Genomic DNA, 115343 nt, shown 5'->3' with positions numbered 1-115343 from the left:
AGCAGCAGGGTCGGCAGATCGATCGCATTGAGGCTGCGCTGCAGTTCACGCGGATCGAGCGCCGCGTTCAGGCACATCACCAACGCACAGGGTTTGAGCTGCTGCACGGCAAACGCCAACTCTCGAGGTGGCAGCGGCCAGTCGAATACCTCGACCGCGCAGCCGGCATCACTGAGCAGCCAGGCGCACAGCCACAGCTGCGGGTCGAATGGCAGGGCCGAGGCGTTGACCAGCAGGGCGGGCGCGGCGTTCAGCTGACGGTTGTTGTGATACACCCGCACGCCAAGTTTGCTGCGCAGCCAGGTATGGAAGAACACCTGCTCCATGCGGGCGGCAAAGTGCCCGTGCCAGCGGGTGTCGAGTTCTTGCAGCAACGGCAGCAACAGTTGCTCGCACAGGGTGGCGGCGGGGTAGAGGGCCATGGCCTGGTTGAACAGCTGGTCGAGTCGGCGTTCGGCCAGTTGCGCGATGCAGTCGACCAGTTGCAGGCGCAGGGTGTGCCAGTCGTCGTTGCCGGGTGCGGGTTGCACTGCTGGGGAGGTGTCGAGCAGCGGCTTGACCTGGCCCACCGCGATTCCGCGGTTGAGCCATTGCAGAATCTGCTGGATGCGCTGCACGTGTGCGGCGCTGTAGAGCCGGTGACCCTTGCCGGTGCGCTGCGGCACGATCAGCCCGTAGCGGCGCTCCCACGCGCGCAGGGTCACGGGGTTGACCCCGGTCAGGCGGGTGACTTCACGAATGGGCAGCAGGTCGTCTTCAGATGGCATTGCGCAGGCTCAGGTTTTCCGGGTGCGGTTGCAGATAGACCTGCTGCATGAGGTAGGGGTCGGGGTGGCGGCGCAGGTGGTGCTTGAGCAGGGTCAGCGGCACTACCAGCGGGACGATGCCGGCCTGGTACTGCTCGATCAGGGCGCGGATTTCCTGTTTGTCGCGGGGGTCGAGAAACCGGCGCAGGTAGCCGCTCAGGTGCATCAGCACGTTGCCGTGGGTGCCGCGACTGGCGCAGCGGCTCAGGGCGCTCATCAGCTGGCTGAAATACCGTGGGCCGATCTGGGTGGGGTCGTCCTGGCGCTGCATGCTGCCCAGCAACTTGCCGAGCACCTTGTACTGCTGGGGGTTGTGCGCCATCAGCTGGTACTTGTAGCGCGAGTGGAAGGCGATGAGGGCATGCCGACTGAGCCCGCCTGCCAGCAATTGCTGCCAGTCGGCGTAGGCATACACGCGGGTGATGAAGTTTTCCCGCAGTACCGGATCGCACAGCCGGCCATCCTCTTCGACCGGCAGGTCGGGGCGTTGGGCGCAGAACCGTGCGGCATACAGGCCGCGACCGCCTTCGGTGGCCGGGTAGCCGTTGGCCTGGTACACCTTGACCCGTTCCAGGCCGCAGGAAGGCGATTTCTGCATGAAGATGTAGCCGCAGATGTCGGTCAGTTGCCCGGCCATTTCTGCGCCGTAGGCATCCAGTGCCTGGCTGACGTCCAGGCTGGCATCGCGGCTGCCCACGGCCCTGGGGTTGGCCGGGTCACCGGTCAGGCGGATGGCCTGGCGAGGTGTGCCCAGGCCGATGGCAACCTCGGGGCAGATGCCGATGAAGTCGAAGTGCTCGGCCAGCACTTCATTGCACAGGCGCGAGGCCTTGTGCCCGCCGTTGTAGCGGACCTCTTCGCCGGTCAGGCATGCACTGATGGCAATCTTTGGTCTGGTGGCCGCCATGGTCGCTCTCGACTGAAATTTGTACAGAAACAAAATTATGTACAGCTTCGCTCATCATAGATAACGCGTTGTACAAGTCAAATGTTCTGTACAGCTTCAGCCGGTGCAGGGGGTCATTCCAGGTGTTCGAGCAGGCGCCGCGCCGCTTCCTGGCCGCTGAGCCATGCGCCCTCGACGCGGCCCGACATGCACCAGTCGCCGCAGGCGTACAGGCCCAGGTCGGCATCGGCCAGCGCGCCCCATTCATGGCTGCTGCTCGGGCGGGCATACAACCAGCGATGGGCCAGGGTGAAGGTGGGGGCCGGCACGGCGCAGCCCACCAGTTCGGCGAAGTTGCCCAGCAAGTGCTCGATCACGGCCTCGCGCGACAGGTCGATGTGTTGCTTGCTCCAGCTGGCAGTGGCGTGCAGAACCCAGGTGTCGAGTTTTTCGTCACGCCCGGGCTTGCTGCGGTTGCGCGCCAGCCAGTCGAGGTCGCAGCCTTGCACGAAACAGCCCTGCATGGGGGTGTCCAGGGGCGTATCGAAGCCCAGCGCAATGGCCCAGGTGGGCTCCATCTGCACGCTGGCGGCCATGCCGGCCAGCTTGGTGGTGGCGCTGAGCAACTGCGTGGCCTGGGGCGCCGGCACCGCAATGATGACGCGACTGAACGGCCCGTGGCTGCCGCCCTCGGTGTCCTGCAGGTGCCAGTACTGCTTGCCGCGGAACACCTCGGCAATGCGGCAATTGAAGTTGACGGTGACATCCTTGAGCAGGCCGCGGGTGATGGCGCTCATGCGCGGTACACCCACCCAGCGGATCTGCTCGTCCGGCGAGGGGGTCAGCTGACCTTCGCGGTAGTTGTACAGTTGCGGCTTCCATTCGGCCGCCCAGCCCTTGGCCTGCCAGGCCTGGACCTGTTCGACGAAACGTCGGTCGCGGGCCGTGAAGTACTGCGCGCCCAGGTCCAGGGCGCCGGCTTCGCTGCGTTTGCTGGCCATGCGTCCGCCACTGCCGTGGCCCTTGTCGAACAGGTGCACGGTGTGCCCGGCCTTCTGCAGGGCCTGGGCGGCGGACAGGCCGGCGATGCCGGCACCGATGATTGCGATAGGAACAGTCATGATGGCCTCTTCGAACCTTTTGGAAACAGCCTACGCTGCCCGACAAGCCTGTACAATATCTCCAGCTTGTATAAGATGATTCCGCTCGACGTTGCAGGTTGGCCTATGTTTATCCGAGAGCGTTCGGTCAAAAAAGTGCCTTGAACTTAAAAATAGACCAGCGCGCGCCATGTGAGGACACAGCCATGCATATATTGCTGACCGGTGGTACGGGCCTGATCGGCAGACACCTTTGCCGCTTCTGGCTGGACAAGGGTTACCGCCTGACGGTGTGGAGCCGGCGTCCGGCGCAGGTCGCTCAGGTGTGCGGGGCAGGGGTGCGCGGCATTGCCCGGCTCGACGAACTGGGCGACGAGCCGGTGGACGCCGTGGTCAACCTGGCCGGTGCGCCGATTGCCGATCGCCCCTGGACGTCGCACCGACGCGCGCTGCTATGGGCTAGCCGCATCACCCTCACCGAGCAGTTGATCGCCTGGCTGCAAGGCCGGCAGCAGCGCCCTGCGGTGCTGATCTCGGGGTCGGCGGTAGGGTGGTATGGCGATGGTGGTGAGCGCGAGCTGACCGAGCTGTCGCAGCCGGTCAAGGAGGACTTTGCCAGCCAGCTGTGCATTGCCTGGGAAGAAACCGCGCTGCGCGCCGAGGCCCTGGGCATGCGGGTGGTGCTGGTGCGTACCGGGCTGGTGCTGGCGGCCGAGGGCGGCTTTTTGTCGCGCCTGCGCCTGCCGTTCAAGCTCGGGCTGGGCGGGCCGATTGGCAGTGGTCGCCAGTGGATGCCGTGGGTCCATCTGGACGACCAAATCGCCCTGATTGATTTTCTGTTGCAGCGCGAGGATGCCAGCGGTCCTTATAATGCCTGCGCGCCGGAGCCGGTGCGCAACCGCGAATTTGCCCGACGCCTGGGGCGCGCGCTGCACCGCCCGGCGTTCATGCCGTTGCCGGCGCTGGTGCTGCGCGCCGGGCTCGGCGAACTGTCGGTATTGCTGCTGGGTGGCCAGCGGGCGCGCCCGGTGCGCTTGCTGGCGGCAGGCTTCACGTTCCGTTACAACGATGTGCAATCGGCGCTGGATGACTTGTCCGCGCGCCTCTGAAAAGGATGTTGCATGACCGATCATGCTCTGCTGCTGGTCAACCTGGGTTCACCGGCTTCCACTTCCGTCGCCGACGTGCGTCGTTACCTCAACCAGTTTCTGATGGACCCGTATGTGATCGACCTGCCGTGGCCGGTGCGTCGCCTGCTGGTCTCGCTGATCCTGATCAAGCGTCCGGAGCAGTCGGCCCACGCCTATGCCTCCATCTGGTGGGAGGAAGGCTCGCCGCTGGTGGTGCTGACCCGGCGCCTGCAGCAGGCCATGGGCGCGCACTGGGCCCACGGGCCTGTGGAAATCGCCATGCGCTATGGCGAGCCTTCGCTGTCCACGGTGTTGCAGCGTCTGGCCGGCCAGGGCGTCACCAAGGTGACCCTGGCGCCGTTGTACCCGCAGTTTGCCGACAGCACCGTGACCACCGTGATCGAGCAGGCCAAGGCCGTGGTGGCCGAGCACAAGCTGGCATTGCAGATGCCGGTGCTGCGTCCGTTCTATGACCAGCCGCTGTACATCGACGCGCTGGTGGCCAGTGCCAGGCCGTACCTGGAGCAGGGCTTCGATCACCTGCTGCTGAGCTTTCACGGTTTGCCCGAGCGGCACCTGAAGAAACTCGACCCTACCGGTTCGCATTGTTTCCAGAATGCCGACTGCTGTCGCAACGCTTCGCCCGAGGTGCTGGCGGTGTGTTATCGCGCGCAGTGCCTGCGTTCAGCACAGTTGTTCGCGCAGAAGATGGGCCTGGCCGAGGGCCAATGGTCGGTGTCGTTCCAGTCGCGGCTGGGCCGGGCCAAGTGGATCGAACCCTACACCGAGGCGCGCCTGGACGAGCTGGGCAAGGCAGGCGTCAAGAAGCTGCTGGTGATGTGCCCGGCGTTCGTGGCCGACTGCATCGAGACGCTGGAAGAAATCGGCGATCGCGGGCGCGAGCAGTTTGTCGAGGCGGGCGGGCAAGAGCTGGTGCTGGTGCCGTGCCTGAATGATCACCCGCAGTGGGTGGAGGCGCTTACGCAGTTGTGTGAGCAGGCGGGTTAGGTAGTGCAGCGTTCGCCGGCAAGGCCGGCTCCTACAGGTTTGCGCGAACCCCTGTAGGAGCCGGCCTTGCCGGCGAAGCGTTTCAGATCAAGGCAAATGGTCGTCCAGCACCTTGTTCTTCCAGCCGTCATTGCCCGGCAGCAGCAGGTTGAGCGCAATGGCCACCACGGCGCACAAAGCGATACCCTTCAGGCCCCAGTCGTCCGGGCCGGTACCGGTGCCGACCAGCACACCGCCAATCCCGAACACCAGGGTCACCGAGACGATCACCAGGTTGCGCGCTTCGCTCAGGTCGATCTTGTGGCGGATCATGGTGTTCATGCCCACTGCCGCGATCGAGCCGAACAGCAGGCACAGGATGCCGCCCATCACCGGCACCGGAATGCTCTGCAGCAACGCGCCGAACTTGCCGACGAAGGCCAGGCTGATGGCGAACACCGCCGCCCAGGTCATGATCTTGGGGTTGTAGTTCTTGGTCAGCATCACCGCGCCGGTCACTTCGGCGTAGGTGGTGTTGGGCGGGCCGCCGAACAGGCCGGCGGTGGTGGTGGCGATGCCGTCACCCAGCAGGGTACGGTGCAGGCCGGGCTTTTTCAGGTAGTCGCGACCGGTCACGCTGCCCACTGCAATCACGCCGCCGATATGCTCGATCGCCGGGGCCAGGGCCACCGGTACGATGAACAGGATCGCCTGCCAGTTGAAGGCCGGCGCGGTAAAGTGCGGCAGGGCCAGCCAGGGGGCGGCGGCGATCTTGGCGGTGTCGACCACACCGAAGTAGAACGACAGGCCAAAGCCCACCAGCACCCCGGCAATGATCGGCACCAGGCGGAAGATGCCCTTGCCGAACACCGCCACGATGAGGGTGGTGAGCAGCGCCGGCATCGAGATCATCATTGCGGTGCTGTAGGGCAGCAGTTCGGCGCCGTCACCGGCCTTGCCCATGGCCATGTTGGCGGCAATCGGCGCCATCGCCAGGCCGATCGAGATGATCACCGGGCCGATCACCACCGGCGGCAGCAGGCGGTCGATGAAGCCGGTGCCCTTGATCTTCACGGCCAGGCCCAGGAAGGTGTAGACGAACCCGGCCGCCATCACCCCGCCCATGGTCTCGGCCAGGCCGAACTGGCCCTTGGCGAGAATGATGGGGGTGATGAAGGCAAAGCTGGAGGCGAGGAACACCGGCACCTGACGGCCAGTGACCACCTGGAACAGCAGAGTCCCCAGGCCCGCAGTGAACAGCGCAACGTTGGGGTCGAGGCCGGTAATCAGCGGCATCAGCACCAGCGCGCCGAATGCCACGAAGAGCATCTGCGCGCCGGAGACGACCTGGCGCCAGAGCGGGTCGTTGAACTCGTCCTGCATGTTCAGGTGTCCTTCTGCTTGGTGCCGAAGATCTTGTCGCCTGCATCGCCCAGGCCGGGAATGATGTAGCCGTGTTCGTTCAGGCGTTCATCGATCGAGGCGGTGTAGATGTGCACGTCGGGGTGTGCACCCTCGACCGCCGCGATGCCTTCGGGCGCTGCCACCAGCACCATGGCGCGGATGTCCTTGCAGCCGGCCTTCTTCAGCAGGTCGATGGTGGCGATCATGGAGCTGCCGGTGGCCAGCATCGGGTCGATGATCATGGCCAGGCGCTCGTCGATCTCGGGTACCAGTTTTTCCAGGTAGGTGTGCGCTTCGAGGGTTTCCTCGTTGCGGGCAACGCCCACGGCGCTGACCTTGGCGCCCGGGATCAGGCTGAGCACGCCGTCGAGCATGCCGATACCGGCGCGCAGGATCGGCACCACGGTGATCTTCTTGCCGGCGATCTTCTCGACCTGTACGGTGCCGCACCAGCCTTGAATGTCGTAGCTTTCCAGCGGCAGATCCTTGGTTGCCTCGTACGTCAGGAGCGCGCCGACTTCCTGGGCGAGTTCGCGAAAATTCTTCGTGCTGATATCGGCGCGGCGCATCAGGCCGAGCTTGTGACGGATCAGCGGATGGCGGATCTCACGGGTTGGCATAGGGAAAGGCTCCGGGGGGCGGGCAAAAAAACCGCGCTAGAGTAATCTATTCGGCCGCAGGTGTCCTATAGGCATTGTGCACGTTAGTCCATAAATGCTTGATCTGATGCGTGAGGGTGCGTACCTTTGCCCGCTTTTCTCAACCGCAGCCCCCTGGAGAGCGTCATGTCCGCTGATCTCGAGCATATCCGTCAAGTCATGCGTGAAGCAGACTGCCTGCACAGCGAAGCCGAAGTCGAAGCGGCGATTGCCCGTGTGGGCGCGCAGATCACCGCCGACCTGGCCGACCGCAACCCGGTGGTGTTCTGCGTGATGAACGGTGGCCTGATCTTCTCCGGCAAGCTGCTGACCCATTTGCAGTTCCCGCTGGAGGCGTCCTACCTGCATGCCACGCGCTACCGCAACCAGACCAGCGGCGGTGACCTGTTCTGGAAGGCCAAGCCCGAAGTGTCGTTCATCGATCGCGAAGTGCTGATCATCGACGACATCCTCGACGAAGGGCACACCCTCAGCGCCATCATCGACTTCTGCAAGCATGCCGGTGCCAAGGCGGTGTACAGCGCGGTGCTGGTGGACAAGGACCACGACCGCAAGGCCAGCCCTGACCTGAAGGCCGACTACTGCGGTTTGAGCTGCGTTGACCGCTATGTGTTCGGCTACGGCATGGACTACAAGGGCTACTGGCGCAATGCGGCGGGTATCTATGCCGTGAAGGGCATGTAAAACCGGGTGGGAGCTGACTTGGCCCGCGAAAGGGGCGATGCGGTATCAGCTGTTTGCGGTGCCTGCATCGCGGGTCAGGCCCGCTCCCACAAGAGGCCATCAGCTTCGTACATTTCTCATGCTAGAGTGCCAGGCCGCCCCCAAGGAGCCTGCCATGCGCGCCATCCTCGCCCTCCTGCTGCTGACCAGCCTGCCACTGGCCGCCGCGCCGCTGCACAGCCAGTTCCTGCCGCCCGACGACCTTACCCTGCGCCAGGAAACCCCCGAAGCCCAGCAACTGCTGCAGGTGACCCAGTATTCGGTGGTGGTCGGCAACCAGCGTCAGTCCAACCAGCAGCCGATACCGGTCACGGCACCGGTGCTGATGCGCCTCAAGGGCAAGCCCCTGAACAAGGGCGCCACCATCAGCGAGGTGCTGATCAGCTTCGACGGCGAAGGCAAGAGCCTGCGCAAACCGGCGTTCGACGCCAAGAGCCGCACCCTGACCCTCAACTATCCCGCCAGCCAGTACCGGGTGATTCTCGACCTGCTGCGCAACGACACCCTGTACGTGCAGTTCCTCAGCTATGCCAACGGTCATATCTGGGCCGATGTGCACACCGGCACCCTACGCGCGCGTTGAGCCACAGCGCTGCCGGGGGGTAAACTGCCGGCCCGTGAAAAATGTCCGTGATGGTTCAGTTGGAGTCGGCAATGCGTAAAGACAAGAAGCAAGTGATTGGTGATGAGATCAGCGACGACTACATCAAGTCGTTTCTCCAGTTCGAACCGGCCGATGCCAGCTCGCCCTCGCACCACAAACTGATCAAGGCCTATCGCGGCCTGCGCATCGATGACTTCGAACGTTTCGTCGGCTTCTTCGTCGAGGCCGGATACGATGTGGACGGCAAGGACGAGCACGGCAACACCTTCGCCCAGGTGATCGGCGACCAGCGCAATGCGCCCGAGTACATCGAGATCATCGACAGCGCCCGCAAGTGAGTACATCGCAGCCATGAAAAAACGCCCCGAGGGGCGTTTTTTCATGCATCACGCTTACGCGTAGCTTTGCGTCGGCTGGTTCTCGACCAGGCCCAGGGCCTCGTCGTTATGCGCGCTGATCTTGTGGTACAGCGCAGCGTCGGTCGCCAGGACCTTCTCCCGTGCCGGGAAGATCTCGTTGAGCTTGGCCGCCCAGGCGCCCTTGGCCTGCTCGGGGAAGCAGCGTTCGATCAGTTCCAGCATGATCGACACGGTGACCGAAGCACCCGGCGAGGCGCCCAGCAGGGCGGCCAGCGAGCCGTCCTTGGCCGCCACCAGTTCGGTACCGAACTGCAGGATGCCGCCTTTTTTCGGGTCTTTCTTGATGATCTGCACCCGTTGCCCGGCCACTTCCAGGCGCCAGTCTTCGGCCTTGGCTTCAGGGTAGAAGCGACGCAGCGATTCCAGGCGCTGTTCCATCGACTGCATCACCTCGCTGACCAGGTACTTGGTCAGGTCGAAGTTGTCGCGGGCCACGGCCAGCATCGGCCCGATATTGCCCAGGCGCACCGACAGCGGCAGGTCGAGGAACGAGCCGTGCTTGAGGAACTTGGTGGTGAAGCCGGCGTACGGGCCGAACAGCAGTGAGGTCTTGCCGTCGACGACGCGGGTATCCAGGTGCGGTACCGACATCGGCGGCGAACCCACGGCGGCCTGGCTGTAGACCTTGGCCTGGTGGCGCTTGACCACCTCGGGGTTGTCGCAGCGCAGCCACTGGCCGCTGACCGGGAAACCGCCGAAGCCCTTGCTCTCCTCGATGCCCGACAGCTGCAGCAGCGGCAGGGCCGCGCCACCGGCGCCGAGGAACACGAAGCGGGCATCGACGTCGCGGCTGCTGCCGCTGTTGACGTCCTTGATGGTGACGGTCCAGCCGCTGCCGTTACGGCGCAGGCCGGTGACCTTCTTGCTGTACTTGACCTGCGACTCGGGGGTGTCGGCCAGGTGCTTGAGCAGCTTGTTGGTCAGGGCGCCGAAGTTGACGTCGGTGCCTTTCATCACGCGGGTGGCGGCGATGTGCTGGTCGGCGGGGCGGCCCGGCATCATCAGCGGCATCCACTCGTTCATCAGCGCCTTGTCTTCGGTGTATTCCATCTCGGCGAAGGCGTGGTGAGGCTTGAGCGATTCAAAGCGCTTTTTCAGGAACGCGACGCCCTTGTCACCTTCGACGTAGCTCAGGTGCGGGATCGGGTTGATGAAGGCACGCGGGTTCTTGAAGGCGCCCTTTTTGCTCAGGTAGGCCCAGAACTGCCGGGATACCTCGAACTGGGTATTGATGTGCACCGCTTTCTTGATGTCGATGCTGCCGTCGGCGGCCTGCGGCGTGTAGTTCAGCTCACACAGCCCGGCATGGCCGGTCCCGGCGTTGTTCCACGGGTTGGAACTTTCCGCGGCACCCGAATCCATCAACTCGACGACTTCCAGCTTCATCGCCGGGTCGAGTTCCTTGAGCAGTACGGCCAGGGTGGCACTCATGATGCCGGCCCCTACCAGTACTACATCGACTGCTTCGTTCTGCGCCATTAACGCGTCTCCAAAAATCTTCAGCACCAAATTGACAGCATGGCTCCCAGGCTTGGCCGGGATTTCCATGTCCGCTACTTCGCAGGTTTTTCAACTTCCGCGGACACCACCAACCGGGCTTTGCGTTGCCTATGAACGCATTTTACCGCCCGTGCGGCAATTCGACTTATGGTCAAGGTGTCCATCGTGCGCTATGGACCGGCCTTAGTCACCCATCGCAGATGAGTGCTGTTGCCAGCTGTTTGGGGCTTTCAGGGACGCAGTTGCTGCTTTTACACATGCCAGACTGTTCATTGCTCGCCACACTCTCGTGAAGTTGTGAAAACCGTTTTTTCACGCTCTTTTGGAGTCGTGAACCTCAAAAAGGGTGTGCACGATGGCAAACCCGGCAGGTTCAGGCAGAGCAGAGCGCCGAAGGAACGCGGGCACACCAGCTTGGCAAGACCTGTGTGGGCGGCTCTCTGTGGGCGATTCGGGGATGCCGATGCAATGGCATTGGCGGTGCTGCGAGGCCCGATCAGGAGACGTCCTTATAATCGGGGGGAGATTATAACGAGGTCGCGGGCAGAAACGATCTTTATTAACGACTTTTGTTGCGCTTTGCTTCGCCGGCCACGCCGTGGCGGGCTGGCCTGCAGGGGGCAGGCGGCTGAACAGAGCGCTCACCGGCGCAGGTGGGCAGTCTACGCGGTCGATGATGAAACGATTGTGACAGTGGCTGGCCCCGATGGCTGGGGTGGTCCCGGGTGGTTATACTGGCGACCTTTGCTGCTATTCCTGGAGAGATGAGCATGTTGCAACGTTTGTTGTTCGGTTTGATCGCTGTCACCAGCCTGACCCTGGTCGGTTGTGCCCACAGCCCGCAACAACTCAGCCCGCAACCCAAACTCACTGCCCAGCTCGCGCCCGTGGGTCGTGGCCAGCCGGTGGTGGTCAAGGTGGTCGATGGTCGTCCTTCGCAAACCCTGGGTACCCGCGGCGGGCTGTACCCGGAAACCAGCGCCATCACCGTGAACGGCAATGACATCGTGCCCAAGCTGCAGGCCCAGGCCGAGGCAGCGGTGCGCCTGCTGGGCTTCACGCCCACGGCGAACGCCTACAACGCCCCGCAGCTGACCGTGACCCTGGCCGAGCTGAAGTACCAGTCGCCCAAGGAAGGCCTGTACGTGACCGAGGCCACCATCGGCGCCACCTTCCGTGCCGACGTGTCCAATGCCAACCGCCGCTACAGCGGTCGCTACGGCGCCTCGCTGGACCAGCGCTTCGGCATGGCGCCCAACCAGGAAACCAACACCAAGCTGGTGGGTGACGTGCTCAGCGACGCCCTGACGCGCCTGTTCAAGGACCCGACGGTCGGTCAGGTACTGGGCGAGTAAACCCGCTGACGGCAAACGAAAAAGCCCGATGCCTCGTTGCAGGCATCGGGCTTTTTAGTGGGCGTGACCTGCTCAGGCGGCTTCGACGTAGAAGTCCAGCAGGCTGATGCCGGTGCCCTGGTCGACCTCCGGCAGGTCATGGTGGGCATGCCCGCCAAGTGCGCAGTACACCAGCCACTGGCGGTCCTGGACGTTGAACGCCAGGCCGTCGATCAAGGCCTGTTGTTCATCGCTGGGGGCGATCAGATAGAGGCGGTCCTGGTTTTCGGCGTGCAGCATGACAAGCTCCCTGAGTGTTGAAGGGCAATAGAGTGGCTTGTCGGGATGACGAACGTGTGACGGCCGGATTTAATTGTCATCGGTCGCAAAGTACGAGAGAGCCGCTGGCGCTTGGGTAGAATGCGCGGCGTGTCGAGGTCTGGTTTTTAATCGAGGTTGTGCGATGTCGTTGCAAATGATGTGGGGGCTGCTGGCGGCCCACCCGGCCAAGCTGATCAATGTGCTGGCCTTGTTGATTACCTGCCCTGGCGGGTTGCTGTTGCAAGCGGCGCGACGTCGTGGCGCGCAGGCGCTGGCGGGGCTGGCGCGTGATGAGGTGATGGTGGAGGGGATGAACCTGCGGGTGAACCGGTTCTACTACATCCTGGGGTTTTCGTGCCTGGCGATGGCGCTGCTGCTGTCGTGGTTCAGTACCTGGATCTGAGGTGAAGCCATTCGCTGGCAAGGCCGGCGCCTACAGGTTCAGCGTGATCCATGTAGGAGCCGGCCTTGCCGGCGAATGGCGCGACGCGGTCTAGAGCGCCAACCCCGCCTTGACGCGATACTGGTTGCGCACCGGCATCGCATACTGCAGCACCAGGTACGGCTGGTGTTCCACCGGGCAGGCATCCAGGCGCCGCTGCCACTCGGCCTGGGCTCGGGCCAGCTCATCGGCCGGGAACACCTCGGCGGCCCTGGGCACCTGCAACTGCGGGTCGGCATCGGCCCACTGTGCATACGCCAGGTAATGCACCGGGAACAACCGGTAGCCACCCAGTATCTGCCGATCGATTTCCGCCGCCAGTTGCTTGGTGTCTTCGAAGTACTCGCTCACCGGCGGGGCGAAGTTGATGTGCACGCGGCCTTTGTAGCCGGTGATGCCCTGGGCGATGCTCACGTCATCCTCGCCAGGCGCCTTGCTGTAGGTGCCGGTGGTGGCGCGGATGTACAGCTCGCGGGCCTTGGCCTGGTCGCACGGGTCGTACTCGTAGCTGATCGACACCGGGCTCAGGTTCAGCGACTGGATCACCGCGCCGAACGGTTCGTCCTTGCGGCTCATGTGGAACATCTTGAGGATCGCCGAATCGGTGCGGTCGTCACCATCCTTGGCGCGGCCCTCGGCCTGGGCGATCCAGATCGAGGCGCAGTCGTTGCGGATCGAGTGGTTGATGTAGGCCGACAGCAGCTGATAGGCCGCCAGCTTTTCGCGCCGCCCGGTGATCGAGCGGTGCACGATGAAGCTCTTGTTCAGGCGCATCATGTCGCTGACGAACGGCTTTTGCAGCAGGTTGTCGCCGATCGCGATGCGCGGGGTCGGCAGGCCGGCGTGGTACACCGCATAGTTGACGAAGGCCGGGTCCATCACGATGTCGCGGTGGTTGGCCAGGAACAGGTAGGCGCTGCCGGACTTGAACTGCTCGACACCGGTGTAGGTCACCCCATCGGTGGCGCGGTCGATGGTGTGATCGACGTAGTATTCGACCTTGTCCTGCAGGGTCGATACGCAACTGACCCCGGCAAATTCCTTGCGCAGGCGCCGAGCGATCAGCGGCTTGAGCAGCCAGCCGAAAGCCCCGGCCATGCGCGGGAAGCGAAAGTGGGTGAGGATATCCAGAAATGCCGGGTCGCTGAGCAGGCGCGCCAGCACGGCGGGCACCTCGGCGTCGTTGTACGGTCGGATGGCATCGAATTCGCCCATCATGCTCTCTTGTTGGAAACGGCTAGGGTAATAGTAGGGCTGCGGACTGAAAAACGGCTCAGACACCGGCAAGGCCTGTAAATAGACCGGCAATTATACGCACAAGTCACCTGGGAGACTGCGATGGTGGAATCTGCTTTCTATGATTGTCCTTACTGCGGTGAGCAAGTGGAAACCACCGTTGACCTGTCCGGTGGCGACCAGGGCTATATCGAGGACTGCCAGGTCTGTTGCCGGCCGATCGTGTTCGTGCTGCAGGTGCATGGCGAGGAGTGGATGCTGGACGTCAAGCGCGAGGACGAGTGATGCAGCGTATCTACGAGCCGGAAAGTCTGCTGGAGGCCGAGCTTCTGATCGGCATGCTGCGCAGCGAAGGGATCCAGGCGCACCTGAGTGGGCGCGACCTGATGGGCGCCGTGGGCGAGCTGCCGATGCAGGGGCTGCTGGGCCTGGCGGTGCCCGATGCGCAGGCCGAATACGCACGCCAGCTGATCGCCGCGTACAATGGCGCCCAGCCGCTTCCTGGCGACGAGCCGGAGAGCCTTCCGGGAATACTGATTTGCTAGGTTTTGCTCATGTGTGGACGTTACGCCCTGTTTCGCTGGTCTTCGGCGTTTGCCGCGCTGCCCGGGTTCCCGCCTGACCAGCAGGCGCAATGGAACATCTCGCCCGGCGCCTCGGTGCTGATCCAGCGTCAGCGCGAAGGCCAGCTGGAGCTGGCGCGGGCGCGCTGGGGGCTGACCCCGGCGTGGCTGACCGACCTGTCGCGCACCCCGGCCCAGGCGCGCGCCGAGACCCTGGCCGAGCAACCGATGTTTCGCGAAGCGTTTCGCCTGCGCCGTTGCCTGCTGCCGGCCAACGGCTTCTACGAGTGGCGCGGCACGGCGCGCAAGCGGCCGTACTGGCTGACGCCGGGCGAGGGGTCTTCGCTGTTCTTTGCCGGCGTGTGGGAGGCCTACCCGGTGCAGGACCAGGTGTGGCTGAGCACGGCGGTGGTGACCCAGGCCGCGGTCAACCAGCGCCGGCCGCTGATTCTGGATGCGGCAGGGCAGGCCGCGTGGCTGGACCCGCAGACGCCGCTGGTGAAGTTGCAGGAATTGCTCGCTGGCCCGCAGGCCGCCTTGCGCGAGCGGGTGCTGGCGAACCTGGTGAATGATCCGAAGTTGAATGCGCCGGAGTGCCTGACCCCGGCGTAAGTGGTGAGCCCTTCGCCGGCAAGGCCGGCTCCTACAGGCACTGCATGCCCCTGTAGGAGCCGGCCTTGCCGGCGAAGCTTCTGGCTCAGACGCGAAACTGATTGATCAACCGGCGCTGCTGCTCCGCCAGCTTGGTCAGCTCCGCGCTCGCCGTGCTTGACTCATCCGCCCCGCCAGCCACTTCATTGGCCACCTGGCCGATATTGATCACGTTGCGGTTGATGTCCTCGGCCACTGCGCTCTGCTCCTCCGCCGCGCTGGCGATCTGGGTGTTCATGTCGTTGATCACCGACACCGCCCGGGTGATGCTCTCCAGCGCCTGGGCCGCCTGCGCCGCCTGTTGCACGCTGACTTCGGTCTTGCCCTGACTGTCCTCCATTACCTGCACCACATCCCGCGTGCCCTGCTGCAGCTGCTGGATCATCTGCTGGATCTCTTCGGTAGCCTGCTGGGTCTTCTGCGCCAGGTTGCGCACTTCATCGGCCACCACGGCAAACCCGCGTCCCTGTTCACCGGCTCGCGCCGCCTCGATGGCCGCGTTGAGCGCCAGCAGGTTGGTCTGTTCGGCAATGGCACGAATCGCCACCAGGATCGCGTTGATGTTCTCGCTGTCGCGCGCCAGGGCCTGTACCACACCCACCGCACGGCCGATCTCCTCGGCCAGGGCGCTGATCGAGGTGGAGGTGTTGCGCACGATCTCCAGGCCCTGGTTGGCGGCCTGGTCGGCATTGCTGGCCGCTTGCGCCGCATGGGTGGCATTGCGCGCCACGTCCTGGGCGGTCGCGGTCATTTCATGCACCGCAGTGGCCACCAGGTCGATCTCGGCCATCTGCTTGTGCACGCCCTGGTTGGTGCGAATGGCGATGTCGGCGGTGTGCTCGGACGAGTCGCTGACCTTCTGCACCGACACCACCACCTGGCTGATCATTGCCTGCAGCTTGCTCAGGAATGTATTGAAGCCACGGGCGATGGCGCCCAGTTCGTCGGCGCGATCACTGCTCAGGCGCCGGGTCAGGTCACCTTCGCCCTGGGCGATGTCGTCCAGCATGCCGACCATCTGGCGCAGCGGCCGGGCGATGCCGTGGGCCAGCAGCCAGATCACCAGCAGGCCAAGCCCGGCGATGCCCAGGCCGACCACGATCATGCCGGTGAGGTCGGTGCTGCGCTGGGCGCTCATTTCGCGCTGCAGCGCGTCGAGGTCGGCCATCACCGCGCTGACCGGCAGTTGCAGCAGCAAGGTCCAGCGCGAGGCGGTGTTGCCCACGGCAAATGGCACGAACAGCTCGATCTGTCCGCTGGCATGGTCGATTTCGTAGTGCAGCGCCTTGCCCGACAGGTTGCCGAGCACCGCCACTTCATCGGGTTGCAGCACATCGCTGGCTTTTTTGCCGAACGTGCTCGCATCCTTGGTGTAGGCCACCACGCGTCCGTTGTTGGACAGCAGCGCCATCTCGCCCGCGCCGTCATACAGCTGGGCGTCGGCGGCCTTGAGCATATCCTGGATGAAGTTCAGCGACAGGTCGGCGGCGGCGATGCCCTGGAACTGGCCGTTGACCATGATCGGCTCGACGAACGAGGCCAGCATCACGGTCTTGTTGCCCACCTGGTACGGGGCCGGGTCGATGGCGCAGGCCTTGCCGGTCTCCTTGGAACACAGGTAGTACTCGCTGGTGCGCACGCCCGTGGGCAGCAGGGTACGGTCGTCCACATCCTGGAGTTTGTCGAGGGTCAGGCTACCGTCGTCGTTACGGTACCACCACGGCAGAAAGCGCCCGCTCTGCGGGTTGACGCCCGCCAGCGTGCTGCCTGCATAGCGGGCATCGTCGTGGTCCAGCGCGTTGGGCTCCCAGCCCACGTAAACGCCCAGCAGCAGCGGGTTGTCCAGGGCGGTCTGCCTGAGCAGGGCGATCATCTGTTCGCGTTCGAGCTTGAGCTGCGGGTTGCCGGCAGCATCCTGCATGCCGATCAGGGCATTGGTGGTGGCCAGGCCGCGGGCGATCAGCAGCGGCGCCTCGAGGCTGCGCTGGATCTGGCTGACCTGGGTCTGGGCCAGGGCCGTCAGGCGTTGCTCGATCACTGCCTCGAACTGTTGCTGGGTGCGGTTGTGCACCAGCGTCTGGGTGCGGGCACCGGAATACACTGCGTATAGCACCAGTGCTGCAACGATGCTCAGCACGATGGCACCGGCCAGCGCGGCCACGGAAAACTGGATCGACTTGAACTTCATGGGAGCTCCGAGCGCAAAGAGGGTCGCCTGTCTGGGCGTTATCGGCGCGCCGGGGGCAAAGCATGAGTGTGGCGATGCAATTCTTCGCGAACGGCTGTAGCGCGTTTATGATGCGCGGCCTAGGATACGCCGCATGTTCGAAGGGAGTGTTTTCATGCGTAGATCAGTTGTTATCGGTGCCCTGAGCGCCAGTGTGCTGCTGGCCGGTTGCCAGGCCGTGAACACCACCAGTGGTGGAGCGGTGGGCGTGGAGCGCAAGCAGTACATGTTCAGCATGCTGTCGACCGATGAGGTCAACCAGATGTACGCGCAGTCGTACCAGCAGACCCTGGGCGAGGCATCCACCAAGGGTATGCTCGACAAGACCAGTGCCACCGCCAAGCGGGTGCAGGCCATTGCCGACCGGCTGATCGTGCAGGCGCCGAAGTTCCGCCCCGATGCGGCGCAGTGGAAATGGGAAGTCAACCTGATCAAGAGCGACGAGCTCAATGCCAACTGCGGCCCGGGTGGCAAGATCATTTTCTATACCGGCCTGATCGACAAGCTCAAGCTGACCGACGACGAGATCGCGGCGGTGATGGGCCACGAGATCGCCCACGCCCTGCGCGAGCATGGTCGCGAGGCGATGTCCAAGGCCTATGGTGTGGAGATGGCGCGCCAGGGCGCAGGTGCCTTGTTCGGCCTGGGCCAGGACAGCCTGGCGCTGGCCGACACCGTGGTGCAGTACAGCATGACCTTGCCCAACAGCCGCAGCAACGAGAACGAAGCCGACCTGATCGGCCTGGAGCTGGCGGCGCGTGCGGGCTACAACCCGAATGCGGCGATCAGCCTGTGGAACAAGATGACCGAAGCGTCGGGTGGTTCGCAGCCTGAGTTCATGAGCACTCACCCGGCTTCGAGCAGCCGTATCGCGTCGTTGCAGGCGGCGATTCCCAAGGTGATGCCGTTGTACGAGCAAGCCAGAAAATAGCGCCGTGACCTTCGCCGGCACTGCCGGCTCCTACCTGAACCTGTAGGAGCCGGCCTTGCCGGCGAATGCTTCACACGCTAGCCGGTATCAGCCCACCCACCCGCTGACCTTCATCGCCGAATACACCGCCACCAGCGCCAGCACCACGAATGCCGTGGCCGCCAGGCGACGGATCAGGGTCAACGGCAGCTTCTCGGCGGCAAAATTGCCCGCGAGCACCACCGGTACGTTGGCAATCAGCATGCCCAGGGTGGTGCCGATGATCACCATGATCAGGTGCGGGTACTGCGCCGCCAGCATCACCGTGGCCACCTGCGTCTTATCGCCGATCTCGGCAATGAAGAACGCGATCAGCGTGGTCAGGAACGGGCCGAAGCGCCGCGCCGTACTGGCTTCATCGTCATCCATCTTGTCCGGCACCAGGGTCCACAGGGCCGTGGCGGCAAAGCTTGCGGCCAGGATCCAGTGCAACGTGGCCTCCGAGAAGAAACTGCCGAACCACGCACCCACTGCACCGGCCGCCGCATGGTTGGCCAGGGTCGCGGCAACGATACCGGCGATGATCGGCCAGGGTTTGCGAAAGCGTGCAGCGAGGATGAGCGCGAGCAGTTGCGTCTTGTCGCCGATTTCGGCGAGCGCAACGATGGCGGTGGGGACCAGCAATGATTCCAGCATCAGGATTCCTACGGGGGCGGGTCGACACGGCTATGACACGTACAGCCTTCCCGCCCCGGGTAAGGTGTGCGTGTCATAGGTCTTGTCAAACCCTGGATCCGTCTGTGCGGACCGTGGGTCGTACGCGCCATGGTCTGAGGACCAAGTATGTTGACGCGTACCGGGCGAGCTGGGTGCTCGCGGGAGACTACTCCCCTAGGACGGAGCGGATTCTGCCTAGGCAAAACCGTTTGGGCAAGCGAAGTTTTTAAGTTCGTGTGGCCTGGTAGATCCGGAAGCCTTGTCCCTCGTCGCGAATCAGGCAGTTGCCCAAGGCGCCTTCGATGAGCGGTTGGTACCGCAGGAAGCTGTTGGCCACAAGCCGAAGTTCGCCGCCTTTTTTCAGATGATCGGCCGATTTTTTCAGCAAGGTTTCCGAGGCGTGGTAATTGGTGTGAACCCCGGTGTGAAACGGCGGATTGCTCAGGATCACGTTCAGCTCGCGGGGCGCGGCATCGATGCCGTCACCGGCGATGACCTCCCCCTCCAGGCCATTGGCGGCCAGGGTCAGGCGGCTGCTGGCCACGGCGAAGGCATCCACGTCCAGCAGCGTTACCCGGCTTTGTGGGTAGCGACGCTTGATCGCCGCGCCGAGCACGCCCGCGCCGCAGCCAAAGTCCAGCACATGGCCCACGGGCAGTTGCTCGAGGTTGTCCAGCAGCAGCGCGCTGCCGCGGTCCAGCCGGCCATGGCTGAAGACCCCGGGCAGGCTCACGATCTGCAGCGGGCCTTCGGCCAGTGGCAGTTCGAATCGTTGCGCCAGGCTTTCCAGCGGCTGCGCCTCTGGCGGGGTGTCCACCGTGACCTGCCACAGCTGGCAATGGCGTGCACTGTCGAGCTTGCGCGGCTTGCCGAAGGCGTGCAGCTGCTTGGCCGCACCCTCGATACCCCCGCGCTTTTCACCCACCAGGTACAGCTGGCGCCCGCCCAGGCGCGAGGCCAGGGCATTGAGCAGGTAGTTGGCCAGATCGCGGGACTTGGGCAGAAACAGCACGGCGCCGTCGAAAGCCACCGGCGGCACCTCCACGCCATAGTGACTGCGCCCGGCAAATCGCGCCTCGAGCGCGGCCTGGTCGCCGGCGTGCCAGCTCCAGGCGCGGGCATCGGGCAGGCTGCCCAGCAGGTCGTCGGCGGGCAGGCCGGCCAGCAACACGGGGCCTTTGAACAGCTCGGCCTGACGGAGCAACACTTCACTACGCGGGTCCATGGTCGGCGCCCCTCTGCAAAAAGTCGCGAATTCTAGCAGAACTCAGCTGACCACTCGGCGCGGGTTGCCCTGCAGGAAGGCTTCGGCGTTCTCGGCCAGTTGGCCGACGATGCGCTGGCGCGCCTCGACCGCGCCCCAGGCACTGTGCGGGGTGACCACAAGGCGCGGGATATCGCCTGCCAGCAGGGGGTTGCCATTGGCCGGAGGCTCCACGCTGAGCACGTCGGTGGCGGCGCCACCCAGGTGCCCGCTGCGCAGTGCGTCGGCCAGCGCCTGCTCGTCGATCAGCCCGCCACGGGCGGTGTTGACCACGAACGCGCCGGGCTTGAGCAGGGCCAGCTCGGCGGCGCCGATCATGTTGCGGGTGCTGTCGTTGAGCGGGCAGTGCAGGGTCAGCGCATCCACCTGCGGCAGCAGCTCGGCCAGGCTCAGGCGATCATCGCGGGCCGGGCGGCCGGGCAACTGGCCGGACAGCACGCGCATGCCGAAAGCTTCGGCCAGGCGCGCCACCGCACCGCCAAGTTCGCCGTGGCCGAGCAGGCCGAGGGTCTTGCCCTCCAGTTCGACGATGGGAAAGTCGAGCAGGCAGAACTGCCTGGCCTGGGCCCATTTGCCGTCGGCCACCGCCTGCTGGTAATCGGGCAGGCGAGTGGCCAGCGCCAGCAGCAGGGCCAGGGTGTGCTGCGCCACCGAGGGCGTGCCGTAGCCCTGGCAGTTGCTGACCACGATGCCCTGGGCACGCGCGGCCTGCAGGTCGACGTTGTTGGTGCCGGTGGCCGACACCAGGATCAGCCTGAGGTCGGGGCAGGCGGCGAGGGCGGCGGCGTCCAGGTGCACCTTGTTGGTGATCGCCACGCTCGCGCCCTGCAGGCGCTCGGCCACTTCGTGGGGGGCAGTGGCCGGGTGCAACTGCAGTTCATCGAAGCAGCCGCGCAGGCGGCTCAGGTCGAGGTCGCCCAGGTCCAGGGAGCTGTGGTCGAGGAATACAGCGCGGCGCAAGGTCATGGGGCAGGCTCCTGGGGTGTGGTTTGAGCGGGTAGTGGGGCATTAGAGCCTGCATCGCCGTGGGCGTAAAGCCAGGCATCCGGCTGCACGGGAGGTGACTGTGCCGATTCACTTGTAACTGTATCTTTCAGAACTGCCAGGCAGTGGGTAAGGTACGCCACCCGATCGTTTGCCAGGAGCGTCACCCCATGTACTGGGCAGAATTTCTCACCGTTGCGCTGATCCACCTGCTGGCCGTGGCCAGCCCCGGCCCGGACTTTGCGGTGGTGGTGCGCGAAAGTGTTACCCACGGTCGGCGCGCCGGTACCTGGACCGCCTTCGGCGTGGGCACGGCGATCTTCCTGCATGTGGGCTATTCGCTGCTGGGCATCGGCCTGATCGTGTCGCAGTCGATCATGCTGTTCAACGTGCTCAAGTGGCTGGCTGCGGCCTACCTGGTGTACATCGGCATCAAGGCCCTGCGTGCCCGCCCGGCGCCTGCCGGCAGCGAGAGCGTGCAGGTCTCGACCGTGGCGCGCACCCCGCGTGCCGCCTTTGTGGCAGGGTTCATGACCAACGGCCTGAACCCCAAGGCCACGCTGTTCTTCCTGTCGCTGTTCACGGTGGTGATCAACCCGCACACGCCGCTGCTGATACAGGCCGGCTACGGGGCCTACCTGGCGCTGGCCACCGGCCTGTGGTTCTGCCTGGTGGCCCTGCTGTTCAGCCACGCCCGCGTCCGTTCCGGCTTTGCGCGCATGGGCCACTGGTTCGATCGCGGCATGGGCGCGGTGCTGGTGGCGCTGGGTATCAAGATCGCCTTCACCGAGATGCACTGAGGCGGTTGATGGCCATTGGCCTGTCATCCCTGCGGGCGCGCAAATCATTCCTTTGGCTGATTTGAGCGCCCCCGTCCCGTTCTAGAGTAAGCGCCGTATTGCCATGCCTGCGTACTCGAAAAAGGGACTCCCATGCTGCAAACCAGGATTATCGCCCCCGCTGCGGGCGCTTACGAATACCCGCTGCTGATCAAGCGCCTGCTGATGTCGGGCAGCCGCTACGAGAAAACCCGCGAGATCGTGTACCGCGATCAGCTGCGCTACAACTACCTGACCCTGAGCGAGCGCATCGCGCGCCTGGCCAACGTGCTCACCGCAGCCGGGGTCAAGGCCGGCGACACCGTGGCGGTGATGGACTGGGACAGCCATCGCTACCTGGAGTGCATGTTCGCCATCCCGATGATCGGCGCGGTGGCCCACACCATCAACGTGCGCCTGTCGCCCGAGCAGATCCTCTACACCATGAACCACGCCGAAGACCGCTTCGTGCTGGTCAACAGCGATTTCATCGGGCTGTATCAGTCCATCGCGCCGCAACTGACCACGGTCGAGAAGACCCTGCTGCTCACCGACGGCCCCGACAAGCATGCCGAACTGCCAAACCTGGTGGGCGAGTACGAGCACTTGCTGGCCGGCGCGGCCACTACCTACGACTTTCCCGACTTCGACGAGAACTCGGTGGCCACCACCTTCTACACCACCGGTACCACCGGCAACCCCAAGGGCGTGTATTTCACCCACCGCCAGCTGGTGCTGCACACCCTGGGCGTGGCTACCGTGACCGGCAGCATCGACAGCATCCGCCTGCTGGGCACCGATGATGTGTACATGCCCATCACCCCGATGTTCCACGTGCACGCCTGGGGCATCCCCTACGTGGCCACCATGCTCGGGCTCAAGCAGGTCTACCCGGGGCGCTACGAGCCGGAGATGCTGTGTCAGCTGTGGCGGGACGAAAAGGTCACCTTCTCGCACTGCGTACCGACCATCCTGCAGATGCTGCTCAACGCCAAGGGCGCGCAGGGCCAGGATTTCGGCGGCTGGAAGATCATCATCGGCGGCAGCTCGCTCAACCGCGCCCTGTATGAGTCGGCCAAGGCCCAGGGCATCCAGCTCACGGCGGCCTATGGCATGTCGGAAACCTGCCCGCTGGTGGCCTGTGCCCACCTCAACGAAGAGCTGCTGGCCGGCAGCGACGACGAATGCATCAGCTACCGCATCAAGGCCGGCGTGCCGGTGCCGCTGGTGGAGGCCGCGGTGATGGATGCCGAAGGCGGCTTCCTGCCGGCTGACGGCGAGTCCCAGGGCGAACTGGTGCTGCGCGCGCCGTGGCTGAGCATGGGGTATTTCCGCGAACCGGAGAAAGGCGCCGAGCTGTGGCAGGGCGGCTGGCTGCACACCGGGGATGTGGCGACCATCGACAGCATGGGCGTGGTCGATATCCGCGATCGCATCAAGGACGTGATCAAGACCGGCGGGGAGTGGGTGTCGTCGCTGGCCCTCGAAGACCTCGTCAGCCGCCACCCCTCGGTGCGCGAAGTGGCGGTGGTGGGTGTACCCGATCCGCAGTGGGGCGAGCGTCCGTTTGCCCTGCTGGTGGTGCGTGAGGGCACCAGCATCGACGCCCGCGAGCTCAAGGAGCACCTCAAGCCCTACGTGGAGCTGGGCATGATCAACAAGTGGGCAATCCCCAGCCAGATCGCCCTTGTTACCGAAATTCCCAAGACAAGCGTGGGCAAGCTGGACAAGAAGCGCATCCGCGTCGACATCAGCCACTGGCAGGCCAGCAACAGCGCATTTCTGTCCACCCTCTGAAGGCGGGCCGGTCGCGCCCTGGCGGGTGCGACCCTTGCGCCAGACACCTGCGCGCCTTGTCAAAGCGAAAAAATAGGCCATCCTTGCCGCTGCCCGCGCAGTTGGCGAGCGAATCAGCTCTTTGGGTGTAGTACCAACGTGCAAATCACACTTTAGAGGGATCAAGCACAGGTACCTGCTGGCTATAGTCGGGTCAGGGGATTTTTAGGGACGGGGGCCCGCGCAAATGACTGCGCACTGCCACGTTGGTCGACCAGCAGGCGTATTCACGTCGGTCGTTCGATGCGTTTCTCAAAGGACTCACTGCCATAAAAATAAAGTACATGGAGTAGCGTCGATGACATCAGTAAATCTGTTCTGGCGCCGGGCGAAATTGCCATTGGCCGTCAGCCTCGCTTCTACGCTCGCCGGCCCTGCATTCGGCGTCAGTTTCAACATCGGTGAAATCGAAGGTCAGTTCGACTCGTCGCTGTCCGTGGGGGCCAGCTGGTCGACGGCCAAGCCGAACCAGAACCTGATCGGCGTCAACAACGGCGGCAAGGGGCTGTCGCAGACCTCCGACGACGGCCACCTGAACTTCAAGCGCGGCGAGACCTTCTCGAAGATCTTCAAGGGCATCCACGACCTGGAGCTCAAGTACGGCGACACCGGCGTGTTCGTGCGTGGCAAGTACTGGTACGACTTCGAACTCAAGGACGAACACCGCCAATTCAAGGACATCAGCGACTCCAACCGCAAAGAGGGCGCCAAGTCGTCCGGTGCCGAGCTGCTCGACGCCTTCGTCTACCACAACTACTCGATTGGCGAACTGCCGGGTTCGGTGCGTTTCGGCAAGCAGGTGGTGAGCTGGGGTGAAAGTACCTTCATCGGTGGTGGCATCAACTCGATCAACCCCATCGACGTTTCCGCGTTCCGCCGCCCGGGTGCCGAGATCAAGGAAGGCCTGATCCCGGTCAACATGTTCTACATCTCCCAGAGCCTGACCGACAACCTGTCGGCCGAAGCCTTCTACCAGCTGGAATGGGACCAGACCGTCGTCGACAACTGCGGCACCTTCTTCTCCCAGCCGGACATCATCGCCGACGGTTGCACCGACAACCTGCGCGTATTGTCCAGCAGCCGCACCATGACCCCGGCACAGATCGCCGGCCTGGCCAACTTCGGCGTGGACGTGAACGAGGAAGGCATCAAGGTGGCGCGCGGCCCCGACCGCGATGCCCGTGACAGCGGCCAGTTCGGTGTTGCCCTGCGCTACATGTTCGAACCGCTCAATACCGAGTTCGGCGCCTACGCCATGAACTACCACAGCCGTGCGCCGATCTTCAGCGCCACGGGGGCTTCTGCACAGGCCTACGCCATTGCCGGCATGGTCGACCCGCGCACCGGCGCCGCCATCGTGGCGGGCAACTCCAAGTACTTCGTCGAGTATCCCGAAGACATCCGCCTGTACGGCCTGAGCTTCTCCACCACCCTGCCTACCGGCACCGCGTGGAGCGGTGAAATCAGCTACCGGCCGAACGCACCGGTGCAGCTGAACACCACCGACATCCTGTACGCCGGGGTCACCCAGCTGGGCGGCACGTTCGGCAATGCCTCGCTGCTCAAGGGCCAGGCCGATACCGACCTGCACGGCTACAAGCGCAAGGAAATCACCCAGTTCCAGACCACCCTGACGCACTTCTTCGACCAGGTGATGGGCGCCAGCCGCATGACCGTGGTAGGTGAAGTGGGCGTGACCCACGTGGGCGGCCTGGAAAGCGCCGACAAGCTGCGCTACGGCCGCGATCCGGTGTATGGCCCTGGCCCGCTGCCGGATACCTTCGGCCTCAATACCTGCACGGACATCCTCAACGCCGGCACCATCGGTGGCGCCGCGCCTGGCGGTGGTTCCTCCGCCAACCGCAGCCGCAAGTGCGAAAAGGACGGCTACACCACCAGCACCTCGTGGGGCTACCGTGGCCGCGTGATCTGGGACTACAACGATGTGTTCGCCGGGGTCAACCTCAAGCCGAGCGTGGCCTGGTCGCATGACGTGTCCGGCTACTCGCCAGGCCCGGGCGGCAACTTCGAGGAAGGGCGCAAGGCGGTCAGCCTGGGCCTGGACGCCGAATACCAGAACACCTACACCGCGAGCCTGTCGTACACCAACTTCTTCGATGGCAAGTACACCACCGTGGATGACCGCGACTTCATCGCCCTCAGCTTCGGCGTGAACTTCTAAGCACTGATCCGGGAAGACCAAGATCATGAAAGCAACCAAGAGTCTGTTGAAAATCGGTGTGCTGAGCCTGTCGCTGCTCGCCACCGGCGTGATGGCGGCGGTGTCCGCCGACGAAGCCGCCAAGCTGGGCACCAGCCTGACCCCGATGGGCGCCGAGAAGGCCGGCAATGCCGACGGTTCGATCACTGCCTGGCAGCCCCTGAGCACCACGGCCGGTTCGGTCGATGCCAAGGGCTTCCTGTCCGACCCGTACGGCAACGACAAGCCCAAGTTCACCATCACCGCGCAGAACGTCGACCAGTACAAGGACAAGCTGTCCCCTGGCCAGTTGGCCATGTTCAAGCGCTATCCGGACACCTTCAAGCTGCCGGTGTACCCGACCCAGCGTGGCTCCACGGTGCCGGACTCGGTGTTCGCCGCCATCAAGAAGAACGCCACCACCACCAACCTGGTAGCTGGCGGCAACGGGCTGGAGAACTTCCAGATCGCGATTCCGTTCCCGATCCCGAAAAGCGGTGTGGAGGTGATCTGGAACCACATCACCCGCTACCGTGGCGGTGGCGTCACGCGTGTGGTGAACCAGGCCACGCCGCAGCAGAACGGCAGCTACAGCATGGTGAAGCTCGAGGAACAGTTCATGTTCCGCGATCGCCTGAAGGATTTCGATCCGGCCAACCCTGGCAACGTGCTGTTCTACTTCAAGCAGAAAGTGACCGCCCCGCCGCGCCTGGCCGGTACCGTGCTGCTGGTTCACGAGACCCTCGACCAGGTCAAGGAGCCGCGCAAGGCCTGGATGTACAACGCTGGCCAGCGCCGCGTGCGCCAGGCCCCGCAAGTGTCGTATGACGGCCCGGGTACCGCCGCTGACGGCCTGCGTACCTCCGACAACCTGGACATGTTCAACGGTGCGCCGGACCGCTACGACTGGAAGCTGGAAGGCAAGAAGGAGATGTACATTGCCTCCAACAGCTACAAGCTCGATTCGACGAGCCTCAAGTATGCCGACATCATCAAGCCGGGGCATATCAACCAGGACCTGACCCGTTACGAGCTGCGTCGCGTGTGGCATGTGGTGGGTACCCTGAAGCCGGGCCAGCGGCACATCTATGCCAAGCGTGACTTCTACATCGACGAAGACACCTGGCAAGCGGCCGTGATCGACCAGTACGACGGCCGCGGCCAGCTGTGGCGGGTATCCGAGGCACATGCCCAGGACTACTACAACAAGCAGGTGCCGTGGTACACCCTGGAAGCCATCTACGACCTGCAGTCGGGCCGTTACCTGGCGCTGGGCATGAAGAACGAAGAGCAGAAGGCCTACAACTTCGACTTCACTGCCAGCAAGGCCGACTTCCAGCCGGCAGCGCTGCGCCAGGATGGTGTGCGCTGAGTTAGAACCTCCTCCGTGTGATCCCCAGAACGCCCCGGCTTGACCGGGGCGTTTCTGTGTGTGGCCCGACAACAGGCCGTGAGGGGCAATGCGGGATGAACTGCACGCAATGCCGCGCTTCGTGAGTTTTTGTCGCTTTTTGTTGTAGTCTTTTTTCCGACCTCTGCGCCAATCATCTTCAAATGTGCCGTTTAAAGCGCTAGTCTCGGCGGGTCTGTTCTGCCGAAGACTTCCAACTAAAACGAGCCGGCCATGACTGATCTGTCGCGTATGCAAGGGTTCGCCAGCCAGGCCATCAGCGCTGTGGAGGGCCGCTTCTACCGTCCACCACTGCCCGAGGGGCACGTGCCGCGCCCGCGGCTATGCCAGCGCCTGCACGCCGGCCTTAGCGGTCGACTGCTGCTGGTTTCGGCGCCCGCCGGTTTCGGCAAGAGCTCGCTGGCCGTGGAGTTCTGCCAGAGCCTGCCCGCCTCGTGGGGCAGCCTGTGGCTGGGGCTGAGCCAGCGCGACAGCGACCCCGGGCGCTTTCTGGAACGCCTGCTCGAAGGGCTGCAGCAGTTCTGCCCGGACCTGGGCAACCAGGCCCTGGGCCTGCTCAAGATGCGCCAGCGGCACCAGCCTTTTGCCTTCGAGGAGTGGCTCGACAGCCTGCTCGACGAACTGGCCCTGCACCTGCACCCGCAGAACCCGCTGCTGCTGGTGCTCGACGACTACCATCTGGCCCAGGGCCCGGTGCTCGACCGCTGCCTGCAGTTCTTCCTCAATCACTTGCCGCCTGGCCTGGTGCTGCTGGTCACCAGCCGCCAGCGTCCCGACTGGCACCTGGCGCGCCTGCGCCTGTCGCAGCAGTTGCTCGAACTCACCGAACAGGACCTGCGCCTGAGCCCCGAGGAATCCCTGGCCGTGCTCGACCAGCACCCCACCACGCTGCGTGGCCAGGCCCTGGACAACCTGATTCAACGCAGCGATGGCTGGGTCGCCGGCCTGCGCTTCTGGCTGCTGGCCGCCTCCGAGGCGGGGGTCGACACCGCCTTGCCCCACGCCCTGCATGGCGGCGAGGGGCTGATCCGCGACTACCTGCTCGAAGAAGTCATCGACTGCCTGCCGCCTGAGGTGCAGGCGTTTCTCTACGACACCGCCTGCCAGGAGCGTTTTTGCGCCGACCTGTGCGATGCCCTGCGCGAAAGCCACGACAGCGCGCAGATACTTCGTTACCTGAAGGCACACCAGGTGTTTCTGGTACCGCTGGACGAGCAGGGTCAATGGCTGCGTTATCACCACCTGTTCTCCGACCTGCTGCGCACCCGCCAGGCCAGCCAGCCGCTGGCCAGCCTGCACCTGCGCGCGTGCCGCTGGTTCCACGCCCAGGGCCTGCTCGACGAGGCGGTGGAGCAGGCCCTGCGCGCCGGTCACCTGGACGTGGCGGCCAACCTGGTGCAGAACCTGTCCGAAGAGCAACTGCTGGCCGAACAGAACGTCGGCATGCTGCTGCGCTGGAAGATGGACCTGCCCGACAGCCTGCTGATCAGCACCCCGCGCCTGATCGTGCTGTACAGCTGGGCGCTGGGGCTGGCCTGCCAGCTGGATGCGGCCGAGGAACTGGTCAGCCACCTCAGCCGGTTCCTGCCGGCGCCTTCGGCCACGGCGCAGAAGTCCATGCTGGCGCAATGGCTGGCCCTGAGCGGAATCATCGCCCGCGGTCGCGGCGACCGTCTGAAAACCCGCTCGTACTGCCAGCAGGCGCTGCGCAGCCTGCCCACCAAGCGCTACGGCCAGCGCCTGATGTGCCTGTCCACGTTGTCCAACCTGGCCATCGCCGAGGGCGATTTCTGGCACGCCCGTGGCTGGAACCGCGAGGCGCTGGAGCTGGCACGGCGGGTCGGCAACCCGTTGTTCGAGGCCCTGGCCCACTACGATCGCGCGCGGGTGCTGCATGCCCGTGGCGAGGTCCTGCGTTCGATGGAGGAGGTGCGCCACGGCCTGCAACGCCTGCAAGGGCTGTCGGCCCAGCGCCTGTACGCGGCGCGTGCGCGCCTGGCGCTGTACGAAGGCTACCTGCTGGTCGCCGGGCTGCAGCCCCAGGAAGGGCGTGCGCGCTTGCGCGCCGGGCTGGTGGAAGCGCGTGCCTGTCGCGACATCAGCGTGCTGATCGGGCATTGTGTGCTGGCCACCCTGGACGGGCGCGAGGGGCGTTTTACCGAGGCCTTCTGCGAGCTGGCCGAGGCCGAGCGCCTGATGCATATCTGGGACGTGCCGCCGGTGTTCTACCTGGCCATGATCACCCTGGTCAAATGCGAGCTGTGGCTGGCCCAGGGGCGCATGGACCTGGCCGAATCCTGGCTGCTGCGCCTGGGCCAGACCTACGGTGGCGAACGTGCCGCCGCCGCACCGGAGTTCCATCCGCTGCTGCCTTTGCACATCGAACTGCAGCAGGCCCTGCTGGAACAGGCCCAGGGGCGTACCGCACAGGCCGCACAACGCCTGCAGGCGCTGACCGAGCACGGGCGCAGCAATGGCGGCCAGCTGCTCGGCACCACCGCGGTGTGTCAGCATATCGGCCTGTTGCTGGCGAGCGGTGCTGCAGAGGCGGCCGTGGTGTTGCTGCCCCAGGCCCTGGAGGCCGCGCAGGGGGGCGTGCTGCAACCCTTCCAGCGGCTGCTGGAAGATCACCCCGAGTGGATGCGCGAGCAGTTGCTGGCCCAGCCGGCGGGGCCGGTGCAGGCGCGCCTGCTGTCGCTGTTGCCGGTGGTTGATACCCCGCCGGCCCCCGGGGCGGGCACCGAGGCCCTGAGTGCGCGAGAGATGTCGGTGCTCAAGCTGATCGCGCTGGGGTGCTCCAACCAGCAGATCAGCGAGCAACTGTTCATTTCGTTGCACACCGTCAAGACCCACGCCAGCCACATCAACAGCAAGCTCGGCGTCGAGCGGCGCACCCAGGCGGTCGCCCGGGCCAAGGCGCTGGGCCTGTTGTAGCACGGCAGTCGGCCAAGTATGATGGCATCGCGCCATCACGCTTGGCGCGTTGGCTTCATGCCGCATGCTTGCGGCGCCTCAAGCAAAGTGCACGTGCTGCCGATAGCCTTTCCGAGGCCTGCAGCCGTTGACGTTGCTTGCCAAGCAGCATGCGCTGGCGATGATCGTCGCGCTGCTTGCGTCCTGAAGCCGAGCCTGTCCCTGTAGGCGCCTTGGCGCCGCTCTTCTTTCTTCCAAGTCAGGTTTTGTGGATGTTGGTGTATAGCCAAAAAAGTTTTCTGATCGTCGATGACTTCACCGACTTCCGCACGTCCGTGCGTTCGATGTTGCGGGAAATGGGTATCCGCGACGTCGATACCGCCGAGAGCGGCGAGACGGCGATTCGCATGTGCGGGCAGAAGCGCTATGACTTCATCCTGCACGACTTCCACCTGGGCGACGGCAAGAAGAACGGCCAGCAGGTGCTGGAAGACCTGATGATCGACAAGCTGATCAGCCACGAGGCGATCTTTGTCATGGTGACGGCCGAGAGCAGCCAGGCGGTGGTGCTCAGTGCCCTGGAGCACGAGCCGGACGCCTACCTGACCAAGCCCTTCAACCGCCTGGGGCTGACCCAGCGCCTGGACAAGCTGGTACAGCGCAAGACCCTGCTCAAGCCTATCTTGCAGGCGCTGGACCGTGGCCGACCGGCCGAAGTGCTGCTGGCCTGCGACAACCTGTGCAAGCAGGACCCGCGCTTTGCGCCGCTGTGCCTGCGCTACCGTGCCGACGCCCTGGGCGCCCTCAACCGGCATGAAGAGCTGGAGCGCTTTCTCAAGGCGATCCTGGCCAATCGCCCTACGCCATGGGCATACGCGGCGCTGGGCAAGCTGCTGTTCAAGCGCGGCCAGGCCGTCCAGGCCAAGGAAATCTACGAACAGGCGATCAAGGCGTTTTCGATGATGCCCGGCCTGTACGACGGCTTGGCCGACGTGCTGGCTGCCGCAGGTGAAACCCGCCGTGCCCAGTCGGTGCTCGAAGAGGCCGTACGCCTGTCGCCGCTGGCGGTCCGCCGGCAGATGCAACTGGGCAAGCTGGCCCTGGGCAACGCCGACTTCGACACCTCGTCGCGGGCCTATCGCCAGGCCGTGAGCCAGGGCCAGAATTCGCGTTTCAAAGACCCTGAAAGCAACCTGGGCCTGGCCCAGGCGCTGATCCAGAAGAACGTGGGCAACGGCCTGGATGCACGCACACGGGTGGAGCTGAACCAGGTGCTGGGCGATGTGGCCAAGGAGTACACCGACGACCAGGGCCTGCAGGTACGTGCGCGCTTGATCAAGGCCACCGGCCTGGCGCAGGCGGGCGATGCCGAGACGGCCGCCAAGCTCACCGAGGCGGCGGTTGCGCGGCTGGAGAACATGGACCAGTTCTTCTCGGCCGAAACCGCCCTGGCAGTGGCTGCGCAGTTGCAGCAACTGGGTCAGGAGGCGGCGGGCACGGCCATCCTCAAGAACTGCGTGGAAGTCTACGGTGACGACGCGAGCGTGATGCAGAGCATCGCCAAGCTGACCGACGACCCGACTATTCTGGGCGCCGGCAACGAAGCCGTCGACCTCAACCGCCAGGGCGTGCGCAGCTATCAGGCCGGCAAGGTCGGCGAGGCGCTGGAGCAGTTCCGGCGCGCGCTGGCGTTGCAGCCCAAGAACATCAGCATTGCGCTGAACACTGCCCAGGCGCTGCTGCGCATGGCCGGGGAAAACCCCTCGAGCGCCGCGCTGGAGGAATGCCGCGCGTGCCTGGCCAAGGTGGCGGGCATTCCCAATACCGATCCGCGCTACGAGCGCTATCGAAAACTGCGTATCCGGGCGGTGGGCTCATGAGCAACGATTCCCAGGGGCTGGATTTTTCCACGGTGATCGCCTCCACCGTACACGACATGAAGAACTCCCTGGCGATGCTGATGCAGGCGCACAGCCAGTGGCTGTCGCGCCTGCCGGCCGCCCAGGCGCAAGGCCCGGAGCAGGCGGTGGTGGAGCACGAGTTCGCGCACCTCAACGGCATGCTCGTGCAGCTGCTGGGGTTGTACAAACTCGGGGTCAATCAGTTGCCCATGTGCCCCGACTACCATGACCTGGACGACTTCATCGGCGGCCTGCTGGCCTCCAATCAGCCGATCATCGACAGCCGCGAGATCATTGCGCGCTACGAGATCGATGCCTTCAACCCGCTGGGCTTCTTCGACCGCGAGCTGGTCGGTTCGGTGATCTCCAACGTGATCAACAACGCCATCCGCTATGCCGGGCACGCCTTGCTGGTCACGGTGGCCGAGCAGGGCGAGCAACTGGTGCTGAGCATCAATGACGACGGCCCGGGTTATCCACAGGGCATGATCGACCGTCAGGCCGACTACGTGCAGGGCATCAACCTGCACACCGGCAGCACCGGGTTGGGCCTGTACTTCGCTGAACGCATTGCTGCGCTGCACGAGCGCAACGGTGTGCGCGGGCGCATCGAGATCGCCAATGGCGGTGCCCTGGGCGGCGGCCTGTTCCAGCTGTACCTGCCCTGAGCCAGTCGCCGGTCGGCCAGGGCGTTGCACCAAAGTCTACAAATTAAACGGTTAGTACATAAAATCCCGTAACATAGGCCACCTGCATTTCTTGTGTCCCGGTTCGCGTCTTCGTCGCTGACCGGGTGGTGATCTATTGTCTTTCGGGAGGGCCGTTTGAGCCTCTTTTCGCGTTTTCCGTTCAGCCCCCTCGCGTTTGCCGTGGGCCTTTCTTCCAGCCTGCTGGCGTGTGCGGTGCAGGCCGATGCATTCGACAACCTTGTCGACAGCCCGACCCTGAGCGGCGACTGGGGCGGCAGCCGCTCACGCCTGGAGGCGAGCGGCGTCAAGCTCACCGGCGAATATGTGTCGGAAACCATGGGCTTGGTCAGCGGTGGCCTCAAGCACGGTGCGCGCTATGCGCAGCAGGTCCGCCTGGGCGCCACCTTCGACCTCGAGACATTGCTGGGCGAGGCGGATGCAGGCACGGTCCAGCTGACGATCAATGACCGGCGCGGCAACAGCGCCTCGCAAGACCTGGTGGGCAACCGGCTGCCGGTGCAGGAGATCTACGGCGGGCTGTACACGCGCCTGAGCGAACTGAGCTATGCGCGCAGCCTGTTCACCGACGACCTGAACGTCAAGCTCGGCTGGATGGCCATGGGCAATGACTTCGGCGGCATGGGCATCCTCACCAACTTCGTCAACGCAGGTTTCTGCGCGCACCCGCTGAGCATGTCCGGTGGCAGTGGCTGGGGCAACTACCCCACGGCGCACTGGGGCATGGAGCTGAAATACCGCATCAGCCCCGAGTGGACGGTGCAGACCGCCTGGTTCAACGTGAACCCCGAGACCAACAGCGCCTCGTCCAAGGCCTTCGACCTGACCTCCAGCGGCACCACCGGGGCCATCCTGCCGGTGGAGCTGATCTACAACAACCTGGCTACCTATGATGGGCAGTACAAGTTCGGCTGGTATTACGACACCTCCGACACTGCGCGCATCGGCCAGCCCGACAGCAAGGCGGCGGGGCGTCACGGTGCCTATGTCCTGGTCGATCAGATGGTATGGCGTTCGGATTCGACCCGGGGGCGCAGCGTACGCCTGTTCGCGCAGGCCACCGACACCGACACGGCCACTTCGCCGTTCTCGCACTGGTACGCGGCCGGAGCGGTGCTGAGCCGACCGTTCGCTTCGCGCGAGCATGACAACGTGGGGTTGGCGTACGGCCGTGCGGTGTTCAACTCGCGCAGCCGCGATGTCCAGATCGCCAACCTGGAGCGCGGTGGCGACCTGGCCCAGGCGCAGAGTGTCAGCAACCTGGACATGGGCGAGCAGTTGGTGGAACTGAGCTACACCGCCCAGGTAACCCGCTGGCTGACGGTGCGCCCGAGCGTGCAGTACGTGATGGAGCCGGGTGCATTTTCCGGCAAGGACACCCAGGACGCGTTGCTGGCCGGCGTACAGGTGAAGGTGCAGTTCTGATGGAGTGAGCGCGATGCGCTTGTTCGCCGGGAGGCTGACCCCTGCACAGGACTGTAGGAGCCAGCCTTGCTGGCGAAGAGGGGTGCATGACATCATCCCGCGCCCAGATCGCCCAGGATGGCCTCGCCTTCATGCTTCGCACTGCACTGCTGGCCCTCGCTCTGTTGTCCTTCCCGAGTCGAACCGGTTCAGCGTCTACTCGCAGGGCGAATGGGTTGAGTTGTGACGCGAATCGTGGCTGACTGCGCGCTCTTTTTCATCGAGCCCCTGCCGTAGCCATGAGTGAACTCACCGTCGAACTGATCCCGACCGGCCCTGAACACATCGAGCTGATTCGCAACCTCTACCAGTTCTATGCCTACGAGTCCTCGGACTGGGAGCAGGAAGACGTCGAGGTGGACGGCCGTTTCTACATCCACGACGAGCACCTGGCCCGCTACTGGCAGGAGCCGCAGTGGAGCGCCAACCTGATTCTGGTCGATGGCTACATCGCCGGCTTCCTGCTGGTCGAGCGCAGCGAACTGGCAGGGCTGGACGCACAGGAGCTGGCCGACCTGTTCATTCTCAAGCGCTACCGGCGCAAGGGCATCGGCCAGGCATTGGCTACCCAGGTGCTGATGAGTGGGGAAGGGGACTGGCTGGTGCGCTTCTATGACCAGGATGAAACCTCACAGGCGTTCTGGCGCAGCGTGCTCGACAACCTGCCACGGCCGGTGCAGGCCATCGAACTGGATGACGAGGGCGAGTTGCTGAGCTTTTTGATTACGCGGGCGGTCATGCACTGAGGCCGCTGATAGCCTGGTCCGACACGGTGGTGCCTGGTGCCTTTGGCCAGCAAGGGTGCGCATTGCAAAAACCAGGGCTTCTGCAATGAACTACAGTTTGTCCCGAGGGAATTTTTATCGCAGCTCGCGTTCCAAGCCTGGCAGGGAACCGCCGTCGGTCCGCTGCATACACGAATTCTGTAGGAGCTTGTCCATGTTCACCATGCGTCGTCTGATTATCGTCGCTACTGCTGCTGCCCTGATGACTGGCTGCGCCAGTCAGAACCCCTATGACAACCAGGGCCAGGCGCAAGGCTCCACCGGGATGAGCAAGACCGCCAAGTACGGCGGCCTGGGCGCATTGGCCGGTGCCGTTGCCGGTGCCGCCATCGACCACAACAACCGTGGCAAGGGTGCGTTGATCGGCGCCGCCGCGGTGGGCGCCGCCGCCGCCGGCTACGGCTACTACGCCGACCGCCAGGAAGCGGCACTGCGCGAGAGCATGGCCAACACCGGTGTCGAAGTGCAGCGTCAAGGCGACCAGATCAAGCTGATCATGCCGGGCAACATCACCTTCGCCACCGACTCGGCGAGCATTGCACCAAGCTTCTACGCGCCGCTGAACAACCTGGCCAACTCGTTCAAGCAGTTCAACCAGAACACCATCGAAGTGGTCGGTTTCACCGACAGCACCGGCAGTCGCCAGCACAACATGGACCTGTCGCAGCGTCGTGCACAGGCCGTGAGCACCTACCTGACCTCCCAGGGCGTCGACCCTTCGCGCGTGAGTGCGCGTGGCCTGGGCCCGGACCAGCCGATCGCGAGCAACGCCGATGCCAACGGGCGTGCGCAGAACCGTCGGGTGGAGGTGAACCTCAAGCCGATTCCTGGGCAGCAGTACCAGTAAACCTTTTCGCCAGCAATGCTGGCTCCTACAGGGGACTCACGCCGTTGTAGGAGCCGGCCTTGCCGGCGAAGGACTCACTGCTGGCGCATCCGCTCCAGCCGTGCATCCTTCTCTTCCCACAACCGGTTGATCCACTGCTGGAACGCCAGCCTGTAGGCTTCATCCTGGTCGTAGCTGCGTCCCAGGAATTCCTTGGGAATCGCCAGCGCCTCGAACGTCACCTCCACCCGCGCCACCCGCCCGCACAGCAGGTCCCAGAAGCCCGGTGTGCCCTGCGGGTAATGGATCGTCACGTTGATGATCGACTCCAGTTGCTCGCCCATCGCATCCAGCACGAAGGCAATGCCGCCCGCCTTGGGTTTGAGCAGGTGCCGGAACGGCGAACCCTGTTCGGCATGCTTGGCGGGGGTGAAACGCGTGCCTTCGGCAAAGTTGAAGATCGCCGTGGGCTTGCCACGGAACCTGGCGCAGGTACGGCGTGTGGTCTGCAGGTCCTTGCCCTGTTTTTCTGGGTGTTTGGCCAGATAGGCCTTGCTGTAGCGCTTCATGAACGGAAAGCCCAGCGCCCACCAGGCCAGGCCGATCACCGGCACCCAGATCAGCACCTGCTTGAGGAAGAACTTGAGCGGTCGGATACGCCGGTTGAGCACGTATTGCAGCACCATGATGTCCACCCAGCTCTGGTGGTTGCTGGTCACCAGGTAGCTGTGCTGGTAGTCCAGCCCGGCCAGCCCCTCGATGTCCCAGCGGGTGCGCCCGACCAGGTTCATCCAGCCCTTGTTGTTGCTGATCCAGGCTTCGTGGATGTGCCGCATCAGTTCGTCGGTGACGCGCTGCGCGGCGGCAAAGGGCAGGCACAGCTTGAACAGGCTGACGATGAACAGCGGTGTGCAGCACAGGATGGTGTTGGCGGCCAGCAGCAGCGAGCCGATGACTCCGCGCACGGGCGCGGGCAGAAAAGCGAGCATGGTCAGTTATCCAGCGAGCGGTTGGCCTGAATCGCGGTCAGGGCAATGGTGTAGACGATGTCGTCGACCTGGGCGCCACGCGGCAGGTCGTTGACCGGCTTGCGCAGGCCCTGCAGCATCGGCCCCAGGCTCACGCAATCGGCGCTGCGCTGCACGGCCTTGTGGGTGGTGTTGCCGGTGTTCAGGTCGGGGAACACGAACACCGTTGCGCGTCCGGCCACCTTGCTGTTGGGCGCCAGCTGGCGGGCGATGTCCTGGTTGGCGGCGGCGTCGTACTGCAACGGCCCATCGATCTGCAGGCCACGCTGGGTTTCCTGGGCCAGCAGGGTGGCCTCGCGCACCTTCTCGACCTCTTCGCCGCTGGCCGAATCGCCACTGGAATAGCTTATCATCGCCACCCGCGGGGTAATGCCGAAGGCTTCGGCCGAATCGGCGCTTTGCAGGGCAATTTCGGCCAGCTCGCCGGCAGTGGGGTGCGGGTTCATCACGCAGTCGCCATACACCAGCACCTGCTCGGGGAACAGCATGAAGAACACCGACGACACCAGGCTGCAGCCGGGGGCGGTCTTGATCAGTTGCAGGGCCGGGCGGATGGTGTTGGCGGTGGAGTGCACCAGGCCCGAGACCAGGCCGTCGACCTCGTCCAGGGCCAGCATCATGGTGCCGATCACCACCGGGTCTTCTAGCTGCTGCTCGGCCATCGGCGCGTTCAGGCTCTTGCTCTTGCGCAGGCTGACCATAGGCTCGACGTAGCGCTCGCGAATCAGGTCCGGGTCCAGAATCTCCAGCCCCTCGGGCAGGCTGATGCCCTGGGCGCGGGCCACTGCCTGTACGTCCTCGGGCCTGGCCAGCAGCACGCAGCGGGCGATGCCGCGGGCCTGGCAGATGGCGGCGGCCTGCACGGTCATCGGCTCGGCGCCTTCGGGCAGCACGATGCGCTTGTTGGCCTGCTGGGCACGCTGGATCAGCTGGTAGCGGAACACCGCAGGCGACAGGCGCATCTCGCGCGGGGTGCCGCAGCGCTGGTTGAGCCAGTCGGCGTCCAGGTGGCTGGCCACGAAGTCGGTGATGATCTCCGCGCGCTCGCGGTCGTCCACCGGGATTTCCTTGTTCAACTGGTTCAGCTGGTTGGCGGTGTCGTAGGAGCCGGTACTCACCGACAGCACCGGCAGGCCGGCCAGCAGGGCGCCCTGGCACAGTTCGAGGATGCGCGGGTCGGGCTTGCTGTCGCTGGTCAGCAGCAGGCCGGCCAGTGGCACACCGTTGATCGCCGCCAGGCTGACGGCCAGGATGATGTCGTCGCGATCACCCGGGGTCACCACCAGCGTGCCGGGCTTGAGCAGCGGCACGGTGTTGGCCACGGTGCGGGCGCAGATGATGATCTTGTTCATGCGCCGGGTTTCGTAGTCGCCGGCGTTGAGTACCTGGGCACCGAGCAGCTCGGCCACGTCGCGGGTGCGCGGGTCGTTGAGCCCGGCCTGGAACGGGATGCAGCCCAGCAGGCGGAACTCGCCGCTGCGCAGCAGGGGCGAATGCTCCTGCAGGCGGCTGGCGAAGGTGTCCATCGGTTCGTCGCTGCGCACCTTGTTGAGGATCACGCCCAGCACCTTGGGGTCGCGCGGGCCGCCGAACAGCTGGGCCTGCAGCTCGACACGGCCCGACAGCTCGGCCAGCACGTCGTTTTCCGGCGCCGACACCAGGATCACCTCGGCGTCCAGGCTCTTGGCCAGGTGCAGGTTGACCCGTGCGGCGTAGCTGGCATGGCGGGTCGGCACCATGCCCTCGACCACCAGCACGTCCTTGCCGATGCAGGCCTGCTGGTACAGGGTGATGATCTCTTCGAGCAGTTCGTCCAGCTGGCCATCGCCGAGCATGCGTTCCACATGCGCCAGGCTCAGCGGTTGCGGCGGCTTGAGGCCGTGGGTGCGGGCGACCAGTTCGGTGGAGCGTTCCGGGCCGGTGTCGCCGGGGTGGGGCTGGGCGATCGGCTTGAAGAAGCCGACCTTGAGTCCGGCGCGTTCCAGGGTGCGCACCAGGCCCAGGCTGATGGAGGTCAGGCCGACACCAAAGTCGGTCGGCGCGATGAAAAATGTCTGCATGCGAGCTTCTCGAAGTGAGCTGTTGCAAAAGAATCAATTGCCAAGGGTAGCGCTATCGACCCCCTGAGCGCACCAGCCGCAGGCAAATGGCTGGCCGATTCGTTGCTGGCGCAGGTCTGCGTCCAGCACCCAGCCACGCGACTGCCACGGCGGTTCGTGGCGCAGGTGCTGGGTATGCCCGCACGACAGTTCGACCACCCAGTGGCCATGCTCGTCCTGATGAAAACCCAGCACCCGGCTGGGAAAAGCGGCTTCCCGTTTGTCCGGGTTGCGTTCGCTTTCAGGCGATGCGTTGGTTACACTTGTTCGTTCTACATTCTTATGCAAAAGGTCTCGCCCCATGCCGATCGCCGCCAACAAGGCTGTCTCCATCGACTATACCCTGACCAACGACGCTGGTGAGGTCATCGATAGCTCCAACGGCGGCGCGCCGCTGGTTTACCTGCACGGTGCAGGCAACATCATTCCGGGCCTGGAAAAAGCCCTGGAAGGCAAGGATACCGGCGCCGAGCTGGACGTTGCCATCGAGCCGGAAGACGCCTACGGCGAATACCTGGCCGAACTGGTCAGCACCCTGAACCGCAGCATGTTCGAAGGTGTCGACGAGCTGGAAGTGGGCATGCAGTTCCACGCGTCCGCCCCTGATGGCCAGATGCAGATCGTGACCATCCGTGACCTGGACGGCGACGACGTGACCGTCGACGGCAACCACCCACTGGCTGGCCAGCGCCTGAACTTCAAGGTCAAGGTCGTTGCCGTGCGTGATGCCAGCGAAGAAGAAATCGCCCATGGTCACGTGCATGGCGAAGGTGGCCATCAGCACTGATTTCTGCGCTAAGCTCAGAAGGTCGCTAAGGCGCCCGGGCAAGTCTGTCGTGTTCTCCCAGGAGGCAGACGGCTTGGCCGGGCGCTTTTTTAGTGGGCAGCATTTGTTGCGCCAGCCGGGACCGATGCCGGTAACTGGCCGGGAACTGGAAAGGGGAGTACGTCATGAGTGCATTTCACGACCTGAAATTGCAGGCGCTGGATGGCCAGGAGTTGCCATTGGCGCCGTTCAAGGGGCAGGTGGTGCTGGTGGTCAATGTCGCCTCCAAATGTGGCCTGACCCCGCAATATGCGGCGCTGGAGAATCTCTACCAGCATTACAAGGACAAGGGCTTCAGCGTGCTGGGCCTGCCGTGCAACCAGTTTGCCGGGCAGGAGCCGGGCAGCGAGCAGGAGATCGCCCAGTTCTGCAGCCTGAACTACGGGGTGAGCTTCCCGCTGGGCAGCAAGCTGGAGGTCAACGGCCCGGAGCGGCATCAGCTGTACCGCCTGCTGGCCGGTGAAGGCGCCGAGTTCCCGGGGGATATCACCTGGAACTTCGAGAAGTTTCTGGTAGGCAAGGACGGCCGAGTGCTGGCGCGCTTTGCGCCGCGTACTGCGCCGGATGATGCCACGGTGGTGCAGGCTATCGAGAAAGCCTTGGCCTGACGTGCCCCTTCGCCGGCAAGGCCGGCTCCTGCAATGGATGCACCGTCGTATGCAGGAGCCGGCCTTGCCGGCGAAAAATCCACCCCGATCACCGCTATCAATAGTACTGGGGTCAGCGACAATCCCGCCCTATGCTCAGGCGCCACCCCTTTCCCAGGAGCGCCGAATGCCTGCTCAAGCCCTGTTCACCCCCTTCAAGCTGGGCGCCCTCGAGCTGCCGACCCGTGTGGTCATGGCACCGATGACCCGAACCTTCTGCCCCGGCGGTGTGCCTCATGCGCAGGTGGTCGAGTATTACCGCCGTCGCGCCGCTGCCGATGTCGGCCTGATCATCACCGAAGGCACTACCGTCGACCACCCGGCCGCCAACGGTTACCCCAACGTGCCGCGCTTTCATGGTGAAGATGCCCTGGCGGGCTGGAAGAAGGTCGTCGATGCCGTACACGCCGAAGGCGGCAGGATCGTGCCGCAACTGTGGCACGTGGGCAGCGTGCGCCGCCTGGGTACCGAGCCGGACGCCAGCGTGCCGGGTTACGGCCCCAGCGAAAAACTCAAGGATGGCCAGGTGGTGGTGCACGGCATGAGTCATGCCGACATCCGCGACGTGATCGAGGCGTTCGCCCAGGCTGCCCGCGATGCCAAGGCCATCGGCATGGATGGCGTCGAGATCCACGGCGCACACGGCTACCTGATCGACCAGTTCTTCTGGGCTGCGAGCAACCAGCGCAGCGATGAGTACGGCGGCGACCTGGCCGGCCGCTCGCGCTTTGCCATCGAGCTGGTGCAGGCGGTACGCGCCGCCGTAGGCCCGGACTTTCCGATCATCCTGCGCTTCTCGCAATGGAAGCAGCAGGACTACAGCGCCCGCCTGGTCGACAACGCCGAGGCGCTGGGCGAGTTCCTGCGCCCGCTGGCCGACGCCGGCGTGGATATCTTCCACTGCTCCACGCGTCGCTTCTGGGAGCCTGAGTTCGAAGGCTCGGACCTGAACCTGGCTGGCTGGACCCGCCTGCTCACCGGCAAGCCCACCATCACCGTGGGCAGCGTGGGCCTGGATGGGGAGTTTCTGCAGTTCATGGTCGACACCGACAAGGTGGCGCAACCGGCCAGCCTGGAGAAACTGCTGCAGCGCCTGGGCGACCAGGAGTTCGACCTTGTGGCCGTAGGGCGTGCCTTGCTGGTGGATGCCCAGTGGGCGGCCAAGGTGCGTGAGGGGCGCGAGCAGGACATCCTGCCGTTCAGCCGCGAGGCGCTGACGAGCCTGGCTTGACCAGCAGCGCCGCATCGACGCGGCGCTGAGACGGTGCCGGTGCCTGTTCGCAGGCGCCGCGCAGGTGCGCCTCGAACTGTTCGACGATGGCCGGCCAGCCCTGGCGGCTGGCATGCTGGCGGGCATTGAGGCGCACCCGGCGCAAGGTCTCGCTGTCTTCCAGCAGCCAGCTGGCGGCATCGATGAAGGCCTCTGCATCCCCCGGCATGGCCAGTGCGCCACTGTGCCCATGACGAATGTGCTGGGCTGCTGCGGCCTCGTCGTAGGCCACCACCCCAAGGCCGGAGGCCAGCGCCTCCAGCACCACGTTGCCGAAGGTTTCGGTCAGGCTCGGGAACAGGAAGATATCCCCCGAGGCGTAGTGTTCGGCCAGGCATTCGCCGCGCTGTACCCCGCAGAACACTGCACCTGGCAACTGCTGCTCGAGTGCGCCGCGCTGCGGGCCGTCCCCCACCACGATCAGGCGCAGGTTGCGCAGGGGGTAGGCCTTGCGCAGGGCGTCCAGGCACTGGCCGAGCAGGCCCAGGTTCTTCTCGGTGGCCAGGCGCCCCACATGCAGCAGGGCGATGTCGTCGGGCCCAAGGCCCCACTGGTCGCGCAAGCTCTGGCGGCGCCGGGCCGGGTTGAACAGGCTGCTGTCGACCCCGCGCGACAGCAGGGTCAGGCGTTCGAAGCCGCGCCGCTGCAGCTCCAGGCGCTGGCTGACGCTGGGCACCAGGGTGCTGTGGCAGCGATGGTGGAAGCCGCGCAGGTAACGGGTGACCAGCCGCGTGAGCAGGCCGAAGCCGTACTGGCCGGAGTACTGCTGGAAGTTGGTGTGAAAGCCGCTGACCACCGCGATGCCCAGGCGCCGCGCCGCCCGCAGTGCACTCAGGCCCAGTGGCCCCTCGGTGGCGATGTACAGCACGTCCGGGCGGTCGCGGCGCCAGCGGCGCAGCAGCTTGTGCATCGACACCTGTCCCCACTGCAGGCCGGGGTAGCCGGGCAGGGGCCAGCCACGGCACAACAGCAGGTCGGCCTGCGCAGGGCCGGCGGCATCGCCGGCCTGGCGCGGGCGCACCAGCTCCACCCGGTGGCCGCGCAGGCGCAGGCCTTCGTGCAGGCGGCCAAGGGTGTTGGCCACGCCATTGATTTCGGGTGGGAAGGTTTCGCTGACAAGGGTTATGTGCAGGGCGGCGGGACTGGTCATGGGAGGATTTTCCGAGGTGCCGATTGCGCCCGGATGACAGCAAAATGACGGATACATGACGCCCGATCATTGGCGCTTTTGCGCTGTGAAAATAAGCTTGGCCAGCGCCTCAAGAATGCCGCATCGCCAGCCGATGAAGTTGCATTCGAATGAGACTTTCGCTCCAGGAGCGGTGATGTTCAACAGCAAACTGAAACAAGAAAATGCCAGGCTGCGCGAAGAGCTGATGACCATGGAGCAGGTCAAGTGCAGCCTGGACAGCGAGATGCTGGTGCTGCAACTGGACCCCCAGGGCCGCATCGAAGCGGTCAACGGCAACTTCGAGAAAGAGATGCGCTACAGCAGCCAGCAGCTGCTGGGCCGCAACATCGAAGAGATCGTGCCGGCGCATGTGAAGCCGCTGGATTTCTACCAGCGCATGAAGCAGGCGATCAATCGCGGCGAGCACCTCAACGGCGCGTTTCGCCTGCTGCGCGGCAGCGGCGAGGAAGCCTGGCTGCGCTCGATCCTGCAGCCGGTCAAGGGCAGCGATGGGCGCCTGCGCTACTTCACCCTGCACTCCAGCGACCTGACCCGCACCATCGAGACGTCACGCGAGCACGAGAGCCTGATCAAGGCCCTGATGCGCTCCACGGCAGTGATCGAGTTCAACCTCAATGGCGAGGTGCTGGCTGCCAACGACCGCTTCCTCAAGACCATGGGCTATTCCCTGGAACAGGTGCGCGGCAAGCACCACCGCATGTTCTGCGAGCCGGAAGAGTACAACTCGGCGCATTACCAGCAGTTCTGGGAAAAACTGCGCCGTGGCGAGTTCGTGGCCGAGCGCTTCAAGCGCATCGATGCCCATGGCCGCGTGGTCTGGCTGGAGGCGTCGTACAACCCGATCATCGACGCCCATGACGTGCTGTACAAGGTGGTCAAGTTCGCCACCGTGATCACCGACCAGGTCAACCAGGAAGCGGCGGTGGCCCACGCCGCCGACATCGCCTACACCACGTCCCTGGACACCGACTCCAGTGCACGTCGCGCCACCGAGGTGGTGACTCAGACGGTCGAGGTCATGCGCGGCCTGGAGACGTACATGCAGCAGGCCGCCGACGGCATCGAGGCGCTGGACAAGCAGTCCCAGGTGATCGGTTCGATCATCAAGACCATCAGCGACATTGCCGGGCAGACCAACCTGCTGGCGCTCAATGCGGCCATCGAAGCCGCGCGTGCCGGCGAGCAGGGCCGGGGTTTTGCGGTGGTGGCCGACGAGGTGCGGCAACTGGCCTCGCGCACCAGCAGCGCCACCGAGGAAATCGCCCGGGTGGTGCAGCAGAACGCCCAGTTGGCCAAGGCGGCGGTCGACATCATCGACAACAGCAAGCGCCAGGCCGAAGAGGGCCTGTCGCTGGCCGGGCAGACCGGCACGGTGATCGTCGAGATTCAGGACGGGGCGCAGAAGGTGGTGGACGCGGTCGGCCAGTTCTCCAACCAGCTGGCGCCCTGACGGCGCGGTGGCGGCGGCCTTGCACCGTCGCCACCGTCGCCCCGGCAACCGTCAGCCGCGTTCGCGCACCCAGAACAGCGTGGCACCGGCGATGGCGGCAGGCATCATCACGATGTTCACGAACGGGATCAGCAGCACCAGGTACACCGAGCCGCCAAAGCCCAGGCTCTGCCAGCGCTTGGCACGCAGCCAGGCGAGCATGTCCTGCCAGCTCATCTTGTTGTTGTCTGCCGGGTAGTCGATGTACTGGATGGCCATCATCCAGACACCGAACAGCAGCCACAGCGGTGCGGCCACGATGTTGACCACCGGGATCCACGACAGGATGAACAGCGCCAGGGCGCGCGGCACGAAGTAGCCCAGCTTGCGCAGTTCGCGGCTCAGGGTGCGCGGCACCATGGCGGCCAGTTCGCCCCAGCTGAAGGCCGGGAACGGGTCGGTGCCACGTACCACCACCTCGACCTTTTCGGCCAGAAAACCGTTGAACGGTGCCGCGATGATGTTGGCCAGCATGGTGAAGGTGAAGAACACCATCAGCACCACCAGCACCACGAACAGCGGCCACAGCACATAGTTGAGAAAGCTCAGCCAGCCCGGCAGGGTCGGGATCAGCGAGTCCACCCACAGGCTGAACTGGTGACCGGCAAAATAGATCAGGCCTACGAACAGCAGCAGGTTGACCGCCAGCGGCAGCAGCACGAACAGGCGCAGGCCCGGGCTCAGGACCAGTTTCAGGCCCTCGCGCAGGTATTGGGGGCCAGACAGGACAGGGGCTTGCATAAAAGGCTCCGAGCGGTGGTAAACGCGCCGACCTTACCGAGTTTGACGCCTGGGCGAAAGCGCGGCGAAATGCGCGCAACCCCCGGTAACAAAACCCTGTCGATCATTTAATAGGCAAAGCGGCCGGTGCTCGGCAGGTGAATAGAGGTCGTCTATAAGGTGGATTGTCTAAGGATATTTCCTTAATCTCTGCCTCCTCGTTACAGTCGCACCAATTTCACGGTTTCCAGAACCTGCGGCCAAAAGCCTTCCCCAAGTGCTTCGCGGGTTCTTTTTTATTCCAGCCGGTGCCCCCGGCGTCATGTGGCTGGCTCGCCAGCTCGACAGGAGCGTTTCATGTCTGAAGTTCGTCATTCGCGAGTGATCATTCTCGGTTCCGGCCCTGCCGGTTACAGCGCCGCCGTGTACGCGGCCCGTGCCAACCTCAAGCCGCTGCTGATCACCGGCATGCAGGCTGGCGGCCAGCTGACCACCACCACCGAAGTCGACAACTGGCCGGGCGATGCACATGGCCTGACCGGCCCAGCGCTGATGCAGCGCATGCAGGAGCATGCCGAGCGTTTCGAGACCGAAGTGGTGTTCGACCACATCAACGCCGTGGACCTGGCCAACAAGCCGTTCACCCTCAAGGGCGACAGCGCCACCTACACCTGCGACGCACTGATCATCGCCACCGGCGCCAGCGCGCGCTACCTGGGCCTGCCGTCGGAAGAGGCGTTCATGGGCAAGGGCGTTTCGGCCTGCGCGACCTGTGACGGGTTCTTCTACCGCAACAAGCCGGTGGCCGTGGTCGGTGGTGGCAACACTGCCGTCGAGGAAGCCCTGTACCTGGCCAACATCGCCAGCAAGGTGACCCTGGTGCACCGCCGCGAGACCTTCCGCGCCGAGAAGATCCTGATCGACAAGCTGCACGCCCGCGTGGCCGAAGGCAAGATCGAGCTCAAGCTCAACGCCACTCTGGACGAGGTGCTGGGCGACAACATGGGTGTGACCGGTGCGCGCCTGAAGAACAACGACGGCAGCTTCGATGAAGTGAAGGTCGACGGCGTGTTCATCGCCATCGGTCACACCCCCAACACCTCGCTGTTCGAAGGCCAGCTGGCGCTCAAGGATGGCTACATGGTGGTCAACGGCGGGCGTGACGGCAATGCCACCGCCACCAGCATCGAGGGCGTATTCGCCGCCGGCGACGTGGCCGACCACGTGTACCGCCAGGCGATCACCTCGGCCGGTGCCGGCTGCATGGCGGCACTGGATGTCGAGCGTTACCTGGACGGCCTGCAGAACGCTTCGTTCTGATTGGCCCCTTCGCCGGCAAGGCCGGCTCCTACAGGTTCATGCACAACCCTGTAGGAGCCGGCCTTGCCGGCGATGTTTCTTACAGGCTCAGGCGCATCGACAGGTCCACTGCCTTCACATCCTTGGTCATTGCCCCGATCGAGATGTAGTCCACCCCCGTCTCGGCAATTGCGCGCAACGTGCTTTCGCTGATCCCGCCGCTGGCTTCCAGCTTGGCCTTGCCGGCATTGAGGCGCACCGCCTCGCGCATTTCATCCAGGTTCAGCTCGTCGAGCATGACGATGTCGGCCCCGGCCTCCAGCGCCTGCTGCAGTTCATCCAGGCTCTCCACCTCGATTTCCACCGGCTTGCCCGGCGCAATGCGGCGCGCCGCAGCGATCGCTTCGGCAATCCCGCCGCTGGCGGCAATGTGGTTTTCCTTGATCAGAAACGCGTCGTACAGGCCGATGCGATGATTGTGGCAGCCGCCGCAGGTCACTGCGTACTTCTGCGCCAGGCGCAGGCCCGGCAGGGTCTTGCGCGTATCCAGCAGCTTGACCTGGGTATCGGTCACCAGGTCGGCCAGGTGCCGCGCATGGGTGGCCACCCCCGACAGCAGCTGCAAAAAGTTCAGCGCGCTGCGCTCGCCGGTCAGCAGCGAGCGGGCCGGCCCTTCCAGGTGGAACAGTGCCTGGTTGGCCGTGGCCCGGTCGCCGTCCTTGACCTGCCAGTGCACCGCCACCCGCGGGTCGAGCTGACGAAACACCGCGTCCACCCAGGCCGTGCCGCTGATCACGCAGTCGTCGCGGGTAATGATGGTGGCCTTGGCCAGGCGCTCGGCAGGAATCAGCTGGGCGGTGATGTCGCCGCTGCCGACATCCTCGAGCAACGCACGGCGCACGTTGGCTTCGATTTCGGCGGTCAGGTCGGCGAGGCGTAGATTCGGCATGGTGGGCTCCACAAGCTAGGTGGCCGCGATTATAGGGCAGCCCGGGGCGGGCGTGCAGCAATCCGCCTTTGGTCGCAGCAAATGAGCATTTGCGCCCCATGGCGGTCTATCCACAGGCTGGCCGAAACGTACTGCACAGTTCGCTGGCAGGCCGCGCGTTTTTGCCAGATAATGCGCGCCTTGTAATTGGCGTCATGACTTTGACAGCCATTCAATCCACTTCGTAGCCAACCCAGCAAGGAGACCGGGATGCCCAATGACGGGAAGGTGGTGCCGTTCAAGGCGGCCACCGATCAGGCGTCACGCACGCCGTTCGCTCGTCTGCCGGTCATCCTGCTGCAAGTGCGCGACAAGGCAGCGCAGCACCTGCGCCAGGCGCTGCAGGGGCTGTTCGACAACGCCGACGACACGCTCTTCGAAATGGCCGACACGGCCGCCGACAACCATGACCGCAGCCTGTTCTTCGAAGCGATGCGCGACCTGCGCCTCAAGCGCAAGAGCATCGAGCGTGCCTTCCTCGACCTGTTCTATGACGCCTTCATCGATATTGCCGGCAACGACCCGACCGCGCCGTTGGCGCGCCGTGGCTACGACAGGCAGGCGCTGATGGCCGACGATGCGCGTGAGCGGGCCCAGGCCGTGGAGACGATGGTGGCCCGCGTGGCCACGCGTGACGGTTTCGCCCTCGGCCAGCTGACCCTGCGCATGAACAGCCTGATCAGCCAGCGCCTGGACGATCGCGCCAACCCGCTGGGGCCGGCGCTGCTGTGCGAGTACTTTCTGCAGGCCGGGCGCAGCCTGGGCGTGGGCATCAAGGTCAAGCTGATACTGCTCAAGCTGTTCGAGCGTTACGTGCTGTGCGACGTCGGCCAGTTGTACGGCGAAGCCAACCAGCTGTTGAGCGCCACCGGGATCCTGCCCGACCTCAAGAGCGCGCCGGGCTGGCGCACCCCGGCGGCCGAACCGGCGCACCCGGCCGGCGATCCGGAGGTCAAGCCAGCCCCGCTGATGGCCGATGCCGGGGCGCAGGCCGCCTTCGCCTCGCTGCAGGTGCTGTTGTCTCCGGTGCGCGGTCGGGTGGCCCCGCGCCTGGAGCCCTATGACCGGGTGCAGCCGATCAGCAGGCAGGACCTGCTGCGCCTGCTCTCGCACCTGCAGCAGTTCGTGCCGGCAGCGGGGGAGGTGCAGGACTTCGACCTGCGCCACCAGCTGGAGCAACTGCTGACCCGGGCCAGCGTGCAAAGCGGCAAGTACCGCAGGGTCGAGGTGATCGATGAGGATGTGATCAACCTGATCGCCATGCTCTTCGACTTCATCCTCGGCGATCGCAACCTGCCGCATTCGCTGCGCCAGTTGATCGCACGCCTGCAGATCCCGATGCTCAAGGTGGCGCTGCTCGACAAGAGCTTCTTCAGCCGCGCCACCCACCCGGCGCGCCGCCTGCTCGACGAGATTGCCGCAGTGGCGATGGGCTGGGGCGCGCGTGATGACGTGCAGCGCGACGAGCTGTACCTGCGGGTCGAGGCCATCGTGCAGCGCCTGCTCACCGATTTTGCCGACGACCCGCAGATCTTCGCCGAGCTGCTGGCCGAGTTCCTTGCTTTCAGTGCCGATGAGCGCCGCCGTACCGAGTTGCTCGAACAGCGCACCCGCGATGCCGAAGAGGGCCGGGCACGCACCGTGCTGGCGCGCCAGCAGGTTGAAAGCGAACTCAACCTGCGCCTGCTCGGCAAGTGCCTGCCGCAAGGCGTGGTACGGGTGATCGAGCAGGCCTGGAGCCAGGTGCTGCTGCTGGCCTGCCTCAAGCATGGGCGGGGTTCGACCCAGTGGCAGGACGCGCTGGCCAACATGGACCTGTTGCTCTGGAGCGTCGAGTCACACACAGGCGACGACCGTGCTCGGCTGCTGGAGCAGGTGCCGGGCCTGCTCAAGGCCCTGCGCGAGGGGTTGACCCGGGTTGCCTACGACCCCTTTGCCACCAGCGAGTTCTTCGCCCAGCTCGAAGCGCTGCACCTGCAGGCTGTGGAAGGGGCAGGGCACCCCGGCCAGGCGCGTATCGAGCGGGTGCTGGTGCGTGACCGCATCGTACTGCTGGGGCCGGAGTCGGTGGTGGCGGGCGGGCTGTGCTCCAGCCTGCCCGACGACGACCCGGCGCTGCACCAGGTGCGCGACCTGCGCCCGGGGGCCTGGATCGAGCTGCGCGACGAGGATGACGAGCCGGTGCGCGGCAAGCTGATCGCGATCATCGACAGTACCCACACCTATGTGTTCGTCGACCGTACCGGGCGCAAGCTGCGCGAATGGTCGCAGCAGGGGCTTGCCGGGGCGTTGAGCCAGGGCCAGGTACGCCTGCTCGATGCCACCCAGCTGTTCGAACGTGCACTGGGTTCGGTGGTCAGCCAACTGCGCCAGCGCCAACCCTGAGCGCCCGCACTTTTTAACGATACAACCGTCGATTCCTCGGGGCATACTGCGCCAGAGCCCTCATGCTTCAGGATCTTCTATGCAACTTGACCACGCTACTGGCTGGGTCGCTGGCGTCACCCATTGCCCTTCCCCCAACTTCAACGCGCGCCCCGAGGGCGAAGCCATCAGCCTGCTGGTGATCCACAACATCAGCCTGCCGCCCGGGCAGTTCGGCACCGGCAAGGTGCAGGCGTTCTTCCAGAACCGCCTGCCCATCGCCGAGCATGCGTTTTTCGAGCAGATCAAGGACCTGCGTGTATCGGCGCACTTTCTGATCGAGCGTGACGGCAGGGTCACCCAGTTCGTCTCGTGCCTGGACCGGGCCTGGCATGCCGGGGTATCGCGCTTCGAGGGCCGCGAGGGCTGCAACGACTTTTCCGTGGGCATCGAACTCGAAGGCACCGATCAGACGCCGTTCACAGACGCCCAGTACACTGCCCTGCAACACTTGACCCTGCAACTGCAGGCTGCCTGGCCCATCGCGGGGCGAATCCGCGGCCACAGCGACATTGCGCCGGGGCGCAAGACCGACCCGGGGCCGGCGTTCGACTGGGAACGCTATCACGCCAGCCTGCACGTCAACGAGGACAGATCATGAGTTTTCTGGTGTTACTGCTGGTGCTGTGGGTCGAGAAGTTCTCGGCGCTGCGCCAGCGCCTGCAACGCGACGGCTTTTTTCTCACCGAACTGGCCCGCCTGGAGCGCAGGCCCAAGGCCGACCCCTGGTGGGTGCTGGGCATTCTGGTGCTGTTGCCAGTAGTGGTACTGGCGCTTCTGCTGCACGTGCTCGACCCGGTCGCCTATGGTCTGCTGGCCCTACCGGTGCACCTGCTGGTGCTGATCTACAGCCTGGGCCGGGGCGATGTGAAGGCGGCGCTGGGGCCGTTTCGCGATGCCTGGCGACGCGGCGATGAACAGGCGGGCGTGCACGTGGCCGAGCGCGACCTGGGGGTGACGGCCGACGACAGCCAGGGCCTGATCCAGAAGGTGCAGGGGCACCTGCTGTGGCAGGCCTACCAGAGCTTCTTTGCGGTGATCTTCTGGTATGTGCTGCTGGGCCCGGCTGCAGCGCTGGCTTACCGGCTGCTGGCGCTGACGGGCGAGCGGGCCGGCAACCCGGCGGTACAGGAACGCGCCCGGCAGTTGCGCCACGCCTTCGACTGGGCGCCGGTGCGGGTACTGGCCGCCAGTTTTGCACTGGTGGGCAACTTTGTGGCGGTCAGCCGCATGATGCTGCACGAACTGCTCAACTGGCACATCGGTGCGCCGCGCCTGGTGGAGCAGGCGGGCACGGCAGCGGCGGAGATTCCCGCCGACGTCGAGGCCGGCCCGCAAGGCCTGACCGGGCTCGACAGCCTGTGGGAACTGCTGCTGCGTGCCGCAGTGCTCTGGTACGCGGGCTTTGCCCTGTGGACCGTGCTCGGCTGACTCACAACGTGTAAACGGGCTGCCGCAACGGCGGCTCGTTCCTACAGGCCGCCGCCGCGTGTGGTTAACCTTAAGTTACAAAACTTCCCTTCGATATGCGCTATACAGAGGCTGCTGACGATCGCCAGTGGCCTAGTGCTATTGCGCAGAAAACAATAAGAAATCGAAAGGAGACGACCCTTGAAGCGCCTCTTGTATCCGGCAATCGCATTGATGAACCGGCTGAGCTTCGGCATGAAGTTCAGCCTGATCAGCGTGCTGTTCTTTCTGCCCATGCTGGTCACCAATTTCTATCTGGTGCGCGACGCCTATGCCAAGTTCCACGCCACCCGTGTGGAGCTGCACAGCCTCGGCCTGCTGAGCGAGAGCCTGGCCGTGCGCGGTGATCTGGAGAGCCTGGGCAATCTGGTGCAGATCAACGCGGTGCTGGGGCAGTCCGGCAAGGCCGACGACCTGGAGGCGCGCATCGATGCGCTGGAACAGCAGGTGGCAAAGCGCGTGGCCGCGCTGGCCCCGATGACCGAGGACCCGGCCCAGGTGCAGGCCTTCACCGCCCGGCGCGACGAGTTGCTGGCAGGGCTCGAGGCGGCGCGGGCCGACTCCTCGCTGCAGACCCGTGCAGCCCTGTACGACGCCCTGCTGGCGCAGGCGCAGCTGCTTGGCAAGCTGGTGGTCAGCCAGTCGGGCCTTGGCCAGGACAGCGATGCCGGCGTGCGCCAGATGGGCGAGCTGCTGACCACGGTCACCGCCCAGGTCACCCAGACCCTGGGTGAAGGCCGGGCAATCGGGGCTTACTCGCTGGGCCAGGGGTTTCTCAACTCATCGGCCAGTACCCGTTTCGAAGAACTGCTCAAAAGCCTCGACAAGCTGTCGGCCGACTACGCCATTCGCCTGCAGGACGCCCTGGGCGACGAGCCGCGGCTGGCCAGCCAGGCCGCCAGCAGCCAGGCGTCGCTCAAGCAGGCCAGCGAGCTGCTCGAAGACCAGGTAGTGATGGCCGATACCCTCGATGCGCCATGGCCGGCGTTCTACCAGCAGGTCAGCGGCCTGATCGAGCAGACCTACCTGCTCAATGGCGCCACCCTGCAGGTACTCGAACAGCAGTTGCAGGCGCGCCTGGGCAACTACCGCCAGCACATGGTGCTGCTGGTGCTGGCCCTGGCGGCGGTGTTCATGCTGATCGGCTACCTGTATGGCGGCTTCTACGCCTCCACCCGCAGCACCCTGCGTACCCTGGGCAAGGTGATGGACAAGGTGGCCGGTGGCGACATGACGGTGACCTTCCAGGCCCGCAGTCGCGACGAGCTGGGCGAGCTGGGCGAGGTGTTCAACACCACGGTGCGGCGCATCCATGACCTGATCGAGCGGGTCGGGCAGACGGTGGCCGAGGTGGAACACCAGGCCGAGCAGGTGCATGCGGTATCGGCGCGCAGCAACCAGGCGGTGAGCGGCCAGCGCGGGCAGATCGAGCAGGTGGCCACGGCCATGAACCAGATGTCGGCCACTGCCCAGGAAGTGGCGCGCAGCGCTGCGGCAGCCGTGAACAGCGCCCACGGGGTCAACCGCGAGACGGTCAGCGGGCGCGAGCTGGTGGAGTCGCAGCAGGGCAGCATTGCCGGGCTGGCGGCCGAAATCGACCAGTCGGTGGGGGTGATCAACCAGCTGGTCAGCGACAGCCAGCAGATCAGCCAGGTGCTGGAGGTGATCAAGAGCATCGCCGGGCAGACCAACCTGCTGGCGCTCAACGCCGCCATCGAGGCGGCGCGGGCCGGGGAGCAGGGGCGTGGCTTCGCGGTGGTGGCCGACGAGGTACGCACGCTGGCCAAGCGCACGCAGCAGTCGACCGAGGAAATCGACCAGATGATTTCACGCCTGCAGGGTGGGGTGGAGGCGGCGGTGCGGGCGATGGACAGCAGTCACCAGATGGCGGCGGGCACCGTGGGACAGTCACAGCAGGTGCAGCAGGCGCTGGTCAACATTCTGGGGGCGATGGGCAGCATCGTGGAGCAGAACCAGCAGATTGCGGCGGCGGTGGAGCAGCAGACGGCGGTGGCGCATGACATCGACCTGAACATCGTGCAGATCAACCGCGCGGCCGAGCACACCACCGAGGGCGCGCACCAGACCGAAGATGCGAGCCGGCAACTGTCGGCGCAGGTGATGGAGTTGAAGCAGTTGATCGGGGCGTTCAGGGTCTGAGCGAGGGCTGGGCCCTTCGCCGGCAAGGCGCAGGGCCGGTATTACCAGCCAAACAGCTCGCAGGCATTGCGCGTGCTGGCTTCGGCCAGCACCTGGGGCGCAACCCCCATCACCTCAGCCAGTGCCACGGCAATCTGCGGCAGGTGCACAGGGCTGTTGCGCACCCCGGCGTACATCGCCGGGGCCATGTCCGGCGAGTCGGTCTCCAGCACCACGCCGTCCAGCCCCAGGCGTGGCAGCACCTTGCGCAGGCGCAGCGCCTGGGGCCAGGTGGCCGCACCGCCCAGCCCCAGCCTGAACCCGAGGCGGCGGTACTCGCGGGCCTCCTCGTAGCTGCCGGCAAACGCATGCACGATGCCGCCACGCGCCAGCTTGAAGCGCTTGAGCCGGGCGATCACGTCGGCGTGGCTGCGCCGTACATGCAGCAGCGCCGGCAGGTCGAAGTCCGCCGCCAGCTGCAACTGGGCCTCGAACAGCGCCTGCTGGCGCTCGCGGTCCAGCTCGGCCACGTAGTAGTCCAGGCCGAACTCGCCCACCGCGCACAGCTGCCGGTCGCCACGCAGGCGGCTCAGCCAGTCGCCCAGCGCCAGCAGGTGTTCCGGACGATGCTGTTCCAGGTACACCGGGTGCAGGCCGAACGCCGCATACAGCTGCGGATCGCTCTTGACCAGCTCCCATACCCGCTGCCAGTTGTCCTGGTACACCCCCAGCACCACCATGCGCTCGACCCCGGCGCGGCGCGCCTGCCCCAGCACTTCGCTGCGGTCGGCATCGAAGTCGGGGAAGTCCAGGTGGGTGTGGGTGTCTACCAGGTGCATGGTCAGGCCTTGAAGAGGCGTTGCTTGAAGGTGCGCGCCACTGCGTGCACACCCGGCGTGTAGTGCTGCTTCTCCACCGCCTCCAGCGCCAGGCGCAGGGCGGTTTCGGCCATCAGGCCGTGCTGCTGGGCCATGGCGTTGACCGGCAGGGGCAGGAAGTCCAGCAACTGGTTGTCACCGAAGGTGCCCAGGTGCAGGCTGCGCGATGCTGGCGGGCGGGTCTGCAGCACATCGAACACGCCTTGCAGCAGTACATAGGAGGTGGTCACCAGTGCGTCGGGCAGGCGCCCCAGGTCGGCCAGCAGCTCGCTCATCAGGCGGCGCCCGCACTCGCGGCTGAAGGCTTCGCCCTGGTGCTGGCTGGCCCGTCCGTCGAAGCCTTGCAGGGCCTGGTCGAAACCACGTGCGCGAGCGCGGCTGACGCTCAGCTCCGGGCGTGCGCCAATCAGTGCGATATGCGCCGGGGCGCTTTCGAGCAGGCTGCGGGTCAGGTGCAGGCAGGCATGCTCGTCGTCGCTGACCACCGAGCAGAACTGCGCCGGGTCCAGGCTGCGGTCGATGCCGATGATCGGCAGGCCGTTGGCCTGCAGCGTGCGGTAGCTGTCGTCGTCTTCGGGCAGGCAGCTGGCGACGAACAGGGCGTCGCAGCGCCGTGCGCGAAACAGCTGCTGCAACTGGCGCTCGCTGTCGGGCTGGTCGTCGCTGCTGGCGATCAGCAGCTGGTAGCCCTGGGCCCTTGCGCCTTGTTCCAGTTGCTTGGCGATGCGCGCATAGCTGGGGTTTTCCAGGTCTGGCAGGATGAAGCCAAGGGTGCGCGTGTGACGGCTGCGCAGCCCGGCCGCCTGCGGGTTGGGCGTGAAGCCATGGGCCTCGACCACCGCACGCACACGCTCTACCGTGCTGCTGCTGATGCGTTGCTGTTCGGCCTTGCCATTGATGACATAACTGGCAGTGGTAACGGACACACCGGCCAGACGGGCGATATCGCTGAGTTTCACCGAATTTTCCTTGTTATTACCGGGGTTGGCTGCAGAGCCTGACCGGGTATTGTCGCCGATTGCGAAGCATCGGCGCAGACGACCATTGTCGCAATTGTCCGACAAAATGGGGCTTTCATTGTTCGCAGGTTATCGAGTAACGTGCACGCTATTCTAGGTTAAACGATTCAGCAGGCGATTTTTCTGCCGTGGCCTTCGCCTGCGCCCGGCCCTGCGACGTGTCGGGTGCTGCTAAATTCACAACAATACCTCGGCGCCGGCCCGGCGCTGCAAAGGAGAGGTTCATGCTCGAGCTCACCATAGAGCAGATTTCCATGGGCCAGTCGGCCGTGGACAAGACTGCCGCGCTGCAGCTGCTGGCCGAGCGCCTGGTGGCCGACGGGCTGGTGGCCGAGGGCTACCTGGCCGGGCTGCAGGCGCGTGAAGCCCAGGGCTCGACCTTTCTCGGCCAGGGCATCGCCATCCCCCACGGTACCCCGCAGACCCGCGAGCTGGTGCATGCCACCGGCGTGCGCCTGTTGCAGTTCCCCGAGGGCGTGGACTGGGGCGACGGGCAGATCGTGTACCTGGCCATCGGCATCGCCGCGCGCTCCGACGAGCACCTGCGCCTGCTGCAATTGCTCACCCGCGCGCTGGGCGAGACCGACCTGGCCCAGGCGCTGCGCCGGGCCGGCAGCGCCGAGGCGTTGCTCAAACTGCTGCAGGGGGCGCCGCAGGAGCTGGCACTGGATGCACAGATGATCGGCCTGGGTGTGCCCGCCGAGGATTTCGAAGAGCTGGTATGGCGTGGCGCCCGCCTGCTGCGCCGCGCCGATTGCGCCGGCAATGGCTTTGCCGCCGTGCTGCAGCAGGTCGAGGCGCTACCCCTGGGCGATGGCCTGTGGTGGCTGCACAGCGAGCAGACCGTGCGCAAGCCGGGCCTGGCGTTCGTCACCCCGCAGCAGCCGCTGCGCTACCTGGGCCAGCCGCTCAACGGCCTGTTCTGCCTGGCCAGCCTGGGCGCGGCGCATCAGGCCCTGCTCGAACGCTTGTGTACCCTGCTGATCGAAGGTCGGGCGCAGGAGCTGTTTCGCGCTACCAGCAGCCGTGCGGTGCTGGAGGTGCTGGGCGGCGAGCTGCCGGCCGACTGGCCCAGCGTTCGCGTCGGCCTGGCCAATGCCCACGGCCTGCATGCGCGCCCGGCCAAGGAGCTGGCGCAACTGGCCAAGGCCTTCGAGGGCGAGGTGCGCGTGCGCGTGGTCGACAGCGGCGAGGCCGCCGTGTCGGTCAAGAGCCTGAGCAAGTTGTTGAGCCTGGGCGCACGCCGTGGCCAGGTACTGGAGTTCATCGCCGAGCCTAGGGTGGCCGACAGCGCGCTGCCGGCGTTGCTGGCGGCGGTGCAGGCCGGCCTGGGCGAAGCGGTCGAGGCGCTGGCGCCGGTGAGCGAGGTAGCGGCGCCCCAGGTGCTCGAGCCGGTGCTGAGCGCGCCGCTGCCGGGCACGCAGGTCCAGGGCGTGGCCGCATCGCCGGGCATCGCCTGCGGCCCGGCGCATGTGCAGGTGCTGCGCCATTTCGACTACCCGCTGCGGGGCGAGTCGCCGGTGATCGAGCGCGACCGCCTGCAACGTGCCCTGGCCGCCGTGGCCAGTGAGCTCGAAGCGCTGATCCGGCGCAGCCCGGCCAAGGCCATCCGCGAGATCTTCGTCACTCACCAGGAAATGCTCAGCGACCCGGGGCTGGGCGATGAAGTCGAGCTGCGTCTGCTTCAGGGCGAAAGCGCCCCAGCGGCCTGGATGACCGTGATCGAGGCCGCAGCGCGGCAGCAGGAGGCCTTGCACGACGCCCTGCTGGCCGAACGCGCCGCCGACCTGCGCGACGTGGGCCGCCGTGTGCTGGCCACCCTGTGCGGGGCCGCCGAGGTGGCGGAGCCGCAACAGCCCTATGTGCTGGTGATGGACGAAGTCGGCCCGTCCGATGTGGCGCGCCTCGACCCGGCGCGGGTGGCCGGGATTCTCACCGCACGCGGTGGCGCCACCGCGCACAGCGCGATCGTGGCGCGGGCATTGGGCATCCCGGCGGTGGTGGGGGCCGGCGCGGCGGTGCTGCTGATCGCCGCCGGCACCGAGCTGTTGCTGGACGGCCAGCGTGGGCGTCTGACCGTGGCCCCGGCGGCGGATGAGCTGCAGCGCGCCCTGGCCGAGCGCGAGCAGCGCGAACAGCGCCTGCAGGCGGCCCGGGCGCGTCGCCTGGAACCTGCCGTGACCCGCGACGGCCATGCCGTGGAAGTGTTCGCCAACATCGGTGAAAGCGCGGGTATCGAACAGGTGATCGACCTGGGCGCGGAAGGCATCGGCCTGCTGCGCACCGAGCTGATCTTCATGGCCCATCCACAGGTGCCCGACGAGGCCACCCAGGAAGCCGAGTACCGCCGTGTGCTCGACGGCCTGCAGGGCCGGCCGCTGGTGGTGCGCACCCTGGATGTGGGCGGCGACAAGCCGTTGCCCTACTGGCCCATCGCCAAGGAGGAAAACCCGTTTCTGGGGGTACGCGGCATTCGCCTGACCCTGCAACGGCCGCAGGTCATGGAAAGCCAGTTGCGCGCCCTGTTGCGCGCGGCGGGCGAGCGACCGCTGCGCATCATGTTCCCGATGGTCGGGCAGGTGGAGGAGTGGCGCCAGGCCCGAGCAATGGTCGAGCGCCTGCGCCAGGAGATACCGGTCGGCGACCTGCAGGTGGGCATCATGATCGAGGTGCCTTCGGCCGCGCTGCTGGCACCGGTGCTGGCGCCGGAGGTGGACTTCTTCAGCGTCGGCACCAACGACCTGACCCAGTACACCCTGGCCATCGACCGCGGCCACCCGAGCCTGTCGGCCCAGGCCGATGGCCTGCACCCGGCGGTGCTGCAGCTGATCGACATCACCGTGCGCGCCGCGCATGCCCACGGCAAGTGGGTGGGCATCTGCGGGGAACTGGCCGCCGACCCTCAGGCGGTGGCGGTGCTGGTGGGGCTGGGCGTGGATGAACTGAGCGTGGCGGCGCGCAGCATTGCCGAGGTCAAGGCGGTGGTGCGCGAACTGAATTTTGAACAGGCCCGGCAACTGGCGCGTGATGCGCTGGTGCAGGGCAGTGCCGCCGATGTGCGCGCACGGGTGGAGATGCATTGATGGCACGGATACTCACACTGACCCTCAACCCGGCGCTGGACCTCACCGTCAGCCTCGCCACCCTGCAGCCCGGCGCGGTCAACCGCAGCCACGCGCAGCACAGCCACGCGGCGGGCAAGGGCCTGAACGTGGCGCAGGTGCTGGCCGACCTGGGGCATTCGGTGACGGTGGGCGGCTTCCTGGGCCAGGACAACCTGCAGCCCTTCGAGGCCCTGATGGCCCGTCGCGGCTTTGCCGATTGCTTCGTGCGGGTGCCCGGCGAAACCCGCAGCAATCTCAAGCTGGTGGAGGGCGATGGCCGGGTCACCGATATCAACGGCGTGGGCCCGCAGGTCGACGAAAACGCCCAGGGCGAGCTGCTGGCACGCCTGCAGCACCTGGCCAGCGGGCATGACGCGGTGGTGGTGGCCGGCAGCCTGCCGCCGGGTGTGAGCCCGCAGTGGCTGCAGATGCTGCTGGCGTGGTTCAAGTCGCTGGGCCTGAAGGTGATCCTGGACAGCAGTGGTGCGGCCTTGATCGCCGGGCTCAAGAGCGCGCCGTGGCTGGTCAAGCCCAATACCGACGAACTGGCCGAAGCGCTGGGCCGCCCGCTGCACAGCATTGCCGAGCAGCAGGCCGCTGCCCGCCAGTTGATCGACCAGGGCGTCGAGCATGTGGTGGTGTCCCAGGGCGAGCAGGGGGTGATCTGGTTCCGGCGCGACGGCGCCCTGCAGGCGCTGCCGCCCCAGGTGGTGGTGGCCAGCACGGTGGGCGCGGGCGATTCGTTGCTGGCCGGCATGCTGCACGGCCTGCTCAATGCCGAGCCTGCCGCGCAGACCTTGCGCCGTGCCACCGCGATTGCCGCCCAGGCCGTGACCCAGATCGGCTTCGGCATCGGCGACCGCGTGCAACTGGCGCAGCTCGAAGATGCCGTCCGGGTGCAGATTCCCCACGCTCGACAAGAGGGTGAACAATGAAGATCGCCATCGTCACCGCCTGCCCCAACGGCCAGGTGTCCAGCCTGCTCAGCGCGCGCCTGCTGGATGCGGCCGCGCAGCGCCAGGGCTGGAGCACCAGTGTCGAGGTGCACGATCCCGACCATCCCGAGCGCCAGCTTTCGCCGGCAGTGATCGCCGCCGCCGACTGGGTGCTGGTGATCAGCACCGGCCCGTTCGACCTGCAGCGCTTTGCCGGCAAGCGCCTGTTCCAGAGCACTCCGGCCCAGGCCCTGCAGGATGTGGAGAGCTTTCTGCGCCTGGCCGCCGAACAGGCCCAGGTGCACCACCCCGAAGCCGTGGCGCCTGCGCCGGCCGCAGCGGGGGCGGTGAAGAAGATCGTTGCGGTCACTGCCTGCCCCACCGGGGTGGCGCACACCTTCATGGCCGCCGAAGCCTTGCAGCAGGCGGCGCGGCAACTGGGTTATCAACTGGCCGTCGAAACCCAGGGCTCGGTGGGGGCACGCACCCCGCTGAGCGCCGCGGCCATCGCCGAAGCCGACGTGGTACTGCTGGCCGCCGATATCGAAGTGCCCACCGAGCGCTTCGCCGGCAAGCGCATCTACCGCTGTGGCACCGGCGTGGCCCTCAAGCAGGCCCAGGCCACCTTGAACAAGGCGCTGGCCGAAGGTCGCGAAGAGCGTGCCGCCGGCAGCGCCGGCACCGCACCTGCACGCAGTGAAAGGGCTGGGGTGTACAAGCACCTGCTGACTGGGGTGTCGTTCATGTTGCCGATGGTGGTGGCAGGCGGGTTGCTGATCGCCCTGGCATACATGTTCGGGCTCGATGCCTACAAGGAGCCGGGCACCCTGGCCGCCGCCCTGCGCCAGATCGGCGAAGACGCCGCATTCAAGCTGATGGTGCCGCTGCTGGCCGGCTACATCGCCTATTCGATTGCCGACCGCCCGGGCCTGGCGCCGGGCATGATCGGCGGGCTGCTCGCCAGTTCGCTGGGCGCCGGCTTCATCGGCGGCATCGTCGCAGGCTTCGTGGCCGGCTACGCGGCCAAGGCGATCAGCCACTGGGTCCGCCTGCCCAGCAGCCTGGAGAGTCTCAAGCCGATCCTGATCATCCCGCTGCTGGCCAGCCTGTTCACCGGCCTGGTGATGATCTACGTGGTGGGCAAGCCGGTGGCCGGCATGCTCGATGGCCTGACGCATTTTCTCGACAGCATGGGCACTGCCAACGCGGTGCTGCTGGGCATACTGCTCGGCGCCATGATGTGCGTGGACCTGGGCGGGCCGGTGAACAAGGCCGCCTATGCCTTCTCGGTGGGCCTGCTGGCCAACCAGAGCATGGCGCCGATGGCCGCGACCATGGCCGCCGGCATGGTGCCGCCGATCGGCCTGGGCATCGCCACCTTCCTGGCGCGACGCAAGTTTGCCCAGAGCGAGCGCGAGGCCGGCAAGGCGGCGCTGGTGCTGGGCATGTGCTTCATTTCGGAGGGGGCGATCCCGTTCGCGGCCAAGGACCCGCTGCGGGTGATCCCCGCCAGCGTGGTCGGCGGCGCACTGGCCGGCGCGCTGTCGATGTATTTCGGTTGCAAGCTGATGTCGCCCCACGGCGGGCTGTTCGTGATGCTGATTCCCAACGCGATCAACCACGCCCTGCTGTACCTGCTGGCCATCGCCGCCGGCAGCCTGCTGACCGCTGTGGTGTACGCGGTGCTCAAGCGCAGGGACGTGGCCGAGCTGGCACTGGAGCCGGCCAAGGCCTGATCAGGGGCGAGGGCGCGGGTGCTTCTTGCGCAGCGGTTCGAGCAGGTCGGCCAGGCCGTTGTGGTCGACCTCGTGCATCAGCGCCAGCAGCCCGCCCAGTTCGCCCTTGGGAAAGCCCTGGCGGGCGAACCAGTTGAGGTAGTGGCCGGGCAGGTCGGCGATCAGCCGGCCCTGGTACTTGCCATAGGGCATTTCGCGGGTGACCAGCAGTTCGAGTGTCTCGGGAGTCATGGGCTCGGCGCAGCAGTGCAGGAAAGGCCCCGACAATACATGCAATCTGCACGAGACCAAAGGTCCGTTCATGCAAAACGCTGCTTGGGGAAGGTTCAAAATTTTTATAAATCGTTGATTTATAAAGATTTAATTTTTATCGAAAAGCTGGCATGAACACTGCTCCTGTACTACGCAACCACCCTCATGCAAAGGAGCACTGTCATGACCAACGTGAACAAAGACGTTATTTCGGTTCTGAACAACCTCATCGAGTACAGCAAGGATGGCGAGAAGGGCTTCAAGACTTCTGCCGAGGATGCCAAGAACCCGGACCTGAAGGCGTTCTTCCTGCAGCGTGAAGGCGAATGCCGTAGCGCCGCCGCAGATCTGCAGCAGCACGTGCGTTCCCTGGGCGGCGACCCGGAAACCACCACCAGCCTCAGCGGTGACATGCACCGCGCCTGGGTCAACCTCAAGTCCTCGCTGACCAGCAACGACGACAAGGCGGTGCTGGAAGAAGTGGAGCGCGGTGAAGACCACGCCCTCAAAGCCTACAAGGATGCCCTGGAAAAACTGGCCAAGCTGAATGTACCGGCAAGTGACCCGGCATATGCCCTGGTCGAGCGCCAGTACCATGGCGTGCAGCGCAACCATGACCAGGTCAAGGTGCTGCGCGACGCGGCCCGCGCACGTTCCTAACCGGCGTACACCTCTACCCGGTTGCGCCCGTTGCGCTTGGCGCAATACAGCGCATCGTCCGCACAGCCCAGCAAGGTCGAAAGATCCTGCTGGGCTTCTGGCGTCTGCAGGCCCACGCCAATGCTGACGGTCACCGGGTGCTGGTCGTCGCCGAACGGCGGCAGTGCCTCGACGCTGCTGCGGATACGTTCGGCCAGGGTCAGCACGCCGTTGAGGTCGGTCTCGGGCACGATCACCAGAAATTCCTCCCCGCCATATCGCGCGGCCAGGTCCGCCGGGCGGCGAATGCTGTGCGCGATCGTCGTCGCCACCTGGCGTAGCGCTTCGTCTCCGCCTTGGTGACCGTGGCGTTCATTGAACGCCTTGAAGTGGTCCACATCCACCATCAGTACCGCCAGCGGGCGCTGGCTGCGCTGGGCACGCGCCCATTCGCGGCGCAGTACCTGGTCGAGCTGACGGCGGTTGGCCAGCCCCGTGAGGCTATCGGTGGCTGCCAGTTCGGCCAGGCCCTGCTCGGCGCTGTGGCGCCTGCGCAATTCGCGCCCCAGCAGCAACGACAGCCAGAGGATGCCGATGCACAACAGGCCGGTAGCGATACTGACCACCAGTGCGGTGCGCCGCCACGAGCCATAGACCTCGTCGGTGGACAAGGCCACCACCACCAGCAGCGGCAGGTCGTCCACCCGTGAAAAGGTGTACAGGCGATGCTTGCCGTCCAGGCTCGAGCGCGCGGTGAAGCTGCCGTTGCCCTGGGCCATTGCGCGCTTGAAGTTGGGCTGCTCGGACAGGTCGGCGCCGATCAGCGGGTCGCTGGGCAGCGAAGGGTGGCGGGCGAGCATCACGCCGTCGCTGTTGAACAGGTTGACGCTGCTGTCGCGGCCGATGTCCAGGCGCTGGAACAGCTCGCTGAAGTAGGCCAGGCGCAGGGCGCCTGACGCGATACCGGCGAAGGCCCCATCGGCATCGTTGATGCGCCGGCTGAAACTGATGCACCAGTCCAGCTCGCCCAGGCGTGCCTTGAATGGCGGGCTGATGACCAGGCCCAGGCCCGGGTTGTCGCGATGGGCCTGGAACACCCTGCTGTCGGCAAAGTTGGCGCTGCGTGGCACCACGCTGGTGGAGTCGGCCGCCACGTTGCCGTTGCGGTCCAGCCACAGGATGTCGCCGCGTAACGGCACGGTGAAGGCCTGGTTGAACAGCAATTGCTGGCGCAGCGGCGCGGCCACGCTGGCCAGCTCAGGGCGCTGGATGGCCCAGATCAGTCCGTGCAGCGACAGGTCGTAGAGCTCGACGTTGCGCACGATGTCGGTATCGATCAACTGCACGATATTGCTGGCCGAGCGTGCGGCCGCCTGGCCCACGTTGGCTTTTTCGCGTACCAGCAGGAAGGTCACGATGGTGATGATGGCCAGAACCGCCAGGCAACTGCCCAGGTTAAGGATCAACTCCGGATGAGTCCTGTACAGGGTCGGGCGCTGGGGCGGAAGGCGCGAAGGCATGATGGAGGTGATTCGTACCGCTGTCGTTGAAAGGGCAGGTGCGAGGCGGCGGTATTCTAGGCGGGTGCAGATTGTCGGACAAGCTGTTGCTGGTGCCGATTGATGTACGGCATCTTGGGGCTATTTGCAGGAAAAGAGCCTGCATCCTGCAAGCTCTTTGGCGCATGGCGGTGGGATCAGAAGACGTTGAGCGGGTATTCGACGATCACGCGGTATTCGTCCACATCGTTGTCGACCTGGGCGTAGCCCTGGCTGCCACGGTGCGAGGCCCAGCGCAGCAGTACGCTGAGGTCCTTGAGGGAACCTTGCTGGAACACGTAGGCCAGGTCCATGTCGCGTTCCCAGTGGCGGGCATTGTCACCGTCGGCGCTGTACCAGTTGCTGTAGCCGGCGCTGGCCGGGTCGACCTTGCTCAGGTCCAGCTTGCCGCGCGAGTACGACACGGCGGTTGTCAGGCCGGGCATGCCGACGCCGGCGAAGTCATAGGCGTACTTGAGTTTCCACGAACGCTCGCCAGGCCCGTTGAAGTCCGAGTACATCTGCGAGTTGTCCAGGTACACGCTGTCGCCCAGGGTGATGTAGTCGAACGGCGTGTTGCCGTTGACCCGCTGGTACACCGCAGTGACGGTGTGGTTACCCACGCCGAGCGCCAGGTGCAGGCTGTAGGTGTTGTTGTCGATGCTGCCCAGCAGCGCATCGCCGGTGTCCTGGGTGTGGTAGTAGTGCAGGCCGGGGTTGAGGCTGACGCCGTCGGCGAGCTGCCAGGTGTAGTCCAGGTCCAGGTAGTACTGGTTCCACACGTCCTTGAGTTCGGCGGCGTACAGGCTGCTGGTAAAACCTTCGACCGGTGCCCAGGCTGCGCCGGCCCAGTTCAGGTGACGGCTTTCGCGGTCATCTGGCAGGTTGCCGTAGGTAGCGCCGATGCGCTTGTGGCCGCTCTGGTTGTAGAGCTTGGTGAAGCTGGCCTGGCCGCCTTCCAGTTGCAGCCCGTCGATGCTGTTGTTGGTCAGGCTGACGCCGCGGAAGGTCTGCGGCAGCATGCGCGTCTCGCCACCGGCGATCACCGGGTTGGTCAGGAACAGGTCGCCGGCACGCAGTACGGTGTCGAAGGCCTTGAGCTTGATGGCAGCGCCGGCATTGGAGAACGAATCCGGGGCCTTGCCCAGTTCGCCATCGTCCTTGTAGTGGTAGGGCAGGATGCTCGAACCCGCCGTACCGCCACCGCCGTCCAGCTTGAGGCCGAGCATGGCATGGGCATCCAGACCAAAGCCCACGGTGCCCTGGGTGAACCCGGACTCGAACTTGCCGATGAAGCCCTGGCCCCATTCACGGTTGTCGTGGTTGCCGCGCTGCAGCTGGTTGCGGTTGAGGTAGTAGTTGCGGCTGAGCACGTCGAGGTGCGCACCTTCGACGAAGCCTTCGGCCTCGTCGGCCTGGGCGTGCAGGGGCATCGTTGCAGCCAGCGCAACGAACAGCGGGGTCAAGCGAAACGCGTGGATCACCGGTGTGGACTCCTTGAGGTGAGGGATGCAGCTTTTTATTGTGCGAAGCGGTGTTTTCTTGTGAGGACACATCTCTGGCCGCAGAACCTTTTGCCCAGGCCAAAAAAAAGCCGCTGATAGCAGCGGCTTTGAAAGACGGCCACGCAGGCGAACACGTCGCCAGCGCAGCAGTCGAGGGAATAGGAGAGAGGCAGAGGCAGCGTATCAGCTGTCTTTGTCGGCACTCGCAGAACCTTTGGACGCGGTCTGCTCCAGGTTTTTGGCGTGGTCCTGCTGCTGGGCGAGGGCTTCGCGGCCTTGCTGCGCGGCAGCGGCGCGGGCGGCATACTGCGCCACGAAAGCAGGGGACTCCTCGGCCATGGCCAGGGGCGAGAGCAATACGGACGACAGGACGAAAATACTGGCAATACCCATACTGTTGGACATTTGAAGCTACCTTCTTGCATAGCAAGCTATCTATTTGGTGTGGGTACGATAGTCCTCGGTGGGGGGTTGAAACAGAGGGGATTGGGCAATGCACTGTTGCATTCCGGGCAACAGTCGAGCAAAGCGTTTAGCCCATCGCGGGTCAAGCCCGCTCCCACAGGGTGTTCGCTGGCCCTTGTGGGAGCGGGCTTGACCCGCGATGGGGGCTTCAGGCCGGCAACAGAATCCCGAAGGTATTGGCCCCCGCCTGGCTGCGGGCAAACACGCTGCCACCATGCATCAGCGCAATCGCCTTGACGATCGCCAGCCCCAGCCCATGGTTGCCCACGGCGCTGTTGCTGCGCGCGGCATCCACCCGGTAGAAGCGCTCGAACAGGCGAGGCAGGTGCACGGCCTCGATGGCCGGGCCCGGGTTGCTCACGGCAATGCATACCTGCTCGCCCTGACGCTCGATATGCACCTGGATCACCTGCTGGCGGGCCGTGTGCTGCACCGCATTGTTGAGCAGGTTGATCAGCGCCCGGCGCAACTGCGCCTTCTCGATGCGCGCCCGTGCATCGCCGCTGACCTGCACCCGTACCTGGGCGTCCTCGAGGATGTAGTCCAGGTAGTCCAGGGTGGTCGCCACTTCCTCGGCCAGCGAGCTGCTGGTCAGCGCTGTGGCCTTGTTGCCCTGGTCGGCACTGGCCAGGAACAGCATGTCGTTGACGATGCTGCGCAGCCGCTCCAGTTCCTCCAGGTTCGATTGCAGTACCTCGAAGTAATGTTCGGCGCTGCGACCGCGGGTCAGCGCCACCTGGGTCTGGCCGATCAGGTTGGTCAGGGGCGAGCGCAGCTCATGGGCCACGTCGGCATTGAACCCCTCCAGGCGTGAATAGGCCTGCTCGACCCGCTCCAGGGTGGCATTGAAGGTGCCGGCGAACTGTTGCAGCTCTGGCGGCAGGTCGGCCGCATACAGGCGTGCGCTCAGGTGCGGTGGCGCCAGTTGCTGGGCCTCGGCCGACAGCGCCCGCAGCGGGCGCAGGCCGATGCGCGCGGCCCAGTAGCCCAGGGCCGAGGCCAGCAGCACGCCGATCACCGCCAGGCTGATCAATGCCCCCAGCAGGGTGTGCTGGGTGTGCCAGAAGGTTTCGGTATCGATGCCGAGCAGAAAGCGCAGGGCAGGGCGCCGGTCCAGCGCCGGCAGCTCGCTCACCAGCACCTTGTACGGGTACGGCCGGCCCTCCAGCTGCAGGTCGCGCATGCCCAGCGGGCCGGCGGCAAAGTCGCGTATCGCGGCGTCGGGCTGGCCGTACTCGTAGTGCGCGTCGCCACTTACCACCCAGAAGCGGATACGCCGGTCTTCCTCGCTCAGCAGGTTGAGCTTGTTGGTGATCTTGGCCCAGTGCTCCCGGGTGCCATAGCGGGTCAGCGCCGATTCCAGCACGCTGTAGCGGGCGTCCAGTTCGGCCTCCGGCAGCAGGTCGAGGCTGCGGTCGACCTGTTTGTACAGGGCACCGCCGATCAGCAGGAACACGCCCAGCGCCACCAGGCTGAACAGCAGGCTCAGGCGCAGGGCGATGGAGTTAGTGCGCACGGCTTTCCAGTACATAGCCCATGCCTCGGATGGTGTGCAGCAGCTTGGTCTCGAACGGGCCGTCGAGCTTGGCGCGCAGGCGCTTGATGGCGACCTCCACCACGTTGGCGTCGCTGTCGAAGTTGATGTCCCACACCAGCTCGGCAATCGCGGTCTTGGACAGGATCTCGCCCTGGCGGCGCGCCAGCACGCTGAGCAGCGAGAACTCCTTGGCGGTCAGTTCCAGGCGCTGGCCGGCGCGGCTGGCCTTGCGGCTGATCAGGTCCACCCACAGGTCCGCGACCTGGATCTGCACCGGCTCGTGCCCGCCGCTGCGGCGGGTCAGCGCCTGCAGGCGCGCCACCAGTTCGAGGAACGAGAACGGCTTGCCCAGGTAGTCGTCGGCGCCTTCGCGCAGGCCGCGGATGCGGTCTTCGACGCGCTCGCGGGCGGTGAGCATGATCACCGGCGTCTGCTTGCGTGCACGCAGGGCGCGCAGTACGCCGTAGCCATCCAGGCCCGGCAGCATCACGTCGAGCACGATCACCGAGTAGTCGCCCTCGAGGGCCAGGTGCAGGCCCTCGATGCCGTCCGGGGCGAGGTCCACGGTAAAGCCTTGTTCGGTGAGGCCGCGATGCAGGTAGTCGGCGGTCTTCTGTTCGTCTTCGATAATCAGCACGCGCATGGTCGGCTCTCAGTTCTCGATCGGCCGGGCCGCCGGCAGGTCGTTGCGGCGGCGGTGGAACAGGCGCTCCAGGGCCAAGTATATGACCGGCGTGGTGAACAGTGTCAGCGCCTGGCTGACCAGCAGCCCGCCCACCACCGCGATGCCCAGCGGCTGGCGCAGCTCGGCCCCGGCCCCGGCGCCGAGCATCAGTGGCACCGCGCCCAGCAGGGCGGCCAGGGTGGTCATGATGATCGGACGAAAGCGCGTCAGGCACGCCTCGTGGATCGCCGCCTCTGGCGCAAGCCCGCGCTGGCGCTGGGCCTCCAGGGCAAAGTCGATGAGCAGGATGCCGTTCTTCTTGACGATGCCGATCAGCAGCACCACGCCGATCAGGCCCATGATGGTGAAGTCCTGGCCCATCAGCCACAGCAGCGCCAGTGCGCCAAGGCCCGCCGAGGGCAGGGTGGAGATGATGGTCAGCGGGTGCACGAAGCTCTCGTAGAGCACCCCCAGAATGATGTACACCGCCACCAGCGCGGCCAGGATCAACCACGGCTGGCTCGACAGCGAACTCTGGAAGGCCTGGGCCGCGCCCTGGAAGGTGCCGATGATCGAGGCCGGCATGCCCAGCTCGCGCTGGGTGCGTTCGAGGATGCTCACCGCATCGCCCAGGGCTACCCCCGGTGCCAGGTTGAACGACAGGTTGGCGGCCGGGAACAGCCCGTCGTGGCTGATCGACAGCGGCCCGGTGCTGGGCGCCGCGACCTTGGCCAGCGCCGCCAGCGGCACCATCTCGCCACTGAGGGGCGAGCGCAGGTAGAAGTAGGCCAGGCTCTCGGCCTTGCCACGCTGGCGTGCATCGATTTCCAGGATCACCTTGTACTGGTTGGTCTCGGTCTGGAACTCGCTGATCTGACGCTGGCCGAAGGCGTCGTACAGCGCCTGGTCGACGTCGGCGGTGGTCAGGCCGAAACGCGCGGCGGCCTGGCGGTCGATGTCGATGCGGGTCACGCTGGCGCCCAGCTGCAGGTCGTTGGACAGGTCGCGGAACGCCGGGTTGGCGTGCAGGCGTTCGGTCAGGCGCTGGGTCCACAGGTTGAGCGCCGGGCCGTCGTTGCTCTTGAGCACGTACTGGTACTGGCTGCGGCTGGGCCCGGAGCTGAGGTTGATGTCCTGCCCGGCCCGCAGGTACAGCACCAGGCCCGGCACCTGGGCGGCCTTGGGGCGCAGCCGGTCGATGAACTCGCTGGCCGACACGTCGCGCTGGGCAGGGTCCTTGAGGGCGATCCAGAAGCGCCCGTTGGCGATGGTCTGGTTGCTGCCGGTAACCCCCACCGAGTGCGAGAACGCGCGTACCGCAGGGTCGGCCTCGATGATCTTCGCCAGCGCCTGGTGCTTGCGCACCATGTCCGGGTACGACACGTCGGCCGCGGCCTCGGTGGTGCCGAGGATGAAGCCGGTGTCCTGCACCGGAAAGAAGCCCTTGGGAATGGCCACGTAGCCGCCGATGGCCAGGGCCAGGGTCACGAAGAACAGCCCGAGCATCAGCCGCTGGTGCGCCAGGGCCCTGACCAGCAGCCGATCGTAACCGGCCACCAGGCGCTCGCCGAAGGTCGGCGCGGCGTGCTCGGGGTGTTGCGGGCGGCGCATGAACAGCGCGCACAGGGTCGGCGCCAGGGTCAGCGAGACCACCACCGAAATCAGGATGGTGGAGGTGGCGGTGAGGGCGAACTCCTTGAACAGCCGCCCCACCACGCCCCCCATGAACAGCAGCGGGATGAACGCGGCCACCAGCGAGAAGCTGATCGAGACCACGGTGAAGCCGATCTCGCCGGCGCCCTTGAGGGCAGCCGTGCGGCTGTCGTCGCCGGCCTCCAGGTGCCGGTGGATGTTTTCCACCACCACGATGGCATCGTCCACCACAAACCCCACGGCGATGACGATGGCCACCAGGGTCAGGTTGTTCAGGCTGAAGCCGAACAGGTACATCAGCGCGAAGCTGGCCACCAGCGATACCCCCAGCACGCTGGAGACGATCAGCGTGGCCGACCACTGGCGCAGGAACAGCGCCATGACCGCGATCACCAGCAGCACGGCGATCAGCAGGGTGATCTCCACCTCGTGCAGCGAGGCGCGGATGGTCTGGGTGCGGTCGCTGAGCACCGACACCTGCACCGATGCCGGGAGCATTTCCTCCAGGTGCGGCAGCGCCTGCATGACCCGGTCCACGGTGTCGACGATGTTGGCCCCGGGCTGGCGGAACACCACCAGGTTGAGGCCTTCCTGGTCGCCGGACCAGGCTTTGACATAGGCGTTTTCGGCGCCGTTGATGACCGTGGCCACGTCCTTGAGGTGTACCGGGGCGCCGTCGCGGTAGGCGACGATGAGCTGGGCGTATTCATCGGGGTGGAACAGCTGGTCGTTGGTGGCCAGGGTCGACACGCTGCTGTCGCCGTACAGCGCGCCCTTGGCCAGGTTGAGGCTGGTCTGCTGGATGGCCTGGCGCAGGTCGGCCAGGGTCAGGCCGATGGCGGCGAGTTTTTCCGGCTGGGCCTGCACGCGAATCGCCGGGCGCTGCTGGCCGGTGATGTTGACCAGCCCGACCCCGTCGATCTGGCTCAGCTGGCGTGCCAGCAGGGTTTCGGCGTAGTCGCTCAGTTCGTTGGCCGGCATCTGCGCGGAGCTGACGGTCATGATCAGCACCGGGCTGTCGGCCGGGTTGACCTTGCGCCAGGTGGGCAGGCTCGGCATGTCCTGGGGCAGGCGCGAGGAGGCGGTGTTGATCGCGGCCTGGACTTCCTGGGCGGCGGTGTCGATGTTCTTGTCGAGGGTGAACTGCAGGATCAGGCTGGTGGAGCCCAGTGCGCTGCTGGAGGTCATCTGGGTCATGCCGGGGATGGCGCTGAACTGCACCTCCAGCGGGGTGGCCACCGACGAGGCCATGGTCTCGGGGCTGGCGCCGGGCAGCTGCGCGCTGACCTGAATGGTGGGGAAGTCCGCCTCGGGCAGCGGTGCCACCGGCAACTGCGGGAACGCCACCACGCCCAGCAGCACCAGGGCGAAGGTCAGCAGCAGGGTGGCCACCGGGCGGTCGATGCACCACGCACTGATCGAGCTGCGCCCGCTCATGGCTGCACACCGCTGCCGGCAACATCGTCGCCGACGGGCGCGGCGGGCGGGGCTGCCAGCACCTCGACCCGGGCGCCGGGCCTGAGCCGCGACTGCCCGTCGGCCACCAGCGTGTCGTTGACCGCTACGCCGCTGATCACGTTGAGGTTGCTATCCTGATACAGCACCTTGACCGGCACCACCGCAACCTTGTCGTCCTCGACGCGGTACACGAAGTGCTGGTCGATGCCCCGCTGCACCACACCGGGGGGCACCACCAGCGCATCGCGCTGGATGCTGGTCTGGATCTTCAGGCTCACCAGTTGCCCCGGCCACAGGCGGGCCTGGGCATTGTCGAACGCGGCCTTGGCGCGCAGGGTGCCGGTGTTGGCGGCGATCTGGTTGTCGATCAGGCTCAGGTGCCCTTCACCCAGCAGCAGGCCGCCGCTGTCGCCGTTGCCTTCGAGGTAGGCACGGATCGGCGCCGGGGGTTCGGCGGCCACCAGCCCCTGCAGGGTCGGCAGCCATTGCTGCGGCACGGCGAACTCCACCGCGATGGGGTCGATCTGGGTCACGCTGAACAGGCCCTGGGCGTCGCTGGTGCGCACCAGGTTGCCTTCGTCGATGTTGCGAATGCCCACCCGTCCGGTGACCGGCGAGCGGATCTGGGTGTACGACAACTGCACCTTGGCCGCTGCGATCGCTGCCTGGTTGCCGAGGATGCTTGCCTTGAGCTGGTTGACCAGCGCCTGCTGCTGGTCGAGGGTCTGGCGCGAGATGCCGTTGTCTTCGCTGAGCAGGCGGTAGCGCCTGAGGTCGACCTCGGCCACCTGCTGCTGGGCCTGGCTCTGGCCCAGTTGCGCCTGGGCCTGCTCGAGGCTGGCGCGGATGCTGCGGTCATCCAGGGTGGCCAGCAGGTCGCCGGCCTGCACCGACTGGCCCTCCTTGACCAGGATCCGGGTCAGCACGCCCTCCACCTGGGGGCGGATCTGCACGCTGTGCAGCGACTGCACCGCGCCGATGGCGCTGAGGTAGTGCGGCACATCCTGCTGCTGCACCTGGATCACACTGACCGGGGTGGCCAAGGGCATGGCCGGTTGGCTGGCCGTGTGGCGACCGAAAGTCAGGTACAGCGCCAGGCCCAGCAGCAACGCTATCAGGCCGAAAAAAAACACTCGAGAGCTGGAAATTCGCATGCGTGCACGGCGCCAGGGCAGAAAAAGGAGGGCTGTCAGTAGGTTATAGCTGCTACTGGGGGTCAGCAGTGTGACGCCCACCTGTCAGCGCTGTCAGCTGGCAGATGGCCAAGTGCCAATAGTCTGCGCTGGATCAAGGTTTTACTAAATGTTGCCCCGTAGAGTCTCTCGCCCTGCCGCCCCTCCACCTATAAAAACGCGAGCGCTTTCGATGAAGAGCAATCTGCCTGTGACCGGCCGCAATGTAGATTACCCCGGTGACGCGAATATCCTTTCCACCACCGATCTGACCAGCGCCATTACCTATGCCAACGAGGATTTTCTCAAGGTCAGCGGGTTCGAGCGCGACGAGCTGATTGGCCAGTTGCACCATGTGGTACGCCATCCCGACATGCCTTCCCAGGCCTTTGCGCAGATGTGGCAGACCCTCAAGGCCGGCCGCTCGTGGATGGGGCTGGTGAAGAACCGCTGCAAGAATGGCGACCATTACTGGGTCAGCGCATTCGTGTCGCCGGTCACCAGCCAGGGCCAGACGGTGGAGTACCAGTCGGTGCGCACCAAGCCCACCCCGGCGCAGGTGGAGGCCGCCGAACGTTGCTATGCACGCTTGCGCCAGCAGCGCCCGTTGCCCTGGTGGCAACGCCTGCCGCGCCCTGGGCTGGCGTTGCAGCTGGGGCTGGGCACAGGCCTGGTGCTGGCAGTGGTGCTGGGCACCAGCCGCCTGCTGTTGCCGGCGCTGCCGTGGCAGTGGCTGCTGGAGCTGGTGGCCGCCGGTGGGCTCAGTGCGCTGCTGGTGTCGGTGCTGCTGCGCCCGCTGGAACAACTGCGTGTGCGGGCGCAGTCGATTGCCGACAACCCGTTGAGCCAGCAGTTGTATACCGGCAAGGCGGGCGCCGTGGGGCAGATCGAGTTCGCCCTGCTGATGCTCGAGGCGCAGATCGGGGCGGTGGTGGGGCGCATTGGCGACACCTCGCAGCGCCTGGCCGGCCACACCGCAGAGCTGGCCCAGCACCTGCAGCACAGCCACACCACCACCCTGGGCCAGCAGGGCGAGGCCGATCAGGTGGCGGCGGCAATCAACCAGATGACCACCAGCGTGGCCGAGGTGGCCAGCAATGCTCAGCAGGCTTCGGAGGCCGCCGAGCATGCCGAAGATGCCACCCAGAATGGTCATCAGCTGGTGGACCGCAGCCGCAGCAGCATCCTCGAACTGGCCAGCGCACTGAGCGCTGCCACCGAGGTTATCCACACCCTGGAAGGCCACAGCATGGAAATTTCCGGGGTGCTGTCGGTTATCCACAGTATCGCCGAGCAGACCAACCTGCTGGCACTGAACGCGGCCATCGAGGCGGCGCGGGCGGGGGATCAGGGGCGTGGCTTTGCGGTGGTCGCCGATGAGGTGCGCGGCCTGGCCAAGCGCACGGCCGAGTCCACCGGCGAAATCCAGCGCATGATCAGCGCCTTGCAGCGCGGCACCCGCGATGCGGTGCAGGCCATGCACGAGAGCCGCGAGCATGCCGGGCAGAGCGTCGAGCAGGCGCAGCAGGCGGCGGTGGCGCTGGACGGCATCAGCCAGCAGGTCAACCAGATCAGCGAGATGAGCCTGCAGATTGCTGCGGCGGTGGAGCAGCAGAGCCTGGTCAGCGAAGACATCAACCGCAACATCATCAGCATTCGCCAGGCCAGCGAAGAGAGCGTGGTGGCCGGTCAGCACGGGCATGCCAACGCCAGCGACGTGGCCGGCCTGGCCGAAGACCTCCGGCGCCTGGCCGAGGAGTTCTGGCAGCGCCGCTAGGCGCCGCTCAGAAACCGATGAAGCTGTAGTGGCCAGCCGATGTGCTGCACACCCGGGCGCCGGCCTGATGCAGTTGCTCGACCAGTGCCGGGTTTTCCACGTGCAGGGTCCAGGGCGCCAGCGCGGCGTTGCCCGGGGCATGCAGGGCGGCGTGCAGCGCCCCGGTGTCGGGCAGGTAGGCGGTGAAGCCGTTGCCCTTGAGCGCGCTGGTGGTGATGCCCAGTTGCTGGCAGATCTGCACTTTGGCGTGGATATCGTCGCGGTCGGCCTGGCGCGAGCGCTCGATCAGCTCGGCCAGTTGGCGGTCCATCAACTGGCTGCCGTGGATCAGTACCGGGCCGCGTTGCCAGGCTTCGGTCGGGCAGTCCTTGGCGTCGGGGCGCAACGGGATGTGCGGGTTGATTTCCATCGGGTAGATGCGGCACACCAGCGGCCGGCGCTCATAGATGCGGCACAGGTTGTCGGCATCCAGATTGCGGCAGGCGCCGGGGTTGAACGCGGCGAAGGTGATGGCCACGTGTGCCTGGGTACTGCCGCAGGGCACGGCGCAGGCACGGCGGGTGGCGTGCTCGCGCTGGGCGTCGGGCAGGCCCAGGCCGTTGGCCAGAAAGGCTTCCACCAGCACGATGAGCTGGCCGCCATCTGCCACCCAGTGGCGCGCTTCGTCGAGGGTCAGGGGAACGTGGTGGCCATTGCAGCATTTGCCACAGCCGGTGCAGTCGAACTGGAGTGAGGTTGCAGCGCTGGTCACGGTTTGGCGGGGGTCCATTCGGTGATGAAGGCAGTCTTGCGCTGCTTGTCGAACAGGCACAGCTCGCTGCCTTTCTGGTTCTTCATGTGCTTTTGCGGGTAGTGGCCGCTGATCAGCAGGGCACTGTAGCCGACGCGGTCGTCGAACTCGGCCGGCTTGCTGGCGGGCCGGGCATCCTTGAACTGACTGGCGGCGAGGCAGGCCCTGGTCAGGGCTTTTTCGTGGTTAGCCCAGGCTTGATCACTGGAGGCGTGGGCGCCCAGGCTGAACAGGGCCAGCAGAGTAAAGGTAAGGGTTTTCATGATGGGCGGCTCATGGGGGGCAGGCCGCTGATTATGCCAGAGCGTCGATTTTTGCAGGAGCGGGAGCGTTTCAGCGTTTGTCCGGTTTTTTTCGCCGGCAAGGCCGGCTCCTACAAGGGTACGCGGTGCCTGTAGGAGCCGGCCTTGCCGGCGAAGGGGGCCGGCTCAGCGCTCGGCGAAAGCCACCGCCCGCGCGGCCACGATCAGGCAATCGGTGAGTTCCGGCGAGGAGAACTTGGTCAGCACCGCGTTCGCCCCTGCCAGCCGGGCTTTCTCGCTGTTCATCGCACTGTCCAGCGAGGTATGCAGCAGCACATAGAGGTGCTGGAAGTCAGGCGTTTCGCGCAGCGTGCGGGTGAAGGCGTAGCCGTCCATCTCGGACATCTCGATGTCCGAGACCACCACGTTGATCTCCCGGTCGGTGCCCTGCAGCTCCAGCAGGGTGTCGATGGCATCCTTGGCGCTCTTGGCGGTGTGGCATTCCAGCCCCAGGCCGCGCAGGGTCAGCACCGACTGGTGGAGTGCCACATGGCTGTCATCGACCACCAGTATGTTGGTGGCCTGCAGAACGGCGGCGTCTTCGGGGTTCAGCTCGCTGCTGCTCACTTCACGCGGCGGCGGCGCAATGCCGTGAATGACCTTTTCGATGTCCAGCACCTGCACCAGCGTGCCGTCCACCTGGGTTACCCCGGTGATGAATGCCTTGCTGCTCGACCCGTAGGGCGGCGGCTTGATGTCGGTACTCAGGCAATGCACGATGCGGCTCACCGCCTGCACGTGCAGGCCCTGCTTGGAGCGGCTGATGTCGGTGACGATCAGGCAGCCGCCGTTGGGGTCTTCCAGCGGGCGCTCGCCGATGGCGCGCGACAGGTCGATGACCGACAGCGAGTTGCCCCGCAGGGTGGCCACGCCTTTGACGTGCGGGTGCGATTCCGGGAGCTTGGTCAGGGGCGGGCAAGGGATGATCTCGCTGACCTTGAGCAGGTTGATTGCCATCAGCTTGCCGCTGCGCAGGGTGAACAGCAGCAGCGACAGCGAGTCGGCGCGGGCATTTTGCGAGGCCATAGGCACCTTCAGGGCAAAGAGAATAAGGGATCTGCCGGGTTATCGACCCGAGCACGCCAGGCTTTAATCCGCCACTGCACTTCAGCGTAGCCCCAGTCGGCGGGCCAGGCGGCTGAGGTTGGCGCGGTCCAGGCCCAGCTCGCGCGCGGCACTGGCCCAGTTGTGCTGGTGGCGCTCCAGGCAAGCCTCGATCAGCTGGCGCTGGTACAGGTCCAGGGCCTGGCGCAGGTCGGTGCCGGGCGGTGGTGGCAGTGGCGCCGCCACGCTGGGCGCTGCCCCCGGGCCGGCGCCGGGCAGGTCGAAGTCGCGGGCCTCCAGGGTCAGGATTTTCGGCCGCTCGGGGTGCTGGCCCAGCGCCTTGAGCGACGAGCGGCCGATCAGGTGCTCCAGTTCGCGCACATTGCCCGGCCAGTCGTACGCCAGCAGCGCGGCCTGGGCATCGCTGCTCAGGCGCAGGCTGTTCAGGCCCATGCGCGAGCGGTTCTGCTCCAGGAAGTAGCCACTGAGCAGCAGCACGTCGCGCCCGCGCTCGCGCAGCGCCGGCACCCGCAGCGGGTACACGCTCAGGCGGTGGTAGAAGTCGGCGCGGTAGCGCCCGGCACGCACTTCCTCGGCCAGGTCGCGGTTGGTGGCGGCAATCAGGCGCACATCCACCTGGTGCTCCTGGTCCGAGCCCAGGCGCTGCAGCTGTCCGCTTTGCAGCACGCGCAGCAACTTGGCCTGCACGGCCAGCGACAGTTCGCCCACTTCGTCGAGAAACAGTGTGCCGCCGTTGGCCAGCTCGAACTTGCCGCGTCGCTCGCCCACCGCGCCGGTGAAGGCGCCGCGCACATGGCCGAACAGCTCGCTCTCGACCAGGGTGTCGGGCAAGGCGGCACAGTTGAGGCTGATCATCGGCTTGTCGGCACGCGCCGACTGCTGGTGGATGGCCTGGGCCACCAGCTCCTTGCCGACTCCGGTTTCACCGGTGACCAGTACGGTCAGGTCGCTGCCGGCGACCAGGCGGATCTCTTCGAGCAGGTGCTTGTGGGCCTTGCTCTGGCCGATCAGTTCCTGGTGCTGCTGGCCGCTGGCCTGGCGGTAGATCTCGGCGCGCTGGTGTTCGTCTTCGGCGCGCAGGGCCAGGCGTTCGATACGTTGCGCCACGTTGACCGTGGCGGCGGCCAGGCTGGCGAAGGCCTGCAGGGCGTCCAGCTCGACCTGCTGGAAGCGCTCCGGGGCCAGCGCATCGAGGGTGATCAGGCCCCAGGGCCGTTCGTCGACGAACAGCGGGCAGCCCATGCAGTCGTGTACCTCCAGGTGCTGGTGCAGGCCCTCGACCAGGCCGTCGTAGGGGTCGGGCAGTTGGCTGTCGCTGGCAAAGCGGGTCGGCTCGCTGCGGCTGAGCAGGGCGGCGAAGCGCGGGTGTTCGCTGACCTTGAAGCGCCGGCCCAAGGTGTCGGGGCTCAGGCCGTCCACCGCCAGGGGGACCAGCCATTCGCCATCCAGGCGCAGCAGCGCGGCGGCGTCGCATGGCAACAGGGCGCGCATGGCTTCGAGCAGGCGACGGTAGCGTTCGCGTTCGGGCAGCTCGCGAGACAGGTCGCTGACCAGGGGCAGCAGTGCGGTAAGCAGGGATTTTGCGGTCATGATGACTCCTTCGAGTCTTTATGACTCTAGCAGGGCTGTGGTCAATTTGACTCAAAAATATTCAAGCTATTGATTTATATGGATTTAATAGTTGGCACGAAAGCTGAAACAACCCGGGCAGATTATCCAGAAGCCATAAGGCCCGGGAGTTACCCATGCTCAATGCCCAAGATCGTGCCATCGTCAAAGCCACCGTTCCGCTGCTGGAAAGCGGCGGCGAGGCGCTGACCACGCATTTCTACAAACTGATGCTCAGCGAATACCCCGAGGTGCGTCCGTTGTTCAACCAGGCCAACCAGGCCAGCGGCGACCAGCCGCGGGCGCTGGCCAATGGCGTACTGATGTATGCACGCCATATCGACCAGCTCGAGCAACTGGGCGGCCTGGTGAACCAGATCATCAACAAGCACGTGGCGCTGCAGATCCTGCCCGAGCACTACCCGATCGTCGGCGCCTGCCTGTTGCGTGCCATCGAAGAGGTGCTCGGCAAGGAGATCGCCACCCCCGAGGTGATCGCGGCCTGGGGCGCGGCCTACCAGCAACTGGCCGATATCCTGATCGGCGCCGAAGAGGGCCTGTACCAGCAGAAGGCCCAGGCGCCGGGTGGCTGGCGCGGTGCGCGGGCGTTCCGGCTGGCGGCGCGGGTGCAGGAGAGCAGCGAGATCGTCTCGTTCCACTTCGCCCCGCTCGATGGCGGCCCGGTCCTCAAGGGCGAGCCCGGCCAGTACCTGGGCCTGAAGGTGCAGATCGATGGCCAGGAGCATCGGCGCAACTATTCATTGTCGGCGCTGGGTGACGGCCGCGAGTACCGCATCAGCGTCAAGCGCGAGGCGGGCGGCAAGGTGTCCAACTACCTGCATGAGCACCTGCAGGTGGGCGATACCCTGGAGCTGTTCCCGCCGGCGGGCGAGTTCACCCTGAGCGCCAGCGACAAGCCGCTGGTGCTGATCAGCGGCGGGGTAGGGATCACCCCGACCCTGGCGATGCTCGACGCGGCCCTGGCCAGCGGTCGCCTGGTGCACTTCATTCATTGCGCGCGCAACGGTGCGGTGCATGCGTTTCGCGACTGGGTGGACGAACGCGCGGCGCGTCATCCGCAGCTCAAGCGCTTCTATTGCTACGCCGAGGATGATGGGGTGAGCCTGCCGGCCGACGCCGTGGGGCTGCTGAGCCAGGATCAACTGGCGCAGTGGCTGCCGGTCGAGCGTGACCTGGACGCGTACTTCCTGGGGCCCAAGGGCTTCATGGCGGCGATCAGGCGTCAGCTCAAGGCCCTGGGGGTGCCGGAGCAGCAGAGCCGCTACGAGTTCTTCGGGCCGGCGGCAGCACTCGAGTAAGGGCCGGGGCCTGTTCGCCGGCAATGCCGGCGCCTGCAGGTGCACGCATGTGCTGTGGGCGCCGGCTAAGCTGCCGACCTTAATCTTCTTTTAATCGGTTTAACCTTCACTCCCTGTGGTCATGGTCGGCGTGTAGAATTGCGCCCAGGCTTGAGCCACCTATCTAGTGAAGGGAACGGGAATGAACGATCTAACGCAGCGCCTGAATCGGGAACGGCGCTTTCTGGTACTGCTGGGCGCCATCTGCCTGGCGCTGATCGGCGGTGCCCTGTACATGCAGATCGTGCTGGGCGAGGCACCGTGTCCACTGTGCATCCTGCAGCGCTATGCGTTGCTGTTCATCGCCCTGTTCGCCTTCATCGGTGCGGCCATGCCCGGGCGGCGCAGCCTCACGCTGTTCGAGGCCCTGGTGGTGCTGAGCGCCATCGGCGGCATTGCTGCAGCGGGCAACCACGCCTACATTCTGGCCAACCCGGCCGTCAGCTGCGGCATCGACACACTGCAGCCGATCGTCGACGGCCTGCCGCTGGCCTCGGTGCTGCCGCTGGTGTTCCAGGTGGATGGTTTCTGCTCGACGCCGTACCCGCCGGTGCTGGGGCTGTCGCTGGCGCAATGGGCGCTGCTGGCCTTCGTGCTGACCGCCGTGCTGGTGCCGCTGGGCATCTACCGCAACCGTCGCCAGCGTTAGACAAAAGTCCCGTGTCGAGGCAAGTGCGCAGGGCTTGAGAATTTTCCGAAGAAGTCGCCTCCAGGTTGACCTGGATCAAGTCCCAACCCTTGCGGTACGGGCATTTCAGGGCTACAGCCAGGGGTGCGACAAACTGTCGCGAAATTGATTTTTGCTGCGCTATTGTTACGTTTTCTGTAAAGGACTGTTGCTCAATAAGTCATAGTCATGGCCATGTTACGTCACTACAATCGCCCCCAATTTCCGTTCGGCACCGCTTGCGAGTTGCAGGATTAAAGGAGCTCCGGCCCCTTTCGTGACTCTGACGAGCATCGCCTGCGGCGATGCCGGGCTGACCCCCCTCCCGTGATTTTCCGCACCAAATGGAATTGGTCTGTAAACAGGCCTGATTGCCTACGAAGTCAAAACAATAAGCACCGTTGCACACCGGTTCTGCCGAGCAGCCGCAGCTGAATTCCGGCGTGACCGTATTCGATCCCATAAATGCTGACGCTTGGCAGGACGAAGTGTTGGCGACCAAAACACAAATTGCATTGAAGCAAGCTGCTCTAGAGGTCGTGAGATGAGTAAAAAGCGTTACCCCAGACTGTTTGGCATTCTGCCCTTTTTAGGCATGCTTTTACTCAGTGGGTGCAACTGGACCCTGCTCGACCCGAAGGGCCAGGTCGGCATTGAGCAAAGGAACCTGATCCTGATCGCTACCGGCCTGATGTTGCTGGTGGTGATTCCTGTCATTTTCATGACGATCGCGTTCGCGTGGAAGTATCGCGCCTCCAACAAGGCTGCCACCTACACCCCTGACTGGTCGCACTCGACCAAGATCGAAGTGGCCGTATGGTCCATCCCGGTGCTGATCATCATCGCCCTGGGTTATGTCACCTACCTCTCCACCCACAAGCTGGACCCGTACCGTCCACTGGATTCCGACGTGAAGCCGGTGCAGATCGACGTGGTCGCGCTGGACTGGAAATGGCTGTTCATCTACCCGGAACAGGGCATTGCCACGGTCAACAAGATCGTCTTCCCGGCCAACACCCCGGTCAATTTCCGCGTGACCTCCGACGCCGTGATGAACTCGTTCTTCATCCCGGGCCTGGGCGGCCAGATCTACGCGATGGCGGGCATGACCACCAAGCTGCACCTGATTGCCAACCAGAACGCCGAGTTCGACGGGATCTCCGCCAACTACAGCGGTGCCGGCTTCACCGGCATGAAGTTCAAGGCGATCGCCACGTCCCAGGAAGATTTCGAGGCGTGGGTCAACGAGGTCAAGCAGTCGCCGCAACAACTGGACAAGGCCACCTACGAGGCTCTGGCCAAACCTAGCGAAAACAACCCGGTTGCGCTCTACAGCGTGGCCCCGGAAAACATGTTCCAGTCCATCGTCGACAAGTACGAGGGCATGAACCGTGGCAAGCCGGTGGTGCACGAGAAGAAAGAGCACAAAGAAGCGGCCGAAGCGATGGACGTGAGTATGCATTCAGCTGCTGGGGCAGAGGAGTAAAAGATGTTCGGTAAACTTAGTCTGGACGCGATCCCGTATCACGAGCCGATAGTCATGGTGACCCTCGCCATGATCGCGCTCGGCGGTCTCGCGTTGGTTGCTGCAATCACCTATTTCCGCAAGTGGACCTACTTGTGGACCGAGTGGCTGACGTCGGTCGACCACAAGAAGATCGGGGTGATGTACATCATCGTCGCGATGGTCATGCTGCTGCGCGGCTTTGCCGACGCCATCATGATGCGTACCCAGCTGGCCATGGCCACTGGCGGCGCCGAGGGCTATCTGCCTCCTGAACACTATGACCAGATCTTCACCGCTCACGGTGTGATCATGATCATCTTCATGGCGATGCCATTCTTCACCGGCCTGATGAACCTGGCCCTGCCTCTGCAGATCGGTGCACGTGACGTTGCCTTCCCGTTCCTCAACTCCCTGAGCTTCTGGCTGCTGGTGTCCGGCGTTGCGCTGGTCAACATCTCCCTGGGCGTGGGCGAGTTCGCCAAGACCGGCTGGGTGGCCTATCCACCGCTGGCGGGTATCCAGTACAGCCCTGGGGTCGGTGTCGACTACTACATCTGGGCGCTACAGATATCCGGATTGGGGACAACGCTGACCGGTGTCAACTTCCTGGCCACCGTGCTGAAAATGCGCGCCCCTGGCATGAAGCTGATGGACATGCCGATCTTCACCTGGACCTGCACCTGGGCCAACATCCTGATCGTGGCTTCGTTCCCGATCCTGACCGCGACCCTGGCACTGCTGACCGTTGACCGTTATCTGGACTTCCACATTTTCACCAACGAGCTTGGTGGGAACCCGATGATGTACGTCAACCTGTTCTGGGCATGGGGTCACCCTGAGGTGTACATCCTGATCCTGCCGGCGTTCGGCGTGTTCTCGGAAGTAATCTCGACCTTTACCGGCAAGCGCCTGTTCGGCCACAAGTCGATGATCTACGCCTCGGGTGCGATCTCGGTTCTGGGCTTCGGCGTATGGCTGCACCACTTCTTCACCATGGGTTCGGGCGCCAGCGTCAACACCTTCTTCGGTCTGGCGACCATGCTCATTTCGATCCCGACCGGGGTCAAGCTGTTCAACTGGCTGTTCACGATCTACCAGGGCCGTCTGCGCTTCACCGCGCCAGTGCTGTGGACCCTGGGCTTCATGGTGACCTTCTCGATCGGCGGCATGACCGGCGTACTGCTGGCCGTACCTGGTGCTGACTTCGTGCTGCACAACAGCCTGTTCGTGATCGCTCACTTCCATAACGTGATCATCGGTGGTGCGGTGTTCGGCTACATTGCCGGCTTCGCCTTCTGGTTCCCGAAAGCCTTCGGTTTCACCCTGAACGAGAAGTGGGGCAAGGCTGCCTTCTGGTTCTGGATCTCCGGTTTCTACGTGGCCTTCATGCCGCTGTACGCACTGGGCTTCATGGGCATGACCCGTCGTCTGAACCACTCGGACAACCCTGCCTGGGAACCGTACCTGTACGTGGCCGTGGTCGGTGCCGTGCTGATCCTGTTCGGTATCGCCTGCCAGCTGATCCAGCTGTACGTGTCGATCCGCGATCGCAAGGACAACATGGACGTCACTGGCGACCCATGGAATGCGCATACCCTGGAATGGTCGACCTCGTCGCCACCGCCGTTCTACAACTTCGCCACCATGCCGGAAAAAGTCGGCCTGGACGCATGGACCGAAGCCAAGCGCGCCGGTATCGCCTACAAGGCTCCGGCCCAGTACGCACCGATCCACATGCCGAACAACACCGCTACCGGTCTGTACATGGGCGCGCTGTTGACCGTCTTCGGTTTCGCCACCATCTGGCACATCTGGTGGTTGGCCGCGGTCGGCCTGATCGGCACCATCGCTGTCTTCGTTGCTCACGCTGCGCGTGACGACCAGGGCTACATGGTTCCTGCCGAGGAAGTGGCACGTATCGAAGGTGAGCGTCTGAAGCACCTCGGTCTGGCTACCGGCTCGCCAGTCGGTGCGCCTGTCGAATCGTTTGAACGGGTTTAATCAATGTCCAGTCATGTAATCAATGCTGATGCTGCTCATGGTCACGACCATGGGCACGAAGAACACCACGACTCGGGCCAGATGACCGTATTCGGTTTCTGGCTGTACCTGATGACCGACTGCATCCTGTTTGCGTCGATCTTCGCAGCCTACGCGGTGCTGTCCGGCAACTTTGCCGGCGGCCCGTCGGGTCACGACATCTTCGAACTGCCGTATGTACTGGCTGAAACCGCGCTGCTGCTGTTCTCCAGTATCACCTTCGGCTTCGCCATGCTGCAGATGTACAAGGGCAACAAGAACGGTGTACTGGCCTGGCTGGCAGTCACCTTCCTGCTCGGCCTTGGCTTCATCGTCATGGAAGTCAACGAGTTCCACCTGCTGATCAGCGAAGGCTTCGGCCCGCAGCGCAGCGGCTTCCTGTCGGGCTTCTTCGCCCTGGTCGGCACCCACGGTCTGCACGTGACCGGTGGTCTGATCTGGATGGCCGTGATGATGTACCAGATCCAGAAGAAGGGCATCACCGGTTCGGCCAAGACCCGCATGGGTTGCCTGAGCCTGTTCTGGCACTTCCTGGACGTGGTCTGGATCTGCGTATTCACCGTTGTCTATCTGCTGGGGGTTCTGTAAATGGCTAACGCACATAACGAGCACGCCGAGGGCAGCCACGGCAGCGTGAAGTCGTACGCAATCGGCTTCGTACTGTCGGTGATCCTGACGCTGATCCCGTTCGGTCTGGTGATGTACCCGACCTTGCCCAAAGACATGACCGTACTGATCGTGGTGGCCTTCGCGGTCATCCAGATCGTCGTGCACCTGTACTACTTCCTGCACCTGGACCGTTCGCCAGAGCAGCGTGAGAACGTCAGCGCCTTCCTGTTCACCGGGTTGGTCATTGCACTGTTGGTCGGCCTGTCGCTGTGGATCATGTTCAGCATCCACACCAGCATGATGGCGAAGTGAGGTAAGACGGCATGTCCTTTAAGCACTTTATCCAAATCACCAAACCGGGGATCATTTTCGGTAACGTGCTTTCTGTGGCAGGCGGTTTCTTCCTTGCCGCGCAAGGGCATGTGGACTTCATGCTGTTCCTGGCCACGGTGATCGGCACTTCGCTGGTGGTGGCGTCCGGTTGCGTGTTCAACAACTGCATCGACCGTGACATCGACATCAAGATGGAGCGCACCAAGAACCGTGTGATGGTTCAAGGGCAGGTCTCGCTGAAGATCGCGCTGGCCTACGCCACCCTGCTCGGGGTGGCCGGGCTTGGCCTGCTGTACGTGCAGGCCAATGCCCTGGCAGCGTTGTTCGGCCTGATCGGGTTCATCATCTACGTGGGTTTCTACAGCCTGTACCTGAAGCGCAAATCGGTGCACGGCACCCTGGTAGGCAGCCTGTCCGGTGCCATGCCTCCGGTGATCGGCTACTGCGCCGTGAGCAACAGCTTCGACCTGGCTGCGTTGACCCTGCTGGTGATGTTCAGCCTGTGGCAGATGCCGCATTCCTATGCGATCGCGATCTTCCGCTTCAACGACTACCTGGCGGCCTCGATTCCGGTACTGCCGGTCAAGCGTGGCATCCTGGTGGCCAAGAAACACATCCTTTGGTACATCGTGGCGTTCCTGGCAGCGACCCTGATGCTGACCATCGGTGGTTATGCCGGCATGAGCTACATGGCCGTGGCCGCGGCGATGGGCATGTACTGGTTGTACATGGCCTGGACCGGCTACAAGGCTGTGGATGATCGCCTGTGGGCGCGCAAGCTGTTCGTGTTTTCCATCTTCACCATCACTGCGTTGAGCGTGATGATGTCGTTGGACACCAAGGTGCCGACCGAACTGCTGCTGACCTACGCGCATTGATCTGATGTGTTGAAAGAGACCCCGGGCCGAAAGGTGCCGGGGTTTTTTTTGCCCTTCAGAAACGGCTTCGCTCCCGCTCTTGCTCTTGCTTTTGCTTTTGCTTTTGCTTTTGCTTTTGCTTTTGCTTTTGATCTTTCCGTCCTTCAGGAGGCCGAATGGAGCCCGCGTGTAGTGGGGTGTAGGGCCATGGATGGCCCGGAAAGTGCCGACGGGCAGGGACGCCCGTGCGGCGCGGCCCCACGGAGCGTGGGTGGAATGAGGGGACCCGTAGCGAAGCGTAGGGCCGGATGCTGGACGGAGCGGTTTTGCTTACTTTTTCCAAGAAAAAAGTAAGCCGCTGTAAGAGCGGAAGGGGCCCTAAATGTCGATATCCATGCTGGATAAGCACATGATTGTCGATTTTCATGTCGTTGTGATTATCCGACATGGATAGCGCTGCGAGCGGCCCCTTCCGCTCTTACAGCGGGTCACTTTTGGCAAACGCCCCAAAAGTAACCAAAAAGGCTGGGCCCTGCATACGGCCCTACGCTTCGCTCCGGGTCCCCTCGCTCCGCACCTGCTCCGGGGGCCGCGCCGCACGGGCGTCCCTGCCCGTCGGCACTTTCCGGGCCATCCATGGCCCTACACCCCACTACGCAGGCGCTCCACTCGGCCTCCTGAAGGGCCAGAAGATCAAAAGCAGATCAAAAGCCTGAGCGCCTCTGGATCGGTGTATGCCAACGGCCGGCAATCCCTCCCACCCGGGCACCACTCCCCGCTGAACACGCAACCCCCGGCATTGCTAGCGTGACGGCTCCCCACCCCAAGGAGCACACCGCCATGAGCATTCTGACCGTTTACTTCTGCGGCACCGGATCGCACCGTTTCGATGACCAGAACCCCAATTTCTGGAACGGCGAACTGGTCGCCACCCTTGCTTCCAACGACCAGAGCCGCGAGTTCGCCAACTGGATCGCCATCGACGGCCCGGGCAGCGGCAACCTGCAGGCCGATGACCTGTTCATCGAAAACAAGGAATACGGCCTCACCGGCACCCTGTTCGGCGCCGGCTGGGAGCAGAACGTGGCCCACGCCCTGCAGGTCATCAAGGGCTCCTGCACCTGGCAGCGCGAAAAACTCACCGAGCAGGACTACAACCGCCTGAAGTCAGCCGGCGTGCCGATCGAGGACGTGAAGAAGGAGGGTTCCTGGTTCTGGCGCCAGTACGACTATGGCGACCGCGGCGTGACCCCGCAGCAACTCCAGGAAGGCATCATCCGCATGCACCGCAAGGACGGCCTGATTCCCGATCAGGTCAACATCGTGGGCTGGAGCCGCGGCGGCATCAGTGCCCACATGCTCGCCAACGCCATGGCCGACGACCCGCAACTGGCCCACGTGCCGGTGAACATCTTTGCCATCGACCCCGTGCCCGGGATCAACAACCTGCAGCCACACCGCCTGCACCTGCGCACCAACGTGAAGGAGTACGTGGGTTTCTTTTCTCGCGACGAGCGCTCCAAGGGCTTCGCCTGCGTCATCCCGTCCACCTACCCCGATACCCGTGTCCACATCTTTCCGCTGCCAGGACGCCACGCCACGCTGGTGGGCAATGCCTCGGCCGATGGCGCCAGTGCCGGCAACGAGCTGCCCGACCCGGGCCTGATCGTGCGCCATTTTGCCGAAACCTGCCTGACCCGCTGGGGCGTGACGCTGCAAAAACGCCTTGAGCTGAGCGAAGGGCAGGTGGCCGACTACCTGGATGCCATGGACCGCGACGATGCCCGCTACAGGGCCATGCGCAAGCACTCCTACACGCTGCTGAGCGAGTCCGAAGGGGAGCATCGGCTGGTCCACCAGGGCGATATGCGCAAGGCTTTCAGCTTCGTGCGCGGGGCCCACATGGCGCCGGAGGAGGGCCTGGATGTGGGGAGCTGGCGCTCGCTGTCGTTCGAGCGTCTGTGCTGACACCCCGGCATCGGTCGCGGCCGCGCTGCGCGGCCCGCGATCGAATCCACTTTACAGGCATTGCCTGCAGGCACTATCTTCTGCCTCGGCCACCGCAGTGGCCAACGTCGCTCGGACGGTTCCGGGCGCTTACGTCCTCGAGGTAACCATGGCTGACCAAGGTTCGCCGCGCCGCTTTGCGCGCATAGATCGTCTCCCCCCTACGTATTCAACATCACCGCCGAACTCAAGATGGCCGCGCGCCGTCGTGGCGAAGACATCATCGACCTGAGCATGGGCAACCCCGACGGGGCCACGCCGCCGCACATCGTCGAGAAGCTGGTACAGGTCGCCCAGCGCGAAGACACCCACGGTTACTCCACCTCGCGCGGTATCCCGCGCCTGCGCCGGGCCATCTCGCACTGGTACAAGGACCGCTACGACGTCGAGATCGACCCCGAGTCCGAAGCCATTGTCACCATCGGCTCCAAGGAGGGCCTGGCCCACCTGATGCTGGCCACCCTGGACCACGGCGATACCGTGCTGGTGCCCAACCCCAGCTACCCGATCCACATCTACGGCGCGGTGATCGCCGGGGCCCAGGTGCGTTCGGTGCCGCTGGTGCCCGGCGTGGACTTCTTCAACGAGCTGGAGCGGGCGATCCGCGAGTCGATCCCCAAGCCCAAGATGATGATCCTGGGGTTCCCCTCCAACCCCACCGCGCAGTGCGTGGAGCTGGACTTCTTCGAGCGGGTGGTGGCACTGGCCAAGCAGTACGACGTGCTGGTGATCCACGACCTGGCCTATGCCGACATCGTCTACGACGGCTGGAAGGCCCCGTCGATCATGCAGGTGCCGGGTGCCAAGGACATCGCCGTGGAGTTCTTCACGCTGTCCAAGAGCTACAACATGGCCGGCTGGCGGATCGGCTTCATGGTCGGCAACCCGGAGCTGGTCAACGCCCTGGCGCGAATCAAGAGCTACCACGACTACGGCACCTTCACCCCGTTGCAGGTGGCGGCGATCGCGGCGCTCGAAGGCGACCAGCAGTGCGTGCGCGACATCGCCGAGCAGTACCGCCAGCGGCGCAACGTGCTGGTCAAGGGGCTGCACGAGACCGGCTGGATGGTCGAGAACCCCAAGGCCTCGATGTACGTGTGGGCCAAGATCCCCGAGCAGTACGCGCACCTGGGTTCGCTGGAGTTCGCCAAGAAGCTGCTGGCCGAAGCCAAGGTATGCGTGTCGCCGGGCATCGGCTTTGGCGACTATGGCGATGACCATGTGCGCTTTGCCCTGATCGAGAACCAGGACCGCATTCGCCAGGCGGTGCGCGGCATCCGCCAGATGTTCCGTGCCGATGGCATCGAGGCGCCGAAGGCGGCCAGGGCTTCACGCACGTCGTGATGCACCTCGCCGGCAAGGCCTGCTCCCGTAGGAGCCGGCCTTGCCGGCGAAGGGCGCGACACCGCCTTCCGTCGGCCGCCCATATTTCTTTCACTGCCCCCCTTTTCAACGCCACGCCGAAGCATAGAATGATCGTCGGGTTTCTCCCTCCAACGATACTTCTCCCCCCTCCCAAATCATGTCCGAAAACAATCCTTGTTTGACTTGCGGTGCCTGCTGCGCGTATTTCCGTGTGTCCTTTTTCTGGGGTGAATGCACCTCGGCCGGGGGTGTCGTGCCTGATGAACTGGTGGTGCAGATCAACCCGACCCGGGTGGCGATGATCGGCACCGACGCCAAGCCGTGTCGCTGCATAGGGCTTGAAGGCGAGATCGGCAAGAGCGTCAGCTGTTCGCTCTATGCCCAGCGCTCCAGCCCCTGCCGCGAGTTCGATGCCGCCTGGGTCAATGGCCAGCCCAACGACGACTGCAACGCGGCGCGGGCCGCCCACGGCCTGCCCCCTCTGGAAGCCAACGAGCCGTTCTGGCCCGCCGAAGACCCGGAGGTGGCCTGACCGTTCGTCGGTTGGCTGACGCTGTAAGTTTGACGAGGCCCTGTATTCACGGGGCCCATTGCCAAAGTATTAACACCATTTGACGTAACGCCTTTGCGCAAGGGCTCCGGGAAAGCGGCTACATATTCCAGCACTGGAATCGTAGTCGCCAAGGTCAGGCATTTCGACGTTAGTGTGTGTAGTTTCCACGGCGTACCCGTCGCACGCATTCAAGGAACGAACTGCCTGATCCACGAAGGAGTCGCCCGTGGACAGACGTGCCGTCAAGCTTGCCCCCACCCGTATTCGCCCCTTGTCGCTGGCCGTGAGCCTGGCCACCGCGGGAATCGCTTTCGGCCTGTTCAGTGCAACGGCCAGTGCCGCCTGTACCCCGCTGATCCCCGGTGCGGGCGCGACGGTCACCTGCACCCCGGGGTTGAACGGCAACGTCAGTTTCTCCGCCAACAACCTGACCCTTAACCTGAGCAATGGCTCGCAGATCAACGCGCCGTTGCTCGGCACGGCAGTCAACCTGACCGGCAACAACGTCACCCTGAACAACTCGGGCACCATCGACCCCGCATTCCTCGGGATCCTGAGCGGGCTCAGCTCCGGGATCAAGGTTGGCAACTCGGCGGCCAGCACGGTCAGCATCACCAACTTCAGCGGTGGCGTTATCAAGGGCACCACCGGTGTGCTCAGTGCCAGCCTGCTCAACCTCAACGGCCTGGCCCTGAGCGTGCAGAACGGCAACGGTGGCGTTACCACGCTGGTCAACGACGGCACCATCGGTTCATCGAACATTGTCGGCGTCAGCGTGCTGGCCCCAGACGCCCCGGTGGTGGCGGTGTATGGCGGCGGCAGCGTGAACATGACCAACACCGGCACCATCATCGGTCGCGTGGCGTTCCAGGCATCAGGCACTGCCACCGGCAATACCTTTACCAACAGTGGCGCGATCAGTGGCGGCGTGTCGATGGGGGCGAACTCCACCAACCGCTTCAACGCAATCACAGGTTCCAGTGTCAGTAGCGGGGGAGGTGTAGGCGTCGACCTGGGCATCGCCGGCATCAACCTGCTGTATGCGCCTAGCGGCAAGGTCGACGGCGGTGCCGGCGGCAGCAACACCCTGGCCCTGCAGAACGCCATCGGCGGGGGCACCGGTACCGGCGGCACGGGCACGCTTTCGGCCAGCAACTACATCAACTTCAACAACCTGCTCGTGCAGAGCGGCACCTGGACACTCTCCGGCGCGTTGCTCGGGGTCACCAGCACCAGCCTCAACGGCGGCTCGCTGGTGTTCGACGACGCCTCGACCTTCGGCACCGGCACCATCGCGGCCAACGGTGGCGCGCTGGGTGCTGGCGCGGCCAACCTGTCGCTGGCCAACGCCGTCACCCTCGGTGCCGGCGGGCTCGGCATCATCGGCGACAACAACCTGACCCTCACCGGCATCGTCAGCGGTAGCGGCGCCTTGACCAAGACAGGCGCCGGCACCCTGGGCCTGAGCGGGGCCAATACCTATACCGGCGGCACCTTCCTCAATGCTGGCGTACTGTCGCTCGCCAACGCCGCGGCCCTGGGCACCGGCAGCCTGAGCGTTACCGGGGCCGGCAGCCTGCAGGGCTCGGTACCGCTGGTGCTGAGCAACGCCGTGCAGCTGTCGGCAGCGCTGAGCCTGCCCGGCAGCAATGCGCTGACCCTGGGCGGTGTGGTCAGCGGCACCGGTTCGTTGAACAAGACCGGCAGCGGCGACCTGACCCTGGCCGCCAGCAACACCTACAGCGGCGGTACCACGCTGGGCGCCGGCAAGCTGATCCTCGGCAATGCCGCCGCGCTGGGGGGCGGTGCATTGACTGCGGCCGCCGGCACCAGCCTGGACACCAGCAGTGCGCTGACCCTGGCCAACGCCATCAGCCTGGGCGGTGCGCTGACCCTCACCGGCAGCAACAACCTGACCCTCGGCGGCGTCATCGGCGGCAATGGCAGCCTGGTCAAGAACGGCACCACCAACCTCAACCTCACGGGCACCAACACCTTCACCGGCGGCCTGCTGCTCAACGGCGGCAGCCTGACCGTAGGCAACGGTGCGGCGCTGGGTACCGGCGCGCTGACCCTGGGCGCCAATGCCAGCCTGGACGCCAGCAGCGCAGTCAACCTCAACAACGCCGTGGTGCTCGGCGCCAACACGCTGAGCCTGCTGGGCACCAGCGCGACCACCCTGGGGGGCGTGGTCAGCGGTACCGGCGGGCTGATCAAGAGCGGTGCGGCCGACCTCACCCTGGGCGCGGCCAATACCTTCGGCGGCGGCGTGCAGTTGCAGGCCGGCAAGCTGATCGTCGGCAACAACACGGCGCTGGGTACCGGCACGCTGGCCGTGGCCGATGGCACCACGCTGGACAGCACCAGCTCGGTTGCACTGGCCAATGCCATCAGCCTGGGCGGCAACCTGACCCTGGCCGGCAGCAATGCCCTCACGCTCGGCGGCGTGGTGTCGGGCAGCGGCGGGCTGGTCAAGAACGGCGCCGCGTTGCTCACGCTCAACGGCAACAACAGTTTCCAGGGCGGTGTGACGCTCAATGCCGGCGGCCTGATGGTGGGCGCGGCCAACGCCCTGGGCAGCGGCGCCCTGAACACCACGGGCACCGCCAGCCTGGATGCGAGCGTGGCACTCAGCCTGGCCAACGCGGTCAACCTTGGCGCCGACCTGACCGTCGGCGGCACGGCCAATCTTGGCCTGGGCGGCCCGATCAGTGGCGCGGGCGGCGTGATCAAGAACGGCGCAGCCGACCTGACCCTTGCCGGCAACAACACCTACGTGGGCAACACCCGACTCAACGCCGGCAAGCTGGTGCTCGGCAGCAGCACGGCGCTGGGGCAGGGTGCACTGATCGCGGCGGACGGTACCCGCCTTGACGCCGCCCCAGGCGTGACCCTGGGCAACGCCCTCACGCTCAACGGCGCGCTGACCCTCGACGGTAGCAACGACCTGGCCTTGCAAGGCCTGATCAGCGGCAATGGCAGCCTGATCAAGAACGGCACCACCAACCTGACCCTCAGCGGCAACAACACCTTCCTCGGCGGTACCACCCTGAACGCCGGTACCCTGACCCTGGCCAGTGCCGCAGCGCTGGGCACCGGCGCCCTGACTGTCGGCGGCGCGGCGAGCCTTGCCAACAATTCACCGCTGGTACTGGCCAATGCCGTGGTTCTCAATGGCGTGCTGACCCTGCCGGGCACCAGCAACCTGACCCTGAACGGCGTCATCAGCGGCGCCTCGGGCCTGAGCAAGAACGGCGCGGCCAACCTGACGCTGGGCGCTGCCAATACCTTCGGTGGCGGCGTGACGCTCAATGCCGGCACGCTGATCCTGGGCAACAACACCGCACTGGGCACCGGTACGCTGGCTGCTGCCGGCAACACCTCGCTGGACGCCACCAAAGCCCTGACGGTGGGCAATGCCGTGACCCTGGCCGGCAACCTCAACCTGCTGGGCAGCAACACCCTCAACCTCGGCGGCGTGATCAGCGGCGCAGGCGGCCTGACCAAGGCCGGCGGTGCCGACCTGACCCTGAGCGGTGCCAACACCTTCAGCGGCGCCACCAACCTGAACGCCGGCAAATTGATCGTCGGCAGCAACACCGCGCTGGGCACCGGCGTGCTGAACGCAGCCGGCAACACCCAACTGGAGGCCAGCACGGCGGTCAGCCTGGCCAACCTGGTCAACCTGGCCGGCAACCTGGGCATCGGCGGGGCCGCGAACCTGACGCTCAACGGCGTGGTGGGCGGCACCGGCAGCCTGACCAAGACGGGCACGGCCACCCTCGGCCTGAACGCGGCCAATACCTATCAAGGCGGTACCAACCTCAATGGCGGCGGCCTCAGCCTGGGCAACAACCAGGCACTGGGCAGCGGCGCACTGAACGTGGGCGGCGCTGCCACGCTCGACAACAGCGTGGCGCTCAACCTGGCCAACCAGGTGAACCTGAACGCCAACCTGAGCGTTGTCGGCAGCAATGACCTGACCCTGGGCGGTGTGATCGCCGGGGCCGGCCAATTGATCAAGAATGGTGCCGCCACCCTGACCCTCAATGGCCTCAACACCTTCACCGGCGGGACCTTGCTCAATGCCGGCGCGCTGGTGCTGGGCAATGCCTCGGCGCTGGGCAATGGCGCACTGAACGTGACCGGTGCGGCCAGCCTCGACAACAGCGCCAGCTTCGCCTTGGCCAACGCGATCAACCTGGGTGCCAACCTGACCCTGGCCGGCAGTAACGACCTGACCCTGGGCGGCGTGATCAGCGGCGCCGCCGGGCTGGTCAAGAACGGGGCGAGCAACCTGACCCTCAATGGCGTCAACACCTTCCAGGGCGGCATCGTGCTCAATGCCGGCGGCCTGACCCTGGGCAATGCCAATGCCCTGGGCTCCGGCGCGTTGACCGTGGCCGGCAACGCCAGCCTGGACAACAGCGCCAGCTTCGCACTGGGCAACAACCTGATACTCAATGCCGACCTGAGCCTGGCGGGCAACAACGACCTGAGCCTGGGCGGGGTGATCAGCGGCACCGGTGGCCTGATCAAGAATGGCCTGGCCGACCTGACCCTGAGTGGCAACAACACTTTCAGCGGCGCGGTCAACGTGCTCAATGGCAGCCTGACCACGGTCGGTGCCGGCGCACTGGGCAATGCCTCGGCGGTGAACGTGGGGCTGGGCGCCAGCCTCAATCTGGGTAACAGCAGCAGCCTTGCCAGCCTCACCGGCAGCGGCAGCGTGAACCTGGGGGCCGGTACCAACCTGAGCGTGGGCGCGGGGGATGCCAGCAGCGTGTTCACCGGCGGCCTGGCCGGGGCCGGTGGCCTGATCAAGGTCGGCGGCGGCAGCCTGGAACTGGCCGGCAACAACGGCCTGCTGAGCGGTAGCACCCAGGTCAATGGCGGCACCCTGAACGTCACCGGTTCGCTGGGCAGCAACCTGGTGCAGGTCAATACCGGCGCCACCCTCACCAGTACCGGCACTGGCAGCGTGCTGGGCGCGGTGACCATCGCCGATGGCGGCCACCTGGCGGCCAACAGCGGCAACAGCCTGACCCTGGGCTCGCTGGTGCTCAACGCCAACTCCAATCTGGACGTGGGCCTTGGTTCGCCGGCTACCGGCGGCAATGCGCTGATCAAGGTCAACGGCAACCTGACCCTGGACGGCACCCTCAATGTCAGCGACATCGGCGGCTTTGGCACCGGTATCTACAGCCTGATCAACTACACCGGCCAGCTCACCGACAACGGCCTGGTGATCGGCAGCATTCCCGGCAGCGTGCAGCTGGGCGACCTGCAGGTACAGACCTCGATCGGCAGCCAGGTCAACCTGCTGGTCGGTGGCGCCAATGGCAGCGTGCTGTTCTGGGACGGCACCGGCCTGGTCGGCAACGGCGTGATCCAGGGCGGCAACGGCACCTGGGATGCCCTGAGTACCAACTGGACCACGGTCAACGGCACCGGCAACCGTGACTGGAGCAGCAACTTCGCGGTATTCCAGGGCGCCGCAGGCGACGTGCTGGTCAATGGCGCGCAGTCGATCACCGGCCTGCAGTTCGTCACCGATGGCTACCGCCTGCTCAATGGCGTGACCGGCCAGCTGAACCTGGTCAATGGCAGCAATGGCGCCACTACGGTGCGTGTCGATCCGGGTGTGACCGCCACGGTTGGTGTCGCCCTGGGCGGCAGCGGCCTGCTGAGCAAGGTCGACAGCGGCACGCTGGTGCTCAACGCCAGCAACAGCTACAGCGGCGGCACCGCCCTCAATGGCGGCACCCTGGTGGTAGGTAACAACCTGGCGCTGGGCAGCGGTGCGCTGACTGCTGCCAACGGCACCACGCTGGACAGCAACGCCAGCATCGCTCTGGGCAACAGCGTCAACCTGCTCGGCGGCCTGACGGTGGCCGGCAGCAACGATCTGGCCCTGAACGGCAGCATCAACGGCGCCGGCAACCTGACCAAGAACGGCGCTGCCACGCTCACCCTGGGCGGCGCCAACAGCTACACCGGCGGCACCACCCTGGCCGCTGGCCGGCTGCTGCTGGGCAATGACCTGGCTCTGGGCACGGGCGTGCTGCACGTGACCGCTGCCAGCAGCCTGGCAGGCACCACCACGACCAACCTGGCCAACGCCATCGACCTGGGCGCCAACCTGACCCTCGACGGCCTCAACGCCATGACCCTCAACGGCATCGTCAGCGGCAGCGGTGCCCTGAACAAGACCGGCACGGGCAACCTGACCCTCAATGGTGCCAACACCTACCAGGGCGGCACCAGCGTCGGCGGCGGCACCCTCACCCTGGGCAATGGTGCGGCACTGGGCAGTGGTGCGCTGAACGTCACCGGCGCGTCCAGCCTGGCGACCAGCACCCCGCTGAGCCTGGCCAACGTGATCAACCTGGGCGCCGACCTGACCCTGCCGGGCACCAGCAACCTGGTGCTCAATGGCGTGATCGGCGGCAGCAGCGGGCTGGTCAAGAACGGTTCGGCCAGCCTGACCCTCAATGGCAACAACACCTATCAGGGCAGCACCAGCCTCGCCGGCGGCACCCTGATCGTCGGCAGCAACACCGCACTGGGCACCAGCATGCTCACTGCACAGGCCGGCACGTCACTGGACGCCAGCAGCGCCGTGACCCTGGGCAATGCCATCGGCCTGCTCGGCGACCTGACGGTGGTCGGCAGCAACGACCTGACCCTTGCCGGCAACCTCACCGGCAGCGGCGGGCTGAGCAAGAATGGTGGCGCGACGCTTACCCTGTCGGGCAGCAACACCCACCTGGGCAACACCTTGCTCAATGGCGGCCGCCTGGTCCTGGGCAGTGACCAGGCGCTGGGCCTGGGTAACCTGGTGGCAGCAGGCGGCACCACGCTGGACAGCAGCCTGGATGTCACCGTGCTCAACGCCGTATCGCTGGCCGGCAACCTGACCGTTGGCGGCACCCACGACATCACCCTGGGCGGCCAGGTCAACGGTGCCGGCAGCCTCACCAAGAATGGCGCGGGCAACCTGACCCTGACCGGTGCCAACGCCTGGCAGGGCGGCACCACCCTGAACGCCGGCACCCTCACCGTGGGCAATGCGCTGGCGCTGGGCAACGGCAGCCTCAGCGTGGGCGGGGCGTCCACCCTGGCCAGCAGCGCTGCGGTGAACCTGGCCAACGCGGTCAACCTGGGCGCCAACCTGACGGTCGCCGGCAACACCGACCTGGGTCTGACGGGCGTGGTCAGCGGCACTGGCGGGCTGATCAAGACCGGTGGCGGCAACCTCGCCCTCACCGGTGCCAACACCTACAGCGGCGGCACCACCCTGAATGCCGGCACCCTCACCGTAGGCAACGCCACCGCACTGGGCAGCGGCGCGCTGACGGTCGGCGGCGCCTCCACCCTGGCCAGCAACACCGCGCTGAACCTGGGCAACGCCATCGGCCTGAATGCCGACCTGACCGTCGCCAACAGCGCCGGCCTGACCCTGGGCGGCGACATCAGCGGTGCGGGCGGCCTGATCAAGACTGGCACCGGGGTGCTGACCCTGGGCGGCAACAATACCTACCAGGGCGGTACCGCGCTCAATGCCGGCGGCTTGCTGCTGACCTCGGCCACGGCGCTGGGCAGTGGCACCCTGACCGCCGCCGGCGCCACCACGCTGGACACCAGCACCGCGCTGACCCTGGACAATGCCCTGGTACTGACCGGCAACCTGACCCTGCTCGGCGCGCAGAACCTGGCCCTGACGGGCGCTATCAGCGGCGCGGGCGGCCTGGTCAAGACCGGCGCCAGCGACCTGACCCTGAGCGGCGCCAACACCTACAGCGGCGACACCCTGCTGGGCGCCGGCCGCTTGATCGTGGGCAGCGACAGCGCACTGGGCGTCGGTACCCTGCGCACCAGCAACAACACCATCCTCGATGCCAGCACGGCGGTGACGCTGGGCAATGCGCTGAACATCGTCGGCAACCTGAACGTCGGCGGCAGCAACGACCTGACCCTGAACGGCGTGATCGACGGCCCCGGCGACCTGACCAAGAACGGCGCTGCGACCCTCACCCTCAACGGCAGCAACACCTACAGCGGCGAGACTATCCTCACCGCCGGCACCCTGGTGCTGGGCAATAACAATGCGCTGGGCACCGGGGTGCTGTCGGTCACCGGCAACTCGAGCCTGAGCAGCGGCAACAGCGCCGTGGTGGTGAACAACGGCATCGGCCTCAATGCCAACCTCACCGTCAACGGCAGCAACGACTTCGGCCTGGGCGGCGTGATCAGCGGCAACGGCCAACTGATCAAGACCGGTAGCGGCAACCTGACCCTGAGCGGCACCAACACCTATTCCGGTGGTACCAGCCTGGGCGGCGGCACCCTGACCGTCACCAATGGCGCTGCGCTGGGCAGCGGCGCACTGAGCGCGACGGGCACCAGCACCCTGGGCAATACCCAGGCTGTCACGCTGCTGAATGCCATCGCGGTCAATGGCGACCTGACCCTGGACACGGCCGCCAACCTGACCCTGGGTGGGGTTATCAGTGGCTCGGGCAACCTGATCAAGAGCGGCGCCCAGGAACTGGTGGTGTTCGGCAACAACACCTTCAGCGGCACACTCGATATCACCCAGGGCATGCTGACCACCTTGAATAGCAACGCCCTGGGCAATGTCGCCAGTGTCAATCTGGGCAGCGGCACCGACCTGAACCTGAACGGCAACACCAGCATCGGTGCACTCACCGGCAGCGGCACCACCAATATCGGCCTGGGCAGCACGCTGAGCCTGGGCAATACCAACCTGGACAGCGTCTTCGCCGGTGCCTTTGTCGGCAGCGGCGGCTTGAACAAGGTCGGCACCGGCGTGCTGGAACTTGCCGGCATCAGCAACCTGGGCGGCGCCAGCCAGGTCAGCGGCGGTACCTTGAGCGTGTCGGGCGCCCTGAACGGGGGGAACCTGACGGTCAATTCCGGTGCGACCCTGACCGGCAGCGGCAGCGTGGGCGGGCTGACCACCATCGTCAACGGCGGCCACCTGGCCGGCACCAGCGGCACCCAGCTCAGCTTCGGCTCGCTGGCGCTGGCGCCCAACGCCAGCATCGACGTCGCACTCGGCTCGCCCGTCACCGGCGGTACCTCGTTGTTCAATGTTGCCGGCAACCTGACCCTGGGTGGCACGCTCAACATCACCGATGACGGCGGCTTCGGCAATGGTATCTATCGCCTGTTCGATTACGGCTCGCTGACCAACAACGGGTTGGTGCTGGGCAGCCTGCCGGGCAGCGTCACGCCCGGCGAGCTGCAACTGCAAACCGCGATTACCGGCCAGGTCAACGTGCTGGTCAACTCGCCCAACCTGATCGTGCAGTTCTGGGATGGGGCGGGCACTGTCCCCGATGGCGTGGTGCAGGGCGGCAGCGGCACCTGGAACAGCACCACCACCAACTGGACCGACCTCAACGGCACAGTCAACGACGTCTGGCAGGGGCAGTTCGCGGTGTTCCAGGGCGCCGCGGGCGGCGTGGTCACGGTCGAAGGTGGCCAGGCCGTCAATGCCCTGCAGTTCATCACCGACGGCTACCAGCTGGTCGCCGGCAGCGGCGGCGTGCTCAACGCCGTCAACGGCAACAGTGGCAGCTTTGCGGTACGTGTCGACCCGAACGTGACCGCCACCCTGGGCCTGCCGGTCAATGGCAGCGCGACCCTGGCCAAGCTCGACAGCGGCACGCTGGTGCTCAATGGCGCCAACGGCTACACCGGCGGCACGCAGCTCAATGGCGGCACCCTGGTGGTCGGCAATGACGGCGCGCTGGGCAGTGGCACGCTGACTGCGGCCAATGGCACCACCCTGGACAGCAACAAGGCGGTGAGCCTGGCCAACACCATTGGCCTGCTCGGCCAACTGAGCATTGCCGGCAGCAACGCACTGACGCTGGACGGTGACATCAGCGGCACCGGCGGCCTGCTCAAGGCGGGCGGCGCCAGCCTGACGCTCAACGGCGACAACAGCTACACCGGCCCTACCGCCCTGAATGCCGGCACGCTGGTACTGGGCAGTGACACCGCACTGGGCGTCGGCGCCCTCAACGCGGCCGCGGGCACGCAACTGGACAGCAGCAGCGCGCTGGCGCTGGCCAACACCTTCAACCTGAGCGGCAACCTGACGCTGCTCGGCAGCAACGACCTGACCCTCAATGGCCTGGTCAACGGCGCCGGCAGCCTCACCAAGCAGGGCAGCGGCAGCCTCACGCTCAACGGTGCCAACGGTTTCACGGGCGGTACCGTACTGCAGAGCGGCACGCTGAATGTCGGCAACGCCGGGGCGCTGGGCAGTGGCGCGCTCACCGTCAGTGGCGCCTCCAGCCTGGTCAATGGCAGTGCGCTGTCACTGGCCAATGCCATCGTGCTCAACGCCGGCCTGACCCTGCCGGGCAGCAACAACCTCACCCTGGGCGGTGTCATCAGTGGCACGGGCAGCCTGAACCACACCGGCAGCGGCGGCCTGACCCTCACCGGGGTGAACACCTACAGCGGTGGCACCCAGCTGGGTGCCGGCAACCTGACCCTGGGCAACGGCTCGGCGCTGGGCAGCGGTGCCCTGAGTGTCAGCGGCACCTCCACCCTGACCACCACCAGCGCCATGACCCTGGCCAACGCGGTGGATGTGGGCGGCACGCTCAACGTGGCGGGCACCAACAACCTGACCCTGGCCGGCGTGCTCAGCGGTGCGGGCACCCTGAACAAGAACGGTGCGGCCAACCTCACCCTCAGCGGCAACAACAGCTTCAGCGGCATCCTCAACATTCTTTCCGGCAGCCTCAGCACGGTGGGCAGCGGTGCACTCGGCAACCCTGCCGAGCTCAACCTGGGCAACGGCGCCAGCCTCAACCTGGGCGGCACCACCAACCTGGGCGAGCTCAGCGGCAGCGGCACCGTGAACGTAGGCGCCGGTACCGGCCTGCAAGTGGGCGAGGGCACGTTCGGCGGGGTGCTCAGCGGCACCGGTACGCTGGACAAGACCGGCACCGGCACGCTGACCCTGGGCGGTGGCAATACCCTGAGCGGGGCCACCACCGTCAGCGGCGGCAGCCTCATCGTCAATGGCAGCCTGGCCAGCAGCACCGTCACGGTGAACAGCGGCAGCACCCTGGGCGGCACCGGCAGCCTCGGCGGCGCGCTGACCGTCGCCGACGGCGGGCACCTGTCGCTGCGCAGCGGCGATACCCTGAGCGTCGGCTCGCTGGTACTGGGCGCGGACGCTAACCTGGATGCGGCCCTGGGCGCCCCTGTGGTGGGTACCCCGGCGCTGATCAACGTGGGCGGCAACCTGACCCTGGACGGCAAGCTCAATGTCACCGACCTGGGCGGGTTCGGTGCGGGCGTGTATCGCCTGATCGACTACAGCGGCGCGCTGACCAACAACGGCCTGGCCATCGGCAGCGTGCCCAATGGGGTCATCGCGGGCGATCTGGATGTGCAGACCGCCGTCAACAACCAGGTCAACCTGGTGGTGGGCGGCAGCAACAACAACGTGCTGTTCTGGGACGGCAGCCAGACCGTCGGCAATGGATCGGTCGACGGCGGCGCCGGTGTCTGGAGCGTCGGCGGCACCAACTGGACCGATGCCAACGGAGCGCTCAACCAGGCCTGGAACGGCACCTTCGCGGTGTTCCAGGGCACGGGCGGCGCGGTGACCGTCGATGGTGTGCAGACCGTCAACGGCCTGCAGTTCCTCGACAATGGCTACGTGCTGAGCGGTGACGCGCTGAACCTCACCAACGGTGCCCAGGGCACCGGCAACGTGCGTATCGGCAACGGCGTGAGCGCCACACTGAACGTGGACATCAACGGCAGCGGCACCCTGGCCAAGCTCGAAGGCGGCACCCTGGTGCTCAACGGCAACAACGGCTATACCGGCGGCACCCAGCTCAACGGCGGCACGTTGGTGGTGGGCAGCAACACCGCCCTGGGCAGCGGTGCGCTGACGGCTGCCGACGGCACCACGCTGGATGCCAACCAGGCCGTGACCCTGGGCAACGCCGTGACGCTCGGCGGTGCGCTGACCATCGCGGGCAGCAATGACCTTGATCTCACCAACCTCGTCAGCGGCAGCGGCAGCCTGGTGAAGAACGGTACGGCCGACCTGACCCTGGCCGGCGCCAACACCTACCAGGGCGGTACGCGCCTCAATGCCGGCAGCCTGACCCTGGGCGACAACGCTGCACTGGGCAGCGGCGCGCTCACGGTGGGTGGCACTGCGCAGCTCGACGGCACGCTTGACCTGCAACTGGGCAACGCCGTCAGCCTGGCCTCGCAACTGACCCTGGGCGGCAGCCACGACCTGACCCTGAACGGGGTGATCAGCGGCAACGGCAGCCTGGTGAAAAACGGCAATGGCGCACTGCTGCTGAGCGGTGCCAACACCTACAGCGGCGGCAGCACCTTCAACGCCGGCAGCGTGCAGGGCAATACCAGCAGCCTGCAGGGCGCGATCCTCAACAACGCCGCGCTGACCTTCGAACAGGCCAGCAACGGTACCTACACCGGCAACCTCACCGGCAGCGGCACGTTGATCAAGAACGGCAGCGGGCAACTGCTGATGACCGGCAACAGCGGCTTCACCGGCGCCACCACGGTCAACGCCGGCAGCCTGCTGGTCAACGGCAGCCTGGCCAGTGCCACGGTGCAGGTCAACAACGGGGCGACCCTGGGCGGCAGCGGCAACTACGCCGGCACGGTCAACCTGGCCAGCGGTGCGACCCTGGCGGCGGGCAGCGGCGCCACGCCACTCAAGGTCGGTGCGCTCAACCTGGATGCCGGCAGCAATGTCGACCTGGCGCTCGGGCAGGCATCGGCCTCGACCACCGTGGTCAAGGTGGCGGGCGACCTCACCCTTGATGGCACGCTCAACATCAGCAATGGCGGTGGCTTCGGCAGCGGCGTTTACCAGCTGTTCAGCTACGGAGGCAACCTGACCGACAACGGCCTGCTGTTCGGCCTGCTGCCAGGCGGCACCTTGCCAGGCCAACTGACCCTGCAGACGGCCATCGCCCAGCAGATCAACCTGGTGGTGCAGGGCGCCGGTGGCGCACTGCAGTTCTGGAACGGCGGCAAGACCAACGCCGACGGCACCATCGGTGGCGGCAGCGGCACCTGGGGCAACGGCACCAACTGGACCGACGTCAACGGCAACCTGAGCGAAACCTGGGATGCGCAGTTCGGCGTGTTCGGTGGCCAGGCGGGGACCGTCACCGTGGCCGGCAACCAGTCCTTCACCGGCCTGCAGTTCCTCAGCGGCGGCTACCAGTTGGTGGCCGGCAGCGGCGGCAGCCTGACACCGGTCAATGCAGCCAATGGCGACCTGGCCGCCGTGCGCGTGAACACCGGCGACAGCACGCAGATCTCGGCGCCGCTGGTGGGCGCGGGCGGTATCGAAAAACTCGACGCAGGCACGCTGATCCTGAGCGGCGCCAACACCTACACCGGCGGCACCAGGGTCAGCGGCGGTACGCTGGTGGGCAACACCACCAGCCTGCAGGGCAACATCGTCGACAACGCCAGCCTGGTGTTCCAGCAGGACACCGACGGCCGCTTCAACGGTGTGCTCAGCGGCACCGGCAACACCGTCAAGCAGGGTAGCGGCAGCCTGCTGCTGACCGGCAACCAGCCGTTCAGCGGCAACCTGGCGGTCAACCAGGGCCTGCTGCTGGTGGGCAATGCGGCCAACCCGGGCACGGTGCTAGGGGCCAAGGTCACGGTGGGGGCCGGTGCCGCACTGAGCGGCAACGGCAGCGTGGGCTCGCTGGTCAACAACGGTGTGGTGCAGCCTGACCCGGGCAGTGGGCTCAAGGTCGGCGGCAACTTCACCAACGCCCCGGGCGGCACCCTGCAGGTGGTGGTCGGCAACCCCGCCAGCAGCGGCCTGACCGTGGGCGGCACGGCCAACCTGGGCGGCAGCCTGGTGGTGCTGAACTCGGCACCGGCCTCGGGCAACGCGCAGTACACCGTGGTGACTGCCGGCGGCGGGGTGAACGGCACCTTCACCACCGTGCAGTTGCCGGATACGCCGTTCTACGACACCACGCTCAACTACGGCAGCAACCAGGTCGGCGTCACCATCAGCCGCAACGGCACCAGCCTCGGCGATGTGGCTTCGACCCCCAACCAGCAGGCCGTGGCCGGCGCACTGGGCAGCAGCGGGGCGCCGGCGGCGGTGCTGGGCGCGGTCATGGCGCAGAACCGTGGTGGCGTTCAGGCGGCGTTGGACAGCCTGTCGGGCGAGATCCATGCCAGTACCGCCAGTGCGCTGATCGAAGACTCGCGCTACGTGCGCGAAGCGGTCAACGACCGCCTGCGCCAGCCAGGCTGCATGCGCGAGGAGGATCCGCGTCGGGCCCTGGCACCGAACGCCAACCAGCTCACCAGCGACGGTTGCCACGACGAGGCCGTGGGCTGGGCGCAGGCACTGGGCACCTGGGGCAAGATGGACGGCAACAGCAACAGCGCCAGCATCGACCGCAACGTGCAGGGCTTCCTGCTCGGGGTGGACCGCAGCCTGAACAGCGACTGGCGCGTGGGCGTGGCCGCCGGCTATACCCGCAGCGACCTGGATGCCAGCGGCCGCCGTTCCGATGCGAGCATCGACAGCTACCACCTGGCCACCTACCTGGGCTACCAGCTCGATGCCTTCTCGGCCCGCGTGGGTGCGGCGTACAGCTGGCACGACATCGAGAGCAAGCGTGACGTCGCCATCGGCAGCTACGATGACCGCCTCAAGGCCAAGTACAAGGCGCGCACCGCGCAGGTGTTCGGCGAGGTGAGCTACGCCATCGAGGCAGGCGGCGTGGCGCTGGAACCGTTCGCGGGCCTGGCCTACGTCAACTACGACAGCGACACTGCACGCGAGAAGGGCGGCGCGGCGCGGCTCAAGGCCAGTGCCGACCAGGACATCACCTTCTCCACCGTGGGCCTGCGGGCGGGCAAGGCGTTCAAGCTGGCCAACGGCAGCACCCTGACCCCGCGTGGCAGCCTGGGCTGGCGGCATGCCTACGGCGACACCAAGCCCGATGCCGACCTGCGCTTCATCGAGGGCGGCGCCGGCTTCACCACCCAGGGCGTGTCGATCGCCCGCGATGCGGCGGTGGTCGAGGCGGGGCTGGACCTGTCGATCGGGCAGGCCGGCAAACTGGGCCTGGGCTATTCGGGGCAGCTGTCCAGCGACACCCGCGACCATGCGGTAACGGTGAGTTTCAGCATGGGGTTCTAGGCGGCGAACGACGATCACGGCGCGTGAAGGCGGTGGCTTGAGCGCAGGTACCTCAAGTACCATCGCCCTCTGATTTGATGAGAGGGAAGTCGCTGATGATCGTCGGTATCGACCTGGGCACGACCCACAGCCTGGTGGCGGTGTGGCGCGATGGCGCCACTGAACTGGTGGCCAACGCACTCGGCCACACGCTCACCCCCAGCGTGGTGGGGCTCGACGACCAGGGCCGGGTGCTGGTCGGGCAGGCGGCGCGCGAGCGCCTGCACACCCATCCGCACCTGACCACCGCATTGTTCAAGCGCTACATGGGCAGCAACCAGCAGGTCACCCTGGGTGGGCGTGCCTACCGCCCCGAAGAACTCTCGGCACTGGTGCTCAAGAGCCTCAAGGAAGACGTCGAGCGTGCCTATGGCGAGCCGGTCACCGAGGCGGTCATCAGCGTGCCGGCCTACTTCAGCGATGCCCAGCGCAAGGCCACCCGCGTGGCCGGCGAACTGGCCGGGCTGCGCGTCGACAAACTGATCAACGAACCCACCGCCGCCGCACTCGCCTATGGCCTGCACCAGCGCGACAAGGAAACCTCGTTTCTGGTCTTCGACCTGGGCGGCGGCACCTTCGACGTGTCGATTCTGGAGCTGTTCGAAGGGGTGATGGAGGTGCGCGCCAGCGCCGGCGACAACTACCTGGGCGGTGAAGACTTCGACCAGTTGCTGCTGGAGCATTTCGTGCAGGCCCAGCAGGGTAACGACTTCCCCGGCGCGACCACGCTGCTGCAGCCACTGCGCCGCGAGGCCGAGCGTGTACGCCGGCAGCTGGGTCAGGCCCAGCAGGCCGACTTCGTGGTGCGCGTGGAGGGCCGCGAATGGCGCCACGTGTACACCCAGGACGCCCTGGCCGACCTGTTCGCACCGCTGCTGGCACGTCTGCGCACCCCCATCGAACGCGCCCTGCGCGATGCGCGCATCCGCGCCTCGGACCTGGACGAAGTGCTGCTGGTGGGCGGTACCACGCGCATGCCGCTGGTGCGCAAGCTGGCGGCCGGGCTGTTCGGGCGCTTCCCTTCGATCAGCCTCAACCCCGATGAAGTGGTGGCCCACGGCGCCGCCGTGCAGGCCGCGCTCAAGGCTCGGGATGCCGCGCTCGAAGAGGTGGTGCTGACCGACGTGTGCTCCTACACCCTGGGCATGGAAACCGTGCGCCAGGTCGGTGACCGCCACGAGAGCGGGCACTACCTGCCGATCATCGAGCGCAACAGCGTGGTGCCGGTGAGCCGGGTGCAGACGGTGTACACCGTCGGCGACCAGCAGGAGCAGGTGCTGGTCAAGGTGTTCCAGGGCGAGAGCCGCCTGGTGCGCGACAACGTGCTGCTGGGCGTGCTGGAGATTCCGGTGCCACGGCGCAAGGCCGGCGAGGTGGCCCTGGACGTGCGCTTCACCTACGACATCAACGGCATTCTCGAAGCCCAGGTGAGCATCCCGCTGACCGGCGAGCAGCATGCCCTGGTGATCGAGAACAACCCCGGCGTACTCAGCCCCGAAGAGGTACGCGAACGCCTGGCGGCGCTGGCCGAGCTCAAGACCCACCCGCGTGACCAGCAACCCAACACCCTATTGCTGGCGCGCCTGGAGCGCCTGTATCAGGAAAGCCTGGGCGAGGTACGTGAGCTGATCGGGGCCTGGGCCGCGCAGTTCCAGCGCGTGCTGGAAACCCAGGACGAACGCCAGATCCGCGAGGTGCGCCACGAGCTCGAACAGCGCGTGAATGAACTGGGCCAGGACAGCTGGCGCTGAAGGAGCGGCAATGAGTGACGTGATCGAAGACTGCTGGAGCGTGCTGGCCCTGGCCCCGGGCGCTGATGAACGCAGTATCAGGCGCCAGTATGCGCGCCTGCTCAAGGTGCACCGCCCCGACGAGGACCCCGAGGCCTTCCAGCGCCTGCGCGAGGCCTATGAACAGGCGCTGGCGCGCAGCCGCTGGGCACACGAGGACGATGCAGCGCCAGCGCTGGAATCGGCCGATGTGCCAGCCCCGCAGGCCGCGGCGGTGCACGTCGACGTCGAACCCGCACCCGCCAGGGAGCAACAGGCCCGCGCGCTGCTCGAAGGGCTGGACCCTGCGCAGCTCGACAACCTGTGGCGCCAGGCCGGTGAACTGGGGTGCGAGGCGGCCTTCGAGCAGCAGTTGCTGCAGCGCAGCCTGGATGACGAAACCCTGCGCCTTCCCATCCTGCACTGGGCGGTGCCGAGGCGTGGCTGGTTCACCCCCTGGCAGGCGGTGCCGATCGGCGCGTACCAGGGCGACGAACTGCTGGGCAGCCTCTGGCAAGCCTGCCACGCGCAGTTGCAGCACTACTTGCAGGCGGGCGACGAACAGGCGTTTTTCGCCAGCCTGCAGCACTGGGGCGGGCAGGCCTGGCTGGAGCCCTTCGACCGCCGCGAGCAGTTCCAGGCCATGCTGCTGGAGCTGCTGCACGATCACCCCGGCAGCAGCACCGCGCTGTTCGAACGCGTGTGCGGCTACTTCAACTGGAGCGACGATGACGGTGGCCCCCGGCCCGCGCACCTGTGGCAGGGCCTGAACGAGCGCTGCCGTCGCGATACCTGGTTCGCCCGCCAGCAGGCCCTGGCCGAGCAGTGGCACTGGCACACCAACCCCGAGGGCAATGCGGCCTACCTGCTGCTGCGCAACCTCCAGTTCAAGCAGCAGGTGGCGCTGGCCCAGGGCTTCAGCGAGGCCGACTGGGAAGCCTGTGAGCACCTGACGCAAACCCTGCTCTACCACTACCCTGAACTGCTCGACCAGGTGCCGCACCGCGACCTGTACTTCTGGCGCAGGCTGGCGCCGCGCCCGCTGCACCCGCGCAGCTACCTGCGGGTGATGAGCTGCATGGTGCTGGTGATCGTGCTGTGGCTGGCGGGGCCGGATTTCTTCGCGCACCCCTCCAATGTACTGATTGCGGCCGTGGTGGGCTCGCTGCTGACGGTGCAACTGTCGGCGGTGTTCATGCGTTTCTGGCTGTGGACCGCGCCGAGCCTGCTGGCGCTGGACCTGCGCCTGAGCGAATGGCTGATCCCGCGTCGGTTCAACCCCGATGGCGAGCGTCTGCTGCTGCGCCATGGCGTGCCGCGCCTGCTGCTGGCACTGCCGATCTACCCGATGCTGGCCGGTACCCACCCGTGGACCGGTATCGTCGCGCTGACGGGCTACTTCGCTGTCGGGCTGCTTGGCCTGTTGCCGTATCAGCCACCACAGGAAGGCGGCCCGGCGTGGCGCCAGCCGTGGGTGACGCTGCACCGGCTCTACGAATTCAACCTGGCCCAGGCCGCGGTCCTGCTGGTAACGGTGGGCGTGGTGGCGTGGTGGCAGGTTCACCCACCAGGAGTAATTTCATGAGTTTGCCTGAAGCTTTCGACACCGCGCTGTGCCTGAACGGGCCGCGCCTGCAACTGCGGCCCATGCAGGCCCGCGATGCCGAGCAGTGGCTGGGGATCATGGCCGACCCCGAGGTGATGCGTTACTGGCACCACGGGCCGTGGCAGACCCTGGACGAAGCCGAAGTGGCCTTGCTGGCCGACCGCGCCGCCTACCTGGCCGGGCGCAGCCTCAAGCTGGGTATCTACCCGCAGGGCAGCGACCTGCTGCTGGGCATGTGCCAGTTCTTCAACATCGACGCCGAGTCGCGCCGCGGCGAAATCGGCTACTGCCTGGCCAGCAGCGCCCAGGGCCAGGGCTACATGGGCGAGGCGCTGGAGCTGTTCGTCGAGTACCTTGCCATCGGCCTGAACATGCGCCGCCTCGAGGCCGAGATCGACCCGCGCAACGGTGCCTCGGCGCGCACCCTCGAACGCATGGGCTTCGAGCGTGAAGGGCTGCTGCGCGAGCGCTGGTGCATCGCCGGCGAGGTGTCGGATTCGGCGTTGTACGGGCTGCTGCTCGAATCGGCCTGAATGACTTGGACAGCGGGGCAGGCGATGGGCTATCGTCGCGCCCCGCTTCCCACCCGGCTGAATGGACTTACTGGTGCGCTTCGATTTCCGCTTGCTGAGCCTGCTGCTGTACCTCGCCTGCCTGTACCCGGAGGCCTGCGCCTGGGGGCACGATTCGGTGCTGCGCGGCATGCACGCGCTGTCGATGGGCTGGCTGGCCGGCGGCCTGTGGTTCGCCAACCCGCTGCTGCTGGGCGCCTTCGCAACCCACCGCAAAGACCCCAAAACCGCTTACCGCCTGGGCTGGTGCGCACTGCTGCTGGCGGGCTCGGCCCTGGCGCTGGGCTGGACCGACTGGTCGCCGATCCCGTCGGCGCCCCACGGCGGGCCTGACGTGCGCACCGGCTACTACTTGTGGCTGGCCTCGATGCTGGCATTCGTGATCGGCCAGCACCGCTACCGGCGCCAGCCCAGGCTTACCCAGCCAGCGCTGGGCTGGCTGCACTGGGTGCTGGTGGCGGGTATCGTGCTGACCATTCCACTGTCGTTCGTCAAGGCCACCGTCGCGCCGGCGCGACCGGTCTACATGAACCTCGGCGAGCCGCCAGCGGCCTGCGACGACTGCGAACTCGGGGTCAACTAGATGCTGGCACTGTTCAAGCGGCATTACGTGGTACTGAGCCTGGCGCTGTACCTGGGCAGCCTGTTTCTGGATGCCGTGCCGGTCAGCGAGGTGACCATGCGCGGCATGCATGTGCTGACCCTCGGCTGGCTGGGTGGCAGCGCCTGGTGGGCCAACCCGCTGCTGTGCCTGGCACTGATGCTGCGGCGCAACCGGCCGCTGCTGTCGCTGTTGGCAGCGGTCGCGGCACTGGTGCTGGCGGCGCAGTGGCTGCCAGTGATCGGCTGGGGCGACAGCGCGCTGGTGCCGCGCAAGGCCAATGGCCAGGCCAATCTGCTCGGCGCCTACTACCTGTGGTTGCTGGCGTTGGCGGCATACGTGGCCGGCCAGTTTCTCAACCGCCGGCAGGCGCCGGGCGGGCCGGGCCAGGGCTGGCTGGCCTGGGTGCTGGTGGCGGCGATCTATGCCACGGCGGCGTTCTCGTTCAGCGTGGGCAGCGGCGCCAATGTCACGCCCCCGGCCCCGGCAATACCCTCCAATTCCATCTGACCTGCGGACACTCCTGTGAAACGTCATTACCTCACGCTCAGCCTGGTGCTGTACGTGGCCTGCCTGTATTTCAATGCCTACTACACCGACAACGGTGCCCACATGAGTTCGGTATGGTTGCTGGTGTACGGGCTGTGGGGCATCCCGTTCCAGATCTATGGCTGGTTTGCCAACCCGGTCTTCGGCCTGGCGCTGCTGGCCCACCGCTGGTGGCCGCGGGTGGGGATGGGCCTGTCGGTGCTGGCGCTGCTGCTAGGGCTGTCGTTCCTGGTGGTGAGCACGGTGCCGGATAACACGCCGCAGTCCTACGATTTCGTGCAACTCACCGCGCTGGGCGTGGGGTACTACCTGTGGATCGGCGCCTTCGTACTGATGACCCTGGGGCAAGCGCTGCACTGTCGTGACCGGCGCGAGGTGCGCCAGGTGCCGCGTCTGCGCGTTGTCGACTGGCTGCTGTTGCTGGTGGTGCTGGGGGTGATCCTGTTCAATGCGTTCCCCCAGCACGGCTACGTGTTCGAGCGCACCCACCCCTGGTGAGCCCTCAACGGTTGGCGCGGGTGCCCCATTGCACCACCAGCATGCCGACGATGATCAGCGCCACCCCGGCGATGCGCAGGCCGTTGACCGGGCGCGATGGCAGGCCCATCAGCCCCCACTGGTCGATGATCAGCGACGAGAGTACCTGGCCGGCGATCACGCACACGATGAAGCCGGCCGCGCCCAGGCGCGGGGTGAGGATCAGCGCCGCGGTGATGTAGGCCACCCCGGCCACGCCACCCAACCACGCCCACCACGGCGCCTGGCCGAGGTTGGCCAGTTGCGGCAGCGGTGCGCGCATCAGCAGCAGGGCCGGCAGCACCATCAGCACGCTCACCGCCAGCGAGATCAGCGTGGCCCACAGCGGGTGCCCGAGCAGGCGCCCGAGCGCGGCGTTGGCGCCGGCCTGGAACGGCACGGCGGCACCGGCCAGCAGGGCGACAAGCAGCGGTATGGCGACAGCGAGGTTGAGGTTCATGGTGGTTTCCTTCTGGCTATGGAGGGCTTGGTACAGTCTTGGTTATCTGTTTCACTGATGGAAATTCGAATTGTGCACAGGGGCTATTCGCCACATGGATGATCTGCGCCGTATCGACCTCAACCTGCTGCTGACCCTGCATGCGCTGCTGGCCGAGCAGCACGTCTCGCGCGCGGCCTTGCGCCTGCACCGCAGCCAGCCGGCGGTGAGCCATGCGCTGGCGCAGTTGCGCGAGATCTTCCAGGACCCGCTGCTGGTGCGCCGTGCGGGCCGCCTGCAGCCCACGTTGCGTGCGCTGGAACTGGCGGCGCCGTTGCAGGATGCCCTGCAGCAACTGGATGCGCTGCTGGGCAGCCCCGGTTTCGAGCCGGCGCGGGCGCGGCGCAGCTTTCGCCTGGCGATGTCGGACTATGGCGCGCGGGTGGTGCTGCCGGGCCTGATGCGCTGCCTGCGCGAGACCGCACCGGGCATCGACCTGGTGGTCAGCCAGGGCAGCCGCGAGGCGATGCTCGGCCAGTTGCTCGATGGCGAGGTGGACCTGGCGCTGGGCGTATTCCCCACCCTGGCCGAGCCGTTGCAGGCCGCCACGCTGTTCGAGGAGGGGTTCGTGTGTGTGGCCGACCACGCCACGCTGCCGGCCCGTGGCGGGCTGACATTGCCCGCCTGGCTGGCGCGCCCCCATGTGCTGGTGGCGATGCGGCCCGGGGCCGACAACGAGATCGACCAGGCCCTGGCGGCGCTGGGGCAGCAGCGCCGGGTGGTGCTGGCGTTGCCGCACTGGGCGGCGGCCAGCGACGTGCTGGTGGGCACCGACCTGGTGCTGACCGTGGCGCGGCGCAGCGTGCAGAACCTCAAGGCGCAGCGTGGGTTGCGCTGTTTCGAGCCGCCGCTGGCGATTCGCGCGTTCGCCTTTCAGCAGGTGTGGCACGAGCGACGCAAAAAGGAAGCGGCGCACCATTGGTTGCGCGAGCAGGTCATGCGAGCCTGTGCGCCCTAGGCAGTCAGAACAGGAGAGGCAAGCCATGAGTATCAAGCGGATGATGGGGGTTGCGGTGCTGTCGCTGGCGGCAGTTGCGCCGTTGGCGCTGGCGCAGGACAAGACTTCGGCGGCCTACAAGGCCTGCATGGACACCGCGAACACCACGGTGAGTATGAACGAATGCAACAACGCCGAGATCGCCCGCCAGGACAAACGCCTGAACCAGGTCTACAAGAAGGCCATGGCCGCGTTTGGGCCGGTGCAGCAGGGCAAGCTCCGGGATGCGCAGCGGGCGTGGATCAAGTACATCGACAGCAACTGCGATTTCTACTTCACGCAGACCGGCGGCACCATGGACATCCTCAATGGCGGTGGCTGCCGCCTGCGCATGACCTCCGAACGCGCGGATGAGCTGGAGGCATTGCAGGCGCCTTGAACGCCCTTCGCCGGCAATGGCACGCGCTCGATGACAGGCGCGCGCCTTGCTGGCGAAGGCCGCGCCGCAACCCTCAGCGCAGAAACGGCAGCAGGTGCCCGACAAATGCCTCGGGCGCCTCTTCGGTCACAAAGTGCCCGCAGCCCTCGATGATCGCGCCCTGCAACGTGGTGGCGCGCCCCTCCAGGGTTACCCGCGGCGCATCATTGGTTGCCAGTTGCGCCCCGATCGCCAGCACCGGCATGCCCAGTGGCACCTGCCCGCGCTGCTGGTTCTGGCGAATCGTTTCGGGTATCGCGCGGTAGTAGGCAAACCCGCCACGCAAGCCCCCCGGCGCCGAGTACGCCTGCACATAGGTATCCACCGCCACCCGATCCAGGCGCACAGCCCATTTCTCGAACATGAACCTCAGGTACTGCGCTTCGCGCCCGGTAATCAGCGCCTCGGGCAGGTCCTGCAACTGGTTGAACATGAAGTGCCACAGGAAGATGTTCTGCTCCGGCGGCGCGAAGATCGACGGCGCCGGCGCCAGGCCCGGAATCACCGCTTCGCTCAGGCACAGCCGGTTCACCACCCCCGGAAAATCGCTGGCCAGGGCATACCCCACCCACATGCCCACATCGTGGCCCACCACGGCATAGCGTTCGTGCCCCAGTTGCCCCATCAGCGCGTGCAGGCGGGCGGCGCAGGTGCCGGTGTCGTAGCCGTCCAGCGGCTTGTCGGAAAGCCCCATGCCGGGAAGGTCCACGGCAATCGCCTGGTAACCGTTGTCGGCCAGGGCCGCCATGACGTGCCGCCAGGTGTACCAGGTCTGTGGCCAGCCGGGGATCAGCAGTACCGGTGCCCCTTCGCCCTGGGTGACGTAGTGCAGGCGCAGGCCGTGCACATGGGCGTAATGGTGAGAATGCGTGCTCATCGTTGCAGCTTCCCGACAGGGTTGCCTTCAAGGCCGAGCATCCTGGCGATGACCGCCGGCGCCACCGGGGTACCGGCGAAGTCGTCGAACACCGTGTCGGTGACCTGGATGATGTGCCGGTTGATGAACGCCACCCCTTCACGTGCCCCATCGTGCTGGTTTTTCAGGCAGCACTCCCACTCCAGCGTGGCCCAGCCGCTGTAGTCGTATTCGGCCAGCTTGCTGAAGATGCCCTTGAAGTCGACCTGCCCGTCCCCCAGCGAACGGAAGCGTGCGGCGCGCTTGAGCCAGGGTTGATAACCGCCGAACAGGCCCTGCTTGCCGGTGGGCAGGAACTCGGCGTCCTTGACGTGGAACATGCGGATGTAGTCCCGGTAGTGGTCGATGAACGCCAGGTAGTCGAGTTGCTGCAGGATCAGGTGGCTGGGATCGAACAGCATCTTGCAGCGCGGGTGGTGACCGACGTGTTCGAGAAACAGCTCGAAGCTTGCGCCGTCGTGCAGGTCTTCGGCGGGGTGAATTTCGAAGCACAGGTTGATGCCCTGTTCGGCGCAGGTATCGAGCACCGGCAGCCAGCGCCTGGCCAACTCGGCGAAGGCTGTTTCAACAAGGCCGTCGGGGCGTTGCGGGAAGGGAAAGACGTACGGCCATGCCAGTGCACCGGAAAAAGTCCCCATGTCGCTCAGGCCCAGGCGCCGCGACGCGATGGCCGCGCAGGTGAGCTGGTGCACCGCCCAGGCACTGCGGGCAGCCGCGTCGCCCTGCAGGTGGGCCGGTGCAAAACTGTCGCACAAGGCGTCGTATGCCGGGTGTACCGCCACCAGCTGGCCGAAGAGATGCGTGGTCAGCTCACTGATCACCAGCCCGTGTTCGGCCAGCATGGCAGTGATGTCGTCGCAGTAGGCCTGGCTGCTTGCGGCGAGCTCGACATCGAACAGACGCTTGTCCCAGGCCGGTATCTGCAACGCCTTGAAGCCCATGTGCGCGGCCCATCGGGCGATGTTGGGCAGTGAGTCGAACGGTGGCTGGTCGGCACTGAATTGCGCCAGATGCAGGCTGGGGCCTTTCAACGTGATCATGTGGAACTCCTATTGTTTGTTGATCGACAAACAATAAGGATGCAGCCTGCGCGTCGTCAAGTATTCTTTGTCTTTCGACAAACAATTACGGATAATGCCGCCTTCATTCCTGGTTGGAGAACTATCGAGATGGCAGGCCGACCACGCCAGTTCGACCGTGAAGCCGCGTTGCGCACCGCCCGGGATGTGTTCTGGGCACGCGGTTTCGAAGCCACGTCCATGAGCGACCTGGTGGCTGCGCTGGGTATCGCTTCGGCGCGCATCTATGCCGCGTTCGGCTCCAAGGAGCGCTTGTTCAAGGAGGCCATCGAGCTGTATGAGCGCGAAGAGGGCGCATTTTCGACCCAGGCGCTGAGCGAGCAACCCACGGCCTACCAGGCCATCGAGCGGCTGTTGCTCGATGCCGTCGACCTGTACACCCGCCCAGCGGGCCCACTGGGCTGCATGGTGGTGTCGGCAGCCACCAACTGCTCGGCCGACAACGACGCCGTGCGTGAATGGCTGGCCGACCACCGCCGCGAAAAAACCTTGTCGATCATTCAGCGCTTGCAGCAGGCGGCCGAGGCGGGCGAGTTGAAACCCGAGGTCGATGTGCAATCGCTGGGCGATTTTTTTGCCACGCTGCTGCATGGGTTGTCGGTGCAGGCCCGCGACGGGATCGCGCGTGAGCGCCTGCTCAAGGCAGTGGCGCCGGCCATGCAGATGCTGGCCCTGGCTACCGGTGGGCATGGACCATCGGCCGCCGATCAAATACCCTGACACCGTCATTTCCCAACCCCGTACCGACCATGATTGCCCACTTCGCGATTTTTCTCTGCACCCTGGTCGCCATGGAAGGTGTCGGTTATCTGGCGCACAGGTACGTGATGCACGGCTGGGGCTGGTTTCTGCATCGCTCGCACCACGAACCGCACCTGGGCACGCTGGAAACCAACGATATCTACCTGCTGATCCTGGCCCTGGCCGCGATCACCCTGATCGTGCTGGGCAATGCCGGCCACGACCCGTTGCAGTGGGTGGGCGCCGGGGTGGCGGGGTTCGGGCTGATCTACGTGTTGGTGCACGACGGCATCGTGCACCGCCACTGGCCCGCGCGCCCCAGGCCGCGCCACCCCTATCTGCGTCGGCTGTACCACGCACACCTGATGCACCACGCGGTGAAGGGGCGCAGGCACAGCGTGTCGTTCGGCTTCCTCTACGCACCGCCCCTGCATGTGCTCAGGCAGCAGCTGCGCGAGCGCCGTGTCAGGCCGGCTCGCTCAGCGCCGGGGCCTTGCTCGGCGGCTTTATCGAGCCAATGTACACCGCCAGCACCGTCACCAGCGCCCCGGTGATCTGCATGGCCGAACTGGCCTTGTCCAGAAACGCCACGTCGATGAAGTAGGTGATCACCGGCTCCAGCAGCAGGATCAGCCCTGCCAGCCCGAGGCTGATGGCACCAATCGAGCGGTTGACCAGCAACCAGCCGACGAACTGCACCAGCACGCCATAGATCACCAGCATGTAGAAGGTCTGCTGGTCGGCGATGGCCAGGCTCTCGCCCCGCAACAGCGCGTACCCCAGCATCACCCCGGCCGCCCACAGGCTCAGGTGCAGCATCTGCGCGATCTTGTCGCCGCCGCCCTGGGGCAGTTGGGTGGTTACTTTCAGGTAGTACACGCACACGGCATAGGCCAGCCCCGACAGCACGCCATAGACCACGCCCTGGATACCCAGCGCGCTGCCCATCTCCGGCAGCAGCAACAGGTACAGGCCGACGAAGGCCAGGCTGATCGAGGCGACGAAATACAGCGACGGTTTCTCTTTGAGCAGGCACAGCCCGAGCAATGTCATGAAGAACACCTGGCAGTTGGTCAGGATCGAGCCGATGCCCG

91 protein-coding genes, 1 pseudogene and 1 riboswitch (2 of these 93 cut by a window edge) are annotated in these 115343 nt (G+C 65.7%); of the genes and pseudogenes, 56 read left to right on the top strand and 36 right to left on the bottom strand.

Annotated elements, in window-relative coordinates; genetic code table 11:
- The 3 genes from V9K84_RS17935 to V9K84_RS17925 all read right to left on the bottom strand — a co-directional run.
- On the bottom strand, positions 1–767 hold the 5' portion of the coding sequence (locus tag V9K84_RS17935) for a MerR family transcriptional regulator (protein ID WP_043864337.1). It extends 124 nt beyond the left edge of the window; 767 of the gene's 891 nt are visible here — the first part of the coding sequence; its start codon is at positions 765–767; its stop codon lies off the left edge, out of view.
- Positions 757–1713, bottom strand: coding sequence for a DUF523 and DUF1722 domain-containing protein (locus V9K84_RS17930; RefSeq protein ID WP_054916238.1), 957 nt, complete (start codon positions 1711–1713; stop codon positions 757–759). The genes V9K84_RS17935 and V9K84_RS17930 overlap by 11 nt, the downstream gene beginning before the upstream one ends.
- A 113-nt stretch (positions 1714–1826) precedes the next feature.
- The gene (locus V9K84_RS17925; protein ID WP_043864339.1) at positions 1827–2813 is read right to left on the bottom strand and encodes an NAD(P)/FAD-dependent oxidoreductase; all 987 of its coding nucleotides are present in this window, start codon (positions 2811–2813) and stop codon (positions 1827–1829) included.
- A 185-nt stretch (positions 2814–2998) separates the two neighbouring features.
- Between V9K84_RS17925 and V9K84_RS17920 the strand changes: the two genes are divergently transcribed.
- Together V9K84_RS17920 and hemH are read left to right on the top strand one after the other, a co-directional pair.
- On the top strand, positions 2999–3901 hold the full coding sequence (locus V9K84_RS17920; protein WP_088515268.1) for a TIGR01777 family oxidoreductase: 903 nt from the start codon (positions 2999–3001) through the stop codon (positions 3899–3901).
- Positions 3902–3913: 12 nt separating this feature from the next.
- Positions 3914–4930 carry a ferrochelatase gene (hemH, locus tag V9K84_RS17915; protein WP_043864341.1) on the top strand — a complete coding sequence of 339 codons (1017 nt, stop codon included), beginning with the start codon at positions 3914–3916 and terminating at the stop codon, positions 4928–4930.
- Between the two features lie 87 nt (positions 4931–5017).
- Here the strand turns inward: hemH and V9K84_RS17910 are convergent, their stop codons facing one another.
- Both V9K84_RS17910 and upp read right to left on the bottom strand, forming a co-directional pair.
- The gene (locus V9K84_RS17910; RefSeq protein ID WP_043864342.1) at positions 5018–6292 is read right to left on the bottom strand and encodes a uracil-xanthine permease family protein; all 1275 of its coding nucleotides are present in this window, start codon (positions 6290–6292) and stop codon (positions 5018–5020) included.
- Between the two features lie 2 nt (positions 6293–6294).
- Entirely contained in the window at positions 6295–6933 is a 639-nt protein-coding gene (gene upp, locus V9K84_RS17905) for a uracil phosphoribosyltransferase (protein ID WP_054916236.1), read from the bottom strand.
- A gap of 165 nt (positions 6934–7098) precedes the next feature.
- On the opposite strand from upp, the gene V9K84_RS17900 reads away from it, so the two are divergent.
- The 3 genes from V9K84_RS17900 (at position 7099) to V9K84_RS17890 (ending at position 8637) form a co-directional block, all read left to right on the top strand.
- The gene (locus V9K84_RS17900) at positions 7099–7656 is read left to right on the top strand and encodes a hypoxanthine-guanine phosphoribosyltransferase (protein WP_043864344.1); all 558 of its coding nucleotides are present in this window, start codon (positions 7099–7101) and stop codon (positions 7654–7656) included.
- Positions 7657–7810: 154 nt separating this feature from the next.
- Positions 7811–8278: a hypothetical protein gene (locus V9K84_RS17895; protein WP_054916235.1), complete on the top strand. Its 468-nt coding sequence runs from the start codon at positions 7811–7813 to the stop codon at positions 8276–8278.
- Positions 8279–8349: 71 nt separating this feature from the next.
- Positions 8350–8637, top strand: a complete 288-nt coding sequence (locus V9K84_RS17890; protein ID WP_054916234.1) for a PA4642 family protein — start codon at positions 8350–8352, stop codon at positions 8635–8637.
- A 54-nt stretch (positions 8638–8691) separates the two neighbouring features.
- Here the strand turns inward: V9K84_RS17890 and mqo are convergent, their stop codons facing one another.
- Positions 8692–10197, bottom strand: a complete 1506-nt coding sequence (gene mqo, locus V9K84_RS17885; protein WP_088515269.1) for a malate dehydrogenase (quinone) — start codon at positions 10195–10197, stop codon at positions 8692–8694.
- A 791-nt stretch (positions 10198–10988) separates the two neighbouring features.
- On the opposite strand from mqo, the gene V9K84_RS17880 reads away from it, so the two are divergent.
- Positions 10989–11573 carry a YajG family lipoprotein gene (locus tag V9K84_RS17880; protein WP_043864348.1) on the top strand — a complete coding sequence of 195 codons (585 nt, stop codon included), beginning with the start codon at positions 10989–10991 and terminating at the stop codon, positions 11571–11573.
- A 72-nt stretch (positions 11574–11645) separates the two neighbouring features.
- Here the strand turns inward: V9K84_RS17880 and V9K84_RS17875 are convergent, their stop codons facing one another.
- On the bottom strand, positions 11646–11852 hold the full coding sequence (locus V9K84_RS17875) for a hypothetical protein (protein ID WP_043864349.1): 207 nt from the start codon (positions 11850–11852) through the stop codon (positions 11646–11648).
- A 163-nt stretch (positions 11853–12015) separates the two neighbouring features.
- Between V9K84_RS17875 and V9K84_RS17870 the strand changes: the two genes are divergently transcribed.
- The gene (locus V9K84_RS17870; RefSeq protein ID WP_088515270.1) at positions 12016–12276 is read left to right on the top strand and encodes a hypothetical protein; all 261 of its coding nucleotides are present in this window, start codon (positions 12016–12018) and stop codon (positions 12274–12276) included.
- 90 nt (positions 12277–12366) lie between these two features.
- Here the strand turns inward: V9K84_RS17870 and V9K84_RS17865 are convergent, their stop codons facing one another.
- Entirely contained in the window at positions 12367–13530 is a 1164-nt protein-coding gene (locus V9K84_RS17865; protein WP_043864351.1) for a 1-acyl-sn-glycerol-3-phosphate acyltransferase, read from the bottom strand.
- A 123-nt stretch (positions 13531–13653) separates the two neighbouring features.
- On the opposite strand from V9K84_RS17865, the gene V9K84_RS17860 reads away from it, so the two are divergent.
- The 3 genes from V9K84_RS17860 to V9K84_RS17850 are packed head-to-tail and all read left to right on the top strand — an operon-like array spanning position 13654 to position 14726.
- Complete coding sequence (locus V9K84_RS17860) at positions 13654–13836, top strand: CPXCG motif-containing cysteine-rich protein (protein ID WP_088515271.1); 183 nt, start codon at positions 13654–13656, stop codon at positions 13834–13836.
- Positions 13836–14096, top strand: a complete 261-nt coding sequence (locus V9K84_RS17855) for a DUF2007 domain-containing protein (RefSeq protein ID WP_043864353.1) — start codon at positions 13836–13838, stop codon at positions 14094–14096. The genes V9K84_RS17860 and V9K84_RS17855 overlap by 1 nt, the downstream gene beginning before the upstream one ends.
- A gap of 9 nt (positions 14097–14105) precedes the next feature.
- Positions 14106–14726, top strand: coding sequence for an SOS response-associated peptidase (locus V9K84_RS17850; protein ID WP_043864354.1), 621 nt, complete (start codon positions 14106–14108; stop codon positions 14724–14726).
- Between the two features lie 85 nt (positions 14727–14811).
- Here the strand turns inward: V9K84_RS17850 and V9K84_RS17845 are convergent, their stop codons facing one another.
- A complete protein-coding gene (locus tag V9K84_RS17845) occupies positions 14812–16953 on the bottom strand; it encodes a methyl-accepting chemotaxis protein (protein ID WP_088515272.1) in 2142 nt (713 codons plus the stop codon).
- A 154-nt stretch (positions 16954–17107) separates the two neighbouring features.
- Here V9K84_RS17845 and V9K84_RS17840 point away from each other — a divergent pair, with 154 nt between their 5' ends.
- Positions 17108–17923, top strand: coding sequence for a M48 family metallopeptidase (locus V9K84_RS17840; protein WP_043864476.1), 816 nt, complete (start codon positions 17108–17110; stop codon positions 17921–17923).
- 87 nt (positions 17924–18010) lie between these two features.
- Here the strand turns inward: V9K84_RS17840 and V9K84_RS17835 are convergent, their stop codons facing one another.
- From V9K84_RS17835 to V9K84_RS17825, 3 genes are all read right to left on the bottom strand, one after another.
- Positions 18011–18598, bottom strand: coding sequence for a TMEM165/GDT1 family protein (locus V9K84_RS17835; protein ID WP_043864356.1), 588 nt, complete (start codon positions 18596–18598; stop codon positions 18011–18013).
- An 88-nt stretch (positions 18599–18686) separates the two neighbouring features.
- Positions 18687–18806, bottom strand: a riboswitch (yybP-ykoY riboswitch).
- Between the two features lie 39 nt (positions 18807–18845).
- Complete coding sequence (locus V9K84_RS17830; protein ID WP_043864357.1) at positions 18846–19844, bottom strand: class I SAM-dependent methyltransferase; 999 nt, start codon at positions 19842–19844, stop codon at positions 18846–18848.
- A gap of 42 nt (positions 19845–19886) precedes the next feature.
- Complete coding sequence (locus V9K84_RS17825) at positions 19887–20849, bottom strand: 2-hydroxyacid dehydrogenase (RefSeq protein ID WP_088515273.1); 963 nt, start codon at positions 20847–20849, stop codon at positions 19887–19889.
- Between the two features lie 188 nt (positions 20850–21037).
- On the opposite strand from V9K84_RS17825, the gene V9K84_RS17820 reads away from it, so the two are divergent.
- From V9K84_RS17820 to V9K84_RS17775, 10 genes are all read left to right on the top strand, one after another.
- On the top strand, positions 21038–21667 hold the full coding sequence (locus V9K84_RS17820) for a LysE family transporter (RefSeq protein WP_043864359.1): 630 nt from the start codon (positions 21038–21040) through the stop codon (positions 21665–21667).
- 132 nt (positions 21668–21799) lie between these two features.
- Complete coding sequence (locus V9K84_RS17815; RefSeq protein ID WP_043864360.1) at positions 21800–23482, top strand: fatty acid--CoA ligase; 1683 nt, start codon at positions 21800–21802, stop codon at positions 23480–23482.
- 337 nt (positions 23483–23819) lie between these two features.
- Positions 23820–25703 (top strand): DUF1302 domain-containing protein, encoded by a 1884-nt coding sequence (locus tag V9K84_RS17810; protein WP_088515274.1) that lies wholly within the window; start codon positions 23820–23822, stop codon positions 25701–25703.
- Between the two features lie 25 nt (positions 25704–25728).
- The gene (locus V9K84_RS17805) at positions 25729–27093 is read left to right on the top strand and encodes a DUF1329 domain-containing protein (protein WP_043864362.1); all 1365 of its coding nucleotides are present in this window, start codon (positions 25729–25731) and stop codon (positions 27091–27093) included.
- 252 nt (positions 27094–27345) lie between these two features.
- Entirely contained in the window at positions 27346–30066 is a 2721-nt protein-coding gene (locus V9K84_RS17800; protein ID WP_088515275.1) for a LuxR C-terminal-related transcriptional regulator, read from the top strand.
- 251 nt (positions 30067–30317) lie between these two features.
- Positions 30318–31925: a tetratricopeptide repeat-containing response regulator gene (locus V9K84_RS17795; protein WP_043864364.1), complete on the top strand. Its 1608-nt coding sequence runs from the start codon at positions 30318–30320 to the stop codon at positions 31923–31925.
- Positions 31922–32614 (top strand): HAMP domain-containing sensor histidine kinase, encoded by a 693-nt coding sequence (locus V9K84_RS17790; protein WP_054916226.1) that lies wholly within the window; start codon positions 31922–31924, stop codon positions 32612–32614. The genes V9K84_RS17795 and V9K84_RS17790 overlap by 4 nt, the downstream gene beginning before the upstream one ends.
- 156 nt (positions 32615–32770) lie before the next feature.
- Positions 32771–34078 (top strand): carbohydrate porin, encoded by a 1308-nt coding sequence (locus V9K84_RS17785; protein WP_088515276.1) that lies wholly within the window; start codon positions 32771–32773, stop codon positions 34076–34078.
- Between the two features lie 278 nt (positions 34079–34356).
- Complete coding sequence (locus tag V9K84_RS17780) at positions 34357–34863, top strand: GNAT family N-acetyltransferase (protein ID WP_054916224.1); 507 nt, start codon at positions 34357–34359, stop codon at positions 34861–34863.
- A gap of 193 nt (positions 34864–35056) precedes the next feature.
- Entirely contained in the window at positions 35057–35749 is a 693-nt protein-coding gene (locus V9K84_RS17775) for an OmpA family protein (protein WP_043864368.1), read from the top strand.
- A 74-nt stretch (positions 35750–35823) separates the two neighbouring features.
- Here V9K84_RS17775 and V9K84_RS17770 read toward each other — a convergent pair whose 3' ends face one another.
- The 3 genes from V9K84_RS17770 to V9K84_RS17760 are packed head-to-tail and all read right to left on the bottom strand — an operon-like array spanning position 35824 to position 39158.
- A complete protein-coding gene (locus tag V9K84_RS17770; protein ID WP_088515277.1) occupies positions 35824–36717 on the bottom strand; it encodes an acyltransferase in 894 nt (297 codons plus the stop codon).
- Between the two features lie 2 nt (positions 36718–36719).
- Positions 36720–38816 carry a phosphate acetyltransferase gene (pta, locus tag V9K84_RS17765; protein ID WP_043864370.1) on the bottom strand — a complete coding sequence of 699 codons (2097 nt, stop codon included), beginning with the start codon at positions 38814–38816 and terminating at the stop codon, positions 36720–36722.
- Between the two features lie 33 nt (positions 38817–38849).
- Positions 38850–39158, bottom strand: coding sequence for a DUF3565 domain-containing protein (locus tag V9K84_RS17760; RefSeq protein WP_043864371.1), 309 nt, complete (start codon positions 39156–39158; stop codon positions 38850–38852).
- Between V9K84_RS17760 and V9K84_RS17755 the strand changes: the two genes are divergently transcribed.
- From V9K84_RS17755 to V9K84_RS17745, 3 genes are all read left to right on the top strand, one after another.
- On the top strand, positions 39157–39642 hold the full coding sequence (locus tag V9K84_RS17755) for a peptidylprolyl isomerase (protein WP_043864372.1): 486 nt from the start codon (positions 39157–39159) through the stop codon (positions 39640–39642). The two genes, V9K84_RS17760 and V9K84_RS17755, sit on opposite strands and share 2 nt — an antisense overlap.
- A 164-nt stretch (positions 39643–39806) precedes the next feature.
- A complete protein-coding gene (locus V9K84_RS17750; protein WP_043864373.1) occupies positions 39807–40289 on the top strand; it encodes a glutathione peroxidase in 483 nt (160 codons plus the stop codon).
- Between the two features lie 166 nt (positions 40290–40455).
- The gene (locus V9K84_RS17745) at positions 40456–41559 is read left to right on the top strand and encodes an NADH:flavin oxidoreductase (RefSeq protein ID WP_088515278.1); all 1104 of its coding nucleotides are present in this window, start codon (positions 40456–40458) and stop codon (positions 41557–41559) included.
- Here the strand turns inward: V9K84_RS17745 and V9K84_RS17740 are convergent.
- Positions 41528–42748: a glycosyltransferase family 1 protein gene (locus V9K84_RS17740; protein WP_043864375.1), complete on the bottom strand. Its 1221-nt coding sequence runs from the start codon at positions 42746–42748 to the stop codon at positions 41528–41530. The two genes, V9K84_RS17745 and V9K84_RS17740, sit on opposite strands and share 32 nt — an antisense overlap.
- A 175-nt stretch (positions 42749–42923) precedes the next feature.
- On the opposite strand from V9K84_RS17740, the gene V9K84_RS17735 reads away from it, so the two are divergent.
- On the top strand, positions 42924–44240 hold the full coding sequence (locus tag V9K84_RS17735; RefSeq protein WP_088515279.1) for a PAS domain-containing methyl-accepting chemotaxis protein: 1317 nt from the start codon (positions 42924–42926) through the stop codon (positions 44238–44240).
- A gap of 51 nt (positions 44241–44291) precedes the next feature.
- Here the strand turns inward: V9K84_RS17735 and cysZ are convergent, their stop codons facing one another.
- Positions 44292–45020: a sulfate transporter CysZ gene (gene cysZ, locus V9K84_RS17730; protein WP_054916276.1), complete on the bottom strand. Its 729-nt coding sequence runs from the start codon at positions 45018–45020 to the stop codon at positions 44292–44294.
- A gap of 336 nt (positions 45021–45356) precedes the next feature.
- Here cysZ and trxB point away from each other — a divergent pair, with 336 nt between their 5' ends.
- Complete coding sequence (gene trxB, locus V9K84_RS17725; RefSeq protein WP_043864378.1) at positions 45357–46319, top strand: thioredoxin-disulfide reductase; 963 nt, start codon at positions 45357–45359, stop codon at positions 46317–46319.
- 79 nt (positions 46320–46398) lie between these two features.
- Here the strand turns inward: trxB and nadC are convergent, their stop codons facing one another.
- On the bottom strand, positions 46399–47247 hold the full coding sequence (nadC, locus tag V9K84_RS17720) for a carboxylating nicotinate-nucleotide diphosphorylase (protein WP_054916277.1): 849 nt from the start codon (positions 47245–47247) through the stop codon (positions 46399–46401).
- 249 nt (positions 47248–47496) lie between these two features.
- Between nadC and V9K84_RS17715 the strand changes: the two genes are divergently transcribed.
- The 4 genes from V9K84_RS17715 to V9K84_RS17700 all read left to right on the top strand — a co-directional run bounded on the left by V9K84_RS17715 (position 47497) and on the right by V9K84_RS17700 (position 53340).
- Positions 47497–49671, top strand: coding sequence for a DUF1631 domain-containing protein (locus V9K84_RS17715; protein ID WP_088515280.1), 2175 nt, complete (start codon positions 47497–47499; stop codon positions 49669–49671).
- A gap of 79 nt (positions 49672–49750) precedes the next feature.
- Positions 49751–50311: a 1,6-anhydro-N-acetylmuramyl-L-alanine amidase AmpD gene (ampD, locus tag V9K84_RS17710; RefSeq protein WP_088515281.1), complete on the top strand. Its 561-nt coding sequence runs from the start codon at positions 49751–49753 to the stop codon at positions 50309–50311.
- Positions 50308–51141, top strand: coding sequence for a regulatory signaling modulator protein AmpE (ampE, locus tag V9K84_RS17705; protein ID WP_088515282.1), 834 nt, complete (start codon positions 50308–50310; stop codon positions 51139–51141). The genes ampD and ampE overlap by 4 nt, the downstream gene beginning before the upstream one ends.
- Positions 51142–51321: 180 nt before the next feature.
- Complete coding sequence (locus V9K84_RS17700) at positions 51322–53340, top strand: methyl-accepting chemotaxis protein (RefSeq protein ID WP_088515283.1); 2019 nt, start codon at positions 51322–51324, stop codon at positions 53338–53340.
- 41 nt (positions 53341–53381) lie between these two features.
- Here the strand turns inward: V9K84_RS17700 and V9K84_RS17695 are convergent, their stop codons facing one another.
- Together V9K84_RS17695 and cra are read right to left on the bottom strand one after the other, a co-directional pair.
- Positions 53382–54158: a TatD family hydrolase gene (locus V9K84_RS17695; RefSeq protein ID WP_088515284.1), complete on the bottom strand. Its 777-nt coding sequence runs from the start codon at positions 54156–54158 to the stop codon at positions 53382–53384.
- 2 nt (positions 54159–54160) lie between these two features.
- The gene (cra, locus tag V9K84_RS17690; RefSeq protein ID WP_043864385.1) at positions 54161–55156 is read right to left on the bottom strand and encodes a catabolite repressor/activator; all 996 of its coding nucleotides are present in this window, start codon (positions 55154–55156) and stop codon (positions 54161–54163) included.
- Between the two features lie 284 nt (positions 55157–55440).
- Here cra and ptsP point away from each other — a divergent pair, with 284 nt between their 5' ends.
- From ptsP to V9K84_RS17675, 3 genes are read left to right on the top strand one after another with little or no spacing between them, the layout of a single operon-like run.
- Positions 55441–58299, top strand: coding sequence for a phosphoenolpyruvate--protein phosphotransferase (ptsP, locus tag V9K84_RS17685; RefSeq protein WP_088515285.1), 2859 nt, complete (start codon positions 55441–55443; stop codon positions 58297–58299).
- Complete coding sequence (pfkB, locus tag V9K84_RS17680; protein WP_088515286.1) at positions 58299–59255, top strand: 1-phosphofructokinase; 957 nt, start codon at positions 58299–58301, stop codon at positions 59253–59255. Before ptsP ends, pfkB begins: the two co-directional genes overlap by 1 nt.
- Positions 59252–60991, top strand: coding sequence for a PTS fructose-like transporter subunit IIB (locus V9K84_RS17675; protein ID WP_088515287.1), 1740 nt, complete (start codon positions 59252–59254; stop codon positions 60989–60991). The genes pfkB and V9K84_RS17675 overlap by 4 nt, the downstream gene beginning before the upstream one ends.
- On the opposite strand, the gene V9K84_RS17670 is transcribed toward V9K84_RS17675, so the two are convergent.
- Positions 60992–61222 carry a DUF3820 family protein gene (locus V9K84_RS17670; protein ID WP_043864478.1) on the bottom strand — a complete coding sequence of 77 codons (231 nt, stop codon included), beginning with the start codon at positions 61220–61222 and terminating at the stop codon, positions 60992–60994.
- Positions 61223–61426: 204 nt separating this feature from the next.
- Between V9K84_RS17670 and V9K84_RS17665 the strand changes: the two genes are divergently transcribed.
- Entirely contained in the window at positions 61427–61903 is a 477-nt protein-coding gene (locus V9K84_RS17665) for a PA2169 family four-helix-bundle protein (RefSeq protein WP_043864389.1), read from the top strand.
- On the opposite strand, the gene V9K84_RS17660 is transcribed toward V9K84_RS17665, so the two are convergent.
- The 7 genes from V9K84_RS17660 to V9K84_RS17630 form a co-directional block, all read right to left on the bottom strand.
- The gene (locus tag V9K84_RS17660; protein WP_043864390.1) at positions 61900–63402 is read right to left on the bottom strand and encodes a sensor domain-containing diguanylate cyclase; all 1503 of its coding nucleotides are present in this window, start codon (positions 63400–63402) and stop codon (positions 61900–61902) included. The genes V9K84_RS17665 and V9K84_RS17660 overlap by 4 nt on opposite strands.
- A gap of 176 nt (positions 63403–63578) precedes the next feature.
- Positions 63579–64853 carry an OprD family porin gene (locus V9K84_RS17655; RefSeq protein ID WP_231390716.1) on the bottom strand — a complete coding sequence of 425 codons (1275 nt, stop codon included), beginning with the start codon at positions 64851–64853 and terminating at the stop codon, positions 63579–63581.
- Positions 64854–65108: 255 nt separating this feature from the next.
- Complete coding sequence (locus V9K84_RS17650) at positions 65109–65330, bottom strand: hypothetical protein (protein WP_043864392.1); 222 nt, start codon at positions 65328–65330, stop codon at positions 65109–65111.
- A gap of 208 nt (positions 65331–65538) precedes the next feature.
- Positions 65539–66921 carry a heavy metal sensor histidine kinase gene (locus V9K84_RS17645; protein ID WP_088515288.1) on the bottom strand — a complete coding sequence of 461 codons (1383 nt, stop codon included), beginning with the start codon at positions 66919–66921 and terminating at the stop codon, positions 65539–65541.
- Entirely contained in the window at positions 66896–67570 is a 675-nt protein-coding gene (locus V9K84_RS17640; RefSeq protein ID WP_043864394.1) for a heavy metal response regulator transcription factor, read from the bottom strand. The genes V9K84_RS17645 and V9K84_RS17640 overlap by 26 nt, the downstream gene beginning before the upstream one ends.
- Before the next feature lie 9 nt (positions 67571–67579).
- Positions 67580–70681 carry a multidrug efflux RND transporter permease subunit gene (locus V9K84_RS17635; protein ID WP_043864395.1) on the bottom strand — a complete coding sequence of 1034 codons (3102 nt, stop codon included), beginning with the start codon at positions 70679–70681 and terminating at the stop codon, positions 67580–67582.
- Complete coding sequence (locus V9K84_RS17630) at positions 70678–71856, bottom strand: efflux RND transporter periplasmic adaptor subunit (protein WP_088515289.1); 1179 nt, start codon at positions 71854–71856, stop codon at positions 70678–70680. The genes V9K84_RS17635 and V9K84_RS17630 overlap by 4 nt, the downstream gene beginning before the upstream one ends.
- Before the next feature lie 211 nt (positions 71857–72067).
- Here V9K84_RS17630 and V9K84_RS17625 point away from each other — a divergent pair, with 211 nt between their 5' ends.
- Positions 72068–73651 (top strand): PAS domain-containing methyl-accepting chemotaxis protein, encoded by a 1584-nt coding sequence (locus V9K84_RS17625; RefSeq protein WP_043864397.1) that lies wholly within the window; start codon positions 72068–72070, stop codon positions 73649–73651.
- Between the two features lie 7 nt (positions 73652–73658).
- On the opposite strand, the gene V9K84_RS17620 is transcribed toward V9K84_RS17625, so the two are convergent.
- From V9K84_RS17620 to norR, 4 genes are all read right to left on the bottom strand, one after another.
- Positions 73659–74420 (bottom strand): YkgJ family cysteine cluster protein, encoded by a 762-nt coding sequence (locus tag V9K84_RS17620; protein ID WP_078479911.1) that lies wholly within the window; start codon positions 74418–74420, stop codon positions 73659–73661.
- Positions 74399–74704 carry a hypothetical protein gene (locus V9K84_RS17615; protein WP_088515290.1) on the bottom strand — a complete coding sequence of 102 codons (306 nt, stop codon included), beginning with the start codon at positions 74702–74704 and terminating at the stop codon, positions 74399–74401. The genes V9K84_RS17620 and V9K84_RS17615 overlap by 22 nt, the downstream gene beginning before the upstream one ends.
- Positions 74705–74869: 165 nt before the next feature.
- A complete protein-coding gene (locus V9K84_RS17610; RefSeq protein WP_043864400.1) occupies positions 74870–75769 on the bottom strand; it encodes a chemotaxis protein in 900 nt (299 codons plus the stop codon).
- An 81-nt stretch (positions 75770–75850) separates the two neighbouring features.
- The gene (norR, locus tag V9K84_RS17605; RefSeq protein WP_043864401.1) at positions 75851–77398 is read right to left on the bottom strand and encodes a nitric oxide reductase transcriptional regulator NorR; all 1548 of its coding nucleotides are present in this window, start codon (positions 77396–77398) and stop codon (positions 75851–75853) included.
- A gap of 155 nt (positions 77399–77553) precedes the next feature.
- Here norR and hmpA point away from each other — a divergent pair, with 155 nt between their 5' ends.
- The 17 genes and pseudogenes from hmpA (at position 77554) to V9K84_RS17520 (ending at position 109581) form a co-directional block, all read left to right on the top strand.
- Entirely contained in the window at positions 77554–78735 is a 1182-nt protein-coding gene (gene hmpA / locus V9K84_RS17600; protein WP_088515291.1) for an NO-inducible flavohemoprotein, read from the top strand.
- Between the two features lie 181 nt (positions 78736–78916).
- Positions 78917–79423 carry a disulfide bond formation protein B gene (locus V9K84_RS17595; RefSeq protein WP_043864403.1) on the top strand — a complete coding sequence of 169 codons (507 nt, stop codon included), beginning with the start codon at positions 78917–78919 and terminating at the stop codon, positions 79421–79423.
- Between the two features lie 562 nt (positions 79424–79985).
- The gene (gene cyoA, locus V9K84_RS17590) at positions 79986–80927 is read left to right on the top strand and encodes a ubiquinol oxidase subunit II (RefSeq protein WP_043864404.1); all 942 of its coding nucleotides are present in this window, start codon (positions 79986–79988) and stop codon (positions 80925–80927) included.
- A 3-nt stretch (positions 80928–80930) separates the two neighbouring features.
- Positions 80931–82949: a cytochrome o ubiquinol oxidase subunit I gene (gene cyoB, locus V9K84_RS17585; RefSeq protein WP_043864405.1), complete on the top strand. Its 2019-nt coding sequence runs from the start codon at positions 80931–80933 to the stop codon at positions 82947–82949.
- Between the two features lie 3 nt (positions 82950–82952).
- Positions 82953–83576 (top strand): cytochrome o ubiquinol oxidase subunit III, encoded by a 624-nt coding sequence (gene cyoC / locus V9K84_RS17580; protein WP_043864406.1) that lies wholly within the window; start codon positions 82953–82955, stop codon positions 83574–83576.
- Complete coding sequence (gene cyoD, locus V9K84_RS17575) at positions 83577–83909, top strand: cytochrome o ubiquinol oxidase subunit IV (protein ID WP_043864407.1); 333 nt, start codon at positions 83577–83579, stop codon at positions 83907–83909. It abuts the gene before it with no gap.
- An 11-nt stretch (positions 83910–83920) separates the two neighbouring features.
- Positions 83921–84808 carry a heme o synthase gene (cyoE, locus tag V9K84_RS17570; RefSeq protein WP_043864408.1) on the top strand — a complete coding sequence of 296 codons (888 nt, stop codon included), beginning with the start codon at positions 83921–83923 and terminating at the stop codon, positions 84806–84808.
- Positions 84809–85627: 819 nt separating this feature from the next.
- The gene (locus V9K84_RS17565; protein ID WP_058541385.1) at positions 85628–86755 is read left to right on the top strand and encodes a hypothetical protein; all 1128 of its coding nucleotides are present in this window, start codon (positions 85628–85630) and stop codon (positions 86753–86755) included.
- A gap of 148 nt (positions 86756–86903) precedes the next feature.
- Positions 86904–88138: pseudogene (gene alaC / locus V9K84_RS17560) on the top strand (alanine transaminase).
- 178 nt (positions 88139–88316) lie between these two features.
- A complete protein-coding gene (locus V9K84_RS17555) occupies positions 88317–88691 on the top strand; it encodes a YkgJ family cysteine cluster protein (RefSeq protein ID WP_043864412.1) in 375 nt (124 codons plus the stop codon).
- Between the two features lie 247 nt (positions 88692–88938).
- Entirely contained in the window at positions 88939–103947 is a 15009-nt protein-coding gene (locus tag V9K84_RS17550; protein ID WP_338791672.1) for an autotransporter-associated beta strand repeat-containing protein, read from the top strand.
- A 95-nt stretch (positions 103948–104042) separates the two neighbouring features.
- Positions 104043–105737, top strand: a complete 1695-nt coding sequence (locus V9K84_RS17545; protein WP_043864413.1) for a molecular chaperone HscC — start codon at positions 104043–104045, stop codon at positions 105735–105737.
- 10 nt (positions 105738–105747) lie between these two features.
- Positions 105748–107340 carry a J domain-containing protein gene (locus V9K84_RS17540; RefSeq protein ID WP_088515292.1) on the top strand — a complete coding sequence of 531 codons (1593 nt, stop codon included), beginning with the start codon at positions 105748–105750 and terminating at the stop codon, positions 107338–107340.
- A complete protein-coding gene (locus tag V9K84_RS17535) occupies positions 107337–107894 on the top strand; it encodes a GNAT family protein (RefSeq protein WP_043864414.1) in 558 nt (185 codons plus the stop codon). The genes V9K84_RS17540 and V9K84_RS17535 overlap by 4 nt, the downstream gene beginning before the upstream one ends.
- Positions 107895–107967: 73 nt before the next feature.
- Complete coding sequence (locus V9K84_RS17530; protein ID WP_058541387.1) at positions 107968–108516, top strand: hypothetical protein; 549 nt, start codon at positions 107968–107970, stop codon at positions 108514–108516.
- Positions 108517–109044 (top strand): hypothetical protein, encoded by a 528-nt coding sequence (locus V9K84_RS17525; RefSeq protein WP_078479916.1) that lies wholly within the window; start codon positions 108517–108519, stop codon positions 109042–109044.
- A 15-nt stretch (positions 109045–109059) separates the two neighbouring features.
- A complete protein-coding gene (locus tag V9K84_RS17520; RefSeq protein ID WP_088515293.1) occupies positions 109060–109581 on the top strand; it encodes a hypothetical protein in 522 nt (173 codons plus the stop codon).
- 4 nt (positions 109582–109585) lie between these two features.
- Here the strand turns inward: V9K84_RS17520 and V9K84_RS17515 are convergent, their stop codons facing one another.
- Positions 109586–110059, bottom strand: a complete 474-nt coding sequence (locus V9K84_RS17515; protein ID WP_054916300.1) for a DMT family transporter — start codon at positions 110057–110059, stop codon at positions 109586–109588.
- A gap of 94 nt (positions 110060–110153) precedes the next feature.
- Between V9K84_RS17515 and V9K84_RS17510 the strand changes: the two genes are divergently transcribed.
- On the top strand, positions 110154–111056 hold the full coding sequence (locus V9K84_RS17510; protein WP_088515294.1) for a LysR family transcriptional regulator: 903 nt from the start codon (positions 110154–110156) through the stop codon (positions 111054–111056).
- 25 nt (positions 111057–111081) lie between these two features.
- Entirely contained in the window at positions 111082–111474 is a 393-nt protein-coding gene (locus V9K84_RS17505; protein WP_043864420.1) for a lysozyme inhibitor LprI family protein, read from the top strand.
- 73 nt (positions 111475–111547) lie between these two features.
- Here the strand turns inward: V9K84_RS17505 and V9K84_RS17500 are convergent, their stop codons facing one another.
- The gene (locus V9K84_RS17500) at positions 111548–112390 is read right to left on the bottom strand and encodes an alpha/beta hydrolase (RefSeq protein ID WP_088515295.1); all 843 of its coding nucleotides are present in this window, start codon (positions 112388–112390) and stop codon (positions 111548–111550) included.
- Entirely contained in the window at positions 112387–113469 is a 1083-nt protein-coding gene (locus tag V9K84_RS17495) for a sugar phosphate isomerase/epimerase (RefSeq protein WP_088515296.1), read from the bottom strand. Before V9K84_RS17495 ends, V9K84_RS17500 begins: the two co-directional genes overlap by 4 nt.
- A 129-nt stretch (positions 113470–113598) precedes the next feature.
- Between V9K84_RS17495 and V9K84_RS17490 the strand changes: the two genes are divergently transcribed.
- Positions 113599–114228, top strand: coding sequence for a TetR/AcrR family transcriptional regulator (locus V9K84_RS17490; protein WP_043864423.1), 630 nt, complete (start codon positions 113599–113601; stop codon positions 114226–114228).
- A 29-nt stretch (positions 114229–114257) separates the two neighbouring features.
- Positions 114258–114803: a sterol desaturase family protein gene (locus tag V9K84_RS17485; RefSeq protein WP_054916305.1), complete on the top strand. Its 546-nt coding sequence runs from the start codon at positions 114258–114260 to the stop codon at positions 114801–114803.
- On the opposite strand, the gene V9K84_RS17480 is transcribed toward V9K84_RS17485, so the two are convergent.
- On the bottom strand, positions 114715–115343 hold the 3' portion of the coding sequence (locus tag V9K84_RS17480) for a DMT family transporter (RefSeq protein ID WP_054916306.1). 295 nt of this gene lie beyond the right edge of the window; the window shows 629 of its 924 coding nt (coding positions 296–924); the start codon falls outside the window, past its right edge; the stop codon is at positions 114715–114717. The genes V9K84_RS17485 and V9K84_RS17480 overlap by 89 nt on opposite strands.

This window comes from Pseudomonas sp. AE27, assembly GCF_037113495.1.
Taxonomy (GTDB): Bacteria; Pseudomonadota; Gammaproteobacteria; order Pseudomonadales; family Pseudomonadaceae; genus Aquipseudomonas; species Aquipseudomonas palmensis.
This window is presented reverse-complemented; position numbering and strand designations above follow the sequence as displayed.

Coding starts and splice junctions, on each gene's coding strand:
- V9K84_RS17750 (WP_043864373.1), top strand. CDS start 39,807: ATGAGTGCATTTCACGACCTGAAATTGCAGGCGCTGGATGGCCAGGAG.
- V9K84_RS17920 (WP_088515268.1), top strand. CDS start 2,999: ATGCATATATTGCTGACCGGTGGTACGGGCCTGATCGGCAGACACCTT.
- V9K84_RS17665 (WP_043864389.1), top strand. CDS start 61,427: ATGACCAACGTGAACAAAGACGTTATTTCGGTTCTGAACAACCTCATC.
- V9K84_RS17840 (WP_043864476.1), top strand. CDS start 17,108: ATGCGTAGATCAGTTGTTATCGGTGCCCTGAGCGCCAGTGTGCTGCTG.
- V9K84_RS17825 (WP_088515273.1), bottom strand. CDS start 20,849: ATGACCTTGCGCCGCGCTGTATTCCTCGACCACAGCTCCCTGGACCTG.
- V9K84_RS17485 (WP_054916305.1), top strand. CDS start 114,258: ATGATTGCCCACTTCGCGATTTTTCTCTGCACCCTGGTCGCCATGGAA.
- upp (WP_054916236.1), bottom strand. CDS start 6,933: ATGCCAACCCGTGAGATCCGCCATCCGCTGATCCGTCACAAGCTCGGC.
- V9K84_RS17780 (WP_054916224.1), top strand. CDS start 34,357: ATGAGTGAACTCACCGTCGAACTGATCCCGACCGGCCCTGAACACATC.
- V9K84_RS17525 (WP_078479916.1), top strand. CDS start 108,517: ATGCTGGCACTGTTCAAGCGGCATTACGTGGTACTGAGCCTGGCGCTG.
- norR (WP_043864401.1), bottom strand. CDS start 77,398: ATGACCGCAAAATCCCTGCTTACCGCACTGCTGCCCCTGGTCAGCGAC.
- V9K84_RS17890 (WP_054916234.1), top strand. CDS start 8,350: ATGCGTAAAGACAAGAAGCAAGTGATTGGTGATGAGATCAGCGACGAC.
- V9K84_RS17930 (WP_054916238.1), bottom strand. CDS start 1,713: ATGGCGGCCACCAGACCAAAGATTGCCATCAGTGCATGCCTGACCGGC.
- V9K84_RS17875 (WP_043864349.1), bottom strand. CDS start 11,852: ATGCTGCACGCCGAAAACCAGGACCGCCTCTATCTGATCGCCCCCAGC.
- V9K84_RS17625 (WP_043864397.1), top strand. CDS start 72,068: ATGAAGAGCAATCTGCCTGTGACCGGCCGCAATGTAGATTACCCCGGT.
- V9K84_RS17500 (WP_088515295.1), bottom strand. CDS start 112,390: ATGAGCACGCATTCTCACCATTACGCCCATGTGCACGGCCTGCGCCTG.
- V9K84_RS17755 (WP_043864372.1), top strand. CDS start 39,157: ATGCCGATCGCCGCCAACAAGGCTGTCTCCATCGACTATACCCTGACC.
- mqo (WP_088515269.1), bottom strand. CDS start 10,197: ATGGCGCAGAACGAAGCAGTCGATGTAGTACTGGTAGGGGCCGGCATC.
- V9K84_RS17870 (WP_088515270.1), top strand. CDS start 12,016: ATGTCGTTGCAAATGATGTGGGGGCTGCTGGCGGCCCACCCGGCCAAG.
- V9K84_RS17820 (WP_043864359.1), top strand. CDS start 21,038: ATGTACTGGGCAGAATTTCTCACCGTTGCGCTGATCCACCTGCTGGCC.
- V9K84_RS17895 (WP_054916235.1), top strand. CDS start 7,811: ATGCGCGCCATCCTCGCCCTCCTGCTGCTGACCAGCCTGCCACTGGCC.
- cysZ (WP_054916276.1), bottom strand. CDS start 45,020: ATGCAAGCCCCTGTCCTGTCTGGCCCCCAATACCTGCGCGAGGGCCTG.
- V9K84_RS17510 (WP_088515294.1), top strand. CDS start 110,154: ATGGATGATCTGCGCCGTATCGACCTCAACCTGCTGCTGACCCTGCAT.
- V9K84_RS17635 (WP_043864395.1), bottom strand. CDS start 70,681: ATGAGCGGGCGCAGCTCGATCAGTGCGTGGTGCATCGACCGCCCGGTG.
- V9K84_RS17695 (WP_088515284.1), bottom strand. CDS start 54,158: ATGCACCTGGTAGACACCCACACCCACCTGGACTTCCCCGACTTCGAT.
- V9K84_RS17925 (WP_043864339.1), bottom strand. CDS start 2,813: ATGACTGTTCCTATCGCAATCATCGGTGCCGGCATCGCCGGCCTGTCC.
- V9K84_RS17800 (WP_088515275.1), top strand. CDS start 27,346: ATGACTGATCTGTCGCGTATGCAAGGGTTCGCCAGCCAGGCCATCAGC.
- V9K84_RS17675 (WP_088515287.1), top strand. CDS start 59,252: ATGAAGATCGCCATCGTCACCGCCTGCCCCAACGGCCAGGTGTCCAGC.
- ampD (WP_088515281.1), top strand. CDS start 49,751: ATGCAACTTGACCACGCTACTGGCTGGGTCGCTGGCGTCACCCATTGC.
- V9K84_RS17630 (WP_088515289.1), bottom strand. CDS start 71,856: ATGCGAATTTCCAGCTCTCGAGTGTTTTTTTTCGGCCTGATAGCGTTG.
- V9K84_RS17850 (WP_043864354.1), top strand. CDS start 14,106: ATGTGTGGACGTTACGCCCTGTTTCGCTGGTCTTCGGCGTTTGCCGCG.
- V9K84_RS17595 (WP_043864403.1), top strand. CDS start 78,917: ATGAACGATCTAACGCAGCGCCTGAATCGGGAACGGCGCTTTCTGGTA.
- V9K84_RS17835 (WP_043864356.1), bottom strand. CDS start 18,598: ATGCTGGAATCATTGCTGGTCCCCACCGCCATCGTTGCGCTCGCCGAA.
- V9K84_RS17490 (WP_043864423.1), top strand. CDS start 113,599: ATGGCAGGCCGACCACGCCAGTTCGACCGTGAAGCCGCGTTGCGCACC.
- V9K84_RS17540 (WP_088515292.1), top strand. CDS start 105,748: ATGAGTGACGTGATCGAAGACTGCTGGAGCGTGCTGGCCCTGGCCCCG.
- V9K84_RS17555 (WP_043864412.1), top strand. CDS start 88,317: ATGTCCGAAAACAATCCTTGTTTGACTTGCGGTGCCTGCTGCGCGTAT.
- pta (WP_043864370.1), bottom strand. CDS start 38,816: ATGCAGACATTTTTCATCGCGCCGACCGACTTTGGTGTCGGCCTGACC.
- V9K84_RS17830 (WP_043864357.1), bottom strand. CDS start 19,844: ATGGACCCGCGTAGTGAAGTGTTGCTCCGTCAGGCCGAGCTGTTCAAA.
- V9K84_RS17855 (WP_043864353.1), top strand. CDS start 13,836: ATGCAGCGTATCTACGAGCCGGAAAGTCTGCTGGAGGCCGAGCTTCTG.
- V9K84_RS17515 (WP_054916300.1), bottom strand. CDS start 110,059: ATGAACCTCAACCTCGCTGTCGCCATACCGCTGCTTGTCGCCCTGCTG.
- V9K84_RS17655 (WP_231390716.1), bottom strand. CDS start 64,853: ATGCCCCTGCACGCCCAGGCCGACGAGGCCGAAGGCTTCGTCGAAGGT.
- V9K84_RS17880 (WP_043864348.1), top strand. CDS start 10,989: ATGTTGCAACGTTTGTTGTTCGGTTTGATCGCTGTCACCAGCCTGACC.
- V9K84_RS17650 (WP_043864392.1), bottom strand. CDS start 65,330: ATGTCCAACAGTATGGGTATTGCCAGTATTTTCGTCCTGTCGTCCGTA.
- V9K84_RS17740 (WP_043864375.1), bottom strand. CDS start 42,748: ATGACCAGTCCCGCCGCCCTGCACATAACCCTTGTCAGCGAAACCTTC.
- V9K84_RS17620 (WP_078479911.1), bottom strand. CDS start 74,420: ATGGACCCCCGCCAAACCGTGACCAGCGCTGCAACCTCACTCCAGTTC.
- V9K84_RS17715 (WP_088515280.1), top strand. CDS start 47,497: ATGCCCAATGACGGGAAGGTGGTGCCGTTCAAGGCGGCCACCGATCAG.
- V9K84_RS17760 (WP_043864371.1), bottom strand. CDS start 39,158: ATGGGGCGAGACCTTTTGCATAAGAATGTAGAACGAACAAGTGTAACC.
- V9K84_RS17505 (WP_043864420.1), top strand. CDS start 111,082: ATGAGTATCAAGCGGATGATGGGGGTTGCGGTGCTGTCGCTGGCGGCA.
- V9K84_RS17745 (WP_088515278.1), top strand. CDS start 40,456: ATGCCTGCTCAAGCCCTGTTCACCCCCTTCAAGCTGGGCGCCCTCGAG.
- nadC (WP_054916277.1), bottom strand. CDS start 47,247: ATGCCGAATCTACGCCTCGCCGACCTGACCGCCGAAATCGAAGCCAAC.
- V9K84_RS17795 (WP_043864364.1), top strand. CDS start 30,318: ATGTTGGTGTATAGCCAAAAAAGTTTTCTGATCGTCGATGACTTCACC.
- V9K84_RS17805 (WP_043864362.1), top strand. CDS start 25,729: ATGAAAGCAACCAAGAGTCTGTTGAAAATCGGTGTGCTGAGCCTGTCG.
- V9K84_RS17790 (WP_054916226.1), top strand. CDS start 31,922: ATGAGCAACGATTCCCAGGGGCTGGATTTTTCCACGGTGATCGCCTCC.
- hmpA (WP_088515291.1), top strand. CDS start 77,554: ATGCTCAATGCCCAAGATCGTGCCATCGTCAAAGCCACCGTTCCGCTG.
- V9K84_RS17770 (WP_088515277.1), bottom strand. CDS start 36,717: ATGCTCGCTTTTCTGCCCGCGCCCGTGCGCGGAGTCATCGGCTCGCTG.
- V9K84_RS17640 (WP_043864394.1), bottom strand. CDS start 67,570: ATGCGCGTGCTGATTATCGAAGACGAACAGAAGACCGCCGACTACCTG.
- V9K84_RS17845 (WP_088515272.1), bottom strand. CDS start 16,953: ATGAAGTTCAAGTCGATCCAGTTTTCCGTGGCCGCGCTGGCCGGTGCC.
- V9K84_RS17535 (WP_043864414.1), top strand. CDS start 107,337: ATGAGTTTGCCTGAAGCTTTCGACACCGCGCTGTGCCTGAACGGGCCG.
- cyoD (WP_043864407.1), top strand. CDS start 83,577: ATGGCTAACGCACATAACGAGCACGCCGAGGGCAGCCACGGCAGCGTG.
- V9K84_RS17565 (WP_058541385.1), top strand. CDS start 85,628: ATGAGCATTCTGACCGTTTACTTCTGCGGCACCGGATCGCACCGTTTC.
- V9K84_RS17900 (WP_043864344.1), top strand. CDS start 7,099: ATGTCCGCTGATCTCGAGCATATCCGTCAAGTCATGCGTGAAGCAGAC.
- V9K84_RS17860 (WP_088515271.1), top strand. CDS start 13,654: ATGGTGGAATCTGCTTTCTATGATTGTCCTTACTGCGGTGAGCAAGTG.
- V9K84_RS17610 (WP_043864400.1), bottom strand. CDS start 75,769: ATGGCCTCGCAAAATGCCCGCGCCGACTCGCTGTCGCTGCTGCTGTTC.
- V9K84_RS17545 (WP_043864413.1), top strand. CDS start 104,043: ATGATCGTCGGTATCGACCTGGGCACGACCCACAGCCTGGTGGCGGTG.
- V9K84_RS17495 (WP_088515296.1), bottom strand. CDS start 113,469: ATGATCACGTTGAAAGGCCCCAGCCTGCATCTGGCGCAATTCAGTGCC.
- V9K84_RS17775 (WP_043864368.1), top strand. CDS start 35,057: ATGTTCACCATGCGTCGTCTGATTATCGTCGCTACTGCTGCTGCCCTG.
- trxB (WP_043864378.1), top strand. CDS start 45,357: ATGTCTGAAGTTCGTCATTCGCGAGTGATCATTCTCGGTTCCGGCCCT.
- ampE (WP_088515282.1), top strand. CDS start 50,308: ATGAGTTTTCTGGTGTTACTGCTGGTGCTGTGGGTCGAGAAGTTCTCG.
- V9K84_RS17645 (WP_088515288.1), bottom strand. CDS start 66,921: ATGTACTGGAAAGCCGTGCGCACTAACTCCATCGCCCTGCGCCTGAGC.
- V9K84_RS17810 (WP_088515274.1), top strand. CDS start 23,820: ATGACATCAGTAAATCTGTTCTGGCGCCGGGCGAAATTGCCATTGGCC.
- ptsP (WP_088515285.1), top strand. CDS start 55,441: ATGCTCGAGCTCACCATAGAGCAGATTTCCATGGGCCAGTCGGCCGTG.
- V9K84_RS17865 (WP_043864351.1), bottom strand. CDS start 13,530: ATGGGCGAATTCGATGCCATCCGACCGTACAACGACGCCGAGGTGCCC.
- cyoA (WP_043864404.1), top strand. CDS start 79,986: ATGAGTAAAAAGCGTTACCCCAGACTGTTTGGCATTCTGCCCTTTTTA.
- V9K84_RS17615 (WP_088515290.1), bottom strand. CDS start 74,704: ATGAAAACCCTTACCTTTACTCTGCTGGCCCTGTTCAGCCTGGGCGCC.
- cyoE (WP_043864408.1), top strand. CDS start 83,921: ATGTCCTTTAAGCACTTTATCCAAATCACCAAACCGGGGATCATTTTC.
- V9K84_RS17735 (WP_088515279.1), top strand. CDS start 42,924: ATGTTCAACAGCAAACTGAAACAAGAAAATGCCAGGCTGCGCGAAGAG.
- V9K84_RS17660 (WP_043864390.1), bottom strand. CDS start 63,402: ATGCCTTCGCGCCTTCCGCCCCAGCGCCCGACCCTGTACAGGACTCAT.
- V9K84_RS17670 (WP_043864478.1), bottom strand. CDS start 61,222: ATGACTCCCGAGACACTCGAACTGCTGGTCACCCGCGAAATGCCCTAT.
- cyoC (WP_043864406.1), top strand. CDS start 82,953: ATGTCCAGTCATGTAATCAATGCTGATGCTGCTCATGGTCACGACCAT.
- pfkB (WP_088515286.1), top strand. CDS start 58,299: ATGGCACGGATACTCACACTGACCCTCAACCCGGCGCTGGACCTCACC.
- cyoB (WP_043864405.1), top strand. CDS start 80,931: ATGTTCGGTAAACTTAGTCTGGACGCGATCCCGTATCACGAGCCGATA.
- V9K84_RS17815 (WP_043864360.1), top strand. CDS start 21,800: ATGCTGCAAACCAGGATTATCGCCCCCGCTGCGGGCGCTTACGAATAC.
- V9K84_RS17910 (WP_043864342.1), bottom strand. CDS start 6,292: ATGCAGGACGAGTTCAACGACCCGCTCTGGCGCCAGGTCGTCTCCGGC.
- hemH (WP_043864341.1), top strand. CDS start 3,914: ATGACCGATCATGCTCTGCTGCTGGTCAACCTGGGTTCACCGGCTTCC.